86 protein-coding genes and 6 pseudogenes (1 of these 92 cut by a window edge) are annotated in these 115343 nt (G+C 67.1%); 36 read left to right on the top strand and 56 right to left on the bottom strand.

What is annotated here, in order from left to right:
* Positions 1–3: 3 nt before the first annotated feature.
* Together FZ025_RS10365 and FZ025_RS10355 are read right to left on the bottom strand one after the other, a co-directional pair.
* The gene (locus FZ025_RS10365) at positions 4–864 is read right to left on the bottom strand and encodes an RHS repeat-associated core domain-containing protein (RefSeq protein ID WP_104559048.1); all 861 of its coding nucleotides are present in this window, start codon (positions 862–864) and stop codon (positions 4–6) included.
* Positions 865–2090: 1226 nt separating this feature from the next.
* Positions 2091–2546 (bottom strand): DUF4265 domain-containing protein, encoded by a 456-nt coding sequence (locus FZ025_RS10355; protein WP_104559066.1) that lies wholly within the window; start codon positions 2544–2546, stop codon positions 2091–2093.
* Positions 2547–3096: 550 nt separating this feature from the next.
* On the opposite strand from FZ025_RS10355, the gene FZ025_RS10350 reads away from it, so the two are divergent.
* The gene (locus tag FZ025_RS10350) at positions 3097–3285 is read left to right on the top strand and encodes a hypothetical protein (protein WP_146093661.1); all 189 of its coding nucleotides are present in this window, start codon (positions 3097–3099) and stop codon (positions 3283–3285) included.
* Entirely contained in the window at positions 3225–3512 is a 288-nt protein-coding gene (locus FZ025_RS10345) for a DUF6037 family protein (RefSeq protein WP_341873203.1), read from the top strand. The genes FZ025_RS10350 and FZ025_RS10345 overlap by 61 nt, the downstream gene beginning before the upstream one ends.
* 60 nt (positions 3513–3572) lie before the next feature.
* On the opposite strand, the gene FZ025_RS10340 is transcribed toward FZ025_RS10345, so the two are convergent.
* The 4 genes from FZ025_RS10340 to FZ025_RS10325 form a co-directional block, all read right to left on the bottom strand.
* Positions 3573–3887 carry a hypothetical protein gene (locus tag FZ025_RS10340; RefSeq protein WP_146093662.1) on the bottom strand — a complete coding sequence of 105 codons (315 nt, stop codon included), beginning with the start codon at positions 3885–3887 and terminating at the stop codon, positions 3573–3575.
* A gap of 20 nt (positions 3888–3907) precedes the next feature.
* Positions 3908–4846, bottom strand: a complete 939-nt coding sequence (locus FZ025_RS10335; RefSeq protein ID WP_158185550.1) for an RHS repeat domain-containing protein — start codon at positions 4844–4846, stop codon at positions 3908–3910.
* Positions 4847–5332: 486 nt separating this feature from the next.
* Positions 5333–5662: a hypothetical protein gene (locus tag FZ025_RS10330; protein ID WP_146093657.1), complete on the bottom strand. Its 330-nt coding sequence runs from the start codon at positions 5660–5662 to the stop codon at positions 5333–5335.
* A 104-nt stretch (positions 5663–5766) separates the two neighbouring features.
* Positions 5767–6069, bottom strand: coding sequence for a hypothetical protein (locus FZ025_RS10325; protein WP_104559065.1), 303 nt, complete (start codon positions 6067–6069; stop codon positions 5767–5769).
* 8 nt (positions 6070–6077) lie between these two features.
* Between FZ025_RS10325 and FZ025_RS10320 the strand changes: the two are divergent.
* A pseudogene (locus FZ025_RS10320) lies at positions 6078–6380 on the top strand (transposase); the annotation flags it as partial.
* 72 nt (positions 6381–6452) lie between these two features.
* On the opposite strand, the gene FZ025_RS10315 reads toward FZ025_RS10320, so the two are convergent.
* From FZ025_RS10315 to FZ025_RS10280, 8 genes are all read right to left on the bottom strand, one after another.
* Positions 6453–6896, bottom strand: a complete 444-nt coding sequence (locus tag FZ025_RS10315) for a DUF4265 domain-containing protein (RefSeq protein WP_046981473.1) — start codon at positions 6894–6896, stop codon at positions 6453–6455.
* A 10-nt stretch (positions 6897–6906) separates the two neighbouring features.
* On the bottom strand, positions 6907–7803 hold the full coding sequence (locus FZ025_RS10310) for an RHS repeat-associated core domain-containing protein (RefSeq protein WP_158185549.1): 897 nt from the start codon (positions 7801–7803) through the stop codon (positions 6907–6909).
* 486 nt (positions 7804–8289) lie between these two features.
* Complete coding sequence (locus FZ025_RS10305) at positions 8290–8619, bottom strand: hypothetical protein (RefSeq protein ID WP_146093657.1); 330 nt, start codon at positions 8617–8619, stop codon at positions 8290–8292.
* Between the two features lie 104 nt (positions 8620–8723).
* On the bottom strand, positions 8724–11246 hold the full coding sequence (locus tag FZ025_RS10300; RefSeq protein ID WP_104559063.1) for an RHS repeat domain-containing protein: 2523 nt from the start codon (positions 11244–11246) through the stop codon (positions 8724–8726).
* A gap of 42 nt (positions 11247–11288) precedes the next feature.
* Positions 11289–12305, bottom strand: coding sequence for an IS30 family transposase (locus tag FZ025_RS10295; RefSeq protein WP_158185509.1), 1017 nt, complete (start codon positions 12303–12305; stop codon positions 11289–11291).
* Positions 12306–12380: 75 nt separating this feature from the next.
* Positions 12381–13934: a hypothetical protein gene (locus tag FZ025_RS10290; RefSeq protein ID WP_146093615.1), complete on the bottom strand. Its 1554-nt coding sequence runs from the start codon at positions 13932–13934 to the stop codon at positions 12381–12383.
* A gap of 435 nt (positions 13935–14369) precedes the next feature.
* Complete coding sequence (locus FZ025_RS10285; RefSeq protein ID WP_046980144.1) at positions 14370–18206, bottom strand: translocation/assembly module TamB domain-containing protein; 3837 nt, start codon at positions 18204–18206, stop codon at positions 14370–14372.
* Positions 18203–19984, bottom strand: coding sequence for an autotransporter assembly complex protein TamA (locus tag FZ025_RS10280; protein WP_046980145.1), 1782 nt, complete (start codon positions 19982–19984; stop codon positions 18203–18205). The genes FZ025_RS10285 and FZ025_RS10280 overlap by 4 nt, the downstream gene beginning before the upstream one ends.
* Positions 19985–20077: 93 nt before the next feature.
* Here FZ025_RS10280 and FZ025_RS10275 point away from each other — a divergent pair, with 93 nt between their 5' ends.
* The 4 genes from FZ025_RS10275 to FZ025_RS10265 are packed head-to-tail and all read left to right on the top strand — an operon-like array spanning position 20078 to position 26680.
* A complete protein-coding gene (locus FZ025_RS10275) occupies positions 20078–20407 on the top strand; it encodes a GNAT family N-acetyltransferase (protein ID WP_104558919.1) in 330 nt (109 codons plus the stop codon).
* Positions 20408–20410: 3 nt separating this feature from the next.
* Positions 20411–20569 carry a hypothetical protein gene (locus FZ025_RS22365; protein WP_244292508.1) on the top strand — a complete coding sequence of 53 codons (159 nt, stop codon included), beginning with the start codon at positions 20411–20413 and terminating at the stop codon, positions 20567–20569.
* Positions 20566–21345, top strand: coding sequence for a hypothetical protein (locus FZ025_RS10270; protein ID WP_244292507.1), 780 nt, complete (start codon positions 20566–20568; stop codon positions 21343–21345). The genes FZ025_RS22365 and FZ025_RS10270 overlap by 4 nt, the downstream gene beginning before the upstream one ends.
* Positions 21338–26680: a transducer protein car gene (locus FZ025_RS10265; RefSeq protein ID WP_146093614.1), complete on the top strand. Its 5343-nt coding sequence runs from the start codon at positions 21338–21340 to the stop codon at positions 26678–26680. The genes FZ025_RS10270 and FZ025_RS10265 overlap by 8 nt, the downstream gene beginning before the upstream one ends.
* 57 nt (positions 26681–26737) lie before the next feature.
* Here FZ025_RS10265 and FZ025_RS10260 read toward each other — a convergent pair whose 3' ends face one another.
* The gene (locus FZ025_RS10260) at positions 26738–27388 is read right to left on the bottom strand and encodes a YceH family protein (RefSeq protein ID WP_046977729.1); all 651 of its coding nucleotides are present in this window, start codon (positions 27386–27388) and stop codon (positions 26738–26740) included.
* 451 nt (positions 27389–27839) lie between these two features.
* Positions 27840–28241, bottom strand: coding sequence for a RidA family protein (locus tag FZ025_RS10255; protein ID WP_046977727.1), 402 nt, complete (start codon positions 28239–28241; stop codon positions 27840–27842).
* Between the two features lie 505 nt (positions 28242–28746).
* Here FZ025_RS10255 and FZ025_RS10250 point away from each other — a divergent pair.
* From FZ025_RS10250 to pyrF, 4 genes are all read left to right on the top strand, one after another.
* The gene (locus tag FZ025_RS10250) at positions 28747–29376 is read left to right on the top strand and encodes a TetR/AcrR family transcriptional regulator (protein WP_046977726.1); all 630 of its coding nucleotides are present in this window, start codon (positions 28747–28749) and stop codon (positions 29374–29376) included.
* The gene (locus FZ025_RS10245) at positions 29376–30677 is read left to right on the top strand and encodes an NAD(P)/FAD-dependent oxidoreductase (protein ID WP_046977725.1); all 1302 of its coding nucleotides are present in this window, start codon (positions 29376–29378) and stop codon (positions 30675–30677) included. The genes FZ025_RS10250 and FZ025_RS10245 overlap by 1 nt, the downstream gene beginning before the upstream one ends.
* A gap of 196 nt (positions 30678–30873) precedes the next feature.
* Complete coding sequence (locus FZ025_RS10240) at positions 30874–31770, top strand: 5'-nucleotidase, lipoprotein e(P4) family (protein WP_046977724.1); 897 nt, start codon at positions 30874–30876, stop codon at positions 31768–31770.
* Positions 31767–32501 carry an orotidine-5'-phosphate decarboxylase gene (pyrF, locus tag FZ025_RS10235; RefSeq protein ID WP_046977723.1) on the top strand — a complete coding sequence of 245 codons (735 nt, stop codon included), beginning with the start codon at positions 31767–31769 and terminating at the stop codon, positions 32499–32501. Before FZ025_RS10240 ends, pyrF begins: the two co-directional genes overlap by 4 nt.
* A gap of 202 nt (positions 32502–32703) precedes the next feature.
* Here the strand turns inward: pyrF and FZ025_RS10230 are convergent, their stop codons facing one another.
* Positions 32704–34209: a tryptophan halogenase family protein gene (locus tag FZ025_RS10230; RefSeq protein WP_046977722.1), complete on the bottom strand. Its 1506-nt coding sequence runs from the start codon at positions 34207–34209 to the stop codon at positions 32704–32706.
* Between the two features lie 139 nt (positions 34210–34348).
* On the opposite strand from FZ025_RS10230, the gene FZ025_RS10225 reads away from it, so the two are divergent.
* Positions 34349–34750: a hypothetical protein gene (locus FZ025_RS10225; RefSeq protein WP_146093613.1), complete on the top strand. Its 402-nt coding sequence runs from the start codon at positions 34349–34351 to the stop codon at positions 34748–34750.
* Positions 34751–34835: 85 nt separating this feature from the next.
* Here the strand turns inward: FZ025_RS10225 and FZ025_RS10220 are convergent, their stop codons facing one another.
* From FZ025_RS10220 to FZ025_RS10210, 3 genes are all read right to left on the bottom strand, one after another.
* Positions 34836–37862 (bottom strand): TonB-dependent receptor, encoded by a 3027-nt coding sequence (locus FZ025_RS10220; RefSeq protein ID WP_046977721.1) that lies wholly within the window; start codon positions 37860–37862, stop codon positions 34836–34838.
* 90 nt (positions 37863–37952) lie between these two features.
* Positions 37953–39014 carry a LacI family DNA-binding transcriptional regulator gene (locus FZ025_RS10215; RefSeq protein ID WP_046977720.1) on the bottom strand — a complete coding sequence of 354 codons (1062 nt, stop codon included), beginning with the start codon at positions 39012–39014 and terminating at the stop codon, positions 37953–37955.
* Positions 39011–42070: a galactose-binding domain-containing protein gene (locus tag FZ025_RS10210; RefSeq protein ID WP_104558917.1), complete on the bottom strand. Its 3060-nt coding sequence runs from the start codon at positions 42068–42070 to the stop codon at positions 39011–39013. Before FZ025_RS10210 ends, FZ025_RS10215 begins: the two co-directional genes overlap by 4 nt.
* A gap of 375 nt (positions 42071–42445) precedes the next feature.
* On the opposite strand from FZ025_RS10210, the gene FZ025_RS10205 reads away from it, so the two are divergent.
* Positions 42446–43390 carry a hypothetical protein gene (locus FZ025_RS10205; RefSeq protein WP_046977719.1) on the top strand — a complete coding sequence of 315 codons (945 nt, stop codon included), beginning with the start codon at positions 42446–42448 and terminating at the stop codon, positions 43388–43390.
* A complete protein-coding gene (gene plsB, locus FZ025_RS10200) occupies positions 43390–46062 on the top strand; it encodes a glycerol-3-phosphate 1-O-acyltransferase PlsB (protein WP_104558916.1) in 2673 nt (890 codons plus the stop codon). Before FZ025_RS10205 ends, plsB begins: the two co-directional genes overlap by 1 nt.
* A gap of 168 nt (positions 46063–46230) precedes the next feature.
* Here the strand turns inward: plsB and FZ025_RS10195 are convergent, their stop codons facing one another.
* The 5 genes and pseudogenes from FZ025_RS10195 to FZ025_RS10180 all read right to left on the bottom strand — a co-directional run bounded on the left by FZ025_RS10195 (position 46231) and on the right by FZ025_RS10180 (position 48211).
* Positions 46231–46515, bottom strand: a complete 285-nt coding sequence (locus FZ025_RS10195; protein WP_244292525.1) for a DUF488 domain-containing protein — start codon at positions 46513–46515, stop codon at positions 46231–46233.
* Positions 46446–46631, bottom strand: coding sequence for a hypothetical protein (locus FZ025_RS22360; RefSeq protein ID WP_244292506.1), 186 nt, complete (start codon positions 46629–46631; stop codon positions 46446–46448). Before FZ025_RS22360 ends, FZ025_RS10195 begins: the two co-directional genes overlap by 70 nt.
* Positions 46628–46822, bottom strand: coding sequence for a YdcH family protein (locus FZ025_RS10190; RefSeq protein WP_104558915.1), 195 nt, complete (start codon positions 46820–46822; stop codon positions 46628–46630). Before FZ025_RS10190 ends, FZ025_RS22360 begins: the two co-directional genes overlap by 4 nt.
* Positions 46823–47007: 185 nt before the next feature.
* Positions 47008–47191: pseudogene (locus tag FZ025_RS10185) on the bottom strand (alpha-N-arabinofuranosidase); the annotation flags it as partial.
* Positions 47192–47341: 150 nt separating this feature from the next.
* Positions 47342–48211 (bottom strand): aldo/keto reductase family oxidoreductase, encoded by an 870-nt coding sequence (locus tag FZ025_RS10180; RefSeq protein ID WP_046978898.1) that lies wholly within the window; start codon positions 48209–48211, stop codon positions 47342–47344.
* Positions 48212–48323: 112 nt separating this feature from the next.
* Here FZ025_RS10180 and FZ025_RS10175 point away from each other — a divergent pair, with 112 nt between their 5' ends.
* Positions 48324–49220, top strand: coding sequence for a LysR family transcriptional regulator (locus tag FZ025_RS10175; protein WP_046978899.1), 897 nt, complete (start codon positions 48324–48326; stop codon positions 49218–49220).
* Positions 49221–49307: 87 nt separating this feature from the next.
* Here FZ025_RS10175 and FZ025_RS10170 read toward each other — a convergent pair.
* Together FZ025_RS10170 and FZ025_RS22355 are read right to left on the bottom strand one after the other, a co-directional pair.
* Positions 49308–49493: pseudogene (locus FZ025_RS10170) on the bottom strand (IS110 family transposase); the annotation flags it as partial.
* 129 nt (positions 49494–49622) lie between these two features.
* Positions 49623–49761: pseudogene (locus FZ025_RS22355) on the bottom strand (IS5/IS1182 family transposase); the annotation flags it as partial.
* A 150-nt stretch (positions 49762–49911) separates the two neighbouring features.
* On the opposite strand from FZ025_RS22355, the gene FZ025_RS10165 reads away from it, so the two are divergent.
* A complete protein-coding gene (locus FZ025_RS10165) occupies positions 49912–51744 on the top strand; it encodes a monovalent cation:proton antiporter-2 (CPA2) family protein (RefSeq protein WP_104558914.1) in 1833 nt (610 codons plus the stop codon).
* Between the two features lie 207 nt (positions 51745–51951).
* Positions 51952–52092 (top strand): hypothetical protein, encoded by a 141-nt coding sequence (locus FZ025_RS10160; RefSeq protein WP_158185548.1) that lies wholly within the window; start codon positions 51952–51954, stop codon positions 52090–52092.
* Between the two features lie 2 nt (positions 52093–52094).
* Here FZ025_RS10160 and FZ025_RS10155 read toward each other — a convergent pair whose 3' ends face one another.
* Entirely contained in the window at positions 52095–60509 is an 8415-nt protein-coding gene (locus FZ025_RS10155) for a Tle-like phospholipase domain-containing protein (RefSeq protein ID WP_146093612.1), read from the bottom strand.
* A gap of 44 nt (positions 60510–60553) precedes the next feature.
* Positions 60554–61114 (bottom strand): hypothetical protein, encoded by a 561-nt coding sequence (locus FZ025_RS10150; RefSeq protein ID WP_146093611.1) that lies wholly within the window; start codon positions 61112–61114, stop codon positions 60554–60556.
* Between the two features lie 69 nt (positions 61115–61183).
* Between FZ025_RS10150 and FZ025_RS10145 the strand changes: the two genes are divergently transcribed.
* Positions 61184–62200, top strand: a complete 1017-nt coding sequence (locus tag FZ025_RS10145) for an IS30 family transposase (RefSeq protein WP_158185509.1) — start codon at positions 61184–61186, stop codon at positions 62198–62200.
* 77 nt (positions 62201–62277) lie between these two features.
* Here the strand turns inward: FZ025_RS10145 and FZ025_RS10140 are convergent.
* The 6 genes and pseudogenes from FZ025_RS10140 to FZ025_RS10115 form a co-directional block, all read right to left on the bottom strand.
* Positions 62278–63388 (bottom strand): annotated as a pseudogene (locus FZ025_RS10140) (HlyD family type I secretion periplasmic adaptor subunit).
* Positions 63385–65553: a type I secretion system permease/ATPase gene (locus FZ025_RS10135; RefSeq protein WP_104558838.1), complete on the bottom strand. Its 2169-nt coding sequence runs from the start codon at positions 65551–65553 to the stop codon at positions 63385–63387. The pseudogene FZ025_RS10140 and the gene FZ025_RS10135 overlap by 4 nt, the downstream one beginning before the upstream one ends.
* 245 nt (positions 65554–65798) lie before the next feature.
* Positions 65799–67568, bottom strand: coding sequence for a glucose-6-phosphate dehydrogenase (zwf, locus tag FZ025_RS10130; protein ID WP_104558839.1), 1770 nt, complete (start codon positions 67566–67568; stop codon positions 65799–65801).
* Positions 67565–69355, bottom strand: a complete 1791-nt coding sequence (locus FZ025_RS10125) for a glycoside hydrolase family 15 protein (RefSeq protein WP_104558840.1) — start codon at positions 69353–69355, stop codon at positions 67565–67567. Before FZ025_RS10125 ends, zwf begins: the two co-directional genes overlap by 4 nt.
* 409 nt (positions 69356–69764) lie before the next feature.
* A complete protein-coding gene (locus FZ025_RS10120) occupies positions 69765–73079 on the bottom strand; it encodes an ankyrin repeat domain-containing protein (protein ID WP_104558841.1) in 3315 nt (1104 codons plus the stop codon).
* Positions 73072–73332 (bottom strand): YcgL domain-containing protein, encoded by a 261-nt coding sequence (locus FZ025_RS10115; protein ID WP_046980185.1) that lies wholly within the window; start codon positions 73330–73332, stop codon positions 73072–73074. The genes FZ025_RS10120 and FZ025_RS10115 overlap by 8 nt, the downstream gene beginning before the upstream one ends.
* 220 nt (positions 73333–73552) lie before the next feature.
* On the opposite strand from FZ025_RS10115, the gene FZ025_RS10110 reads away from it, so the two are divergent.
* From FZ025_RS10110 to FZ025_RS10095, 4 genes are read left to right on the top strand one after another with little or no spacing between them, the layout of a single operon-like run.
* On the top strand, positions 73553–74758 hold the full coding sequence (locus FZ025_RS10110) for a beta-ketoacyl-[acyl-carrier-protein] synthase family protein (protein ID WP_046980169.1): 1206 nt from the start codon (positions 73553–73555) through the stop codon (positions 74756–74758).
* A gap of 8 nt (positions 74759–74766) precedes the next feature.
* On the top strand, positions 74767–75543 hold the full coding sequence (locus FZ025_RS10105; protein WP_046980170.1) for a beta-ketoacyl synthase chain length factor: 777 nt from the start codon (positions 74767–74769) through the stop codon (positions 75541–75543).
* On the top strand, positions 75540–76361 hold the full coding sequence (locus FZ025_RS10100) for a glycosyltransferase family 2 protein (protein WP_046980171.1): 822 nt from the start codon (positions 75540–75542) through the stop codon (positions 76359–76361). Before FZ025_RS10105 ends, FZ025_RS10100 begins: the two co-directional genes overlap by 4 nt.
* Complete coding sequence (locus FZ025_RS10095) at positions 76358–77983, top strand: NAD(P)/FAD-dependent oxidoreductase (protein WP_046980172.1); 1626 nt, start codon at positions 76358–76360, stop codon at positions 77981–77983. Before FZ025_RS10100 ends, FZ025_RS10095 begins: the two co-directional genes overlap by 4 nt.
* A gap of 21 nt (positions 77984–78004) precedes the next feature.
* Here FZ025_RS10095 and fabG read toward each other — a convergent pair whose 3' ends face one another.
* The 9 genes from fabG to xanC all read right to left on the bottom strand — a co-directional run bounded on the left by fabG (position 78005) and on the right by xanC (position 85424).
* Positions 78005–78742, bottom strand: coding sequence for a 3-oxoacyl-ACP reductase FabG (gene fabG / locus FZ025_RS10090; protein WP_046980173.1), 738 nt, complete (start codon positions 78740–78742; stop codon positions 78005–78007).
* Positions 78743–78907: 165 nt separating this feature from the next.
* Complete coding sequence (locus FZ025_RS10085) at positions 78908–79351, bottom strand: hotdog family protein (protein WP_046980174.1); 444 nt, start codon at positions 79349–79351, stop codon at positions 78908–78910.
* On the bottom strand, positions 79348–81714 hold the full coding sequence (locus tag FZ025_RS10080; protein ID WP_046980186.1) for an MMPL family transporter: 2367 nt from the start codon (positions 81712–81714) through the stop codon (positions 79348–79350). The genes FZ025_RS10085 and FZ025_RS10080 overlap by 4 nt, the downstream gene beginning before the upstream one ends.
* Positions 81715–81796: 82 nt before the next feature.
* Positions 81797–82444 carry a LolA-related protein gene (locus FZ025_RS10075; RefSeq protein WP_046980175.1) on the bottom strand — a complete coding sequence of 216 codons (648 nt, stop codon included), beginning with the start codon at positions 82442–82444 and terminating at the stop codon, positions 81797–81799.
* Positions 82368–83342 carry a lysophospholipid acyltransferase family protein gene (locus FZ025_RS10070; protein WP_046980176.1) on the bottom strand — a complete coding sequence of 325 codons (975 nt, stop codon included), beginning with the start codon at positions 83340–83342 and terminating at the stop codon, positions 82368–82370. Before FZ025_RS10070 ends, FZ025_RS10075 begins: the two co-directional genes overlap by 77 nt.
* Complete coding sequence (locus FZ025_RS10065; RefSeq protein ID WP_046980177.1) at positions 83339–83626, bottom strand: ApeI family dehydratase; 288 nt, start codon at positions 83624–83626, stop codon at positions 83339–83341. The genes FZ025_RS10070 and FZ025_RS10065 overlap by 4 nt, the downstream gene beginning before the upstream one ends.
* 13 nt (positions 83627–83639) lie before the next feature.
* Positions 83640–84389, bottom strand: coding sequence for a lysophospholipid acyltransferase family protein (locus tag FZ025_RS10060; protein ID WP_046980187.1), 750 nt, complete (start codon positions 84387–84389; stop codon positions 83640–83642).
* Positions 84390–84445: 56 nt separating this feature from the next.
* On the bottom strand, positions 84446–85180 hold the full coding sequence (locus FZ025_RS10055; RefSeq protein WP_046980178.1) for a COG4648 family protein: 735 nt from the start codon (positions 85178–85180) through the stop codon (positions 84446–84448).
* Positions 85155–85424 (bottom strand): xanthomonadin biosynthesis acyl carrier protein XanC, encoded by a 270-nt coding sequence (xanC, locus tag FZ025_RS10050; RefSeq protein WP_046980179.1) that lies wholly within the window; start codon positions 85422–85424, stop codon positions 85155–85157. The genes FZ025_RS10055 and xanC overlap by 26 nt, the downstream gene beginning before the upstream one ends.
* Positions 85425–85554: 130 nt before the next feature.
* Here xanC and FZ025_RS10045 point away from each other — a divergent pair, with 130 nt between their 5' ends.
* Together FZ025_RS10045 and FZ025_RS10040 are read left to right on the top strand one after the other, a co-directional pair.
* Entirely contained in the window at positions 85555–86922 is a 1368-nt protein-coding gene (locus FZ025_RS10045; protein ID WP_244292503.1) for an NAD(P)/FAD-dependent oxidoreductase, read from the top strand.
* The gene (locus tag FZ025_RS10040; protein WP_046980181.1) at positions 86919–87929 is read left to right on the top strand and encodes a chorismate transformation FkbO/Hyg5 family protein; all 1011 of its coding nucleotides are present in this window, start codon (positions 86919–86921) and stop codon (positions 87927–87929) included. Before FZ025_RS10045 ends, FZ025_RS10040 begins: the two co-directional genes overlap by 4 nt.
* 160 nt (positions 87930–88089) lie before the next feature.
* On the opposite strand, the gene FZ025_RS22345 is transcribed toward FZ025_RS10040, so the two are convergent.
* The 5 genes from FZ025_RS22345 to FZ025_RS10015 form a co-directional block, all read right to left on the bottom strand.
* Positions 88090–89604, bottom strand: a complete 1515-nt coding sequence (locus tag FZ025_RS22345) for an XVIPCD domain-containing protein (RefSeq protein WP_046980182.1) — start codon at positions 89602–89604, stop codon at positions 88090–88092.
* 15 nt (positions 89605–89619) lie between these two features.
* Positions 89620–90189 (bottom strand): hypothetical protein, encoded by a 570-nt coding sequence (locus tag FZ025_RS10030; protein WP_046980183.1) that lies wholly within the window; start codon positions 90187–90189, stop codon positions 89620–89622.
* 284 nt (positions 90190–90473) lie between these two features.
* Positions 90474–91835, bottom strand: a complete 1362-nt coding sequence (locus FZ025_RS10025) for an AMP-binding protein (RefSeq protein WP_104558842.1) — start codon at positions 91833–91835, stop codon at positions 90474–90476.
* Between the two features lie 145 nt (positions 91836–91980).
* Entirely contained in the window at positions 91981–92997 is a 1017-nt protein-coding gene (gene cydB / locus FZ025_RS10020; RefSeq protein WP_104558843.1) for a cytochrome d ubiquinol oxidase subunit II, read from the bottom strand.
* Positions 92997–94397, bottom strand: a complete 1401-nt coding sequence (locus FZ025_RS10015; protein ID WP_104558844.1) for a cytochrome ubiquinol oxidase subunit I — start codon at positions 94395–94397, stop codon at positions 92997–92999. Before FZ025_RS10015 ends, cydB begins: the two co-directional genes overlap by 1 nt.
* 252 nt (positions 94398–94649) lie before the next feature.
* On the opposite strand from FZ025_RS10015, the gene FZ025_RS10010 reads away from it, so the two are divergent.
* The 4 genes from FZ025_RS10010 (at position 94650) to FZ025_RS09995 (ending at position 99057) form a co-directional block, all read left to right on the top strand.
* Positions 94650–97028, top strand: coding sequence for a S9 family peptidase (locus FZ025_RS10010; RefSeq protein ID WP_104558845.1), 2379 nt, complete (start codon positions 94650–94652; stop codon positions 97026–97028).
* Positions 97029–97191: 163 nt separating this feature from the next.
* Positions 97192–97755: a hypothetical protein gene (locus FZ025_RS10005; protein ID WP_104558846.1), complete on the top strand. Its 564-nt coding sequence runs from the start codon at positions 97192–97194 to the stop codon at positions 97753–97755.
* Between the two features lie 127 nt (positions 97756–97882).
* Positions 97883–98782 carry an oxygen-dependent coproporphyrinogen oxidase gene (gene hemF, locus FZ025_RS10000; protein WP_104558847.1) on the top strand — a complete coding sequence of 300 codons (900 nt, stop codon included), beginning with the start codon at positions 97883–97885 and terminating at the stop codon, positions 98780–98782.
* Positions 98779–99057 (top strand): DUF2164 domain-containing protein, encoded by a 279-nt coding sequence (locus FZ025_RS09995; RefSeq protein ID WP_104558848.1) that lies wholly within the window; start codon positions 98779–98781, stop codon positions 99055–99057. Before hemF ends, FZ025_RS09995 begins: the two co-directional genes overlap by 4 nt.
* A 116-nt stretch (positions 99058–99173) precedes the next feature.
* Here the strand turns inward: FZ025_RS09995 and FZ025_RS09990 are convergent, their stop codons facing one another.
* Together FZ025_RS09990 and polA are read right to left on the bottom strand one after the other, a co-directional pair.
* On the bottom strand, positions 99174–99653 hold the full coding sequence (locus FZ025_RS09990) for a DUF421 domain-containing protein (protein ID WP_104558849.1): 480 nt from the start codon (positions 99651–99653) through the stop codon (positions 99174–99176).
* A gap of 706 nt (positions 99654–100359) precedes the next feature.
* Entirely contained in the window at positions 100360–103128 is a 2769-nt protein-coding gene (gene polA / locus FZ025_RS09985) for a DNA polymerase I (RefSeq protein ID WP_104558850.1), read from the bottom strand.
* Positions 103129–103346: 218 nt separating this feature from the next.
* Between polA and FZ025_RS09980 the strand changes: the two genes are divergently transcribed.
* Together FZ025_RS09980 and FZ025_RS09975 are read left to right on the top strand one after the other, a co-directional pair.
* Positions 103347–103634, top strand: coding sequence for a DUF2782 domain-containing protein (locus FZ025_RS09980; RefSeq protein WP_104558851.1), 288 nt, complete (start codon positions 103347–103349; stop codon positions 103632–103634).
* 5 nt (positions 103635–103639) lie between these two features.
* A pseudogene (locus FZ025_RS09975) lies at positions 103640–103999 on the top strand (hypothetical protein); the annotation flags it as partial.
* A 14-nt stretch (positions 104000–104013) separates the two neighbouring features.
* Here FZ025_RS09975 and FZ025_RS09970 read toward each other — a convergent pair.
* On the bottom strand, positions 104014–104805 hold the full coding sequence (locus FZ025_RS09970) for a TatD family hydrolase (protein ID WP_104558852.1): 792 nt from the start codon (positions 104803–104805) through the stop codon (positions 104014–104016).
* 110 nt (positions 104806–104915) lie between these two features.
* On the opposite strand from FZ025_RS09970, the gene hrpB reads away from it, so the two are divergent.
* A complete protein-coding gene (hrpB, locus tag FZ025_RS09960) occupies positions 104916–107531 on the top strand; it encodes an ATP-dependent helicase HrpB (RefSeq protein ID WP_244292502.1) in 2616 nt (871 codons plus the stop codon).
* Between the two features lie 115 nt (positions 107532–107646).
* On the top strand, positions 107647–108048 hold the full coding sequence (locus FZ025_RS09955) for a hypothetical protein (RefSeq protein ID WP_104558853.1): 402 nt from the start codon (positions 107647–107649) through the stop codon (positions 108046–108048).
* Positions 108049–108265: 217 nt separating this feature from the next.
* Here FZ025_RS09955 and FZ025_RS09950 read toward each other — a convergent pair whose 3' ends face one another.
* Both FZ025_RS09950 and FZ025_RS09945 read right to left on the bottom strand, forming a co-directional pair.
* Complete coding sequence (locus tag FZ025_RS09950; RefSeq protein WP_104558854.1) at positions 108266–108802, bottom strand: pseudouridine synthase; 537 nt, start codon at positions 108800–108802, stop codon at positions 108266–108268.
* 106 nt (positions 108803–108908) lie between these two features.
* Positions 108909–109766 carry a class I SAM-dependent methyltransferase gene (locus tag FZ025_RS09945; RefSeq protein ID WP_104558855.1) on the bottom strand — a complete coding sequence of 286 codons (858 nt, stop codon included), beginning with the start codon at positions 109764–109766 and terminating at the stop codon, positions 108909–108911.
* Between the two features lie 175 nt (positions 109767–109941).
* Here FZ025_RS09945 and FZ025_RS09940 point away from each other — a divergent pair, with 175 nt between their 5' ends.
* Positions 109942–110901 (top strand): aldo/keto reductase, encoded by a 960-nt coding sequence (locus FZ025_RS09940; protein WP_104558856.1) that lies wholly within the window; start codon positions 109942–109944, stop codon positions 110899–110901.
* Positions 110898–111944, top strand: a complete 1047-nt coding sequence (locus FZ025_RS09935) for an NADP-dependent oxidoreductase (protein WP_104558857.1) — start codon at positions 110898–110900, stop codon at positions 111942–111944. Before FZ025_RS09940 ends, FZ025_RS09935 begins: the two co-directional genes overlap by 4 nt.
* Positions 111945–112017: 73 nt before the next feature.
* Here the strand turns inward: FZ025_RS09935 and pcaD are convergent, their stop codons facing one another.
* Together pcaD and FZ025_RS09925 are read right to left on the bottom strand one after the other, a co-directional pair.
* Positions 112018–112797: a 3-oxoadipate enol-lactonase gene (gene pcaD, locus FZ025_RS09930; RefSeq protein WP_046977404.1), complete on the bottom strand. Its 780-nt coding sequence runs from the start codon at positions 112795–112797 to the stop codon at positions 112018–112020.
* Positions 112798–112947: 150 nt separating this feature from the next.
* Entirely contained in the window at positions 112948–113436 is a 489-nt protein-coding gene (locus FZ025_RS09925; RefSeq protein WP_046977403.1) for a nuclear transport factor 2 family protein, read from the bottom strand.
* A 709-nt stretch (positions 113437–114145) separates the two neighbouring features.
* Here FZ025_RS09925 and dkgB point away from each other — a divergent pair.
* Positions 114146–114949 carry a 2,5-didehydrogluconate reductase DkgB gene (gene dkgB / locus FZ025_RS09920; RefSeq protein ID WP_046977402.1) on the top strand — a complete coding sequence of 268 codons (804 nt, stop codon included), beginning with the start codon at positions 114146–114148 and terminating at the stop codon, positions 114947–114949.
* A 393-nt stretch (positions 114950–115342) separates the two neighbouring features.
* Position 115343: a 1-nt sliver of a hypothetical protein gene (locus tag FZ025_RS09915; RefSeq protein ID WP_046977401.1), read on the top strand. 317 nt of this gene lie beyond the right edge of the window; only 1 of the gene's 318 nt is visible here; only part of the start codon is in view: it crosses the right edge, with 1 base visible at position 115343; its stop codon lies off the right edge, out of view.

Below are 115343 nucleotides of genomic sequence, written 5' to 3'. Positions count from 1 at the left end.
GATTTATGAGCTGCTGTTCGCGACCTCGTATCGCAGCCCCATTCGAGGAATTTTTGTCGACAACGCCAGGACCATAGCCTTGAGCCGTTTTGCTTGGTGGTCGGGTTGTCTAGTTCTTGCCGCAACTTGTTGCTCTGGCGTCCCCTTGCCGCTGGTTCTGCCCGCATACACTCCTTCAGGCCCGGTACGCGTGTATGTGGTGGATGTCTTCCCACCACCACGAGGACCTACCAGCATCGAAGCAGCACTAACTCCATCTGAGGCAGTGACGTTCGAACGCATTCCATCTAAAGCAGCATTCTGCAAACTCTCATTGCCGGTGGCTAATCCAACGCCATAGGCGACATCTGCTGCAATTGCTTGCCCAGTCACATGGAATATCCCGCTATCTACTGAACTCCAAAGACGATCGCCGAACTCACCAAAGGATTGAACTGGCCCCTCATTGCTCTGTCGGCCATCGGGGTCAGTAAAGCGATAGGGGTTGTTGTTGGCATAGTTGTAGCGATTGAAGCTTGCACCGGTACTCGGATTCGCAGCTACCGGATCCACCGACAGGAAGCACCCACACATGGGATCGTAATAGCGCTGCTGCATATATGCCAGCCCCGTCGCCGCATCCATGACATGCCCCGTATAACCAGGCCCATCCGTCAACGGGCGATTAAGCAAACTCCCATACGGCTCGTACTCGCTGCGCTCGATAATATTCCGGTCCTTGTCCGTCACCAGTACCACAGAACCCAGCCCATCCGTATGGACATACCGAACCGTCTGCGCCGAGGCGCTGAACACGACGAGCAATGAAATGGCCGCTGCGGCGGTGACGCGCAGCGCTGCCTTAACCACCCGAATTCTCAACATGACTCGTCCTTACACTTTTTGAATGATTGATTTCAAAAAAGGGGCCGGCAAAAAAAAGGGCCGGAGGAAATATGCGGTTGAAGTGGATATTTCCTCTGGCCCCTTTGATGCCTGGTCCCTTTGATGCCTAGTTTGCAATCTGTGTCTTTAGATCACCCAAGTTCTGCGCCGGGCATTCTTTCTTTGTGCAAGTTCGGATCAGAGGCAGCCCACTTGAGTAGCCCCACTCCATAGGGTCATTGGTAGCAGCCGGCACCAGTACTCGGAGATCACAAGTAGCATCCCGCTTCAACCGTACACTGATCCGATTCCATTGCTGACCTTGCCAAGGGAACGCCTTCTCCACTCCAAGAAGAACAGCTTTATCAGCGTGTCCCGCATTACACCCGTTTGGCTCGAAAATAACCAACTTCGAGTCAGTTTGAAACCTACCAGTAAGTGTCCAAATTCTGTCATGCACTCCATCGGACGCCAGCACACGAGATATTTTGTATGCCCCTTCCGCAATGCACCACACGGCGAATTTAATTTCGCACCTGGACGGCGGCGCTGAGGCCGGCGCAGACTGAGATGACGTTGGCGCGCATGCCGCCATAAACGCCACCGAAATACATAAGAAAATTTTCCACGGAATTGCTTTCATCAGCGGCCTCCATTTCCAGCCGTCATACCTTTTGCACACTGATTGACATTTGTCGGAGCAGTAATTATTTCCCGGAGTGTCTGCTGGTTTGCTGGATTCCCCCGCTACCTGCATGCCACCGACTGCGAACTGCACGCGCATGTACTGATGAGCAACCACATGCACTTGCTCGCCGCGCCGCCGAAGGCTGGAAGAATCGGACAAATGATGCAGCGACTCGACCGCGGGTCCAGTTTCCCGGTCAATCTTGTTCAACGTGAACGCTCAGTATTGAAACCGCATCCATGATGGGTCGGATTGAGTATGGATGTAGCGGAGCAGTCCAGCGCATATCGCACCTCGCTCGATAAAGTCTTCAAAAACGGGCTACTCGCCGACATCAGCATTCACCGTTGCGCATGTCGCCCGAGGACCAGCAGGTCATCCACTCCCATGCTCGAAGGCATGATACCCAAGCACGATGCACGGCGGTTTGAGCGCAGCGGCGATCGCTGACCGAACATCACAACCCGACAACGACAAGGCCCGCCATGGACGGGCCTTGTGCTTCATGGGCGATCAGGAAGTGAACTTGGAACCGCTCCTAGTCAGACACAGGCTTGAAGTAATATCCCTCTTCAAAGAACCATGCCTTTTCGCGCTCACCCTCTTCAAGCAATCGATAAATCTCAAAGACATCCGCCCCCGCAGGAACATCTATTGAGTAAAGCCTTTCAGGGTTCGCCGACGAACCCTCGTAGGTGCATCCCAGCTTTTCCAACACAAGCCAGTGCGCCAAAAAGTCTTCATGCTTGCGTCCGGCCGGCAATTTAACCCGATAGGTAGAATGCCCGCCACGCGAAACTACTTCGGAAAAGACCAATCCACCATCTTCACTTGGCGAAGCAGAAAAAACATCTCCGCAACTGATGCCAAATGCATAAAACGGCGAGTTATCAAGAACAAAGTTGCCGTCTCCACGGGCAAGTGCATGCATTCTCTCAACAAGATGCTCGCCGCCTTCAGAGACAGGAAATTCCACCGTGACTCTTTGATTCATTACTTACCTCTGTCTTGGGGTTGCCACTCGTCCGGATTCCTCGCCCCCTTCTCTCGGTTGCAAGTTCTACAAGAATTCCCCTCATTCTCAGGGGAGTTGTCCCCCCCCCCCCCCGACTCTTCGGGTCAATGTGATCCCTTTCTCGTGAATTTGGCTGCCCCGGCTGATTTGTTGTCGGCTGGCCGCAGTATCGACAGGGTACACCTTCTTTTACCTCCTTGGTGTCTGGCGACTCTTGCGGGAAACGCTTGCCTTCGCCGGGTCCACCAGTCGAACCTCTTTTCCCATCGGTTCCAGGTTCACGGTCAGAAGTTTGACTTTCATTAGACTGAGTCAAATTCCTAATAGTTTCTTCCGGAATCTGTATTCCCGGCTGCGTGATTGTATTGACAATGGCGTTTTCGATGACTCGGTTTGCATAAAAGGTGAGAACATACAACTCATCTAAATGATTTCGAACCACGCCCGAGCAGTGATTATCAGCGCAAGCTACTTGCCTCCCGTCGGGATCGGCGAACTTATACGGGTTACTATTTGCATATCGATAACGATGAAACTGGCTAATCGGGCTAGTGCCGGCTACTTCGTGAGCGCGGACTTCGGCGACGACTACAAGCCGCTGGCGCAACTGTTCGACCAGGGTGCGGGCAGCTTCGTCCCGTTCCGGCCGGCGGCTTCCTGCAAGAGATCGATGCGGCCATTCCGTCCGACTACCGCCGACCGACACTCGCCGACGTGACCCGCACCTACGGCGCACACCTCGACGAAGCCGACAAGCCGTATTTCCTGGGCTGGCTGGACAACAACCTCACGCCGCCCAACCGCGTCAGCGACGCCAACCTCGACAAGACCAGGCGTTGCTTCGGGCAGCGCATCCGCGACATCTGCCAGCGCACCAACCAGAGTTCGCGCTGGACGGCCGATCCCAGCAAGGCGCGGGCGTTCGTCGCGCCGTTGGATCGGTAGAAGCACCGAGGCCCGCGTGAGCGGGCCTCGTTGCTTCTGTTCCAGTAGCCAGCATAGCGCCTATGCACCTGAGGGCACAGTTTTTCGTAGAGAAACCACGATTGCGCCAAGAACCGGAATGAATAACACAGCCAGTACTTGGCCAATCGTGTACGAAGATGACTTGTCGAAAATCATCCTATAAATATGATTTCCCATCAGGAAAATCCAAGATACAAACAAAACAACTGCAACAACGGTAACGCCACCGACAAAATGCCGGTTGGAGAACGCCCCTTCAGGAAATAAATTAACCAAAACTGCGGCAGCGAGCGACCACAAACACGTCTTTGCCATCACCCGCTCAATGCGCCCTTTAGCAAGTGTGGTCGCCACTTAATTCTCCTCACCAACGATCATGGGTGAACATCCTCTTTGTATTGTTTCCATTGCTGCTTGGCTTCAATTTCTTGTGCCGGCTGCTCACCGGGCTTCGCACTAAAAAGACCGTACGCCGCTTGACCAATGTCCACTTTTATCTCCATTCCAATGATCGCTCCAATCTTTGCGCTGAACTCGGTCGGCGATGGAGCGACCTGTGTTTCACTGCTAACACTCCCAGAGTCCTTCTTTAAGCCAAAAGCAAAACTCCCTTTCTCTTCGTGCTCTGTGAAGGGGACATTGTATCTACCCTGTTCACTGCGATTCGTGGATGGCGTCCAACCTGCTTGAACTTTATCTGCGACCACCACACCAAGAGATGGTCCACGACCTTCTTCAAAGGCGTACCCATCCATTGCGCCAGAAACGCCTACACCCATACTCATTGACCCTAATCCACCACCCAATTGAACTGCATTTGTCAGCTTTGCTTTCGCCTCCAACTGCAATCCCGCACTTACCTCTACCCGAAAAGCGTCCGCAATCATTCTCAATGATGCACGTCCATCCGGGTCAGTGAACTTGTAGGGATTGTTGAATGCGTAGGCATAGCGGTTGAAGAACCGCCAGTCTCCATTGCTGTAAGCGGTGACGGGATCAACGCTGAGGAAGCACCCGCACATCGGGTCGTAATAGCGCTGCTGCATGTACGTAAGGCCTGTCGCCGCATCCATGACATGCCCCGTATAACCAGGCCCATCCGTCAACGGGCGATTAAGCAAACTCCCATACGGCTCGTACTCGCTGCGCTCGATAATATTCCGGTCCTTGTCCGTCACCAGTACCACAGAACCCAGCCCATCCGTATGGACATACCGAACCGTCTGCGCCGAGGCGCTGAACACGACGAGCAATGAAATGGCCGCTGCAGCGGTGACGCGCAGCGCTGCCTTAACCACCCGAATTCTCAACATGACTCGTCCTTACACTTTTTGAATGATTGATTTCATTCACTAGAAGTATCAACATATGCACGATTAGCAGAGCTCTCAATATTGCCGATTAGAAGCATACTGTATCGCTACGACAACGCACCACCGCCACTTCGCCATTTCAGATAGATTTCGGAAATACTGCGTCCACTCGCTTGCACATCAACTTTTCGCTTGTTGACCAGGGCCGTCATCAAGACCGCAAGCATCGACTTCCCGCCTGGTTGCGTTTCGCTGAATCGCATGACCCGGCGTGTGGGACTTGCGGCCTTGCACGCATCCGGCGTGGCGCTGAACCATACGAAATGATCAGGCTTCCCCTGATATGGCTCCCTAAAGACCTCGATTTTGAGAATTTCATGCTTTGCCGCTCAATGGTTTGCGAGTGCTTCGGTTGAGTTTTTTGGGTATTAGGTGCCTTCAACAAGCCAAGCAAGATCAACCCTAGCGTTCTTACTTTCGTGACCTTCAACTCTTCGAAATGGATACAGACTTCAGTTTCATGACGCCGCCACTGCAGCCATCCACATAGAGCGTCGCTGGCACTTTGTTCTGCATGGCCATCAGCAATAGCGAGACCATCTCTTTCTGCATCGGCGCTCCTGGCTCGATAAGAAAGCGGTTGCCATTTCCGCAGTTCGCCCCTGATGGCAGCGTACCCTGCGTATCCACAAACAGGCCTTCCCCCACCCAACCCGTAGATAGACTGGCTATTGTTTGTCCGTCGATATTGTATGAGACAGCATAAACGTGCCCACAAGCAAAAAATATAACTATAAAAGCAATTGCCCTTAGCATTTTGCACCCCCTTTAAGGTCATTTATTGGAAAAATAGGCTCGCCGGCTAATTCTCAGCCAATACACATATCCCCATCATCGATCTTGAATTCACGTCAATCCCCTCAGTTGAGCAGCAATTGATACAGAAGCGGCACGATGGCGAATGCCGGCCGCTGGGCGTGGGCCACATCCGTCGCCTGGCTGCATGTTCCATCTGGCATGCACACCAGTACGCGGTACGCGTAGGTGCCTGAAGGCCTGGCCAGCGATGTCCAACTGGGATCGGCGCCTTCATAGACCGATGTCCACGTCACGCCATCCACGCTCTCTTCCACCACGTAGCGCGTTGCGCCACCAACCGCTGTCCAGTTCACGTAGTCCTTGACCGACGCCGTCTGCCCGAACGGCCAGTCGGCCTCGGCCACGAGACTGCCGCCTGGAAGAGGCCGGGCACGCGCACACGACGCTGGACACCGGCGGAGGGCGTGCGGCCACCGAAACGCCTGGCGCGCGCTGGGTCAACGTGGTGCTGGGCAACCTCAAACGCGCCATCAGCGGCGTGTATCACGCCATCGCTCAAGGCAAATACGCAAGACGCTATCTGGCCGAAGCCGCCTACCGCTTCAATCGCCGATTCCGCTTGCGCCAGATGCTGCCGCGACTTGCCACCGCCATGATGCGCTGCAAGCCTTGCCCAGAGACGGTTCTGCGCGCGGCAAGCAATTTTCATGGCTGAGGGTCAGGGCTAATCAGGACCCGCAATGACCACTGAATAAGTGAACCTGATCCTGAAGTTTGCTTTTGATTACTACAGCTTATGCCGCAATGCACTCTCCTCAAAATCCAGGGTTCCATTCTCCTTTTCTTCCATTATGTAGTCGAGAAATGGATGGATCGGCGTGCTACTCGGTATCTCGACCGCAATCAATCCAATATATTGATTGTACTCGGATTTGCATCCGAGATATTCCAAATGTGCTCGCACCTTCGCATTGGTTTCAGGATCCGCAAGGATCAGCCAAAAAGTTGATATTCCAGATGGCTTCAAAAGCTTCTTGAAACGCAGTTCCCCATCAATAGATTCGGCCTCGATCTCATCTTCGGAGCTGATTCCAGCCACATAAAATGGAATATTGTCGATGACAAAATTTCCATTCGGCAATAACCTTGACCACAATCCTTCCTGAGTCACCGGCGGATAGCCATCGGCATCTTGCTTTATATCAAAAACGACTTTCTTATGATCGACCATGCGATTCAACTTACTCTAATTTTTCACGCGGATTAGGCTTCGGAGTATCAGACATTTTTTGATTGCACTCGCGACAGGCATGAGCTGCATTTTCAGGCGAATTTGTTCCACCTTGGGATCGCGGAACAATATGGTCCGTTTGAGCTTCATTCTTCGGCGGAGTAACGCCGCGCTCGGATTTTTGAGCAGGCGTTGTCTTTACGCCACAATATTCACACGCCTTGCTGGCTCGCTCTGCCGCAGTTTCTTTCGTCGCTTTTGAGAACTTACCGCCCTCGACGTACTTAGACACCTTGGGTGCAGCTTTTTCTACTCCCTTCGCAACATCAGAAGCGTGTGCCGCAGCCCTGACCCCGGTGCCAAGCCCTGTGGCAAATGGTACCACCGCACCAACAACGTCGGCGCCAAGCGCAGTTCCACTGGTCCAACTCCAACCATTCTGAGAGATATCGTAGATGTCATACCCGATGAAGCCAATATCAGCAATCGTGTCGATGATTCGGCCATCAGGGTCTTTGAACTTGTACGGATTGTTCGCGGCATAGCAGTAGCGGCAGAAGTTCCATGCCGTGGTCGTGTCCACGCCGACCGCATCGACAGAGAGGAACACCCCCATCGGATCGTAATACCGCTGCTGCATATATGCCAGCCCCGTCGCCGCATCCATGACATGCCCCGTATAACCAGGCCCATCCGTCAACGGGCGATTAAGCAAACTCCCATACGGCTCGTACTCGCTGCGCTCGATAATATTCCGGTCCTTGTCCGTCACCAGTACCACAGAACCCAGCCCATCCGTATGGACATACCGAACCGTCTGCGCCGAGGCGCTGAACACGATGAGCAATGAAATGGCCGCTGCAGCGGTGACGCGCAGCGCTGCCTTAACCACCCGAATTCTCAACATGACTCGTCCTTACACTTTTTGAATGATTGATTTCATTCACTAGAAGTATCAACATATGCACGATTAGCAGAGCTCTCAATATTGCCGATTAGAAGCATACTGTATCGCTACGACAACGCACCACCGCCACTTCGCCATTTCAGATAGATTTCGGAAATACTGCGTCCACTCGCTTGCACATCAACTTTTCGCTTGTTGACCAGGGCCGTCATCAAGACCGCAAGCATCGACTTCCCGCCTGGTTGCGTTTCGCTGAATCGCATGACCCGGCGTGTGGGACTTGCGGCCTTGCACGCATCCGGCGTGGCGCTGAACCATACGAAATGATCAGGCTTCCCCTGATATGGCTCCCTAAAGACCTCGATTTTGAGAATTTCATGCTTTGCCGCTCAATGGTTTGCGAGTGCTTCGGTTGAGTTTTTTGGGTATTAGGTGCCTTCAACAAGCCAAGCAAGATCAACCCTAGCGTTCTTACTTTCGTGACCTTCAACTCTTCGAAATGGATACAGACTTCAGTTTCATGACGCCGCCACTGCAGCCATCCACATAGAGCGTCGCTGGCACTTTGTTCTGCATGGCCATCAGCAATAGCGAGACCATCTCTTTCTGCATCGGCGCTCCTGGCTCGATAAGAAAGCGGTTGCCATTTCCGCAGTTCGCCCCTGATGGCAGCGTACCCTGCGTATCCACAAACAGGCCTTCCCCCACCCAACCCGTAGATAGACTGGCTATTGTTTGTCCGTCGATATTGTATGAGACAGCATAAACGTGCCCACAAGCAAAAAATATAACTATAAAAGCAATTGCCCTTAGCATTTTGCACCCCCTTTAAGGTCATTTATTGGAAAAATAGGCTCGCCGGCTAATTCTCAGCCAATACACATATCCCCATCATCGATCTTGAATTCACGTCAATCCCCTCAGTTGAGCAGCAATTGATACAGAAGCGGCACGATGGCGAATGCCGGCCGCTGGGCGTGGGCCACATCCGTCGCCTGGCTGCATGTTCCATCTGGCATGCACACCAGTACGCGGTACGCGTAGGTGCCTGAAGGCCTGGCCAGCGATGTCCAACTGGGATCGGCGCCTTCATAGACCGATGTCCACGTCACGCCATCCACGCTCTCTTCCACCACGTAGCGCGTTGCGCCACCAACCGCTGTCCAGTTCACGTAGTCCTTGACCGACGCCGTCTGCCCGAACGGCCAGTCGGCCTCGGCCACGAGACTGCCGCCCAGCGTGATGTAGTCGGTCGCCTTGGCCTGACGCTGATTCTTCTGGTAACGCAGCGCTCCTGCCTGGTCGTACATCGAGCCGATGGTGCCGGCGCTTTGCCTCGCCAGGGTCCGGCGGCCGTAGCCGTCGTAGCGGTAGGTTTCCTTGCCCGTCGCCTCGCGCAGGCGATTACCGTAGTCGAAGACGTAGCCTTGGCCGTTCTTGTTCCTCAGATTGCCCTGCAGGTCATAGCTCATGCCGATGACGGTGCTACCGCTGCAATTGCCGGTCTTGACGTTGGTCAGCTGCCAATAGCCGTCGTAGCAGTAGTAGTGGTCGCGGCCCGGCGCCACGACGTGGATCAGGTTGTCGAGGACGTCGTAGCCATAGGTCGCGGTGCCGAACATCGGCGAGGCGGCCGAGGTCAGGCGATCCAGGCCGTCGTAGGCCATGGTGCGATTGCCGCGCTGGTTGCGTCCGGTCGCCCCGTCGCTGATGGCGGCCACGTTGCCGTTGGCATCGTAGTCGTAGCCGTCGCTCAGGAATGCCGTGCCGCCGTAGGCATCCTGACTCGTGTCGGGCAGCTGACGTGCATTCTGGGTCAGCGTGTGCACGATGCCGTTGCCGTAGGTGAACTGCTTGATCGCACCGTTGGGGGAGTAGCTCACCGCGGTCGCGTAGCTGCCTGCCTGCGTGGCTTGCCCCAAGGCGTTGGGTGCATAGTCGATGGTCTGTCCTGACGGATAACGATGCGCTGCCAGATGGCCATTGGCGTTGTAGCCATAGCCAATCGACCAGGTCTCGCCATCGGCCTGGCCCTGGCTTTCCCCCACCAGCAGGCGACGCTTGTTGTAGGCGTAGCTGTTATAGGTCGAGATGCCGTTGTTGATCGTGGTGATCTGCTTGACCTGGCCATCGGGCCAATAGGCCCAGCGCTGGTTGCCGTTGGCGTCCGGGAAGGTCAGTGCCGTGATTCGATTGCGCGCGTCATAGCTGCGATCGACACGACGACCAGATGCGAAGGCTGCATCGGCGTCGCAGGCTGTCGTACTGGGCAGCGATAGCCCGCTTGCCGTCCAGACGATGTTGCCGGCGGCGTCATAGCCGTTTGCGCTCGCGCCCGTCTCCGGTTCTATCGTCTTGCACAGCTGTTGGTAGCCGTCATACACGTAGCTGCGGGTCAGGGACACGCCGCCGCTGGCATCGCGGCGCCGGATCGACGTTGGTTTACCAAAAACATCGCGCGCGATCTCGGTGGTCGTGCCTTCCGGGTGCTGGATCCAGACCGGCACGTCATAGGCCGGTTGGTCGAAGACCTGGTAGCCAGTCAGCGTTTTGTTGCCGCGCGGATCGGTGATCCGCGTCTGGTTGCCCGACAAGTACTCAGTCACCATGGTCAACGTGCCCAACTCCGAGTCCTGCGAAACCGAAGTCTTCCGTCCCAACGCGTCGTAGTTGCTCCAAATGCCGGCGCTCAGCGCATCCGTGTATCCAGGATATGAGCTGAACGTCGTACGCCCCGCGTAGTCGTAAGAGAAACGCTGGTAACGACGGCTTGCATCCTGGTTCCCCGCATCGAACTCGTAGGTAATAACCGGCCGCCACAACGCATCAAAGTAGGTCACCTTGCGCGCGTCGCCAGTAGCGATCGTCTGCCGCCAGTGACCGGCTGACAGCCCATACTCTGCGGTCGCCACCTGCTCGAACGCCTGCGTGGTGGTGTTCCAAGCCGTGCTGTCGCCACCAGAATAAACGATGCTTGCCAGTCGGCCCATGGTGTCGTATCCATAGGTAGTGACGTAGCCATTCTCATCGGTAGCCGCGGTGATCCAGCCATTATCGTTAACCGTCGCCGATTTGGTCGCGCCATTTGGATAAGCGATCGACTGAGGGATACCACGCTTCCAAAACGACAGCGTAATCATATTGCCGTTGCCGTCCTTTAACGTAGCTATACTACCGTCGGCGTTGTAGGTCAGCGTCTGTTGCAGCTTACCAAAAGACTTAATGGTCAACGGCTGAGCATTGGCGCTATATGTCGTTTCCGATACCGTGATGCCATCCACGGTCGAGCTGGCTATCTGACCCAACACCCACTTTGAAGTATTGTCAGAGTAGGAAATTGTTTCAGTTTTAGTATAGTTCTGCGCCATCACTGTTAGCGGCGCAGCCTGCAAAAGACCTAGCGCAAATATAATCAGCAACCTCCCACTGATCGAGGAATTCATATATTTTCCGAATTAGTGCTGAAATCCCAAGGCATGGCGGTCTCAAGAATCAAGTGCAACACGTGATTTGAAGGCGAGGATTTCCTTCTCCATGGCCGCTGCCGGCGTGGCCCAGCCTAATGTCTGGCGAGGACGCCCATTCATCAGCTTGGCGACGTGATTGAGGTACTCCTGGCTCGCTTGCGACAAGTCCACGCCCTTGGGCAGGAACTGGCGCAGCAGGCCATTGGTGTTCTCGTTGCTGCCCCGCTGCCACGGCGCATACGGATCGGCGAACCACACGTCGATGTTCAACCGTCGCATCAGCTCCTCGTAACAGGTCAGTTCCGTTCCGCGGTCGTAGGTCAGGCTCTCGCGCAGGAAGGCCGGCAGCTTCTTCATCTGGCGAGTGAAGCCTTCCAGCGCGGCGTCCGCGGTGCAGCCATCCATCCTGCACAGCACCACGAAGCGTGTCTTGCGCTCGACCAGCGTGCCCACGCAGGACCGGTTGAACGCGCCCTTGATCAGGTCGCCCTCCCAATGCCCCGGCAGCAGGCGCTGTTCCACCGCTTCGGGCCGATGCACGATGCGCAGCTCCTCCGGTACCCAGGTGCGCGCCGCTGCTGTGGTGCGCCTGCGGCCTCGCGTGGGCTTGCTCTGGCGCAATGCATCGACCAGGGCCTGCTTCAGGCCGCCGCGCGGATGCGCGTAGATGGCCGCGTAGATCGTCTCGTGACTGACCCGCTGGCTGGCGTCGTCTGGATGCATGTCCCGCAGTGTGGCCGCGATCTGCTGCGGCGACCAGCGATCGAACACAAGACGGTCGTGGACGAACTCGAACAGCACCGCGCCCGCGATCAGCCTGCGTGCTCGTACGCTGCGCGATCGCCGCGATCGATACACCAGGGCTGCCGCATGCGCCGAGTACACGCCGCTGTCCAGACGCCGGATCTCGCGGCTCAGCGTCGATGCGCTACGCCCCAGGCGGCGACCGATCCCACGAAGACTCGTTCCCCGATCGCGTTCGACCTGAAGCACCGCGCGTTCCTCACTACTCAGATGACTGTACTGTCTTCCCATCGCAACACCCTACGCTCTGTGAGGTGTTGCACTTGGAAGTTGAGTCTGCCCATCATAAAACACCATTAAATTACCTTAAGGCCTAGGACTGCTACTTTTTGTCACGCTAGTGGGGCGCGCAAAGTTATCGAAGCTATTCACTAAGCTCTTGAACAGCACGCCCTGTTCCTCTGTAACAACGCTCTCTTCAGGCATGTTGGCGTTGGATAAATAGCTATCACCGCGAGGCTGAATACTGTAGCCAAATGATTCAGAGTAGGGGCCTGCTTTTGGCGAGTGATATGCATATTGAACGGTACGGCCAGCAGAAGTTCCATTCCAATTAAAGTCAACGCGCAACATCCTTCCTTCTGTCTGGTTGTATCTATTACCAAATGTGTATCGAGTGACCGATGAATCTGGGGAAGTCACAAGAACCTCTTTTGTTACTGGAGAATTCGCATTACAAACAATATTAGGAGCCCCCAGAAAACCAGGATAAACCTGACTCGGTGCCCAGCAGTGATTTGGCGGGCCATAAACATAGCTCCAAACCTCGCCTTGCGTGGGCAAGCCAGGCCCTGTCAACTTCTTCTGCAGGATCCGATAATTATATAAGACCTGAGGCTGGACTTCATAAGTTGGTGTATTAGCATAAAGGTTCTTGCACTCAGCCGGAACCCACGAACGTCCGTGCTTTGCGGCAACGACTGTAAATTCACCTAGTGCACCGCTAGGATGAATCATCGTGCCCTTACGACCCGAGGTATTGCCATACTGTGCGTTACTACCGCCCGAATTACATGCACCAGCACCATCGATAACAGATTGCTCCCCATACAGCTGGGACAAGGCATATTGCCAAACAGAGTTGTCCGGGAGACTGACCTTGATCAGCGCAGGCGTGCTGGAGTTCGAGTATTCATATCTCCATGTTCTTGTTCCGTCAGTAACACTCGTAATCGGCAACCCGGTTATATCGATTCGCCGCCCATCACTGGCAACGATGCTGATCAATTGCCAGCCGGACCATGTATAAGTCACGGTATTTCCGAAGCGATCCGTCACCGATGTCGGGAGAATCCAAATCTCATTTCTCCGAACCGGCTTACCGTAGCTATCAAGCAGGCTGCTTGCATAACGCGTCACTAAATGGTCAAAACGATACTTCGTCCCGTCCGGACGAATCATCGTGAATCCTTCGCCGGTGCCGGAACTGGACCCAGCTAAAGAGCTCAAACAACTGAATATGGAGGCGTCTTTCGTAGAAAGCGGATAAGCCGTTCCATCCTGAGGTGTGGGGAGTGCTGCAGGAGTTGCTTTTAAAATCTCCTGATCCCCTACCCCCGGAAGATATACATATGTTCCGTTCCACAAAATTTCGCTTGGATAACTCACTCCTTCCGAAGCACTCACACCCAAGGGAGCAAAGAACTGGGAACATCGGGTAGGCTCCCATCCAGAATTATTGGGAGACGAGTTTATTGCGAAAACGCCATGGATGTGAGGGACGTCAAGCTCCCAATCCTTAAAAGGTCGCGACGTTATCAAATTGCTTGAATTAACAACAAAACGCCGAGAGATAGAAACAGACAGTGTATTATTCCCCGGAATATCAATGTCTTTTTGAACAAATTCCAAATCCCCCATGTAAAGCCCAACCTTGTCTCCAAATAACTCGGAGCCCAATCCAGTTATCTGGCCACGCTCACGAATAACTTTCTCGTATTGGTCGGGGATCGTTTGCGCTGTGAGGTTGGACGCTAGAAAAAGCCACAAAGAAGCTGACGTCCATGTTACAAAAAACGACTGACTACGGCTTCGAACTCCTAGCATTCCCGCCCCCTCTCAGAAGATAAAAAATCAGCGCAGCGCCGCATCGGCAAAGCAAAACGTCCATGCGGATCACGCATGGGAGACCATCTACGGACTTCCGCGTCACAATCGGATAATTTCCCCCCGAGACCTCGGCGTTGCACCGAGGATGTCTCATTAATACAAGATGAAGATGTGGACGTCAACATTCCCTTCTTCAATCTTAGCCTTCAAGCCAGTACTGCACGGCCTCCTAGCCCCCCCTTCCCCCTACTTCTCCTTCCGCCAATTAAGCGACCCACGATTCTCCACCGTGCTCGATTCCACTTCCGCGTCGAAGCCGCGGCCGAGCAGGTACTTGAGGGTCAGCACCGAGCCGCTGCCGACCAGGGAGACGCCGTAGCTGACGTAAAGCCGGGGCGACAGATATTTGCCGAAACCGACCACCGAGCCGCCGAGGGTGCGCGATTGGCTGACGCCGGCGTCGTCGAAGCCGAGCTTGGCGCCGAGTTGCGAGGCGAGGATGCCGCTGCCGGCCGACAGCGCGCTGGCCGCGGCGGTAACCTGGTCGGCTTCGTCGCTGCTGGCGTTGCTGAGGCTGCGACCCAGGACCAGGTACGCCATCGCTTCGGATTGCGACATCGACGGGTCCGACCACACGTCGGCGCGCGGGGCGGTGGCGCGGCCGGTGACGTCGATGCCGGCGGTGACGTCGCCGATCTTGCGCTGCGCGCGCATGTTGATGCGCGGGTCGGAGACGACGTTGTTGCTCCAGGTCAGCTGGCCGCGGGTGATGGTCAGGTCCTGGCCGTAGGCCTTGTACTGGCCGCTGACGTCGAGGCCGCCGGTGGCGGTCATCTCGCGGCCCTGGCGCGAGCGCACCTGCATGGCGCCGGTCAGCGCGCCCTTCAGGCCGAAGCCGGCCATCTTGACCTGGTCGCCGAGCACCACGCGCAGGTCCATTTCCAGTGGCGAGCTCGGCGTTTCTTCCGGGTCGGCCGGGTCCAGCACCACCACGTCCTCGGACACCGAGGTGCCGCGGTCCAGCCGTTCCAGGTCGATGTCCGCCGACGGCACGCTGACCTGGCCATTCAATTTCATGGTCTTGTTGGCGATGCCGAACTGCAGGTCGGGATTGGCCACCGCACGCAGTTCGGCGGTATTCGACACCAGCACGTTGCTGCCGCGGATATTCAACTGCAGCGGCGTGCTGTCGCCATACCAGGACAGGCCGCCGTCGACGTTGAGCGTGCCTTCGCCGGATTTGACCGAGGCGACGATGCGCGCCGATCCGTCCGGCTGCGCGTCGAAGCGGCCCTTGCCTTCGCTCAGGGTCAGGCCCAGCGCCGGCAGTTCGCCGGTGAAGTCGCTGAGCGTGGCGTCGCCGCCCATCGACGGCTGCGAGCGCGTGCCGCGCAGGCTGACGTGGCCTTCGACCAGGCCCTTGGGCCGCACCAGGTCGGGCGAGAACAGCTCCATCCAGTACAGCCGCGACATGTTCATGTAGATCTCGCCGGTGAGCGGCGCGTACGCGTCCCAGCCGGTGTCCACGGCGGCATCGATGAAGCCGTCGCCCTGGAAGCCGACGCCGAGCTTGGAATGGATGTGCTGCGCGGTGAAATCGGTGACGAAACTGAACTGGTCGTAGCGCAGCAGTTCGCCGCGCGCGTTGTCGCCCAGGCGCAGGCCGCCTTCGCGCGAGGCCAGCCGCAGCGATCCCTGCCACGCATTGCCGGCCGGCTTGAAGCTGCCGTCGAGGGTGAGTTCGCCGCGCAGATACATCTTGCGGCCGCTGTTGGGCGGCAGCCACGGTTGCACCAGCGACAGCGGCAAGGCGTCGCCGCGCAGGGTCAGACCTTGCTTGGGCCAGTTCGCGGCCACGCACAGCGCGCCGCCGCCGCTGGCGCCGAGGCAGGTGTCGGACAGGGTGAAGGCGCTGCCGGCGACGGCGAACGTGGCCGGTTGCCGCAGTTGCCACGGCTCGCCCTTGGCCGGTGCCACCCGCAGCGTGTTCAAGCCACCCTGCCAGCGCGCGCCGTCGCGGCGCACTTGCCCGGCGACGGCGAGCGCGCCCATGTCGTTGTGGGTGTCGGCATCGAGCTGCAGGTTCTCCACCGCACCGCGTGCGTCCACGCGCAGCGTCTGCAGCGCCACGCCGGCGCTGATCGCGCTGCCGCGCAAGGCCAGTTCGCCGCCGCTGCCGCGCCACGGCAGGCGCCCGCGCAGGCTCACGCTGTCGGCGCCGTAGCTGTCCCACTTCAGGCCGTTGCCGGTGAGGTCGGCGGTGAGGTCGGGCGCATCGCGGCGGCCCTTGACCTGCACGCTGCCGCGCAGGCTGCCGGTGGCGCCAGGCAGCAGGTCGGCCAATTGCAGCGGCTGCAATTGCGCATCGATGTCGAGCTGGTCGCCGACCTTGCCCTGCGCCTGCACGCGGCTGTCGCCCAACGCCAGTTGCAGCTTGCCTTCGCCCTGCGCGCCCTGCAGCGCGAAGGTGCCGGTGGCGTCGAGCGGGCGGCTGCGCAGCTTGCCGTTCAGGCGCGGCACGTCGAGGCTGGCCTGGTAGCCGGCGGCGCTGCCGTCGGCATGCGCCGGCAACTGCTTGCCCTTGGAGGCGAACTGGCCGGACAGGGTGCCGTCCCAGCCCGGTGCGAAATAGCCGGGGTCGAAGCCGGCCAGCGTGGCGTTCAGATCCCAGCTCAGTTCCGGCGCCCATGCCACTTCGCCGCCGAGGTCGAGCGTGCCGCTGGGCATCTTCGCCTGCACCTGCTTGAGCTGCGCGCGCTGGTCGTCGCCACGCACATCCAGGTGCAGTTCGGCGCTGTCCTTACCGCGCGATACGGTGGCCTCGCCGTAGGTGGCCCACTGTTTCAGCGTACCGGCCAGGCCGAGGTTGGCGTCGACCAGTTTGATCGGCACGGCCGGCGCATCCGGCGTGGACGGGTCCGGTGCGGTGGCGAAATTCAGGCCGCTGGCATTGACCGAGAAGCGGAACGTGGCGTTGTTCGGATCGCGGAAGTCGGCGGTGCCGCGCAGCCGCGCCTGGCCGTCGAAGGCGCGCAGTTGCAGCGGCGCGACGGTGAGCACCTGGTTGTCCAGGCGCACATTGGACGGGTCCAGCGTCAGCGTCTGCGCGCCGTAGGCGAGCTGACCCTGCAGCTTGGCGTCGCCGCCCTTGCCCGACGCACTGAGGTCGAACGCGATCGGCTCGCTGGCGGGGGCCGCGGTATCGCCGGGCGGCACGAACAGCGACGGGTCCAGCGCCTTGCTGCTCGCCGCGAACTGCCAGGTGGGATCGGTGCGGCCGGTGAACACCAGCGTGGTGCGCAGCGGCGCTGGCGCGTTGCCGGCGATCGCCACTTCCATCTTGTCCAGGTTGCCGCGCGCGACCAGGCCCAGCCGCGCCGGCGTGCGCCCGCGCGCGGCCGGCAAGACCGCGCTGGCGGTGAGGTTGGCCTTGTAGTCCTGCGCCGGCACGTAATCGCCATCGACACGGAAATCGCCGCGGTCGCTGGTCACCACCAGCTGCCTGGCACGGAATTCGCCATTGGCCACTTCGATGCCGCCATGCAGCGTGTGGATATCGATCATCGGCTGCTGCGCCTGGGTGATGCGCAGTCCGTTGATCAGGATGCGATCGGCCTGCAGCGCCAGCGGCACTTCGATCTGCGGCAGCGACTGCGGCCAGCTCGGCAGTTCGAACGGTTCGTCGCTCTTGGCCAGGTTGAGCGTGGCGTTCTTCAGCTGCAGCGTGTCGAGTTGCAGCTTGCGCCCGAGCAGCGGGCGGATGTCCGGATCCAGGTAGGCGCGCTCGGCGGTGAAGTGGATCTGGTCGTAGCGGAAATCCAGGTTGTACAGGATCAGCGGACCGGCCAGCGGACCCTCGGCGCGCTCCCAGGTCAGCGAGGATCCGGCCGGCAGCCGCGCCACGATCTGCGCCAGCAGCACATCGCGCCCGGCCACCGTCTGCAGCAGCCAGTACACGGCCAGCAAGGCCAGCAGGCCGAGCCCGGCGACGGTCAGCGCCGAGCCCCACCAGAAGCGCTTGCGCCGGTAGAAGCGCGGGCGCCGCGGCGGCGGTGCAGGCGTGGCGGGGCCGGTCGCGCTCACAGGTTGGCTCCGATGTTGAGATAGAGCTGGAACTGCGAGTCCGGATCGTTCAAGCCGTGCGCGATGTCCACCCTTACCGGCCCCACCGGCGAGCGCCAGCGCACGCCGAAGCCGACGCCGGTGTGCCAGTCGGGGGTATCGTCGAAGGCGCTGCCGCTGTCGACGAACACCGCGCCGCCCCACGGCCCGCCCTTGAAGTACTGCTCGTATTCGGCGCTGCCGGTGAGCACGTGCTTGGCGCCGAGTGCGAAGCGGTCCGGCTTGGCGGTGCGCGGGCCGACCTCGCGGAATGCGTAGCCGCGGATGCTGTTGTCGCCGCCGGCGAAGAAACGCAGGCTCGGCGGCATCGCCACCAGCGCGTTGGTCCAGGTGCTGCCAGCTTCGCCGCGCAGGATCAGGCGGCTGTTGTCGCCCAGGCCCTGGAACCAGTTCAGGCGCATGTGCGCCTGGGTGAAGCTGGCGTCCGAGCCTAGCCCTTCGGCGCCGGCGCGCAGGCTGACGTTGCCGCTGAAGCCCTTGCGCGGGAATACCTTGTCGTCCACGCCCACGTAGTCGGCTTCGATCTGCGGATAGACCAGCGTGGAGTACTGGTACAGCGCGCCGTCGAACACCTCGTCGGTGGCGTAGCGCCAGCGCTCGCGCAGCGCGTTGAGCGAGGCGATCGCGGTCCAGTGCTCGTTGATCTCGCCGCTGCGGCTGCCGGTGAGCTTGAGGTTGCGCAGGTCGATGTAGTCGGTCTGCTCGTCGTAGACGCGCAGCGAGGCGGTGTACCAGCCGTCGAGCCAGCGGAATGCCGGCACCCGGTAGCTGGTGATCAGGCTCTTGCGTTTCTGCGCATAGTCCAGCTGGGTGCTGAGCTTGTGCCCGCGCGCATTGACGTAGCGCCGGTCCACGCCCAGGCGCACGCCGGCGCCGCTCTCGCTGCCATAGCTGACGCCGCTGGTGTAGATGCTGCGCTTGGCGCGGGTCAGCTTCACATCGACCGGCACATTGCCGTCGGCGTCGGCCTCCGCGGGCTTGGGCTGGATGTCCACGACGCTGAAATAGTCGAGCTTGACCAGCGACTCGCGCAGCCGGTCGAGCTTGCCTTCGTGGTAGTAGCTGCCTTCGTCCCAGTACACCAGCGGATCGAACAGCGTCTGCTTGAAATAGTCCTGGTGGAAGCGGATCGCGCCCATGTTGTAGCGGCGGCCGCTGTCCCAGCTCAGGTCGATGTCGGCGGCGTGGTCGGCACGGGTCACCTCGACCTTGCGCTGGGTGAAGTCGGCATCGAAGTAGCCGCGCTCGGCCAGGCGCCGGGTGATGGCGACCTTGCTGGTCTCGTAGGTGGTGTGGTCGAAGACCTCGCCGGTCTTGGGATGGAACTTCTGCAGGTCTTCGCCCAGGTAGCTGTCGTCCTCGGCCGACCCGGTGATGCCCACATGGAAATTGCGTACCCGCACCGGCTCGCCCTTGTCCACGTGCACGGTCACGGTGAGCGTGTCGGCGCGGCGCGGCGCTTCGACGGTGATGGTCGGGGTGTAGTAGCCGAACGGTTCCAGCGCCTGCCGGGTCTGCCGCTCGGCCTGGCTCAGCAGGTACTCCAGGCGCGATTCGCCCTGCACCTTGCCGATGGTCTGGTACAGCGACAGCGCGACTTCGATGTTCTCGATCATCGCCGCGTCGTCGCCCTCGTCCAGGCCCAGGATCTGTACTTTTTCGATCGTGCCGCTGGCCTGGGCGGCGCCGACAAGCGACAACAGCGAGAGGAAAAGGGCGAGGTGGGGGATGGATTGCATGGGCGCCAGAATACCGACACCGCGTGTGAAGCTGTTAACCACACGTTGGCTTGCATCGGTCGGCGGTCGTAAGCGCGGCGGCACCGGCGCCGGATGCCACAGGTTCCGCTTCGCGCTGACGCACCTGTCTTCGCCGCAGACGCGGCACCAGGATCGTCAACGCCTGCTGCGCCGCACCTGCTGCAGGCGCACCAGGACCATGGCTACGCGTGCGAAGCGACCCCGGCGCTGCTGGCGCATGCGCGCGACACGCTGGCGCTGCTGCGCCTGTGTGCGATCGTGTTGCCGCGCAATGCGCGCTCGACGCGGCTGCTGGAGGCACTGGGCTTCGCCGCGCAAGGCCGCGTGCGGATCGCTGCCGGTGCGCACGCGGTCGAACTGTATGCCCGCGACCTGCCTGCGCCGGCCGCGGCGCCGGCCTGAGCCATGGGCCGCCTGCACGCGCTGCACTTGCGTGCGCGCCACAACCAATGGATGAACGAGCGCGTGTCCGCGGCGGCGGCGACGCTGCCGGAGGATGCGCTGGCGCTGACGCGCGGCGCCTTCTTCGGCTCGCTGCCGGGCACGTTCACCCCCTGGTGGTGACCGACATGCTGTGGCGGCGCCGCTTTGCCGCGCATCCGGCGCGGTATCCGGCGCTGGCGGCGATCGCCGCCGCCCCGCCGCCTGCCGCATTGGACGCACTGCAGGCCACCACCCTGCTCAGCCGGGCCGGCGTGGACCTGGGCGCGGCCGATCCAAGCAACTGCGTTTTCCCTCATGCGGATGCCCGCGGCGAATTCGCCTTTGGCATCGCGTCTTCGCCTTTCAGCCATGGAGGGCAACTGCCACGGCCTACAGTCATCGCATTGGATAGAGTTTTCCTTTGTGCGAAATGCATTTGTGCGCAGTGCATTACGCGCCTTTCATCCGGATTGGACCTTTACGATGGCTCCGACAGAATAAGGCACGTGCGCATGAGCAGGAATGGCAGCATGCGCGCCAGAGCGGAGCGCCGACCGGCGGGTGCGCCGGACGGGCTGCGTGGCGTGGCAGGCGGAAGCGACGATTGCCGGCCGATCGGCGGCCTCGACCGAGCCGTCGAGGCCATCCGCCGCGGACATCGCCGTCTCGTGCGCGCCTGGCCGATGCAACCTCGCAGCGAATGCGTCTGTACATTTCGATGCCGCAGAACCACCGCAATCGCGCATGCACCGGGATCCGATCCTACCGGCCCTGCGAATTGCGTCCACGGCAGTCAATTCGATTCCCCGGCGCAGGTTATGCCGCTGCCGGCACCGATTCGGCGGGATGATCGTCCTCGCTTGCTTGATCTTCCGCCTGGTCTGCCCCTAGATCGATGGACGCAAGAAAATGCCTAAATTGCCGCCGCTTGGAACCCCGTCCACGGCATCGGCTGCCGCAGCGCAGGCGCAGCCGCCGGGCGGTTGCGACGAACCTGCGGCGGACGCCCTCGCCCACCCCCAGAACCCGGCGGCACTCCCGGTTCGGCCCAGCAGGATCTCGACGCGCCGCGCCGGCGAGCAGGCTCTGCAATTGCAGACCCAGGCCACCCTGGCTGGCCGGCGCGCGCGCGCGCATGCTGGCGCCCCGGGCGCCCGGCAGCTTGCGCGCGCGCTCGATGCATGGCTGGCGCGCCGCGCAAAAGTCCACAGCGAGTCCAGCCTCGGCGACGGTGGTCGGCTGCTGCGCTATGTCGCCGACGCGCGCGACCCGCAGGCGCCGCGCAACGAAGCGTTCTTCACTTCGTGCCCGGGCCTGCTGGTCGCGGCGCTGACGGTGGATCCGGAGCTGCAGGTGCATGCCGGCCCGGCGCCCACTGCCGAGCGGATCGCCGCCCAGCTTGCAGCGCCGCCCATCGGGCTGCTGACCGGCATCTGGCAGGGGGCCGACGGTTGCGCCTTCATCGAACGCGCCGGCCATTTGCACCTGGCCGGCGCAGACGGCCGCTGGACGCCGCTGCGTCCGCTCGGCATGGATCGCGCGCCCGCGCTGCGCATGATCGGCCGGCAAGCCGACGGCGCGGTCTACGTGCATGACAGCCAGCTGTGGCGCGCGCAGTCGGCCGCGGCATCGATGGCGCCGATCGCGGCGGCTCCTGCCGCGGGAGTGCTACGCATCGATGCCAGCGGCACGCCGCTGGTGCTGCACGACGGCGTGCTGTCGCCGCTTGCCGATCCGGCGGCCAGGCGTCCGCTGCAGCTCTGGCGTGCGGTCCCTGGAGGCAATGATTTCGAACCCAGTCCCGCGCAGCCGGTCGACCTGCTGCCGTTGCCTGGCGCATCCGCGCACGAAGCGCTGATTCTCGACGACAAGGGCCGCGTCTACCACGCCGACCTGCGCGGCCACGGCGCGATCCAGGCACGGCGCATGCACCTGCCGGAAGGCAGGCGTCATCAGGACGGCTGGGCGGTCACCCGCATGGGTTTGGCCGTCGATGGCACCGTGCATTTGCTCTTGGAACGGCAAGCCGGCCGCCGTGCGCTACTGCAGCGCCCGCCAGGGACGACGGAATTCCGCCCGGCCTACCTGCTCGACCAGCCGCTGCTGCTGATCCATGCCGAAGGCCTGCATGCGCCGGCGGAAAGCGCGGTGCGCGCGCACGTGCTGCTCGATGGACATGCCCGCCTGGGGCACGTCGACGGCGTGCTGCACTATCAGCCTGCGCCGGAGCAGGCGTGGGACCGCCTGACGCTGCGTAACGGCGAGCCGCTGACGGGAGTGGACGCATTGCTGACCAGTCCGTTCGGCTTCGTCGACCGCCGCCCGGCCTTTGCGCTGCTGGACGAGCAACGGCGCCTGGTCGAACTGAACCTGGGAGGGCGAACCACGTGGTTGCCGGCCAATGCCGAGCCGAGCCACCCCTCGGGTGGACCGCTCGCCATCGCCCCCGATCAACTGCATGTGGACGCCACGCAGATCGCGAGCTTCGACGCACCGGTGAAGCAACTGGCGGTCCACGCCGACCGCAGCGTGGCGGTGCTGTCCGCCTCCGACACCTTGCACCTCATCCGCCGCGGGCATCCTGCGCATGAACTGAAAGGGCTGCACCGCCCGATGGCGATCGCGATAGGGCTGGATGACAGCCTGCACGCGCTCGACCGGGCCGATGACGGCCGTATCCGGCTCTTGCAGCACGTGGCCGACGACGCCTGGCGCGAGATGCCGCTGGCCTTGCCGGCGGCGGCGCGGCCAACGTCGCTGCGCAGCACGCGCAGCGGACAGCTGCAGCTGCAGCTGGATGACCGATGGCATGCGCTGCTGCCGCCAATGACCGCAGCCGATGGCACGCGGCAAGCCTCGCGCGTGGCGCCCGAGCCGGCGCAGGACGAGTCGGCCGCGCCGGGAACCCAGTCGGGGACCAATGCCATCCTCAATGCGCAGCAGGCCAGTCGCATCCGCACGCAGCATCACGATGCATCGGTGACCACCACCCTGTTGGGCGCAACCTCCACCGACCCGCTGTCCGCACGCTCCACTGTCCAAGTGTTCGCCGAGACGGCCAAGGCCCAGGCCGGCAGCATGGCCAGGACGCTCGGCAACGCATCGCTTTCCGCCGGTCGGGCCATGGCGCAGACGGTGGGCATCGCGGTGCCGCAGACCGCGCAGGATCGGCGCCTGCTGCGTTTCCGGGACGAGGCGCAACGGACGCATGCCGGCGCATCCCGCCTGTTGCCGGAGCTGGCGATCCTGGCTGAGGTGCGTGTGGCCTCCGCGGTGGGACCGCAGCCGGTTCGGCCCGTCGAACTCTCGGCAGCGCAGTGCGATCGGTTGCTGCAGATGCGCGAGGCCGAGCTCGGTGCCTTGCTGCGCGACCTGCGCAAGATCGGCATCCGCGAACGCGCGATTGCGCCCGACTTCTCTTGGCCCGCGGACGGAACCGCGGCAGCGCGCGCCTCCACGGCCAGCTATCGCGCCGCGGAACTCTGGCGCCGTGCACGCTCGGTCGCGTCGGCCGCGATCGACCGCGTCGCTGTGCGCGATCGCAACGACGTGCTGCCGGCCGTGGACGACTGTCTGCAGGCGCTGGCTGCCGCTGCGACGGGGCGGCCCGCAACCTTGTCCGTACAGGAAGCCGGACTTCTGCTTGAACTGGGCAAGGTCAGCCGCCGGTTGCGCGCCGCAGGCGTTGTCCTGCCCGCGGACGCGCTGGGTGCAAGCGGCGGCGGCGGCGCACCGCACGCGCTGCGCACCGCCTGCGTGCTCGGCAGCCTGGTCGAGTACGACGCGCTGCTGCGTACCGACAATGCCCAGGCGCTGCGGCAGGCCGAAGACCGCCAGCAGGCCTCCGCACTACGCCCCCTGTCCAAGCTGGGCCTGTCCTCCTGGCAGGAACTGGAAGCCTTCGACGATGTCGTGACCACCTTCCGCGAGCAAGTCGCCGCGCCGGGGACGGCGCGGCGCCTGCAACTGCTCAAGAGCCTGGGATTGCCGCGCGACGCCGCGCCCGACGAGATGGCCGCGCGCATGGCCGACCTGCTGCAGGATCTGTTCAACCGCAGCACGTTCTTCTCCGTCGCCTCCACGGCGGCGGAGGTGCGCGGCTCGATCGGGTACCCGCTATGGACCCAGATCAATCCGGTCAGCCTCGGTGTCGGCGGCGAAGCCATCCATGCCCTGGGGGTGGAGCGTATCGGCGATTCGAAGGACACCGACGCCGGGCTGGTGGCGTTCTTCGTGCGTCACGCTAAAGCCAGCGTTTCCGGAACATCCGGGGTGAAGATCGACTTCGATCCCGATTTCACGAGTTTGCCGCTCTACGCATCCAAGTCCTCGGGAGCCACGGCGGCGCTCTCCTGGGGCGGTGCCGGCAGCCTCGGCATGGCCGGGACCTACCAGCACGGCGTGGGCGCGGCGGTCATCCTCGCTCCGTCCACGATTCCCGAATTCGCCCGGCTGTTGTTCGATCGCCACGACGCGGACACCACCAAGCTGCTGCGCGCAGGCGTGCACCAGGGCTCGATCGGCCTGGACCTGTTCGAGACCAACCTCAGCGCCACCGCGACGCTGAGCTTGCCGACCGCGGGCGCCGCATACAGCCGTACTTACGGCACGCAGAAGCCGGCGCCCGATAGCGCGCACCCGGCGGCTCCGAGCGCAGGCAATCGGCGCAGTACGGCGGCCGCCAGCGCGACCGCCGGCGCCACCTGGCAGGCCGGCGTGCACTGGAACGAGATGGAGCTGCACCTCGATCACGCCTGGACCGACATCATCGGCCTGGAATTCCAGGGCCGCGCCGATTTCAGCATCGACGCCGGCATCAACCTGACCGCCGGCGCTGGCGTGGCCAGCGCGTTCGGCACGGTCTTTCGTCATCTCATAAGCGCCCTCACCGGTGCCGGCAACCTGCAACTCGCCGGTATTCGCGCCACCTCCGGCGACGTGCAACTGCCGCTCGACGCCGCACTAGGCGATACGCCGGACGGGATGGCGCTCGGCACCGCCAGCTACAAGCGAACGCTGGATGCCAAAGCGGCGAGTCCGATCACCGCCGCCAGCTGGGAACAGATGGCCGGTTTCCTGGCCAAGGCGTTTCCCGAAGGCGCCGCCGAACTGGATTCGCTGGACTATCCGCCCACGCCCAGCGAACGCATTGCCTTCCTTCAGCACGCGATCCTGCGCATCCAGGGCGAGCGAGCCCATGCCATCGAAGCCCGCGACGTGCTCGACGGCGCCACGTTGCGGCTGCAGCGGCAGCAGGCCCAGGCCGCGACGCTGGCCGCGGCTGGTTCGCTATGGCACTCGCGCTCGGAGAGCGCGCGCGCAGACCTGTTGCAGATGCTGCACGAGATGCGGCTGGAGGAGACGCTGGCGGCGCAGCATCGCGCCCGGCTCATCCCGGGCGCGCGCCTGGAACTCAACCTGTTCGGACGCGAATCGCTGGACGCGATCGTGACCCATGCGCTGGGCCATGTCGGATTGGGATCGCAGATCGGAGACGTCGCCGCCCTGCGTCGGCAGGTCCCCGGCCTGAACGAAGTGCTGCGCCGGTTCAAGGATATCCCCAACGTCAACCAGGTTCGCTTCATCTTCGAAATGCGGCCGCAGGCATTGACCGCCATCAACGACGCGCTCGCGGCCAAGGCGGGCGAGCAACAGGCGGCCGCGCTCGGAGCGCCCGTCGCCGCCGGCATGGACTGGCATGCGGTGCTCGACAAGACCCGCAAGTCGCCGGATCTGTATCGCCTTGCCGCCATCGCCGTGCACAACACGGACGCCAATCCGGTCGCGCACCGGGTGGGATTGCCGTTTATCAATCTCTCCACCAGCGCCGGCACCTCGCATCAACTGTTCGAGGCGGAGATCCAGTTCCGTTATGGCCTCTACGACCGGATCCAGGGAGCCGAGGTACTGGAGGCGGGCAGCCGCGCGTTGCAACCATCGCTGCCGCTGGACGGCGTGCGCATGATTGGGCGACAGGGCATCGCCCGATCCTCGCAGTTCGGTCCGCCCTCGCCCCGCGCCGACGCCGCGCAACTGCATGCGCAAAGCGCATCGGCACGCAGCAGCGACGCGGACGACCAGCAAATCGTCCCGGCGCAGCTGCCATTCGCCCTGTCGCCCCAGGACCTGCGGACGCCGAGCCTGGAGTCCGCGCAGCAGGGAAGCGCTGGCGCGCACACGCATTCCGAGCGCGAACAGGCGATGGCGGAAAGCCGGATCGGACTGTCTCGGCGCGCGGATGCCGGAAGCTGATGGCATGCGCCGCCCCACCACAACCGCCGTGGCCTGTTGCCGACGGCGGCGCGTGCATCACTCCGCGCCGTTGTTCGCCTGCAGTCCGGCCACGATCGCGCGCAGCTCCGCCAGCTCGGCCTCCAGCGCCTGCACGCGGGCTTCAAGTTCGTCGCTGCCGGACGCCGCCGGGCGCAGCCTGAACGCAGCGGCCAGCGCCTCCGCATCGACCGGCCCGCCGAGCAAATGCATGTAGCGATCCTCGCGCTGGCCACTGGCGCGCGGCAACTGCAGCACCAACTGGCGCTGCGCCAGCCGCTCCAACTGGTGCCGCACGTCCTCGGCATCGGCGAAACGCGCCATGCGCTCGGCCCGCGCCAGCAGCTCGTTCGCCGTCTGCGCACCGCGCAGCAACAGCAGCCCGATCAGGATCACCTGCTGCTGGGTCAGATCCAACGCCGCCGCCAAGCGATGCTCGTAGCGCACCGCGCGCGAAGAGAACTGCTGCCGCGCCAGCCCGCGCCCTTCCAACTGGCGCAGCGCATGCTGCACATCGCCCGGACTCAGCGACAGCACCGGCTCGCGCGACGTCTTCTGGTTAGCCGCCACCACCGTCGCATTGACCGTGAGCGGATACGCATCCGGCGTGGTGGCCTCTTTTTCAATCAGGCAGCCCAGCGCACGCGCCTCGACGGCGGAGAGAACGGGAGGTGCGGAAGTGTCGGTCATCGTGCTCGGCGTCCAGGCAATGACACGCAGCATAGCGCCGAACCGCGACGGGTTCGCCTCCGACACGCGGACCCGGTCGACAGTGGCCGCCATCGTGGCGATGGCGGCCATGCCGGCAAAGACCGCACAGGCGATGCCGACGCCGCAATCGGCGACAGCCGGCGAAAAAGGCGGCGAAAAAGGGGCCGGAGGAAATATGCGGTTGAAGTGGATATTTCCGCTGGCCCCTTTAATGCTTCTGGCCCCTTTAATGCTTCTGGCCCCTTTAATGCTTCTGGCCCCTTTGATGCCCACGATGCGTGCGCGGAGGAGCATGTGGTAGCGCTGCCGACGTGGTGATGCGGCGATGGCACTCCGCGGGGCGGCTCAGCGCAAATTGTTCGATCTCGATCGCACGCGCGGCGCGATACAAGCTGCCGTGTTCCGCCTCCGCCGGATTTCAGAGGAGCGGCTAAACGCTCGGTGGCAGTGCAGCCACTGCGTCCACTTCGACGAGCACGTCCGGATGAAAAAGCGTCGCAACGCCGATTAAAGCACTGGCCGGCGGACGTCCCGGATCGACGTAGCGGTCGCGTATCGCCCGAATGGCCACCAGCTGTTCTGGCCGGTACTCGCGCACGTAGATGGTGAGGCGTGCAACGCTGCCGAAATCCGTATCGGCCGCGGTGAGCGTAACCTTCAGGTTCTCAAATACCTGGACGAGTTGGGCTTCCAATCCGGGTCCGGCCACTGAGCCGTCGGGCAACATCGGCACGTGGCCCGAGAGGAACACGAGCCGACCGCCCTCGACGATGACGCATTGGGAGATACCCGGGATGTTGGAGCCAGGCGGATTCACCGCGCGCAATGGCATGACCTGTCCTTTCGTGGATTGAGGTTTGGTGAGAGCAATGCCATGGCCCGAAAAGGGGCCGGCCCGAAAAGGGGCCGGAGGGAATATGCGGTTGCGGCCCGAAAAGGGGCCGGAGGGAATATGCGGCCCGAAAAGGGGCCGGAGGGAATATGCGGTTGAAGTGGATATTCCCTCTGGCCCCTTTGATGGATATTTCCTCTGGCCCCTTTGATGCTGCTGGCCCCTTTGATGCTGCTAGATATTTCCTCTGGCCCCTTTGATGCTGATGCGCTGGCCCCTTTGATGCTATGGGCCCCTTTGATGGTCGGTGGTGCATTCCCCAAGACCCGACAATCCGGCGTTTCCCCACGCGCTGTGGGGAAATTCCCTACTGGCCGTGCGCCATGGAGCGCGCTCCGCCGTCTGGGGCCCGCGCCAACGAGCATGCGAAATAAATTGAATGTTCATTCTAGTATGAACATACTATGCACCTGCGCGCTGCGACCGCGGCCCAAGGAGTAGACCAATGACGAGGCTTCCCGCTCGGTATCAAGACCGGCATCAAGAGTCCGACAAAAGCGAACTGCGACGCCGCCAGGTCCTCGATGCGGCAACCGAGTGCTTCCGCCGCGAGGGCTTCCACGGGAGCAGCATCGCGCGGATCTCGAAGGTCGCGGGGATGAGTCCGGGTCACATCTACCACTACTTCGCCAACAAGGAGGCCATCGTCGAGGCGATCGCCGAGCGCGTGCGGGACGAGATGGCCGAGTTGCTCCTGAAGATGGAACAGGATCGCGCCGGCGGCGACCTGGTGGCGCGCCTGACCCGCCACACCGCCCAAGTGGTCGAACGCAACAGCGATCCGGCGACCGTCGGGCTGATGCTCGAGCTCGGCGCGGAGGCCGCCAGGAACCCAGCGATCGCACGCATCCTGCATCGCACCGACCAGGCCATCGCGCAGCAGTTCTGCGCACTGGTCGATCGCATCGGCGCTCCGGCCTGGCTCGACGCGCAGGAATTGCAGATGCGAACGGGAATGCTCGCGACCGTGTTCCGGGGGCTGGCGATGCGGGCGCTGCTGGAACCCGATCGCGACCAGGCCGCGACCGCGCGCGTGGTCGACGAGATTGTGCAGCTTCTGCTGGGAGAACGCTGATGGCCGGCACCGACAAATCGTTGCCACGCATCGCCATCGTCGGCGCCGGCATCGCCGGGCTGGTGCTGGCTACCCGGCTGGGCCATCGGCTGGGCAAGCGAGGCAAGGCCAGGATCCTGCTGATCGATCGCGAGCCGACCCATGTGTGGAAACCGATGCTGCATACGTTCGCGGCCGGGACATGGAACATTTACCAGCAGCAGGTCCAGCTTCTCGCCCACGCCAGGACGCACCATTTCGAGTATGTGCCCGGCCAGCTCGATCGCATCGATGCAGCGGGTATGCGCTTGCGACTGGCACCGCTCGTGCTCTCCGGCGAAACGATCGCCGAGGCGCGCGACGTCCCGTTCGATGTCGCCGTGCTGGCCTACGGAAGCCGGGCAAACGACTTCGGCACGCCCGGGGTCGTGCAGCATTGCCACTTCATCGACGGGCAGCAGCAGGCCGATGCGTTCAACCTGCGACTGCGGGCCTACGTCGCGCGCAGTTTCTCGGGTGGGGGCGACGTGCAGATCGCGATCGTCGGCGGAGGCGCGACTGGCGTCGAACTCGCCGCCGAACTCAGCAGGATGATCGACCTCGCCTCCGGCTACGGGGCGGACGGCATCCGCAAGCGCCTGCGCCTGACGCTGCTGGAGAGCGGGCCGCGCATCCTCGGTGCGTTTCCAGAAGACGTCGCCGCCTCCGCCACTGCGCAGTTGCGCGCACTGGGCGTGGACGTGCGTACCGGCGTGCCCGTGGTCAGCGCCGACGCCGCTGGATTCGCACTCGCCGATGGCGGACGCGTGGAAGCGCCGCTCAAGGTCTGGGCGGCGGGGATCCGCGCTTCGAGCGTGCTTGCCGAGAGTGGTTTCGGGTTGAATTCCGCAGGCCAGATCGTCGTTGCGGACAATCTCCTGGTCGAGGGACAGCAAAGGATCTTCGCGCTGGGGGACTGCGCCAGCCTCGTTCCCGAAGGCGCCGCGCGCCCGCTTGCGGCCACCGCCCAGGTCGCCAACCAACAAGCATTGCATCTGGTCAGGCACCTTCCGGCGTGGCTGCAGGAAGGCAAGCAACCGCCTGCGTTCCGCTTCCGCGACCTGGGTTCCCTGGTGTCGCTCAGCGACTACAACGCGTTCGGGACGCTGGGGCGCTTCGGCTTTTTCCAGGGCCGCTTCATCAAGGGCCGCTTCGCCCAGTTGAGCCACGCGTTTTTGTACCGCCAGCATCAGGTTTCATTGCATGGGCTTCCGCGCGCCATGCTGCTCTGGGTCGCAGAGCGTATCAATGCCTTGGTGCGCCCCAGGATCCGCCTCAGCTGAGATCCCGAGCGCGTGTCCGGCAGCCGCCCACGCGTGCGCAGCTGCTCCGCCATGGTCTGGCCACTGCAGGGATGCAGTCCGCGATTGCCGATGCACGCGACCATGCTGCCGCTGCCGGCGATCGCCGCCGCCGTGCCACGACGGCAGGCGCAACCCGCTAAAATCGGTCGATTCCCCGCCTAGGTTCCCGCGCCCGATGACCCCGATCGCCCGCACCGCACTGGCCTGCGCCGTGCTCGCCCTGTCCGCCTGCAAGCCGCAGGCGCCGGCCACCGCTGCCGCGGCAGCGCCGGCCGCCAAGCCCGCCGACGCCGCGGTGGCCGGCGACGACAACCTCAACGCGGTGCTGTGGATGCAGCGCTCGGCCGAGTACCGGGCCGTCGCCGAGCAGACCTACCGCGCCGCTGCCGACCGCCTGGATGCGGCGCTGAAGGAGCCGAACTGGGACGCGCTGGTGGCGGAGGAACGCGGCAATGCCGCGACCGGGCTGAAGCCGGCGGTGGTGATGGACGTGGACGAGACGGTGCTGGACAACGCGCCGTACCAGGCGCGGCTGATCCGCAACGGCAAGGAGTACGACGAGGTCAGCTGGGACCAGTGGGTGGCCGAGAAGAAGGCCAGGCCGATCCCCGGCGTGGTCGATTTCGCCAAGGCCGCCACCGCCAAGGGCATCACCGTGCTCTATGTGTCCAACCGCGCGGTGCACCTGACCGACGCGACCCTGGCCAACCTGCGTAGCGCCGGCCTGCCGGTGGCCGACAACAGCGTGCTGCTGGGCCTGGGCACGGTGGTCAAGGATTGCGAGCAGAACGACTCGGAGAAGAACTGCCGGCGCAGGCTGGTCGGCCAGCAGTACCGCGTGCTGATGCAGTTCGGCGATCAGCTCGGCGATTTCGTGCAGGTCGTGGCCAATACCCCGGACGGCCGCGCGCAACTGCTGCAGCAATACCACGACTGGTTCGGCGAGCGCTGGTGGATGCTGCCCAATCCCAGCTACGGCTCCTGGGAACCGGCGCTGTTCAACAACGACTTCGCGCAGCCGCGCGCCGCACGCCACCAGGCCAAGCGCGACGCGCTGGAGCTGGCGCAGTGAGCCGCGCGCCGCTGGCGCTCGAGGCGCGCGAACGGCTGATCTTCGCCCTCGACGTGCCCGGCCGCGCCGAGGCGCTGCAGTGGATCGAGCGGCTCGACGATTCGGTCGCGTTCTACAAGATCGGCATGGAACTGCTGGCCTCCGGCGAGTACTTCGACGTGCTGGAGACGCTGGCCGCACGCGGCAAGCGCGTGTTCGTGGACCTGAAGTTCTTCGACATCCCGGCCACCGTCGGCGGGGTGATCCGGCGCCTGTCGCAGTGGCCGGTGGACTATTGCACGATCCACGGCTGGCACCCGGCGATGATGCAGGCCGCGGCCGCGGCCAACGGCGGCGACATGCGCCTGCTGGCAGTGACCGTGCTGACCTCGATGGGCCGCGCCGACCTGGCGTCGATGGGCATCGACCGCGCACCGGACGAGGTCGTGGTGGAGCGCGCCCTGGCCGCGCAGGCGGCCGGTATCGACGGGGTCATCGCCTCCGGCCAGGAAGCGGCGCCGATCCGCCGCGCCACCGGTGCCGGCTTCTCGATCGTGTGCCCCGGCATCCGCCCCGGCGGCCCGGTCGGCGACGACCAGCAGCGCACCGTCGGCGTGGCACAGGCCTTCGCCGACGGCGCCGACGCGATCGTGGTCGGCCGCCCGATCCGCCAGGCCGCCGACCCGCGCGCCGCGGCCGAGGCGATCCAGCGCGAGATTGCCGCCACCCTGGCGAGTATGGCGACGCGCTGATTCGCCAAATAAATATCAATAGCTTAGCCAATAAAACTTAAACCATTGCATTAGCTGTGCACTGCCGGTAGCATGCGCAGCGTCCGGCCTTGCCGGAGATGCGCCACAAACCGTTCTCCGGCTTCGGTCGGATTTTGAAGAGGCCCGCGCCTTGGTGCGCGAGGCCTCTTTTTTTTGCCCGGCGCACGGCCGGGCCGCCCGTTCACAGCGGCGCGGCCGCGCAATAGCGGTCGATGAAGGCCTGGTGCGGCGGCATCGCGTCCACGCAATGGCCGATGGTCTGCTCGATGCTGGCGACGAAGCGTTCGATGTCCGCGGCCGGCACCTGGTCCACCAGCGGGTGGTAGGCGCGCGGCAGGATGCCCTGCCCGACCATCACCTGCACCCAGCTGATCTCGGCGAACATCTCATCGCCGTTGCGGTAGAAGCGGCCGCTGTCGCCGAACAGGTCCAGCGTCGCCTGCAGCTCGGGGGTGATCGCCATGGTGCGGCACTGCCGCCAGAAGTCGCTGTCGTCGCGCTCGGTGGCGGTGTAGTGCAGCACCAGGAAATCGCGGATGCGGTCGAACTCGAAGGCGATGCGGTCGTTGTAGCGCTGCACCAGCACCGGGCTGATGCCCTCGCGCGGGAACAGCTCCAGCAGCTTGGAGATGCCGGACTGGATCAGGTGGATGCTGGTGGATTCCAGCGGCTCCATGAAGCCGCTGGCCAGGCCCAGCGCGACCACGTTGCGGTTCCATACCTGCCTGCGGCGGCCGGTGACGAAACGCAGCGGGCGCGGATCGGCCAGCGCCGCGCCGTCCAGGTTGGCCAGCAGCGTGGCCGCGGCTTCGTCGTCGCTGAGGTGCGCGCTGGAATACACGTAGCCGTTGCCGGTGCGGTGCTGCAGCGGGATGCGCCACTGCCAGCCGGCCGCGCGCGCGGTGGCGCGGGTGTACGGCGTCGGCGGGCCGACCTTGGCGCACGGCACCGCCAGCGCGCGATCGCACGGCAGCCAATGGGTGAAATCGTGGTAGCCGGTGTGCAGCGCCTGCTCGATCAGCAGGCCGCGGAAGCCGGAGCAGTCGATGAACAGGTCGCCGGCGATCACCTCGCCCGACGCCAGCCGCACCGAGCGCACATCGCCCGATTCCGGATGCAGTTGCACCTCCTCGACGATGCCTTCGCGCCGGGTCACCCCGCGCTGCTCGGAGTAGCCGCGCAGGAACGCCGCATACAGCGAGGCATCGAAATGGTAGGCGTAGGCGATGTTGGCCAGCGGCGAGTTGGGCGGCGCATCGCTGGCCGAGGTCATGAACTTGCCGCGCTTGGCGGCCACGGTGTTGAGCGTGTAGGCGCCCAGCGGCTTGGCCTTGCCGGCCAGCGCCTGCTTGATCCAGTACTGCTGGAACGGCAGCAGCCCGAGCGGATGCCCGATCTGCGTGCCGAAGCCGTGGATGTAGGACGTGCCCGGCCGCTGCCAGTCGACGAACTCGATGCCGAGCTTGAAGCTGCCCTGGGTCTGGCGCACGAACTCGGCTTCGTCGATACCGAGCAGGTTGTTGAAGGCCTTGATGTGCGGCACGGTGGCCTCGCCCACGCCGACGATGCCGATCTGTTCCGACTCGACCAGGGTGATGCGGTAGTCCGGGCCCAGCACGCGCGCCAGCGCGGCGGCGGCCATCCAGCCGGCAGTACCGCCGCCGACGATGACTAGGTTGCGGATCATTATCGTCGCTCCAAGGTTTTACCAAAAAATAACAAATAAAATACTTTTTATTAATTTACTTCGGAACAGCATGATCAGCCAAATTAAATTTGGCACAACTCCGAAATTTCAATAAAAATGTTACCCAAGGATGTGTCACATGAAAGCAATGCTTAGGGCAATCGTCGGCGTTTGGGGAGTTATTGCCGCGGGAACTTCATTAGCTGCGACCTGTGTTAGCTCGGAGGGCTATGTAGTGCCATGCCCCACACCACACACTGTACAAGCAATTTTCCAACAGGGGACGCTACCTAAATTCGTAGGCGTGCAGGCCGATATTTATATCACAGGTGGAGGCACTGTGGATTTCGCGAGTAACTTCACGGTGTCCGCAAACGGCCATTACTTATGCAGCACTCAAAACGAATATTACAGCACGACACCAATAAGGCACTGCAAAGGAGTCATCAATGCTCCCGGAACTTATACGATTTCAGCAACCGCAACCACCTCTGGGCAAAACTTCAATCCGCCAGCCAATGCAATAATTAACGTTGATTAGAGAAGACCTCAAGCGGCCGCTTTATTATTGTTGAATGTAGGACGCGCATGGAGTTTTTCTCCATGCGCGTCCTGCACTGGAACACCTAGAACTTCGCGCCGATTTCGAAGGTCACGGTGCGCGGCACGTAGTTGATCTCACCAGTCTTGTTGATGGTGATGTCCGGGTCGAAGCGCCCGTTGCTGCCCCAGCCGTTGTAGACATACGACGAATAGTTATTGAAGTTGAAGGCGTTGAGCAGGTTGATGCGCGCCGACAGCTTGAAGTCGTTGTACACGGTGAAGTCCTTGCTAGCCTGGAAGTCGACCGTACGGTAGCCCCAGATCTTGCCGCCGACCAGGAACTTGCCGCTGCCCGGCGGGGTGACGCCGACTTGCTGACAGGTGCCGCCATCCGACTCGATCAAGCCATAGCAGGCGATTTCGTTGATCGGCTCCGGCGTGGCCAGGACCACCTTGGCGCCATAGGTGACGCCCCACGGTCCGTCGATCGAGCCGGAAGCGACGAACCGGTGCGCCGAGGCCGCATCGGATTTCACGAAGCGATAGCCTTGAATGGTCGGCTTGTCGAACGCAAACGGCTCGTCGATCTTGCGGTTCTGGCGTGCACTGGTGTGGGTGTAGGACAGGGTCAGACCCCAGCCCGATTCCTTGGTGTAGGGCTTCTCTGCCGACAGCAGGACCTGGCTGCTGCGTTGCTCCAGGCCGTTGTTGCCGATAATCGTGTTCTGGTAGCCGGGCACCGGCTCGCCCCACGGCACATTGCCGTTCTGGAAGTAGGAACCATCCGGATAGCGGTTGATCAGCGACATCACGAAGCCGTCGTAGCTAAGCACGCGCTGGAAGGTCACGTCGGTCAGCCAGTCGCCGACCTGGTTGCTGATGCCGATGCTGTACTGGTCGCTATACGGCGTCTTGATGTTGTTGTTGAAGATGAAAAGCTCGGCGCTGCCGCTGACGCCGGGAATAGTGTTCAGCTGATCCACGCCATTGAGGAAGCGCGGATCCCACGCCACACAGGTGCGGTCACTGCGATAGCACTGGCCGGTGGCCGGATTCTCGAAGTACACCGCAACCGGTGACAGCGCGGCCTTGCTGCTTTCAAGTGCGAGTTGCTCGAACAGGTTACGGTCGTAGGAACGCGCGGCGCCACCATGCAACACCGCAGTCTCGTCGCCGAAGAAGTCGTACGAGAAGCCCAAACGCGGAGCCCAGGCGTCCTTGAAGTTCTTGCGGTTCTTGCCAGTGCTGATGTAGTCGGCCGCGTTGACGCCGCTGGGCAGCAGACGATCAGCCCACGGATGACCGGGGTTTTCCGGATCGTCTGCATACAGCGCATTGACGAAGGGTTGCGAGGTGACGAAGTCGGTGTAGGCCGGGGTGTCTTCGTAGTCGTAGCGTACGCCAATGTTGATCATCAGCTTGTCGGTCGCGGCCCAGTCGTCCTGGATGTAGATGCCATACTGCTTGGACGGCGACTCCACCGTCGCCCTCTGCCCGGGGGTGGTGTAAGGGGCGACGAAATCCACCCGGTACGGCGTGGCGGCAACGCCGTTGGCATCGACAGAATAGCTGAACTGCGGGTTCACCGCCGCCGCGTCCTGCGAGGTCAGCTTCACGTCCTTGTAGTTGACGCCCATCTTGATGGTGTGCTCGCCGTGCCACTGGAAGCTGGTGAAGGTCAGGTCGTTCTGTACGAACCAACCCTTCTGGCTCTTGCGCTGCACGGTGAGGCCACCGGCCGATCCGGTACCCAGGAAGGTGTACTCGTCCACGTCGGTGGAGCCGGCACGCGGCGCCAGGTACTTGTAGATGATGCCGTTGCCAAGCGTCTTGGCGGTCGGGCTGTTCTCCGAATCCTCAGTGCCCACGATCAGTTCGTTATACCAGCTGTCGGCACTGTGCTGCCAGCGCAAGGTCGTGCGCTTGTCCTTGTTGATCTTGTTGGTGGCCTGCTCCGGCGAGTTGGTACCGCCAACGTTGGCGATCTGGGTCTCGTCCCGGTACAGGGTGCTCAGCTCGATGCGGTCGCGGTCGGTCGGCTCAAAATCGATCTTGCCGAAGACAAGGTCCTCGCTGAACGGCATGTTCGCCGCGCCGAACTGGCTGGACAGGTTGGCCGGCAACACGCCGACGTAGGGCTGCGCGTTGGCCTCGGCCTGCACGCTCTTGGGCGCGATGTTCTCCTTGCCCTCGTAGGCGACGAAGAAGTGCATGCGGTCCTGCAGGATCGGGCCGCCCAGGGCGAAACCGTATTCCTTGGTCTGCGAATCGATCTTGCCGTTGTCCTCGTCGGGACGCTTGTCGCGCAGGTCCTGGTCGGTATAGCGGTAGAACGCCTCGCCGTGGAACTCGTTGGTGCCGGACTTGGTCGCCGCGGTGATCGCCGCGCCGCTGACCTGGCCGTACTCGGCCTTGTAGTTGGAGGTGATGACCTTGTACTCGCCGATCGCCAGCTGCGGGAACGGGTTGCCCTGGGTGTCGGCCTGGCCGGCAATGCCGCCGCTGCGCACGTAGCTCTTCTGGCCGACGCCGTCGATGTACAGGTTGCCGGCGCTGGCGTTGGCGGCGCCGCCGCGCAGCTTGGTGTTGCCGTTGCCGTCGATGGTGAAGACCATGCCCGGCACGGTGTCGGCGAACTCGAGGAAGTTGCGCGTGGCCTGCGGCAGCTGCTGGATCTGGCGCAGCGAGACAACGTTGCCGACCTCGGAGGTCTTGACGTCCTTCATCGACGGCGGCGCAGTGACGTTGACCGTACCCAGCGTGGTGGCATCGCCGCTCGGCGCTGCGGTCGTGCCGGCGTCGAGATCGACCGTGGACGAGGAGGCGACCTGCAGCGTCACACTGCGCTTGACGCCGTTGGCCTCGACCGTATAGGTGCCCGGCGGCAGGCCGATCACGGTGTAGTTGCCGTTGGGTCCCGCCGGCGTGCGTCGCACCGAACCGGTGGCGGTATTGGTGACGACCACTTCGGCGCCAGCCTGAGCCTGGCCGCGCAGGATCGCGGTGCTGGTCTGCGCCATCGCCGGCATCGCCGCGAACAGGCAGGTCGCCAGCGCGCAGCACAGCAGGCTGCGTGCAGGCAGATTGGAAGCGGAACGCTTTCTCTTCATGACAGTACCCCTCCCAGGGCAGTAAACGGGGTCATTCGTTGTTTCTTCTAGTTGCATGCAGACAGTGATGGCGAAACGCGACGGGCGGTGTCAGTCCATGGCGGTTCCTCGCTGGCCGCTGGACGCGCGGACGATCAGTTGCGGGGCGATATCGGTGGCGAGCGGGGCCTCCGCGGCGGCGGCTTGCGGCTCCAGCGCGGCGAGCAGCAGCTGCATCGCGCGCGCGCCGAAGCCGGCGATGTCCACCCGCATCGTGGTCAGCGCCGGGTGCACGTAGCGCGCCATCGGCACGTCGTCGAAGCCGGCCACGGCGATGTCGTCGGGCACGCGCAGGCCGGCGTGGGTGAAGGCGAACAGGCAGCCGAGCGCCATCATGTCGTTGGCCGCGAACACCACCTCCGGGCGCTGGCCCTGCTGCAACAGCGCCTGCCCGGCGCGGTAGCCGGAGGCTTCGTCGAAGCCGCCCGGCAGCACCCGCGGCGGCACCTGCGGGCAGCGCTCGCGCAGTTCGTCGCGGTAGCCGCGCAGGCGTTCGCGCGCGTCGAAGTTGTCGTCCGGCCCGGCGATGAAGGCGATGCGGCGATGGCCGCTGTCGAGCAGGTGGCGGGTCATCGCGCGCGCGCCGCCGTAGTTGTCCACGTTGAGCACCTGCGCGTCGGCGATGCGCTCGGCGCAGTTCATCAGCACCGCCGGCAGCGTGCCGGGCAGCATGTCGGCGGCCTCGTCGGCATCGGTGCTCAGATAGGGCGACATCAGCAGCAGCCCGTCCACGCGTCCGGGCATGCGCCGCACCGCCAGCCGCTGCTCTTCCGGCTCGCCGTGGTAGCTGGACACCAGCAGATGCAGGCCGCGCTCGCGCGCGACCGTGTCGATGCCGCGGATCAGTTCGGAGAAGAACTCGCCGTGCAGGTCGGGCAGGACCACGCCGATGGTGTGGGTGCGGCGGCTGCTGAGGCTGCGCGCGGCATGGTGCGGCACGTAGTGCAGGGTGCGCGCGGCTTCCAGCACGCGTGCGCGCACCGGCTCGGCCACGTGCTGGTGGCCGTTCATGGTGCGCGACACGGTCGCCACCGAGACGTTGGCCAGGCGCGCCACGTCCTTGATGGTGATGCTCGCCCGCCGTTCCGGCGATGGCGCGATCCGCGGATTCACCAGCGTGCCTCCAGGGTCCGGAACGGTTTGTCCAGCAGCACGCCGGCGGCGGCGTAGGCGTCGATGCGGCGGCCGTCCACGCGCAGCTGCGTCGGCCGCGTGCGCGAGGGCCACACCACCCGTACCGCGGTGTCCGCGCGCAGCCCGGTGCCGAGCTCGATCCGCAACACCTCGCCGCGCTGGCGCGCGCGCATGCTCAGCTGGCCGTAGGCGGTGGGCAGGCGCTGCACCGCCAGGCCCTCGCCGGCGACCCAGGCCGGCGGCGTGCCGGGCAGCAGCGCCAGGCCGTCGTCGCCCTCGTGCATCAGCATGCCGAAGATGGTGCGCGCGTACTCGGCGCCGATCCAGGTATGCGGCATGTCGCCGAGGTAGCGCGGGAAGCGCGGCCGCGAATGCACCACTTCGGCCAGCACCTGCCATTCGAACGGGCGGCGGTCGCGCAGCATGTCCTGCAGCAGTTCGTCGGCGACCTGCGGCTGGTCCAGGTGCACGTAGGTCAGCACGTTGCGCATCTCGTACGGCGAATACGCCCACAGCGCGTTGGGCTGCTTGCGCTTGCGCACGTCGTCCAGATAGCGCGCGAAGGTGGTGCGCAGCGCCTGTTCCGGCAGCAGGTCCTGCTGGCCGGTGGGATCCAGCGCGATCGACACGCTGCTCGGATCGCCGTCGCCCAGGTCGGCCGCGGCGGGGATGAAGTCGGCGCCCTTCCAGGCCATGGTGGCGCGGATCGAGGCGGCCAGCGAGGTACGCAACGCGGCGTACTGTTCGCGCGCCCAGGCCGCGGTCGCCGCGTCGCCCAGCGACTCGGCCAGCCACGCGCCGTCGTGCCAGCCCTTCAGCGCCCAGTAGTCGTCCCAGTAGCTGTGGGTGGGGCTGGAATAGCCTTCGTGGCTGATCGACGGCGCCAGGATGCCGCGGAAACGTTCCGGCGCCGGCTGCTCGCCCATGTAGCCGGGCACCAGGGTGCGCTCGCGCAGTTCCTGCATGAACTGCATCGCCAGCTTCACCTTCGGCAGATAGGCGCGCACGCTGTCCGGCCCGCCGTCCAGACGCGCGACGTCGGCGACCAGGGTGATGTACTCGCCCTGGCTGTCGTATTCCAGGTCCGAGCCGAAACCGTCGTTGACGCTGCCGTCGTCGTTGAGGATCGGCGACACCAGCCCGTTCGGATGCACCGCGTGGTCGCTGTACCACTGCAGGTAGTCGCGCGCGACCTTGGCCTGGCCCATGCGCAGCAGGATCGCCGAGGTGGCCATGCCGTCGCGGATGAAGGAGCGGTTGTAGTTGCGCGGGCCGGGCTGCATCGCCGGGCCGGTCTGGTTGATCAGCATGTACGCGGCCTGCGCGCGCAGCATGTCGACCAGGCTGGCATCGGGCAGGCTCAGGCCGACGTTGCCGAGCCGGCGCTGCCAGTCGGCGGCTGCGCGCTCGGCCAGCGCGTCGAAGCTACGGCCAGGATCGCGCGCATCGGCGCCGAGCAGCGCGGCGCGGTCCAGCGCCGGCGGCAGGCGGCCCTGCGCGTCGGCGCTGGCGGTGCCGAGCGGGAACGCCAGCACCACGTCCTGCTGCGCGCCCGGCGCCAGCGTCACCGCGTAGTCCAGCATCGCCGCGGCCAGGCCGTCGGCGTCGTGCGCTGCGCGCTGCGCCGGCAAGGTGCCGGCGGCGACGTGGCGGGTGATCTCGGTTGCGCCATGCGCGCCGAACGCCTCGGCGCCGGCACCGCCGGGCGCGCTCAGCGACTCCAGCAGCAGGCGGCCGTTGACCCGCACCGCAGCGTCCTCGACGGCGATGTCGTGGATCGGCGACAGGCCGCCGTTCTGCCACGGCGGATTCATCTGCATCGGCCGCACCAGCGGCGACAGCGTGCCGCTGACCGGGCTGCTGCCGGTGTTGCGCAGGCGATGGCGCAGCAGCGTCACCGGCTGGCCGCCGTGTTCGATGGTGCAGGTCTCGCTGCGCAGTTCCAGCCCGGGCTGCGGCGCCCAGCTCACTGATGGCATCGGTTTCCAGCCATCGCGCAGCGCATGCATCAGCGCGTGGCCGTCGGCGCCGGCGGCAGTACCGGACGCATCGCGCCACAGCGGCTGCACCAGCGGCGCGCCCTTCCACGCCTCCAGGTTGCCGTACTCGTCGAAGATCGATTTCTGCCGTCCGGCGTGGATGCCGACCGCGGTCCAGTAGGTCTGCTGCATGTGCAGCGAGGCCGGGAACAGCGCGCCCTGGCCGCGCTGCGCGGCGACCTGGTAGCGCTTCATCGGCGTCATCACCGCCTTCGGCCCGAGCAGGCGCAGGCGGCGCAGCGCCGGTGCGGCGGCGCCGGGCGCGGCATCCACGCTCAGCCGCAGCGCGCGCGCCTCGACCGGCGCGGCACCGGCCAGATAGGCGCTGTCGCTCTGCCCGGCCTGCGGATCCTCGGCCAGCGTGCTCCAGCGGCCCGCGGCATCCTGCGCCTGCAGCCGCGCCGCGCCATGCGCGCCGGCGAATTCGACGATCAGGCCGGCGCTGGCGAAGGTGCGCGGGAACGCGATCTCAAGCTGCCGCGCCTGCGCGCCCTTGCCGGGCATGGCCAACGCCGCGCCGCCTTGCCACAGCGCGGCCGCGGCATCGGCCGGGACGCCGCGCAGCCGTGCGCTGGCCGCTTCGCCCAGCGGCTCCATCTCGAAGATCGAGATGCCCCAGTCGGCGGTGCGTTCGGGACTGACCAGGCGCAGGTAGCGCGCGCTACGCGGCGCGAAGAACAGCGTCTCGGTGCCGCCCATCGAATCGGCCATGGTGTAGACCGTGTCCCAGCGCTGGCCGTCGCGCGAAGCCTGCAGCAGGAAACCTTCGGGATTGGCGCTGTCCCATTGCAGGCGCACGCCGCCGAGCCGCGCCTCGCGGCCCAGGTCGACCTGGAACCAATGGCCGGGACTGAACGCACCGCCGGTGCGGGTAGTGGCATCGCCGTCGATCAGGCAGCCGATCGCCTGCGCCTTGACCTGGCTGGAAGAACTGGAGGCATGCCATGCCTGGCGTGGCGGCAAGCGGCCGTCCTGCGCCTGCGCCGGCAGTGCCATGGCGAGTCCGCACAGAATCCCGGCCAGCGCCAGACGGCAACGGCCGACGCCGCTGTGACCCAGCACTCGGAATATTTCGGACGTGTATCGCACCGGGACCCCCGTCCAGTACCACCTCAAGCGAGGTGGGCGGACGGTAACAGCAACTGCAAGCGGTTACATGATGCGTCGCAACATTGTGCAATGCGCCAACACGCCTTGCGATGCGCTGCCATCGCCGTCTCGGCGTTGCCGGCCGGGTCAAGAAATGTCCCAACGCGACATCGGCGCTGTGCGCGGCAACCGCCGCGACGGCACCGCCGCGGGCGCGCGGCTTGCCGGAATCGCCTGCGCCCAGCAAGATGCGGAACGTTTTGGGGAACGAGCCAGCACCGTATGCCGCCACGCCCGACCCGGCTCACGCCCTTGCATGTCGTCCCCGCGCTGCTGCTGGCCGCGCTGGCCCTGTCCGGCTGCAAGCGCAGCCCCGCCGAGCTGCCCGGCGCCAGCGCCGAACCGGCCGCGGCCGTGCGCGCGCTGGCGTATACGCTGCAGCGCAACGATCTGGCCGGCTATGCGCGCGCCGCGGTCCCGCCCGAGCAGTACCGGCGCCTGCAGCAGGCCTGGAGCGAAGACCGCAGCCGCTGGCCGCTGACCCAGCTACCGCTGGCCGAACGCCTGCCCGAGGTGCTCGACACCCTGTCCGCGCCGGACGCCGAGCGCACGCTGCAACATGCCTTCGACGCGCAGTTCGACGGGCAAACCGCGAGCCTGCGCCAGGCCGCGCACTCGCTGGGCCTGTTCGGCGTGCAGTACCTGCGCAACCAGGGCGAGTACACCCCGGAGCAGCGCGGCCACTACGTGCAGCTGGTGCAGGCGCTGAGCGGCTGGGCCGAACACGCGCCGCTGGCCGAGCGCAAGCACGCACAGGCGGCGATCGCACAGCTCAGCGCCGCCGCGCGCCGCACAGGCCTGCACCGCGACGCCGACCTGCACGGCCTGGGCATGGAGCCAAGCCTGCAGCGGCTCGGCCCGTTCCTGGCCGAACTGAAGACGGTGCTGGCCGGCTACGGCCTGGACCTGGACGCCAGCGCGCGCGAACTGCGCACCGGACTGCTCAGCCAGCAGGGCGACCAGGCCATGGTGCGCATCCAGTACCCGCTGGGCAGCGCGCAGATCGACACCACCGCGGTGCTGGTCCGCCGCCAGGGCCGCTGGTACCTGCGCGATATCCTGCACGAGGTGGACACGCTGCTGGCCGCCGCCGCGGCACCCGTCGCCGCCCCTGCCGCGGCCGCGACGGCACCGGCCGCCGACCGCGCAGCGCCGGCTAAGCGATAATGCCGCCGATGCCAGAACAAACCCCCCTCCCCTTCGCCGACGCCGCCGCAGCTGCGCGCGCCTCGGATCCGGCGCCCGCGCCCGTCCCCCCGGCCGGTGCCGACGCCACCGGCAGCGTGCCGCCGGCGCCCGGCGCCGCGCCGCAGCCGCTGCTGGCGCTGGCCGCGCGCAGCGCCAAGCGGCCGCTGTGGGCGCGCCTGCTCGGGCGGGTGGCCGATCCGTGGCTGGGCCTGAACATCGAACCGGCCGAACCCAGCCAGTACGACGACGGCCGCCCGGTGGTCTATGTGCTGGAAGACTACGGCCTGTCCAACGCGCTGATCCTGGACAAGGCCTGCCGCGAGGCCGGCCTGCCGTCGCCGCTGGTGCCGCTGCCCGGCGACCCGCTGGGGCGCAAGCGCGCCTACCTGGCGCTGTCGCGGCGCAGCAGCAACAACGCGCTGATCCCCGAGCAGCGCGGCGCCAAGACCCATTCCGATTCGCTGGCCAAGCTGCTGCAGGCGCACCGCGAGCGCCCGGACCTGGACATCCACCTGGTGCCGGTGTCGATCTTCGTCGGCCGCGCGCCGGACAAGCAGAGCGGCTGGTTCGCGGTGCTGTTCTCGGAAAACTGGGCGCTGGTCGGCAGCTTCCGCCGCCTGCTCGGCGTGCTGCTCAACGGCCGCAGCACCATCGTGCGCTTCGCCCCGCCGGTCTCGATGCGGCAGACGGTGGAGGAAGGGCTGCCGCCGGAGCGCACCGTGCGCAAGCTGCAGCGCGTGCTGCGCACCCATTTCCGGCGCATCCGCGAGGCGGTGATCGGGCCGGACCTGTCGACCCGCCGGCTGCTGGTGGACCAGGTGCTGGCCGCCGAGCCGGTGCGCGAGGCGATCGCCGCGCAGGCCAAGCGCGACAACAGCAAGCCGATCGACGCCTGGCGCAAGGCCCACGCCTATGCCTGGGAGATCGCCGCCGACTACTCCAGCCCGGTGGTGCGTTCGGCCAGCTTCCTGCTCAGCCACGTGTGGAACCGCATCTACGCCGGCGTGCTGGTGCACCACCTGGACAAGCTGAAGGAGGCCGCGCCCGGGCACGAAGTGATCTACGTGCCCAGCCACCGCAGCCACATGGACTATCTGCTGCTGTCCTACCTGCTGTACGAACGCGGCATCGTGCCGCCGCACATCGTGGCCGGCATCAACCTCAACCTGCCGGTGGTCGGGCAGTTGCTGCGCAAGGGCGGCGCGTTCTTCATCCGCCGCTCGATCCGCGGCAACGCGCTGTACTCGGCGGTGCTCAGCGAATACGTGGCGCAGCTGGTGGCCGGCGGCTACTCGATCGAGTACTTCGTCGAAGGCGGCCGCTCGCGCACCGGGCGGCTGCTGCAGCCCAAGGGCGGCATGATCGCGATGACCCTGCGCGCGTTCCTGCGCCAGCCGCGCAAGCCGGTGCTGTTCCAGCCGATCTACGTCGGCTACGAGAAGCTGATGGAAGGCAACAGCTACCTCGACGAACTCAGCGGCCGGCCCAAGGAGAAGGAATCGATCTGGGGCCTGCTGTGGAGCATCCCCAAGGTGCTCAAGCAGAACTACGGGCAGGTGGTGGTGAACTTCGGCGAGCCGATCGCGCTGAGCCAGGTGCTGGCGCAGCGCGCGCCGGACTGGGACGGCCAGCCGCTGGGCGAGGACGAGAAACCGAGCTGGTTGAACGGCACCGTCGATGCGCTGGCGCAGCAGATCCAGGTGCACGTCAACGCCGCCGCCGACGTCAATCCGGTCAACCTGCTGGCGTTGGCGCTGCTGTCCACGCCCAAGCACGCGATGGGCGAGGCCGACCTGATCGCGCAGATCGAACTGTGCAAGAAGCTGCTGGCCGAACTGCCGTACTCGGACCGGGTCACCGTCACCCCGCATTCGCCCGAGCGCATCATCGCCCATGCCGAGGAGATCAACGTACTGACCCGCACGCCGCATCCGCTCGGCGACGTGCTCAGCGTCAACGGCGACAACGCGGTGCTGCTGAGCTACTTCCGCAACAACGTGCTGCACCTGTTCACCGCCTCCTCGTGGGTGGCGTGCTGCTTCCAGAACAACCGCCGCATGAGCCGCTCCGGGCTGCTGCGGCTGGGCCGCACCGTGTACCCGTTCCTGCAGGCCGAACTGTTCCTGCCGTGGAGCGAGGACCAGTTCGCCGAACGCATCGAGCGCACCATCGCGGTGTTCGTGCGCGAAGGACTGCTGCTGCAGGTCAACGACGACGACGGCGGCGTGCTGGCGCGCAACACCGGGCAGACCGACGAGGTGTTCCGCCTGCGCGCGATCGGGCATTCGCTGCAGCAGGCGTTCGAGCGCTACTACATCGCCATTTCGGTGCTGGTCAAGAACGGCCCCGGCAAACTCGGCGCCGGCGAACTGGAAAGCCTGTGCCAGCAGGCCGCGCAGCGCCTGAGCCTGCTGTACGCGCCGGCCGCGCCGGAGTTCTTCGACAAGACCCTGTTCCGCGGCTTCATCCAGAAGCTGCGCGAACTGAAGCTGGTGTGGCCGGACGAGAACAGCAAGCTGCTGTTCGACGAGCGGCTGGATGCGTGGGCCAAGGACGCCAAGTTCATCCTCGGCCGCGAACTGCGCCACACCATCGAGCGGGTCAGCCCGGAAGCGGCGAAGCCGGAAGAGCCGGTGGTGCCGCAGGATTGAAGCGGCGGCGGTAGCGAACGGCCTGGCGCCGCATCTCTCGGAATGCCCCTGGCGCCGCTTTCGCTCGGCGATCGACCCATCGCGTGTGTCGCGACGGGCGTTACCGGGAAGGCCGGCGCGACTGAAGTCCCACATGTGGCATCGTTGGCATCGCCGGGATCCGACGGCTCAGCCGCCGAACAGATCGCCGGTCACCGGGCCGGCAGGCGCGGTGTCCGCCGGATACACCAGCTGCCCTTGCGCATCGCTGCGCGCGGCGGGGTTGAGGATGGCCGGTTCGCGGCGCTTGGCGTCGAGCAGGTGGATCACCGTGTGGCCGTGGTGCAGCAGGTGATCGCAGACGATCTGGCGGTGGCATTGGTGCCAGTCGGCTTCGGCGCACATCACCGCGCAGGCGCCGCGGCTGCCGAGCGCGCGCAGCTGGGCGAACGCTGCGCCGAAGTCGGCGCCCAGCGCGTAGTCGGCGTAGTTTCGGCCAGCTGCGCGATCCGCGCGCGGTGCAGGATGTCGAGGAATTCGTCCAGCGGCCGGGTGGAATGGCCGACGCTGAAGAACCTCGCCGCATTCACGCCGGTTCGTCGGGGATCAGCAGGTTTTCCAGGCGCATGATGCAGTCCTTGAGCTGCAGCTTGCGCTTCTTCAGCCGCTTGGCCTGCAGTTCGTCGTCGAGGTTGGCCGGGGTGCGCTGGATCTGTTCGTCGAGCGCACGGTGCTCGCGACGCAAGGCGTCGATGCGCTGGGAGATCTCGGCGGGCGTCATGTCTTCCACGAGGCCCGAGCATACACAGGCGATGGGGCTGCCGTCACCGTGCACGGCGACGAATCCATGTCGGAGCGATGCGATTGCCGGCACCCTGTGCGCGGCGCCGACGCGGAGGCGGCGTCATTCCCGGCGCACGCCGCGTTGGCGGCAGGCGCGCCGCCCAGATAGGCGTCTCCGTGTTGCTCGCCGTAAGGATGGACCAGCGCGATGCGCCCCTGCGCGTCGTGCTGCAGCTCGGTGCGCTTGATCGAACGCATGTGGGTGACGCCGCCGGACAGCATCGCGTCGTGATAGAACAGGTACCAGGTGCCCTGGAATTCGCAGATCGAGGTGCGTGGTCCAGCCGACCACAGCATCAAAGGGGCCCAGCATCAAAGGGGCCAGAGGAAATATCCACTTCAACGGCATATTTCCTCCGGCCCCCTTTTTTGCCTGATCCGCGAAGACCCTTTTTTGGCTCCTTTTTTTGGCTCCTTTTTTTGCCTTTTTTGCCCTTGGACAGCGCCTAACCATTCGCTACTCGTGCGCAATCCGATCCAATGCGGCCAGCACCTCCGCCGGCAGTGACAACTCAGCCGCCGCCAGATTTTCCAGCAGATGCGCAACCGAAGAGGTGCCCGGAATCAGCAGGATGTTCGGCGCACGCGCCAGCAGCCACGCCAGCGCTACCTGCATCGGCGTCGCACCAAGCTCCCGCGCGATCGACGAAAGCGAGTCGGACTGCAGCGGGGTGAAGCCGCCGAGCGGGAAGAACGGCACATAGGCGATACCGTCGCGGGCTAGCGCGTCGATCAGCGCATCGTCGTCGCGGTGCGCCAGGTTGTAGTGGTTCTGCACGCAGACCACCTCGGCGATGCGCCGTGCTTCCTGCACCTGCGCGGCAGTGGCGTTGCTGATGCCCAGATGCCGGATCAGCCCGCGCTGCTGTAGTTCCGCGAGCGCGCTGAACTGCGCTTCGATCGCGCCCTCGCTGGGCTTGTACACATCGAGCATCGCCCGCAGGTTAACCACGTCCAGGACATCCACGCCGAGGTTGCGTAGATTGTCGTGCACCGCCTGCGTCAGTTCGGCCGGGCGCTGCGCCACCTGCCACGATGCGTCGTCGCCGCGCACGGCGCCGACCTTGGTGACGATCGTCAGTTGCTGCGGATACGGATGCAGCGCCTCGCGGATCAGCTGGTTGGTGATGTGCGGCCCGTAGAAGTCGCTGGTGTCGATGTGGTCCACGCCCGAGGCCACCGCCTCGCGCAGCACTGCCAGCGCCGCGGCGCGGTCCTTGGGCGGCCCGAACACGCCTGGGCCGGCCAGCTGCATCGCGCCGTAGCCGATGCGCGTTACGCGGCGGTCGCCGAGGGAAAAGGTGCCAGCGGTCGAAAGCTTGCTCATGACTGCCTCCAGAAGTGGTGGGCCGAAACCCGGGTGAGGCCTGCACTGTAGGCGGCACGCCGATGCGCGATAATCCGGTCGAATCGGCACGGGCTGCGCGGGATCTCGAACAATGGCCACGGACCTGCAAGACCTCTTCGCCTTCCTGGCGGTGCTGCGCGCCGGCGGCTTCCGCGAAGGCGCGCGCGCCAGCGGCAGCTCCGCCTCCAGCCTGAGCGAGGCGGTGCGGCGCCTGGAAACCCGGCTCGGCGTGCGCCTGTTCAACCGCACCACCCGCAGCGTGCTGCCGACCGAGGCCGGCGCACGCCTGGCCGAACGCCTGATCCCCGCCCTCGGCGAAGTGGAAGCGGCGCTGGACGTGGTCAATGGCTTCCGCGACCGCCCCAGCGGCACCCTGCGCCTCAACGTGCCAGGCGCCGCCGCGCGCCTGGTGCTGCCGGCGATCGTCACCCCGTTCCTGAAGGCCTATCCCGAGATCAGGCTGGAAGTGATCGTGGAAGACAGCTTCGTCGACATGCTGGCGGCCGGCTGCGATGCCGGCATCCGCTACGACGAGCGGCTGGAGCAGGACATGATCGCCGTGCCGATCGGCCCGCGCGTGCAGCGCTTCGCCACCGCCGCCTCGCCCGAGTACCTCGCCGCGCACGGGCACCCGCAGCACCCGCGCGACCTGCTGGGGCACGCCTGCCTGCGCGGCCAGTTCGCCAGCGGCGCCATCCCGGCCTGGGAATTCGAACGCGACGGTGAGATCGTGCTGATCGAGCCGAGCGGCCCGTTGCTGGTGCGCCTGGGCGCCGCGGTGGACCTGGCCATCGACGCCGCGGTCGGCGGCCTGGGCGTGATCCACCTGTTCGAAGACTGGCTACACCCACACCTGGACAGCGGCGCGCTGGAACCGGTGCTGGAGCCATGGTGGCAGAGCTTCAGCGGCCCGTTCCTCTATTACCCAGGGCGCCGCCATCTGCCCGCACCGCTGCGCGCGTTCGTGGATTTCATTCGGACGCCGTGATCGCGGTGCGGGCGGTGACGCCACGTCGCCGCTCCGGCATTCGGAAGAATCGCCAAACGCCGCTCCCTGTAGATATCGTCTTCCCCCCTAATAGGCAAGAGCCTTTTGAGGGTCGAAGGGCGTGCGCGATTTGAGCACGCCGTAGGCGATATGTAGCAGCTTGCGCATGGCGGCGCAGATGATCTGCTTGCCGGCTTTGCCGCGTTCGCGCAGGCGCTGCTTCAGCGCGCGGATGACCGGATTGTGGGTCATCGCGACCATGGCCGGCATATACAGGCCAAAGGCATCAAAGGGGCCGGCATCAAAGGGGCCAGGGCATCAAAGGGGCCAGAGGACAATATCCACTTCAACCGCATATTCCCCTGGCCCCTTTTTCCCCTTTTTCCGCGCTGGCCCCTTTTTCCACAGCACGCCGTTGAGAAATCGTCGATTGTCCTGGGACATCCCGCCCCGAGCTCCCCTTTGCCCAGGAAGATGGGGGGGCGAGTAATTCCCAAGCATGATCAGAAAGGTCGTGACGATGGTAGGAGGCAGTCGACATAGCCAAGGGATGTGTGTTTCTTGCTATGTTCGCGCACTTCCTTGATTCGTGACGACACTATCCAGAGACGTGCCTGCCTGCGCGCATTCACAATCCGGGGTAAGCAGACGGTCGCGTGGCGGCCGCATAATGGCGCGATGGAGACGACTCGTGCATAGCGGCGGTCTGGAGCTGGCGCTGGTATTGCTGCTGGCCGCGGTGATCGCGGTGCCGGTGTTCAAGCGCCTGGGCCTGGGCGCGGTGCTGGCCTACCTGGCCGCCGGCGTGGTGCTGGGTCCGGACGGGCTGGGCTTCGTGCAGGACACCGAGCGCATCCTCAACGCCGCCGAGATCGGCGTGGTGATGCTGCTGTTCCTGATCGGCCTGGAACTGTCGCCGGCGCGGCTGAAGCTGATGCGGCGTGCGGTGTTCGGCGCCGGCACCGCGCAGGTCGCGCTGACCGCGTTGCCGCTGGGCGTGCTGCTGCTGGGCCTGGACCTGAACTGGAAGAGCGCGCTGGTGGTGGGCCTGGCGCTGGCGCTGTCGTCCACCGCGGTGGGCCTGCAGTTGCTGGCCGAGCGCAAGGCGCTCAACAGCGACTACGGCCGGCTCGGCTTCGCGATCCTGCTGTTCCAGGACCTGATCGCGATCCCGCTGCTGGCCGCGATCCCCCTGCTCGGCGGGGCCAAGAACGACACCCTGACCTGGCCCGAGGTGGCGCAGGCGCTGGGGGCGCTGGCGGTGGTGGTGCTGTGCGGCCGCTTCGTGCTGCGCCATCTGTTCCGCATCGTGGCACGCACGCGCATGCCCGAGGTGTTCACCGCCAGCGCGCTGCTGGTGGTGCTGGGCAATGCGTGGTTCCTGCAGAAGGCCGGGCTGAGTCCCAGCCTGGGCGCGTTCCTGGCCGGCGTGCTGCTGGCCGACTCGGAATTCCGGCACGAACTGGAAGCGCAGATCGAGCCATTCCAGGGCCTGCTGCTGGGGGTGTTCTTCATCGCCGTGGGCATGGGCATCGACCTGGACCGCATCGTCGCCGAGCCGTGGCTGATCGCCGGCGGCGTGGCCACGCTGCTGCTGGTCAAGTTCAGCCTGCTGGTCGGCATCGGCCGGGTAGCGCGGCTGCCGCTGCGCAGCGCCTTGTTGCTGGGCAGCCTGCTGTGGCTGGGCGGCGAGTTCGCGTTCGTGGTGTTCACCGAGGCGCAGCGCGTGCAGTTGCTCGACGACGCCAACCACGACCGCCTGGTCGCGGTGGTCGGCGTGTCGATGGCGCTGACCCCGCTGCTGCTGATCGGCATGCAGCGCCTGCTCGATGGCGGCAACGCGGCCAAGCCGAAGCGCCCGCCGATCCCGGCGGCCAGCTACGACACCGTGGACGCGCAGCGCGCGCAGGTGCTGATCGCCGGCATGGGCCGCTTCGGCCAGGTCGTGGCGCGCATGCTGACCGCACAGCGGATCCCGTTCGTGGCGCTGGAGCACAACCCGGACACGGTCGAGGACCTGCGCCGCTTCGGCAACAAGATCTACTACGGCGACCCGAGCCGCCCGGACCTGTTGCGCGCAGCCGGCAGCGACGGCATCGGCATCTTCGTGGTGGCGATGGACGACGCGGAGACCAACATCAAGACCACGCGGCTGATCCGCCGCCTGTACCCGAAGGCGCAGGTGCTGGCGCGCGCGCGCAACCGCCAGCACGCCTGGCGGCTGATGGACCTGGGCGCCGAACCGTTCCGCGAGGTGTTCGCCTCCAGCCTGGAACTGAGCGAAAGGGTGCTGGTCAGCCTGGGCCTGAGCGCGGACACCGCGCGCGACCGCATCGCCCGCTTCCGCGACCACGACGAGCAGCTGCTGCGCGCGCAGCACCTGGTATACGACGACGAGGCGGCGGTGGTGCAGACCTCGCGCGATGCGCGCGCCGACCTGATGCAGCTGTTCGAGGCCGACCTGAGCGAAGAAGCACCCGGCGCGGCGGACGACGGCGAGGCGGCGGCGAAGACCGCATCGTAGCTGCGTGCTGGTGCGGCGAATGGTCGCGGCGGGTGGGGCGGGTGTGGCCCGCCCGGCACATCGCAGCAACCACGGAGAACGATGGACCGGTATGTTCCGTGTTGCAGTGATGGGTGTTTTGGCGTGTTTTGCATTGCGCGCATTCAATCGTTCCTGGGTTGGCATCCCGGTCGAGCGCAAGCCGCGCTTTTGCCGTAGCGAACTCCCATGATCCGCAACCACTGCACCCTTCCGGCGCTGCCAATCAGCCGGTCCGATGCCGGGCTCGGGCATCGGACGTTCAACACCAGCGAACCGCACCAACCGGGCGCGGTACCGCAGGGGGCGGTCGCCACCGCCCGTTTGTGAGCTCACAGTTCCATGCGACGGAGATGCACACTGGCGTTGCTGTGCGGCATTCGCCAGAACGACGTCCTGCTGGCGATACCCAATTCGTCGAACCCCATGTCGTTGGCCGCCGGCAGCACGCTCCGGCCAGCGACGCTGGCCAGGCTGTCGATCAGCTGATGCAGTTCGGCACGGGGCTGCCCGGCCGCGCCGGCCGGGGCCGAAGGCGCAACCGGCAGCTCCAGATTGCCGGCATCCAGCGCTGCGATGTCGCCACTGGCCGATGGCGGCAGGGCGCCTCCGAGCTGTGGACGAACTGCCGGCGCCCTGCCTGCTGGCATCGCCATCGGCGCGTGCAGGATCGACGCGCCGATGGCGAAGGCGTCGATGGCCTGCGCCAGCGTGCCCGCCTCGTCCGCGCCGAATTCAAGCGCCTCCAGCGTCGGCGCGGCCGTCAGCGACGCCGACGCGGTGCTGCGGCTGGCCGAACCCAGTGGCGTCAGCTGCTCGGCGATGGTCGCAGCCGAGATCGCGTAGCCGCCATCGCCAGGCTGCACGTAGGCAATCGCCTGTTCGCCGCCGAGGAAGTGGTCGAGCACGCGCATCTGCTGCGCCGCGTCACCATCCACGCGTACGATCAGGTCGTCGCCGTCGCGGTGGTAGGTCAGGCGCGCCCGCTCGATGCCATCGAAGTACAGCCAGTCGCTGCCGCCGCCGGTGTTGTCGACGCTATCCACGCCGGAGCCGGCGGCGTAGAAGTAGGTGTCGTCGCCCGTGCCGCCGAACAGCACGTCTGCACCGTCCTCGCCGACCAGCTGGTCGGCGCCGGCACCGCCGATCAGGATGTCGTTGCCCGACCCGCTGAAACTGCCGTTGCCGCCGGACAGGTGGTCGTTGCCGTCGCCGCCGTCGAGCTTGTCGTCGGCGCCCATGCCGAACAATGTATCGCCGCCGCCCAGGCCCTTGATCAGATCGCGGCCGCTGCTGCCGACGATCTGCTCGCCGGCCGCGGTGCCGGTTTGCTGCGCAGGATAGTCGGCATCGTTGCCGGTGCCGGGCGTGCCACCACCATGGTCGCTTCCACCGCCGTTGTTGGTGACCAGTGCATTGATCGCCGCCGTGTTCAGGGCCGAACCACTGGCCGGCTGCAGGTAGTCCAGCGCCATATCGCCGCCGAGGAAGTGATCGGTGACCGTGATGCGCTGGCTGGCATTGCCGTGGACGGTGACGACCAGATCGTCGCCGTCGCGGGCCAGGGCCAGCTGCGAAGTCGTGATGCCGTTCTCCAAGATCAGCCAGTCCGTGCCGCCGCCGGTATTGTCGACCCGGTCGCTGCCAGTCGTGGCGTCGATGACATACATGTCGTCACCCTCGCCGCCCACCAGCAGGTCGTCGCCATTGCCACCCCACAGCGTGTCGTTGCCGGCCATGCCGCGTAGTTCGTCGGCACCGTCCAGCCCTAGTAACGTGTTGTCGGCGGCGCTGCCCTCGATGAAATTGTCCAGCGCATTGCCATTGCCTTGGTCGGCACTGCCTATCAGGCGCAGGTTCTCGACATTGTCGGCCAGGACGTACTGGCTACCGAAGCCACGCACGATGGTATCGATGCCCTGGCCCTCATCCTCAACGATGCTGTCGGCGTCCGTATCGACGTAGTAGGTGTCATCGCCGCCGTAGCCGTACAGGGAGTCCGCGCCAAGGCCACCATCAAGCGCGTTATTCGAGTCGTTGCCGTAGAGGGTATTGGCCAAGTCATTGCCAGTCAGCCCCAGGTCCGCGCCGTCTGTCAGACTGCCTATCTCCACATTGGCCGACAGCGTCCATGTCAGGCTGGCGAGGACTTGGTCCTCGCCCTCACCTGCCCCCTCGACGACGACATCGTCGGCATCGTCGACGATGTACACGTCGTCGCCCGCGCCGCCGGCCATGCGATCGGCACCCGTGCCGCCATTGAGGTAGTTGGCAGCGGAATTGCCGACCAGCTCCTGGGTGCCGCTGGCGCCGTACGCGAGGTATGCCGAACTACCCTCGACCAAGACGACCCGCTCGATGCTCTCGGCGGTGGTGTACGTGTACAAGCTGCTCTCGACGGTATCGAAGCCCTCGTCGGCCAGCTCCACGATGCTGTCGTAGCTGGGCTCCGTCAAAACGTAGGTGTCGTCGCCCTTACCCCCGTACAGGACATTCGTACCTCCGCCGCCAGCGAGACGATCATTGCCCGCTAGGCCATACAACTCCTCGCCGCGCGCGGTGCCGGTGATGACGTCGTCGCCCTCGGTGCCGAGCATAACCGCGATCACCTTGAAGCTCCCATAGGTGGATGCGGATTCGCCGAATCGATCTGTCGCGGTGATCGTCAACGAGACCTGCTCGGCGTCCTGCGGCGGCGTCCCGCTGATCGTGCCGGTGACCGGATCGATGCTCATCCAGGTCGGGCCGCTGAGCGAGTAGGTCAGTGTGTCGTCGGCATCGTCGGTGAAGGCTCCATCGGGCAACGCAAATTCGAACGCTTCTCCGACGCGCGCCGTGGCAGGAAGCTGGAACCAGTTCGCCACAGGCGCATTGTTGTCGTACGGCAGCTGGCTAAGGTCGCCCCGCCGGACGGTGCCGTCTGCAAACACGAATTCGTCGATCGGTTGAATCAACGTGTACTGCCCCGGCGCACTCTCCCGCCAGTAGTTCTCTACGATCAGGCGGTCGTTCGGATCGCTGCCGACCTGGATGACGAGGCTGGTGCCGTCCTGCGACCAGACGACGTCGTCCGGGTTGACGCCCTCACCGAAGATGACTTGGTCGAAATCGTCGGTGCTGCCGTTCCAGGACCGGATCCTATCGGTTCCGCCCCCCACATCGTAGAAGAATCGGTCGCTCCATCCATAGGACCTGGTGTAGCTTCCGTTGAGGTAGGCGCCGCCGATACCGATCAAGATGTCGTTGCCGGCTCCGCCATATAGATCCGCGCCATAAACGGAGGACATGATCGTGTCGTCTCCTCCCTCTCCATAGAGGATATCTCTATAGGACGAACTCGCAGCCTGGCTGTCGAGTGGGTTCTTGTAGTCTCCCCAAATGACGTCATTACCCCCTCCTCCGCGCACCTCGTTGCTGAACATGTTGCCCTTCAGCATGTTTCCGCCATCGTCTCCGCGTAGATTGCCGAGCAGCCTGACGCCGTCGCCGTAGACGGTGTACAGCGTGAGGTTCTCCACGTTGGCGTAGTCCGACACCGATACCCACATGTTCATGCTGGTCGTCTCGTCCCAGGCGGCGATGACCACTGTGTCATTGCCGCCGCCTGCCGACTCGATCACCACGTCCTTCCGGGTGACCAGGTAGGTATCGTTTCCTCCAAGACCGGACAGCTGGTTGATTCCGGTAGCGAGGTAACCCTCCAGCAAGTTGTCGTCGCTGTTGCCGATCGCCGACACTGCCGCGCCTGTGAGCCGGATGTTCTCCAGGTCTAGGCGGGTTTCGATCGAATAATCCAGGCTCGCCTCGACGGTGTCGATCGAGTCGTAGTCCGTCTGCTGCTCGACGATGATGTCGTCAGCACTGTCGACGACATAGGTCTCCTTGCTGGAACTGCCCATCAAGGTGTCCTTGCCGCCTTTTCCGTCCAGCCGGAAGCTCAGGTCCGGCATATGAGATGCACTGGAGGTCCTGATGACCTGGATGACATTGTCGAGTGCGTTGCCGCTCAGTTGGCTGGGCGAATCCGGCCACCAGAAGTTGGCAGGTGTATAGACCAGGTTCTCGACGTTCGCACCCAGCGTGGCATTGTAGAAGTTGGTATAGAGCGTATCGATGCCTCCGCCAGCTTCTTCCTCGATATTGCTGCTCTGCGTGGTCGGCGGAGATGCAGACGAAGTGTAGTTGTGGTTGAGGTAATAGGCGTCATTGCCGTTGCCGCCGATATAGCGATCGACATAGTTGCCCCTAAACCCCATGTAGAGACGATCGTCGCCGTCACCACCGCGAACGATGTCATTGCCATCGTCTCCGTACAATACGTCGTTGCCCGAGCCACCGTCGAGCACATCGTCACCCTCGCCGCCGTAGATGCTGTCGTTTCCGTCCATCCCGGAAAGGGTGTCGTTGCCCCCTAGTCCGTTGATGACGTCTGGCGCAAAAGTTCCGACATAAGTATCGTCCCCCGAAGTCCCCGTCCACGATCGCTGCTGGAAGTCGGTAGCCGAGAGCTCGGTCCCTTCCGCGAAGCGCACGCGATGGCCGCCGTTGGCGAGAAAGCCCTCCAGTACGATCGTGTTGTCGGCGGTTGCACCCGGACTGCCGGCGCTTCCGGAGACGAAGATCATCAGGTCGTTGCCGTCGACCTGGTAGTTCATCACCATGTTCTGGCTGATGCCGACCAGATTGATGGTGTCGCTACCGGCATTGACGGCGTCCAGGTTGACGATCACATCGTAACCTGAGCCCCAGGCGACGTTGTAGGTCTCGTCGCCGGCACCGCCGTCGATGACATCCGAACCGTTCCCTCCGCCGTTGTGGACCAAATTGATGACATCGTTTCCGGCGCCGCCATAGACGAAGTCGTTGCCCTGTCCGTCTGACAGGGTGTCGTTGCCCTGGCCACCGTCGATCAAGTCGTTTCCGCCCTGGCCGTCGATCGTGTCGTTGCCTCCCAGGCCGTACAGGCGATCGTCGCCTTCCGTGCCCTGCAGGTTTTCCCCAGCGCCACTGCCGCCGGTGACGGTACCGTAATAGACGCCCGAGTCGATCAATTCACGACTGATCCAGGAACCGTCGCCCAGTTGGATCCATGCGGCGGTGCCTGTGGCGAAATAGCCGACTACTCGCAGGCTGCTGCCGTCGGCCATAGCCAAGACCAGATCATCCTGGTCGCGGGTGAAGGTAACCTCCTCGGCCGCGATCCCCTGCTGCAGGTAGATCTGGTCCTGGCTACCGATGGCCAATTCGATAACATCCTGGCCGAATTGACGGTCGAAGTAGTAGCGGTTCAGCCCTGCTCCACCGATCAGGGTGTCGTTGCCCGCACCACCGATCAGATGGTCGTCGCCATCTTCGCCGTACAGTGTGTCGTTGCCTGCACTGCCATGGAGCGTATCGCTGCCGGCACCGCCGTAGACCTGATCGTCTCCCTCGGCGGCGGTGACGATATCGTTTCCGTCTTCGGCATGGATAACGTCGTTCCCGGCCCCTGCGTAGATGCTGTCATTGCCGACACCGGCATAGACCGTATCGTCGCCGTCGTCAACATCAATGGTGTCATCGCCAGCGCCGCCATAGATCGTGTCGTTGCCAGCCTCGCCATCGAGGATGTCATTGCCATCACCACCATCAAGGACATCCTTGCCGTCCCCGCCTGCGAGCGTATCCACGCCAGTGCCGCCGCTGAGGCGGTCATCGCCAGCACCACCGTACAGCTTGTCGTCGTCGTCGCCACCACTGAGCGTGTCGTCGCCGGCCTCACCATGGAGAACGTCCTTGCCGGCACCGCCATCGAGCAGGTCGTCACCGTCCCCACCCTGCAATTCATCATCCCCCGTCCCACCGGACAACTGATCGTTTCCGCCGTTGCCGATCAGCAGGTCGTTTCCGGCGCCCCCATCCAGATAATCGTTGCCGTGATACGCGGCGGCCAGTGTCCCGTCGGAAGCCACGTCACCGACGATCTGGTCATCTCCATCATCGCCGTACAGCGCATCGTCCCCACCCCCGCCATCGATGATGTCGTTGTCGGCGCCGCCGTGGATCAGGTCACGTCCATGCGCAGATCCGTCGATGTCCCGAGCATCGCCGGTCAAGGTATCGGAGCCCGCACCGCCCTCGATCATGTCATCGCCTCCGCCACCGCTGACGAAGTCATTGCCTGCCCCGGCATCGATGCTGTCGTTGCCGTGACGCGTGCCGGCCTGGCTATTGTCTCCCCAGATGTTGTCGTTGCCTATGCCGCCGATGATGACATCGTCGCCGTCATCGCCCGTCAGAATGTCGTCGCCAGCGCCACCATCGATGTAGTCGCTGTCGGCATCGTCGCTGTCGGCAGCACCTGCCATGCCTCGGCCCCAGATCCGGTCATTGTCGTCGCCTCCGGACAGTACGTCGTTGCCACCATTGCCGCTGATACTGTCATTGCCGGCGCCGCCATCTATCGCGTCGTTGCCCTTGTGATTTGCCTGGGCAGACGAACGCCACCCTATAGAGTTCCCGGCGCCTGCCGCATCCGGATAGTCGCCACTGATGGTGTCGTCATCGGCCTCGCCGAAGATTACGTCATTGTCGTAGCCACCCGTCAGGCGGTCGTTTCCGCTTCCACCGCGAATGATGTCATTACCGTCGCCCGCCACCACCGTGTCGTTGCCGCCGCCGGCATCGATCATGTCGTCTCCGCTCGGTGTGGCGTTCGTGTCCAGTTCTGTCCAGCCAGGCGCATAGATCAAATCCGCGATGTACCAGGCTTTGCCATGATCGAGGACCGCTGCACCCAGCTCATTCACGCGTTCGTAGAACTCGTCTTGTTCGCTCTTGCCCGTATCAGAATCGGGCGTCGTGTCGAGCTCGCTGAAGCTCGCCCGCTCGTATCCATCGTAGATGTAGTCGTTACCTTCGCCACCAATCAGTACGTCATTACCCGTGCCGCCGAGAATTAGGTCATTACCGGCACCACCATCGAGGTGGTCGTCGCCTGCACCGCCTTCAAGGCCATCATTGCCGCCCAATGCTTTGATAGTGTCGGCGCCAACGTTGTTGCCATTGCTACCGAAAAGATCATCCTCACCGGTCAGTTGTGATCCATCAACGACGGGGACTTGACCGCCCAGGCTCAAACTCAGATTACCCTGAGCCCAGTCCTGGACCCGGATGCTGCCATGCGTTGCAATCACGTCGATGACCAAGGTGCCGCGGCCGTTGCCACTGTCCAGAAAGGTCAACTGGAGCTTGCCTGTGCTGTCGAGCCAGGCGACTTCCGAAGTCCGTTGCCCAACCGTGATGACGCTACCATCAAACCAGATATGTCCGCTCCCGTCCGAATCGGCGATGCGATCCAGGGTGATTTCCGCCGTATCGCTGCTCCGGAAGCGGTAGTTGTCGTCGCCAAGCCCACCTGCAAGGAAGTCGTTCCCCGCGCCACCCTCTAGATCGTCACTACCATCCAGACCATAAAGGTAGTCATCGCCCGCCCCTCCTCTAAGCGTATCGCTCTCTCTCCCACCGATCACAAGCTCGTTGTTGCCGTCGCCATCGTAGGAAAGACCGCTATCGCCATTCTGAATTACCAGCTTTCCCATTCTGCTAAGCAAGGGAGAGCTACTACCGCCATCTTTGAGGAAATCCCACAATGCTCTGGAAAGACGATTCCTGCCTCGCCCATCTCCATCTTGGGAGAAGCGCGACATGTCTAGGGAAATGCCACCGCTAACGTTCTCCACCAGGCCTGCGCCGACCGCGTCTTTCTGAAAGAAATAGTATTCGGAAAGTGCATCGATGATGCCCTTGTTGAGAGTCGTCTCGGATGCGGTTCCCGCGGTACCGATGCGCTGCAGGTCCTGGCCAATCGCATCCAGCCGCGCCAACGGACTGCCAGCCTCCAGATCAGCCAAGTGACGGATCATGAGTTGCGCCATCAAATTTGGCGGTTCCTGGTCCGCACTGCTTCCATAGAGCGAAGGATCGATGAACTCCGCGAGCGCTAAGCGCTGCTGGGCCATTCCGAGCCGGAAGTCTTCGGAGTACATCGCTGCCTGCAACAGCGTCATCGAGTGGAGTTCAGCACGAGGACTCAGGCTGGTGAGAAAGCTTGTACCGTCGAGAACTGAAGGTGTGCCGATGCTTATTGCCGGCATCGCATTCCCTTCGATGACTGTCATGGGAAACCGGATCAATTCGAGGATTTCGCCCTCAAGGTAATAGCTGGTTACCTGCGACTCCCGAGCTGCGAATTCGGTCGCCAAGGACTGCACATAGGCATCGAACTCTGTATTGAAAAATCCCGCGATCGCGAGCTGCGCATGGAGATTGACAACTTCTGCCACGTCGACCGCAGTGGCCTGGAAAGGTGCAGCGTCAAACGTGGTGGATGGCAAGTCGAAGAACACGCTCATCATGGAGGCCAGACCACCGCCGAGGGAGTGACCCGTGAAGCTGATTTGTGCACCCGGGTTCTGCGCTATGACATTCATCACCAAAGTCATCGCCTGCAGTATCTGCACCGAGCCTGCACCGAGGCCGGCCGGGATGTTCGCCACGGCGAAGTCGTTAATCAACGCCTCGTTGGAACCCGTGAACGAGATAACAATCTCGTTATCCCTTTGGTAGACGCCAGCAGAGAATCCGGTGATCGCGTCATCTTTAATCCACGCCTTTTCTTTCCAGTCCGGCGAAGTAGGAATGCGATTCACTTCAGGTCGATTGTAGACCCGGTTTGCCAGAAGTGCGTAGTCAAGTCTATCTGCCATTTTTCAGTCCTTTAGGTTTATCACTTCCACAGTGCGATGATGCGCTAGCAATTATTTTTCAAAATCCCCGATATTCTCTTTAATCTATCTGAGTTTCTTTTCCGTCGCTCTTCTTTCTCGACCTCACGGACCAAGGCGGGCTCTCCGGTACGGCGGACGTTAGCTAGTAGATTCGCGAGTTGGCCGATGCGACCTGAATCCAGTGGAATTACTCTCCATTCACCGCCATCGGTCGATGCGTATTCGATATAGGGAGACTGCGGCCTTCCCATATCGTACCAAGTATCGCAGTAGACGTAGGTGGCCACCACGATCCAAGTCGATGTTGCCGCTTCGTAGTCCAGCACAATCGGAACCAGATTTGACCGCCATGTCGGCGGAGCCTTGGCGTTGGACGTGCCTGAGAAACTCAGCGTCTCCTCGCTCGACTTCCAGCCCGTCGGGCCACCAATTTCACGTTGAATGTGACCTTTCGCTGTTCGATCAATGGTGATCAGCTGCCCATCGGAAAGGCGGACCTCTTCCTTCCATGCCAGGCTCACCCGGCCGCAGCCTGCCAGCGTCGCGAGAAGAACGCAGAAAAGAGCCGAACGAATGTTACGCATGCTTGAAGTACTCATGAATGGCAGACTCAACTTCCAAGTGCAACACCTCACAGAGCGTAGGGTGTTGCGATGGGAAGACAGTACAGTCATCTGAGTAGTGAGGAACGCGCGGTGCTTCAGGTCGAACGCGATCGGGGAACGAGTCTTCGTGGGATCGGTCGCCGCCTGGGGCGTAGCGCATCGACGCTGAGCCGCGAGATCCGGCGTCTGGACAGCGGCGTGTACTCGGCGCATGCGGCAGCCCTGGTGTATCGATCGCGGCGATCGCGCAGCGTACGAGCACGCAGGCTGATCGCGGGCGCGGTGCTGTTCGAGTTCGTCCACGACCGTCTTGTGTTCGATCGCTGGTCGCCGCAGCAGATCGCGGCCACACTGCGGGACATGCATCCAGACGACGCCAGCCAGCGGGTCAGTCACGAGACGATCTACGCGGCCATCTACGCGCATCCGCGCGGCGGCCTGAAGCAGGCCCTGGTCGATGCATTGCGCCAGAGCAAGCCCACGCGAGGCCGCAGGCGCACCACAGCAGCGGCGCGCACCTGGGTACCGGAGGAGCTGCGCATCGTGCATCGGCCCGAAGCGGTGGAACAGCGCCTGCTGCCGGGGCATTGGGAGGGCGACCTGATCAAGGGCGCGTTCAACCGGTCCTGCGTGGGCACGCTGGTCGAGCGCAAGACACGCTTCGTGGTGCTGTGCAGGATGGATGGCTGCACCGCGGACGCCGCGCTGGAAGGCTTCACTCGCCAGATGAAGAAGCTGCCGGCCTTCCTGCGCGAGAGCCTGACCTACGACCGCGGAACGGAACTGACCTGTTACGAGGAGCTGATGCGACGGTTGAACATCGACGTGTGGTTCGCCGATCCGTATGCGCCGTGGCAGCGGGGCAGCAACGAGAACACCAATGGCCTGCTGCGCCAGTTCCTGCCCAAGGGCGTGGACTTGTCGCAAGCGAGCCAGGAGTACCTCAATCACGTCGCCAAGCTGATGAATGGGCGTCCTCGCCAGACATTAGGCTGGGCCACGCCGGCAGCGGCCATGGAGAAGGAAATCCTCGCCTTCAAATCACGTGTTGCACTTGATTCTTGAGACCGCCAATCCTCCCACTGCCTTCGTACAATTCGAATATCTACTTCTTCAACCAATTGATTATCTTGCGGTTTCGCTCATCGCTCTCGCAACGCTTCCCCGCCATGCTGCCGCAACGGACTCAACAGATAGTCGATCACCCGGCGCTTGCCCGTCTTGATCTCCGCGCTCAACACCATGCCGGCGCTCAGGCTCACCACCACACCGTCGATATCTAGGCTGCTGCCGTCCAAGCGGATGCGGGCAGGGAACACCAAGCCCAGCTTCTCGTCCTGCGCCGCGTCGTGAGACACGCTCATTACCTTTCCGGTCAGGTAGCCATAGCGCGTATACGGGAAACTCTCGATCTTCACCGTCACCGGCTGCCCCGGGCGTACGAAGCCGATGTCCTTGTTGAGTACCGTCGCCTCGACCTCCAGCGCCTCCTGCGGCACCACCGCCAGCAGTTCCTGCGCCGGGGTGACCACGCCGCCGACGGTATGCACCGCCAGCTGCTGCACGGTGCCATCCACCGGCGCACGCAGCGTCATCAGGCCATCGCGCCGCCCGGCCTTGGCCAGTTCCGGCGTGCCCTGCGCCACCTGCTGCTCTGCCTCGCGCAACTGGTCCAGCGTCTGCTGCCGGAACTCGGCCACCAGCACGCGCAGTTCCTCCTCGGCCGCGCGCAGCGCCGAGCCGATCTCCTGCAGCCGGTTGCGCTGCGTGGCCAAGTCGCGTTCGGCGGCGATGCGCTCCTGCTCGCGCAGCAGATAGTCGTGGCGGCCGACGTACTTGCCCTCGACCAGGCGGCCGTAGTCCTCGGCACGCGCCTTGGAGATGCGCGCCGACTCGGCCATCGGTTCGATCGCCGCGCACCCGGATGCGCCGCACCACGGCCGTCTCGGCCGGCTGGATGACCTTGGTGCGCGAATCGGCCACGGTCCTGCCCGGCGCCACTGCGACGATGTCCAGTTTGCCCAGGCATGCCCACAACAGGGCGACACAGAAGAACGCGACGATGGTCCGCATCGTCCAGCGCGCCGTGGGCGAGACCGGGGTTTCGATCAGTTCCAGGTGGGCGGGCAGGAACGCGCGCTCGTCGTCGCGGCGCGCGGGCGCGTCCAGTGCGCGGCGCGCGGCCCAGGCCGAGCGAAACACGCCCCCGTAGCGCTGCGCGAATGCATGGACCCCCTCGAGGACGTGCTTCATGCCACCCCCGCCTGCAACCGGTGCAGCCGCGCGTAATGCCCGTCCGGGCGCTCGACCAGTTCGGCATGGGTGCCGGTCTCGACGATCTGCCCCTGCTCCACCACCACGATCCGGTTCGCGCGCCGCACCGTCGATAGCCGATGGGCGATGATCAACACGGTGCGGCCCTTGCAGATGGCGTGCATGTTGGCCATCACCGCATGCTCGGACTCGTAGTCCAGCGCACTGGTAGCCTCGTCGAGGATCAGGATGCGCGGATCGGTGATCAGCGCCCGGGCGATGGCGATGCGCTGGCGCTGGCCGCCGGACAGGCCGGTGCCGTGTTCGCCCACCGAGGTGTCGTAGCCGTCGGACAATTCGGTGATGAAGTCGTGCGCGCCCGCCAGCTTCGCGGCGTGGATGACCCGCTCCAGCGGCATCCCGGGATCGGCCAGCGCGATGTTCGCGCGGATGCTGCGGTTGAACAGGACGTTCTCCTGCAGCACGACGCCGAGCTGGCGCCGCAGCCAGGCCGGATCGGCCAGGGCCAGGTCATGGCCGTCGATCAGCACGCGACCGCGCGCGGGGGTGTAGAGCCGCTGCACCAGCTTGGTCAGCGTGCTCTTGCCCGAGCCGGAGCGCCCGACGATCCCGATCACCTCGCCGGGCTGGATGTCCAGCGCGACCCCGGCCAGGACCTCCGGCGCCTCCGGGCGGTAGCGGAAGTGCACGCGCTCGAAGCTGACCCGGCCCTGGATCGGCGGCAGCGCCATCTTGCTGCCGGGCAGTTCGGTGCGGGTGTTGAGGATGTCGCCCAGCCGCTCGACCGAGATGCCGACCTGCTGGAAATCCTGCCACAGCTGCGCCAGGCGGATGATCGGGGCCGCCACCTGGCCGGAGAGCATGTTGAAGGCAATCAGCTGGCCCAGCGAAAGCTGGCCGTCGATCACCCGTTTGGCGCCGAAGAACAGGATCGCCACGCCCACCAGCTTCTGCACCAGCTGCACACTTTGCTGGCCGATGGTCGCCACCCGGGTCACGCCGAAGCCGGCGCTGACATAGCCGGCCAGCTGGTTGTCCCAGGTGCGGGTGGCGCGCGGCTCGACCGCCATCGCCTTGACCGTGCCGATGCCGCTGACGGTCTCGACCAGGAACGACTGGGTGTCGGCGCCGCGCGCGAACTTGTCCTGCAGGCGCTGGCGCAGCACCGGCGTGATCGCGCCGGAGATCAGCGCGTACAGCGGCAATGAAATCACCACGATCACCGTCAGCCAGCCGCTGTACCCGCACATCACCGCCAGGAACACCACGGTGAACAGCAGGTCCAGCACCGTGGTCAGCGCCTGCCCGGTCAGGAAGCTGCGGATGTTCTCCAGCTCGCGCACGCGGGCGATGGTGTCGCCGACGCGCCGCGACTCGAAATACGCCAGCGGCAGCGCCAGCACGTGGCGGAACAGCCGCGCGCCCAGCTCCACGTCGATCTTGCTGCTGGTGTGGGCGAACGCGTAGGTGCGCAGCCCGGTCAGCAGCACCTCGAACACCGCCATGCAGACCAGGCCGATGGCGATCACGTCCAGCGTGGTGAGGCCGTTGTGGACCAGCACCTTGTCCATCACCACCTGGAAGAACAGCGGGGTGATCAGCGCGAACAGCTGGATGAAGAGCGAGACGACGAACACTTCCAGCAGCATTCGCCGGTACTTGACGATGGCCGGGATGAACCAGGTGAAGTCGAACTTGGCCAGCTGGCCCAGCACCGAGGCGCGCGAGGCGACCTGCAGCAGGCGCCCGCCATAGCGTCGTTGCAACTCCTCCACCGCGATCTGGCGCGGACGCCGCTCGGCGAGATCGTGGATCAGCGCCTGGTCGCCCTGCATGCGGGCAATCAGAAAGGCCTCGCCCGTCGTTCCCCAGGCCAGCGCCGGAAAGTTCGCCATGGACAGGCGAGCGGCCGGCACCCCGGAGACCTTGGCCTTCAGCCCAAGTTGGCGCGCGGCCAATAGCAGAGTGGCCTCATCGAAGGCCGCTGCGCTCCTGCCGAACGCATGCGCAAGCTGGGACGCATCGACCGCAATGCCGTGCAACTGCGCCAACAGCACCAGGCCACGCAGCGCCAGATCCGCTGGCGGATCTGCCGCAGGCACGTCTTCCCCAACCCGCGCTAACGCCACTCCCCCCTGTTGCATAACGTCCCTGCTATGCGGCCCTCAATGGCCTTGATGGCGCGGAGCATTGCGGGAGGCTCACGCAAAAGTCAAGCGCCCTGCCGCTGCGGCGAGCGCCGCAACGGTTGCGCCCAGCGGCGCCGTACAATCCATGCCTGAAGCAGGCAGGCATTCGATTCCAGGCGCGCCGTGTCCACTCGCCGCGAGCCTGTGGCCAGCGCATTTCTGGTCCAGGCGATGCCCCCTGTGGGCGAGAGAAAAACGCGCTAGCGCGGCGTCCGGACGCGCCTGGCCGCTGCCGGTGCCGTCTTCGCGGCGCGCTTTTGCGCCTTCGGCGATGCGCGCCCGATCGTCCGCGCAGGCGTCTTCTTGGGCTTGGCCGCCTTCTTGGGCAGCGCGGCCTGCGTCGGCTTGGCCTTGCGCGCGGCAGGCCTGGAAGCGGCCGCGCGCTTGGCCGGCGCCGGCACGGCGTCGGCGGCGCCTTCCGGCGCGCGCCGCGGCGGCGGCCGGCGGCCAGCGGTCAACGCGCGCCAGCTGTGGCCACCGTTGAGCGCGAGCAGGGCGTCGGCGGCGGCCGGGCCGGCGCTGCCGGCCGGGTACTGCGCCACTTCCTCGGCCGAGGCCTGCCACGCGTCGAGGATCGGCTGCACGATGCGCCAGGCCGCCTCGACCATGGTCGCGTCCTGGAACAGGCCGGCCTCGCCGTTCATGCAGTCCTGCAGCAGGCGCTCGTAGCCGACCGTGTATTCCTTCGGGAACCAGTCGCGGTAGCGGAAGTCCATGCGCACCGGCGCCAGGCTGACCCGCGCGCCCGGGCGCTTGACGTCGAACTGCAGCGAGATGCCTTCGTCGGGCTGGATGTGCAACACCAGCCAGTCGGGACCGTAGCCGCCGATCTCGGCGCTGCGCAGCGGCGCCAGCGGCGCCGGCTTGAAGCGGATCGCGATCTCGGTGGTGCGTTCGCGCAGGCGCTTGCCGGTGCGCAGGTAGAACGGCACGCCGGCCCAGCGCCAGGTGTCGACCTGCAGCTTCATCGCCACGTAGGTCTCGGTGTTGGAATCGGCCGGCACCGTGTCTTCCTCGCGGTAGCCGGGCACCGCGTTGCGCCCGATCGCGCCGGCCGCGTACTGGCCGCGGACCACGTCGGCCGGGGTCAGCGGCCGCACCGCTTCGATCACCTCGGCGCGCCGGCGCAGCATCGCGGTGGGCGTGAACGCCGCCGGCGGTTCCATCGCGATCATCGCCAGCAGCTGGAACAAATGGTTGGGCACCATGTCGCGCAGGCAGCCGGTGGGATCGTAGAAACGCCCGCGGCCTTCCACGCCGATGGTCTCGGCGGCGGTGATCTGCACGTGGTCGATGCGGTCGCGGTTCCATACCGGCTCGAACAGGCCGTTGGCGAAACGGAAGGCGAGGATGTTCTGCACCGTCTCCTTGCCCAGGAAATGGTCGATGCGGAACACCTGGTCCTCGTCGAGCACGCGGCCGACGATGGCGTTGAGCTCCCTGGCGCTTTGCAGGTCGTGGCCGAACGGCTTCTCCACGATCACCCGCCGCCAGCCGCCGCCGGCGTGCTGCTCGACCAGCCCGGCCGCGCCCAGCTGCTCGATCGCCGGGGCGAAGAAGCGCGCCGCGGTAGCCAGATAGAACAGCACGTTGCCACCGGTCCGGTACTGTGCGTCGTACTTGGCGATCACCTCGCCCAGCGCGCGATAGGTGGCCGCGTTGGCGAAATCGCCGCGCAGGTAGTGCAGCCGCGTGCGCAGCCAGTTCCATGCCTCCGCGTCCGCGCCGTCGGCCTTGAACTCGGCGTTGCGGTCGGCCATCAGGCCGCGCAGCGCGGTGCCGAGCAGGCGCCGCCAGCTGACTTCGCCGATGTCGCCGTGATCCACCCCGATCACCGCGAACTGCTCGGGCAGCGCACCGCTGCGGCGCAGGTTGTACAGCGCCGGCAGCACCAGCCGCCGGGTCAGGTCGCCGCGCGCGCCGAAGACCACGATCAGGCAGGGCGGAGTCGCTTGTGTCGCATCGCTCATGGATGGGTTTCCTGTTTGCCGAGTAAGCCATGCAGGCGCAGCGCGGCGTGGACCAGGGCCACGTGCGAATAGCCCTGCGGGAAGTTGCCGAGCATGCGGCCGCTGCGCGGATCGTATTCCTCGGCCAGCAGGCCGACGTCGTTGCACAGGCCGAGCAGGCGTTCGAACAGGGCGCGCGCCTGTTCGCTGCGACCGAGCAGCGCATAGTTTTCCACCAGCCAGAAGCTGCAGGCGATGAAGCTGCCCTCGCCCGCCGGCAGGCCGTCGCCGCTGTCGTCGTCGGCGCGGTAGCGCTCGACCAGGCCGTCGCTGCTCAGCCGTTGCGCGATCGCATCGGCGGTGGCGGCCACGCGCGGATCGTCCGCCGGCAGGAACCCGACCAACGGGATCAGCAGCGTCGCCGCGTCCAGCCGCTCGCTGCCGTAGCTCTGCACGAAATAGCCATCGCGGTGCACGCCCTGTTGCAGCACCTGCGCCTGCACTTCGTCGGCCAGCGCGCGCCAATGCGCGCGTTGCGCGGCATCGGCATCGGTGACCCCGTCGCGCGCGCCGCAGTCGAACGCCAGCCACGCCATCACCTTGGAATGCACGAAGTGGCGGCGCTGATCGCGGATCTCCCAGATGCCTTCGTCCGGCTCGCGCCAGCGCTGCTCCAACACTTCCAGCAACTGCCGCGCCAGCGAGCGGCCATGCGCCGCGGTGGCCATGCCTTCGTGGTGGCCGCGATGGAACGCGGCGATCACCTCGCCGTACACATCCAGCTGGAACTGGCCGGCGGCGGCATTGCCGACGCGCACCGGCAGCGCGCCTTCGTAGCCGGGCAGCCAGTCCACCTCCCATTCGGGCATGCGCCGTTCGCCGCCGATGCCGTACAGCGCCTGCAACTGGTCCGGCGAGCCGGCCACGGTGCGCTGCAGCCAGCCATGGAAGGCGGCCGCTTCGTCGGAATAACCGGCGGCGTGCAGCGCGGTCAGGGTGAACACCGCATCGCGCAGCCAGCAGAAGCGGTAGTCCCAGTTGCGTTCGCCGCCGAGCCGTTCCGGCAGCGAGGTGGTCGGCGCGGCGACGATCGCGCCGGTGGGCAGGTAGCTCAGGCCCTTCAGTACCACCAGCGAACGGCGTACCGCCTCGGTCCACGGGCCGGCATGCACGCAGCGGTGCGACCAGCCATGCCAGAACGCCTCGGTCTGCGCCAGCGCCTGTTCCGGCGCCAGCGGCGGCGGCAGTTCCAGGTGCGAGGCGCCATGGCTGAGCACGAACCAGGTGCTGGCACCGGCCTCCAGCGCGAAGTCCGCTTCGGTGGCGAAGCCGTGGCCGTGCATCGGCTGCGGGCTGCGCAGCGCGATCTGGTCCGGCCCGGCGATCGCCTGCAGGCCGCCGTCGATCTGCGACACCCAGGGGATGGTGCGGCCGTAGTTGAAGCGCAGCTGCAGCTGCATGCGCAGCGGCACGCGCCCGCGCAGCCCGCGCACGATGCGCACCACGTGGTTGTGCACGTCGTCGCCGTGGCTGGCGGCCATGAAGTCCAGCACCGCCACCGCGCCGCTGTCGGTCTCGAACTCGGTCTCCAGCACCAGGCTGCCGTCGCGGTAATGGCGCGTGCTGCGGAACTCGGCCAGCGGTGCGATCGACCAGCGGCCGTGCTCCGGGGTGCCCAGCAGCGCCGCGAACAGCGCGTCGGAATCGAAGCGCGGCAGGCACAGCCAGTCGATCGAACCTTGCTTGTCCACCAGCGCCGCGCTGCGGCAGTTGCCGAGCATGGCGTAGTCCTCGATTCGCGCCGCCATCGTGCCGCCCTCCTCGGTTGCCGGTGCGGATCGACGCACCAAGCGGTCAGTCTCCCATGCCGAGTGTGTGCAAAAGCTGACGGCGGCGTTGCGGCGGCGAGTGCCTGTAAGAAGCTTCAAGGACCGGTCGTGGTGTACGCACGGCTGCCGTCGCGGCGGCGAAGTTTGCCCCCATCGCGACCTCGCAGCGCTCCTCGCACTGGATGCCCCGAGCCCTCCGAAGTCGCTCGCACACGCATCCGGTGGATTGCGTCCGGCCGCGAGTCCGGCTGGCCTTGGGGGTCGGCTGCGTGGGGTCCGGAGCCTGTCGGATTTGCCACTTCGGCCGTACCCTCACCCCAACCCCTCTCCCGGGGGGAGAGGGACTTTGTTGCTTCGCTGCTCCAGATCTTTGAAGAAGGCGACCGCCTCAGCGGCCTTCGCGCAGGAAGCGGGCCATCGAGGACACCCCCGGCAGCGCCGGCTGGAACTGGCCGGCGACGTCGACGAAGCCGCGCATCACCGCGATCTCGCGCGGCGGGCGGTTCAAGGTGTCGCGCAGGTCCGGGTCGGCGCCGGCGCGCAACAGGCGCTGCACCAGCAGCGGCAGGCCGTGCAGCGCGGCCAGGTGCAGCGGGCCGAAGCCGCGCGGGTCCTGCACGTCCAGGCTCACCTCTTCGTCGAGCAGGCGCTCCACCCCGGCCAGCACCACCGGCTCTGCGCAGGCGGTGCCCGGTTCGGCGCGCGCGCCGAGCAGCAGCAGCAGCGGGGTCACCCCGCCGGCGGCGCTGCGGTCGGCTTCGGCGCCGGCCAGCAGCAAGGTATCCAGCAGCGCCAGCAGGCGCGCCTTGTCGTGCGCGCTGAAGCCGTACAGCGCGGCGCAATGCAGCGGCGCCAGTTGCTGCGCGTCGCCGGCATGCACGTCGGCGCCGGCCGCCAGCAGGCGCGCGGCGATGTCCGGCAGGCCCAGCGCGCAGGCCAGCATCAGCACGCTGACGCCGCCGGGCAGGCGCTGCTCGATCTGCGCGCCGGCGGCCAGCAGCGCGGCGACGATGTCGGTCTGGCGCATGCTCACCGCCGCCGACAACGGCGTGGCGCCGCTGGCCGCGGCGTGCTGCAGGTTGGCGCCGCGCGCCAGCAGCAGGTCCACCGCCGCGGCATGGCCGCCGCCGGCGGCGCGCAGCAGCGCGGTACAGCCCTGCGCGTCGATCGCGTCCACTGCCAGGCCGAGGTCGATCAGGCGGCGGATCGCATCGGCGTCGCCGACCATCGCCGCGGCCGGCAGGTCGGCCTCGCGCAGCGGACGCCGCGGCAACGGCCAGATCCGCCAGTCCAGCCAGTCGACCAGGTCGCGGCGGCCGCTGGCCAGGGCCACGCCCAGCGGGGTCTGGCCGTCGGCAGCGCGCGCTTCCGGCGAGGCGCCCTGCTGGATCAGCAGCTTCAGCGAGGCCTCGCGGCCCAACGCGGCGGCCAGGTGCAGCGCGGTCATGCCGTGGCTGTCACGCGCCTCGCGGTCGGCGCCGCGTTCGAGCAGTTGCAGCTGCAGGCGCAGCCAGCCCAGGCGCACCGCCAGCGACAGCGGCGGATCCCCGGCCGGCGACGGCGCGAACGGGTCGGCGCCGCGTTCGAGCAGCTCCAGCGCGAACTGCTCCAGCGCGCGCGAGGCGTGGTCGTGCTGCGCGCAGGCGGCGAGCAGCCGGGTCAGGCCGCCGCGCCCGGCCGGCGACACGCCCTGGCGCAGCAGCGCCTGCAGGCTGGGCACCGCTTCCACGCCGCGCGAGAGCAACGCGAACATCGGCGTGTCGCCGCAGGCGTCGAGCACTTCGGGCGCGGCGCCATGCGCCAGCAGCCAGTCCACCGCCTGTGGGTTCAGCGCCAGGTGCGGATCGTGCAGCAGCGCGCCCAGTTCCTCGGCCGCGCACAGCCGCGCCAGCGCCGCCAGGCCGTCACGCTGGCCCAGTTGCAGGCCTTCGCGCAGCAGTTCCAGTGGCGGCCGGTCGGGCAGGCTGGCGCGGCCGACTTCGCCCTGGCCGTCGCTGACCGCGGCCGGCAACGGGTAGTCCGGGTCCAGCGCGGACACGATCGCCCAGCGCCCGGCCTCGGCGGCCAGATCGACTGCGCGGCGGCCGCTCTGGTCCGGCTGCGCGGCGGCGATGCCCAGTTCCAGCAGGCGCCGGATCAGCCCCGGCGAGACCTGGTCGGCGGTGCATGCCAGCAGCACCGCGTTGCGGCCGTCGCCATCGACCGCGCCGAGCTCGGGCTTGTGCGGCAGCAGGTGTTCGAGCACCGCGACGCGGCCATGCCGGGCGGCTTCCAGCCATGGCGTGCGGCCCAGCGCATCGCGCGCTTCCAGGTTGGCGCCGGCGCCGAGCAGCGCATCGACGATCTCCACGTGCCCGGCCTGCGCCGCCTCGTGCAGCGCGCTGCGGCGCTGGCGGTCGCGGGCATCGACCCGCGCCTTGTGCTTGAGCAGCAGCTGCACGCCGGCCGGATCGTCTTCCTCGGTGCCGGCCGCGGCCAGCAGCACCGGGCTGCCCTCGGCCGGCTCGGGCTTGGCGCCGCGTTCGAGCAGGAACTTGCCCATGCGCCAGTTGCCGACGTGGCAGGCCACCGCCAGCGGGGTCAGGCCGTCGCGGTTCAATGCGTCCAGCTCGGCCGCGGCATCGCGCAGCAAGGCGGCCACGCCCGGATCGGAGCTGCGCGCGGCGTGGTGCAGCGGGGTATTGCCGTCGCTGTCGCTGGCGCGCGGGTCGGCGCCGTTGGCGAGCAGGGTCATCACCGCCTCGGGACGGCCATGCCAGCTGTCGCGGGTGGCGGCCAGCAGCGGGGTCATGCCCAGGTGCGGCTGGTTGACGTCCACCCCGCGCACGATCAGCTCGCGCAGCAGGCGCAGGTCCGGCAGCACCGCGGCCAGCACCGGCAGGCTGCGCTGGTCGCGCCAGTCCGGCGCCGGCAGCGCCTGCGGGTCGGCGCCGGACTGCAGCAGTTGCAGCGCGCGATCGACGCGGCCGCCGCGCGCGGCGGCGTACAGTGCCGCATGCAGTTCATCCGCTGGCGGCGGCGCTTCGTCCGCGCGCAGCGCCGAGGCGGCGCTCAGTTCGGCGAACAGGTCCGCCGACGACGCCGGCAGCGGCAGCGCCTGCGGCGGCGCCACCCGCTGCAGCAAGGCATGCAGCAGCGGCGACAGCAGCGCATAGGCCAGCGCCAGCGGCCAGCGCGCCGCAGCGGCCAGCAGCCCGGGCCAGGCCAGCAGCACGCCGACCCCGGCCAGCAGCAGCACCAGCGCCGCCACCGCCAGGCCGCGCCAGGCCTGCACGTCCTGCTGCGCCAGCGCCTGCCAGCGCGCGCCCAGCGCGCCGCCCTCGCACTCGCTGCCATGCCACAGCGGCCAGGTGCGCCACAGCCCGAGCAACGCCGCGCTGGCGGCCACGCTCAGCGCCAGCGCGGCGGCCAGGCTGCCGCTGTCGCGCAGCGCCGCCAGCGGCCAGGCCACCAGCAGCGCGACCAGGCCCAGTCCGCCGGCCCACAGCGCCAGCAGCGGCAGCAGTTCGCGTGCCAGCGCCCGCAGGCTGGTCGGCCGCGGCCGGCTGCCGCGGTGCCAGGACAGCGCCAGCGCGAACGCCGGCTGCGCCAGCCACGCGCCCAGGGCGGCGGCCAGCGGGCCGAACCCGGCGACCAGCACCAGCAGCGCGCCCAGCGCGGCAGCGATCCAGGGCGCGCGCGCGTGGAAGGGGGAATCAGTCATCGTGTCGGCCGGTCCGGCCGTCGGGCAGCGGCGGCAATTGCAGATGGAAGCCGCAGCCGGCCAGGTTCGCGCGTACCGCCGCGGGGTCGGTCCTGGCCAGGGTGCGCTCGGCGGTCAAGGCCACCTCCAGCACGAACACCAGCGGCTGCAACGACGCCAGCAGCGGTTGCGGCAGACAGCCGAAATCGTCGCGCGCGGCGAGGTAGAGATAGGTGTCCGGCTTGCGTTGGCTTTTGTAGACGTAGGCTTGCATGCGCGTGGCGTGCGCCTGGCGTGGAAAGGCAAGCGATTGTGGAGGAAATGCGCCAGCGGCGAAAGCGCGCGCGCCGCGCTGCATTTATAAAGCACGCGGCGTGCCCGTTCACGTTCAGCGTGGGCGCGCGCGCTTCACGGCTTTGCGGACCGCGCCGATATACTCCTGCGACTCGTCCTTTACGGAATATCGCGTGACCGAAGCGTCCCCGTCGCCCCGCATGGCACCCGTCGCAATTCGTGCGTACACCGCGACCACCGCGCTCGGCAGCGGATTGCAGGCCCAGGCCAGCGCCTTGCGCGAGAGCCGCAGCGGCCTGCGCCGCAACGATTTCGGCGCGCAGCCGCTGCCCTGCTGGATCGGCCGCGTGGACGCGCTGGAAACGCTGCCGCTGCCGCTGCCGCCGGCGCTGGCCGCATGGGAATGCCGCAACAACCGCCTGGCGTGGCTGGCGCTGCAGCAGGACGGCATGCAGGCGGCGCTCGCCGCCGCCGCGCAGCGCCACGGCGCCGAGCGCGTGGCGGTGGTGATGGGCACTTCGACCTCCAGCATCGGCGCCAGCGAGGAGGCCTACACCCGGCTCGACCACGACGCCGCGGGCGCGCGCTTCCCTGCCGACCTGGACCGGCCGATCGTGCATACGCCGCATTCGCTGGGCGATTTCCTGCGCCACGCCAGCGGCCTGCGCGGCCCGTGCATCACCGTGGCCACGGCTTGTTCGTCCAGCGCCAAGGTATTCGCGCAGGCGGCGCGGCTGATCGCCGCCGGGGTGGTGGATGCGGCGCTGGTCGGCGGCGTGGACACGCTGTGCGGCAGCGTGCTGTTCGGTTTCAACGCGCTGCAGCTGGTGTCGCCGGAGCCGTGCCGGCCGTTCGACCTGCGCCGGGTCGGGCTGTCGCTGGGCGAAGCCGGCGGCTACGCGCTGCTGGAGCGCAGCGATGCGGCCGCGGCGCCGCCGGCGCTGGCGCTGCTGTGCGGCTATGGCGAATCCAGCGACGCGCACCATATGTCCGCACCGCACCCGCAGGGCCTGGGCGCACGCCTGGCGATGCGCGGCGCGCTGCAGCGTGCCGGCGTGGACGCCGCGCAGATCGGCTACCTGAACCTGCACGGCACCGCCACCCCGGCCAACGACAGCATCGAGGCCGCCGCGGTGGCCGCGCTGTTCCCGGCCACCCTGCACGCCAGTTCGACCAAGGCCTGGACCGGGCATACGCTGGGCGCGGCCGGTATCGTGGAGTCGGTGTTCGCGCTACTGGCGCTGCGCGACGGCCTGCTCCCCGGCACCCTCAACAGCGAACAACCCGATCCCGAGTGCGGCCCGCAGATCCGCTTCGCCAATGCCCACGCACAGGTCCGTTACGCGATGAACAATTCCTTCGGCTTCGGCGGCAACAATTGCTCGCTGCTGTTCGGCCGCGCATGAGCACGCCGATGTTGACTGCGACCCTCGAAGGCATCGGTTTCTGGACCGCGGGCCTGCCCAGCTGGGCGGCGGCACGCGCCTACGCCAGCGGCAGCGGCGGCACCGTGGACACGCCGGCACGGCCGGCCTCGCAGCTGCTGGCGGCCAACGAGCGGCGCCGCGCGCCGGACACGGTGGCGGTGTCGCTGGAAGTGGCGCTGGCCGCGTGCCAGGACGCCGGCCGCGATCCGGCCACGCTGCCGTCGGTGTTCACCTCCACCCACGGCGATCTGGCGATCACCGACTACATGTGCGCCACGCTGGCCGGCGATCCGCTGGCGATCTCGCCGACCAAGTTCCACAACTCGGTGCACAACGCCGCCGCCGGCTACTGGACCATCGGCGCCGGCGCCACCGCCGCGGCGACCGCGATCAGCGCGCACAACGCCAGCTTCGCGCAGGGCCTGCTGGAAGCGCTGTCGCAGCTGGCCGCTGGCGAAGAAGCCGTGCTGCTGGCCGGCTACGACAGCCGCTCGACCGGCCCGCTCGGACGCGTCTCGCACAGCGAAGGCCTGCTCGGCGGCGCGCTGGTGCTCGGCGCCGCCGCGCTGCCCGGCAAGCCGCGTCTGCGCGTGCGCCTGGCCGATGGCGACGCCGCCGCCGGCAATGGCGCACTGGCGCGACATGCCGCCGGCAACGCGATGGCGCCGATGCTGGTCCTGTTCGATGCGCTGGCCGCCGGTGCCGCCAGCTGCACGCTGGACGCAGGCGGCGGCCGCTGCCTGCACGTGGAGCTGCAGGCATGAGCCGGATCGCGCTGAGCGCCGCCGATGCCGCAATCCTGATTCCGGCGCTGAACGAATCGCTGCGCATCCGCGAAGTGGTCAGCGACGCGCTGGCGCACTGCCCGCGGGTGATCGTGGTCGACGACGGCTCCGACGACGGCACCAGCGACTGCATCGCCGACCTGCCGGTGACGCTGATCCGCCATCCGCAGCGGCGTGGCAAGGGCGCCGCGCTGCGCAGCGGTTTCGCCGAAGCGCAGCGCCAGGGCGCGCGCGCGGTGATGACCATGGACGGCGACGGCCAGCACAGCGCCGCCGATTTCCCGCGCCTGCTGGCCGCAGCCAATCGCCATCCCGGCTGCGTGATCGTCGGCGCGCGCCTGCGCAAGCGCGCCAGCCAGCCGACCATCCGCCGCATCGGCAACGACTTCGGCGACTGGGGCATCGCCTGGGGCTGCGGCTTCCGTCTGGTCGACAGCCAGAGCGGGCAGCGCCTGTATCCGCAGGCGGTGTACACGCTGCCGAATGTGCCCGGCGAAGGCTTCGTGTTCGAGGCGCAACTGCTGATCTCCGCCGCGCGCCAGGCCGGCGCGCGCGTGGTCGCGGTGCCGATCGAGACACGCTATGCCAAGCAGACGCCTGGCAACTTTCGCAAGAGCCATTTCCGCCTGGTCCGCGATCTGTGGAAGATCACCTCGCACGTGATCGTGCAGGTCTGGCAGTACGGCCATGTGCTGCGCGAATACCGCCGCGCCCGCGCCAACCCGGTGCTGATCGACGACACGGCCGGCGAGTTTGCGGTGCGGGCCACCCCTTTCGACAAAGAAGAAACGACATGAACGAACGGCATGCGGATGTGGCGATCGCCGGCGGCGGCCTGGCCGGGCTGACCCTGGCCTTGCAGCTGCGCCAGCGCGATCCGCAACTGCGCATCAGCGTGCTGGAACGGCGCGCGCACCCGGTGCGCGAGGCCGCGTTCAAGGTCGGCGAATCCTCGGTGGAGATCGGCGCGCACTACTTCGCCAACGTGCTCGGCCTGCGCGAGCACCTGGACACCGAGCAGATCCGCAAGTTCGGCTTCCGCTTCTTCTTCTCCGATGGGCGCGAGGACATCGACCGCTGCACCGAACTGGGCGTGAGCCGGCTGCTGCCGACGCCGTCGTGGCAGATCGATCGCGGCCGCTTCGAGAATTTCCTCGGCGAACGCGCGCGCGCGCTGGGCGTGGAGTTCATCGACGGCTGCACGGTGCGCGGCATCGACCTGGCCGACGACGACGCCGACCACCAGGTGCGCTACGAGCGCGACGGCGCCGCAGCGACGCTGCGCGCGCGCTGGGTGGTGGACGCCAGCGGCCGCGCCGGCCTGCTCAAGCGCAAGCTGGGCCTGGCCCAGGACAACGCGCACCACGCCAATGCGGTGTGGTGGCGGGTGGACGGGGTGGTGGATCCCAATGCCTGGTCGCAGGACAACGCCTGGCTGCAGCGCTGCACGCCGCCGGACCGCTGGCGCTCGACCAACCACATGTGCGGCCCCGGCTACTGGTTCTGGCTGATCCCGCTGTCCTCCGGCGCGCATTCGCTGGGCATCGTGTGCGATGCGCAGATGCATCCGCTGGAGACGATGAACACCCACGACAAGGCGATGGCCTGGCTGCGCAAGCACCAGCCGCAGGTGGCGCGCACGCTCGAGCAGGGCCAGCACGCGCTGCAGGACTTCATGTTCCTGCGCAAGTTCTCGCATGGCTGCAAGCAGGTGTTCTCGGCGCAGCGCTGGGCGCTGACCGGCGAGGCCGGGGTGTTCCTGGATCCGTTCTACTCGCCGGGCAGCGACTTCATCGCCATCTCCAACACCTACATCTGCGAACTGATCGGACTCGATCGCGCCGGGAACAACTTCGCGCCCTATGCCCAGCTGTACCAGCAGCTGTACTTCTCGTTCTACGCCAACACCCTGACCCTGTACCAGGACCAGTACCCGCTGTTCGGCGACGCGCAGGTGATGCCGGTCAAGGTGATCTGGGACTACACCTACTACTGGGCGCTGCTGGCGCCGCTGTACTTCTCCGACCGCATCGCCGACCTGCCCACGCTGGGCCGGCTACGCCCGCACTTCATGCGCGCGCGCGCGCTCAACCTGGGCATGCAGGCGCTGCTGCGCGACTGGGGCCGCCATAACGACGCGCAGGGCCGTCCCGAGACCGATGCGCGGCTGCTCGACCAGTACCTGATCGGCTGGTTCCACCAGCTCAACGCGGCGCTGTCGGACGTGCTGGACGACACGGCCTTCGTCGCGCGCCTGCGCGGCAACGTCGCGCGGATGAGCTGGCTGGCGCGCGAAGTGCTGGGCCAGGCGCGCGCGCAGCACCCGCAGATCGACGACCACGGCCTGGACGCGCTGCTCGCCGATGCGCTGCAGGGCGAGCGCGCGCTGGCCGACAGCTGGTACGCGCGCGCCGCGTAAGCGCAGACGGTGACGTGGGCCTCAGCCCATGCCGCCGTTGATGCCGATCACCTGGCCGTTGATGTAGCCGGCCGCGTCCGAGCACAGGAAGCCGACCAGCGCGGCGACCTCCTGCGGCTTGCCGGGGCGGCCGGCCGGCACCAGCTGCTTGATCGCCTCCGGCGCGAACGCCGCGCCGGCCATCGCGCCTTCGATCACCCCGGGCGCGACCACGTTGACGCTGATCCCGCGGCTGGCCATCTCCCGCGCCAGCGACTTGCTGGCGCCGTGCAGCGCGGCCTTGGCCGCGGCGTAGTTGGTCTGCCCGCGATTGCCGAGCACCGCCGCCACCGACGACACGCTGACGATGCGGCCCCAGCGCGTGCGCGCCATCGGCAGCAGCAGCGGCTGGGTCACGTTGAAGAAGCCGTGCAGCGACACATCGATGACCCGGTGCCATTGCGCCGCGCGCATCCCGGCCATCGGCGCGTCATCGTGGATGCCGGCGTTGTTGACCAGCACCTGGATCGGCCCGGCTTCCAGCAGCGCCGCCAGCGCGGCGGCGCTGGCATCGGCATCGGCCACGTCGAATGCCACCGCCTCGGCGCTGCCGCCGGCGGCGGCAATCTCCTGCACCACCGCAGTGGCGCGCGCCAGATTGCCGTTGGCATGCACGATCACGTGCAGTCCCTGCGCGGCCAGGTGCCGGCAGATCGCGCCGCCGAGATCGCCGCTGCCGCCGGTGACCAGGGCGCGGCGCGGGGAAGAAGGCTGGGACATCGTGGTTCCTCGGGCGAAATGGAGGCGGGGCCGCCATCCTAGCGATTCGCGGGCGTGGCGCCAGCGCGTGCCCGCTGTTGTAGGAGCGGCTTCAGCCGCGACAGGGGTTACCGATGGATCCTGTCGCGGCTGAAGCCGCTCCTACAGACGCCGCCGGTGAAGACGCTACGCCGCGCCCAACATCACCGTGGCGCGGCCGTCGGCCAGCAGCTGCGCGCGGTGCACGATGCGGAAGCCGTATTGCTGGCTGTCCTCGGCTTGCAGCAAGACCTCGGCCTCGCATTCGATCGCCTCCGGCAGCTCATGCAGATCGGCCACGTGCAGCTGTACGCCGCGCAGCGCGACCAGCATGCCCGGGCGCACCGGCTTGCCGCTGGCGCGGCCGAGCAGGCCGCCGTGCACCGCCATCGCCTGCGCGCCGTATTCGCACAGGTGCAGCGCGCGCAGGCGGCCGCCGCTGCGCAGCGGATGGTCGACCGCGCGGTGCGCGCCGCTGCGCAGCACGATGCGTTGCGCGTCCCAGGCGACCACGGCTTCCCACAGGCACATCAGGCCCTGGTGCGGGATCAGCGCCGCGATCGCGTCGCGGCCGTGCGGAAGTTCGCTCATGCCGCGTGCTCCTGGTGCGCCACGGCCGGCGCGTCGCTGGCGGTCTCGCGCGAAATCAGCAACGCCAGCACGAAGTTGAACAGCACGCCCAGCGCCACCGTGCTGCCGATCGCGCGCAGCACCGGGATGCTGGAGGCGGCCAGCAGCGCGAACACCAGCAGCGTCATCAGGCTGCACACGATCAAGGCGTGCAGCGTGCGCAACTGGTCGGCGCGGTCGGCGCCGGCGTGGTCGAAGAACAGTGCGTAGTCCAGGCCCAGGCCAGCGGCCAGGATCAGCGCGATCAGGTGGAACAGATTCAGCTCGACGCCGCAGCCGCGCAGGATCGCCAGGATCAGCAGCGTGGTCAGCGCCATCGGCAACAACACGCGCACGATCCGGCGCGGCGTGCGCAGCGCGATCGCCACGGTCAGCGCCAACAGCAGCGCGGCGATGCCGAGCGCGCCGAGCACGCGCCCGCGGTAGGCGGCGACCAGCGATTCGGAGGCCTCCTTCAGGTCCATCAGCTGCGCGCCGCTGCCCTGCACCGCACCGGCCAACAGCGCCGGGTCGCGCAGGCCGGTCAGCGACACCAGGGCGGTGGCGTGGTCGGCGCGGTCCAGCAACAGGCCATCGACGCTGGTCGCCAACGGCGTGCCGTGCAGGTCGCGCGCGGTCAGCGGCGGCGCGCGGCGCGCGCGCTCCAGGTCGGCCAGGAACGGGGCGAAGGCGTCGGCGCGGAACGGCGTGGCGGCGACCGCGGCGGCGGTCAGCACGCGCGCCTGCGCCGCATCCGGCAACGCGGCCTGGCGGCGCCGCTGGGTCGCCGCGCTGGGTAGGTAGCGCGCGGCCATGTCGTAGCCGGCCAGCTCGCCGCGCGCGACCAGCGCGTCCAGGCGCGGGCGCAGCCGTTCGGACGCGGCCAGCGCGGCGTCGGCAGATGCTGCGGGCAGGGCCAGCACGTAGCGCACGTCCGGCGCGCCCAGTTCCTGGCGCAGATGCGCGTCGCGGGCCAGGCCGTCGGCCGGCACCGGGGTCAGCTTGGACAGGTCGTTCTGCCAGAACGGGCCCGGCGCGAACGCGATCACCGCCGCCGCGACCAGCGCCAGCGGCAGCAGCGACCAGCGCGGCCGCGGCAACCGCGCGATGCCGTGCCACAGCCGCGCCAGCGCCGGCGAATCGGCATGGTCGCGCGGCGAGGGATCGATCAGCGCCGGCAGCAGCAGGCGCGTGGTCAGCGCCGCCACCAGCAGCCCGGCGATGGTGAACACCGCCAGCTGGCGCAGGCCGTCCACGCCGGAGAACAGGAAGGTGACGTAGGCGATGCAGGTGGAGACCACGCCGGTGGCCAGGGTCGGCCACAGGTGGCGCGCATTGGCGCGCGGATCCAGACCCGGGCGCTGATGGCTGAACAGGTGGATCGGATAGTCCTGGACCACGCCGATCAAGGTGAAGCCGAACGCCACGGTGATGCCGTGCACGCCGTCGAACAGCAGCGCCACCGCGCCCAGCCCGGCCAGGCCGGCGCTGGCCAGCGGCAGCACGCCGAGTACCGGGATCTTCCAGCTGCGGTAGGCGACCAGCAGCAGCACGATCAGACCCAGCGTATCCAGCATGCCGATCCATTGCGCCTCGTTCTGGGTGCGCCCGCCGATCTCCACCGAGAACGCGCCGGGGCCGGTCAGGGTCAGGCGGCTAGCGCTGCCGGCGCTGGCCTTGGCGAAGGCGGCATGGATCGCGTCCACCGCCCGCTGTTGCCCGGTCGGATCGAACCCGGCGGCGCGGGTCTGCGCGACCAGCAGCGCGTCCGTGCCGGCGCGATCGAACCAGACCCCGTCGCGCGGCTGCGGGCCGCCGGCCGGCTGCAGGCTTTCGGCCAGGTGCAGCACTTCCAGGGTCGGATCGCGCGGCAGCAGCGGCTCGACCATCGCCGCGGCCGGCGAGCCCAGGTCCTGCAGCCGCGCCTGCAGCGCGTCGGCCAGCGTCGCCGCATCCAGCGGGTGGGCGTCGAAGCTGTCGCTGAGCAGGTAGCGGTAGGCCAGCAGGCGCTCGGGGATTGCGTCCAGGCCGGCATCGGCGCCGTTGGCGACCAGCTCGAAGGTGTCGCGCTGCGCGGCCAGCTGCGCGCGTATCGCCTGCGACTGCCGCGCCAGGGTCGGCGCATCGGCGCCGGACAGCGACAGCAGCAGCAGCCGCGAGCCCGGGCCTTCGCCGAGTTCGTCGAGCAGCAACCTTTGCGCGGGGGTCTGGGCTTCCGGCATGAACTTGCGCAGATCCCCCGACACCTGCAGCACGTTGCCCAGCCACAGTCCGCCCACGGTCAGCAGCGCCAGCCACAGCAGCGCCAGCGAAATGCGTGCCTTCGAACTCAGTTGGCGTTTCATCGATTCGACCAAGCAAGCGCCAGCACGTTCTTACCCAGGGCCGCACGCAGCACGGCCCGCCTGCAGCTACCGCGGGCGGACATCAGCGCGCGTCGCCGTGACACAGCGCGGTCAGCGCATCGGTCTCGGCCAGGCTGGCCGCGTCGCGCGCGGCGCCGGCCAGCAGGGTGCGCTGCACGTCGCCCTTGGCCGGGGTGGTCTCGATGCAGCGCAGCTCGGCGCCGCGGCCGTACAGGCGCAGGCTGCGCAGCTGCGCGGCCAGTGCCGCATCCTTGGGCTGCAACTGCAGCTGCCAGCGTTCGCGGGTGCCGCTGCTGCTCAGCGTGTAATGCTGCTGCAGTTGCGCGCGGTCGCCGGACAGCAGCGCGCCGAAGCCGTTCTGCAGGCCGGCCAGTTCCGGCACCCGCGTCAGCGAGAAACGGCGCGGCGCCTTGCCGGCGCGCTCCAGCGTCGCTTCGCCGCCACGCAAGGTGGTGGTCTCGCGGTACGGCGCGGTGACCTCGCGCACCAGCGTGTCGCTGTCCGGGCGCCGGTACTGGCCCTGCACCCGTAGCGGCGCCTTCAGCAGCGCCGAGCTGCGCAGTTCGACGAACTTGGTGCTGACCGGGACCGGCCGCGCCAGCTTCTGCAGGATCCAGCCGGGGTCCAGCGGCTCAGGCGACGCGGCGCACAGCGGTGCGGCGCTGCACAGCAGTATCAGCATCCACGGCAAGCTGCGGCGCATCGGCATGGCGGTTGTTCCAGAAATCGTAGAAATTGAACCAGTTGTACGGCGCGGAGCGCGTGTAATGTTCCAGCCTGGCGGCGTAATCGCGGATGAGCGCGGCCAGTGCCGGCGCGCGCTGCCGACGCGGCAGGTCCAGGCCTTCGCTGAAGGTCTCGAACACCAGCTGGTAGCGGTTGCCGCCGCGGTACAGGCCGAACGCCAGCACCACCGGCACCTTCAGCGCCGCGGCGATCAGCCATGGCGAGGTCGGGAACAGCGCGCCCTGACCGATGAACGCGGCCGGCAGCGCCGGATCCTCCGGGCGCGGCCGGTCCACCAGCAGCGCGACCAGCGCGCCTTCGTCGGTGGCCTGCTTGATCGCCATGACGATCGAGGTGCTGTCCATGCCGGCGTCGATGATGTTGGCCGCCAGCTGCGGGTTCAGCGCGCCCAGCAGCTCGGTCATCGCCGGGTTGTGCGCCTTGTCCAGCACCACCTTGACCTGCACGTCGGGCCGCTCGGTGGCCAGCACCCGCAGCGCGTCGAAGCTGCCCAGGTGCGAGCCGAAGATCAGCACGCCGCGGCCGCGGTCCATTTGCGCGTGCAGTTGCTCCAGGCCCTGGATGTCGACCCGGAAGCGGTGCATCTGCCCGCACAGCATGAACACCCGGTCCAGGATGGTCGAAGCGAAGGTGTGGATGTGCCGGGCCACGTCCAGCAGCGTGGCCGGGCGGTCGAACACGCGCCCCAGGTAGTCGCGCGAGTCGCGCCGCTCCGGGCCGCGCACCAGCAGGAAATACAGGGTGATCGGATACAGCAGCAGGCGCCCGAGCGCGCGGCCGCCGTAGCGGGCGATGCTGCGGATCAGCCACAGCGCGAAGCGGCTGCCGCCCTCGGGGCGGTGCTTCCAGCTGGCGCTCATGGCGCCGCCTCGGCGACCAGGTCGCCGCTGACCAGCAGCTCCTCGCCGCGGCGCACGCGGAAGCGCCAGCGCGGCGCGGCGCCGTCCAGCTCCACCCGCGCCGGCTGCCCGGGCAGCAGCGGCTGCAGGAACTTCACCTGCGGCAGGCGCAGCGGCCCGCACGCGCCGTGCACGGCCTCCACCGCCTGCAGCACGTGGTCCAGCACCACCACGCCGGGCACCACCGGGTGGCCCGGGAAATGCCCTGGCAGGCTGGGATGATCATGCGGTACGACAAAATCCATAAGGCTCAGCGACTCAGATCCTGGGGTCGAGCATGGCACGGACGGCCTGCTGCGCGCGCTGGGCCAGCTGTTGCCGGTCCAGCGGGCCATCGGCGCCGTTCACGTTGATCGGCGTGCCGATCCGCACCCGGATCACCCCGGGCCGGACCCGGAACAGGCTGGTCGGCGGCAAGACCTTGCCCGCCCCGTCCAACGCCACCGGCACCACGTCCACGCCGGCATCGATCGCGGCCTGCAACAGCCCGGCCTTGAATGCGGCCAGTTCGCCGTTGCGGCTGCGGGTGCCTTCCGGGAACAGGCACAGGTCCTGGCCCTGGCGCAGCAGCGCCGCGGCCTGGCGCCGCACCATGGCCCCGGCGCGGCGGCTGTCGCGGTCCAGGAACAGCATGCCGGTGGCGCGCGCGTACCAGCTCACGAACGGCACCTGCAGCATTTCGTCCTTGAGCAGGAAGCGCAGCGGCACCGGCAGCGCCGCGAACAGCGCGCAGATGTCGATGATCGACTGGTGGTTGCTGACGAACAGGTGGTTGCGCGACCAGTCCACCCGCTCCCGGCCTTCCACTTCGAAACGCACGCCGGCGCCGAAGAACAGCACCGGCGCCCACACCCGCGCGCCCATGCGCAGCGGCAGCCGCGGCCCGGCCAGCAGCAACAGGCCCAGCGCCACGACGATGCCCAGCCCGGTGAACGCCAGGGTGAACAGCAGCTGCAAGGTATTCCACACGGCCCAGGCCATGCGCGACGGCATCCCTGCCCGCGGCATCTTCAGTTTGTCCTTGATGATCTGCACAACCCTCTGCATCCCCCGAGATGCGCGCGTCAGCGCAACAGATCGCGCCAAAAAACCGGCCCCAGCCGCGCCAACCGGTGCAGGAAGTCAGGCAGATTACGGTAGGGACGCTGCGGAAACCAGCGCCCGCGCAGGAAGTACTCGCCGACGAAGAAGCCGCCGATGACCCCGTAGCCCAGCAGGTTGGCGAACAGCGAGGCGCGCGCGTCGCCGATCGGCAGCGGCGACGCCACGCCCAGCTGCGCCAGCACCCCGCTGGGCACGGCGCACAGCGCCAGCACCAGGTTCAGCACGGTCATGGCGGCCAGCAGCAGCGTCCAGGCCAGGGTCAGCCGGCGCGTGTAGCGCAGCTGCGCGGGGGTGATCGGCATGCCCGCCTGGCGGTACAGGGCCTCGACGATGCGCGAGATCAGCGGCGTGCGCCCGCGCCGCAGGCTGCGCCCGAAGAACCAGGCCACCCAGGCGGTGAACAGCACCGGCGGCGCGGCCAGCAGCAGCAACGCGTGCGGCGAGCGCCACAGCGGCACCAGCCCGGCCAGCGCCGGCAACGCCAGCGCCCAGGCCCACGGCCGCCGCCGCGCCAGCGGCTCCACCAGCACCATCAGCACCAGCGCCGCGCCGGCCAGCACCGCCAGGTCGGAACGGTGCGCGGCGTTGGCCCAGTGCGCCAGCGGCGAATACGCCAGCGCCAGCAACGCGCCCAGCGCCAGCGCCCACGGCGCGGCGGCGGCCGGCGAATCAGCTGGTCTTGTTGGCTTCGACATGCGCCGACAGTGCGCGCAGCGAGGCGAAGATGCGGCGGTTCTCGTCGTTGTCCGAGCGCAGCTGGAAGCCATAGCGCTTGTTGATCGCCAGCGCCAGTTCCAGCGCGTCGATCGAGTCCAGTCCCAGCCCGGTATTGAACAGCGGCGCCTCCGGATCGATGTCGCCGGGCTGCACGTCTTCCAGGTTCAGGCTCTCGACCAGCAGCTCGGCCAGTTCACGTTCAGCGGCGGTTTGCGAAGACATCCAGAGGCTTCCAGGCGATGAGGAAAGGTGCGACACGATGGTGCATCGGGCGCAGCGACGCAACTGTCCGGTCCTGGCAGGCAAGCTATCATGACGTTCGACCGACATGTCCAGCGCAGGTTTTTCACAGATGCATTGCACCGTCCCCGTCTGCGCACCCGCACCGTCCCCCGCCGCGGCGCAGGCGCGCGCGGCGGAAACACCGGATGTGCTGGTGATCGGCGGCGGCCCGGCCGGTTGCGCCGCGGCGATCCTGCTGGCGCAACAGGGCTGGCAGGTGACCCTGCTGGAGAAGGGCCGCCACCCGCGCTTCCACATCGGCGAATCACTGCTGCCGATGAACATTCCGATCCTGCAGCGGCTGGGCGTGCTGGAGCAGGTGCGCGCGATCGGCGTGCTCAAGCTCGGCGCCGACTTTCCCAACGACAGCGGCGGCTACAACACCTTCCGCTTCGCGCAGGCGCTGGGCGCGCAGTCCGACTACGCCTTCCAGGTGCCGCGCGCCGACTTCGACCGGGTCCTGTTCGCCCGCGCCCGCGCCGCCGGCGCCGACCTGCGCGAGGAGACCAAGGTCGAGGCGGTACAGTTGGACGGCGCGCAGCCGCTGGTGCAGGCGCGCGGCGCCGACGGCGTGCGCAGCTTCCGCCCGCGCTACCTGATCGACGCCAGCGGCCGCGACACCGTCCTCGGCAACACGCTCAAGCTCAAGCGCGCCAACGCGCGGCACCAGTCGGCGGCGCTGTTCAGCCATTTCCGCGGGGTGGCGCGGCGCCCCGGCGAAGATGCCGGCAACATCAGCATCTACCGCCATCCGCACGGCTGGATGTGGCTGATCCCGCTGCCCGAGGACGTGATGAGCGTCGGCGCAGTGTGCTCTCCGGAGTACATGAAGACCCGCCAGGGCGACAGCGAGGCGTTGCTGCTGCGCACCCTGGCGCTCAATCCCGACGTGGCCGCGCGCATGGCCGGCGCGCAGCGCGTGGCGCCGGTGCACGCCACCGGCAACTATGCCTACGAGTGCACGCGCATGAGCGGGCCGCGCTGGTTGCTGCTCGGCGACGCCTATGCCTTCGTCGATCCGATGTTCTCCTCCGGCGTGTACCTGGCCATGCACAGCGCCGAGCGCGGCGCGGCGATGGTGGATGCGGCGCTGCGCGATCCGGCGCGCGAGGCGCGGCTGCAGCGGCGCCTGGAGAAACACCTGCGCGGCGGCCTGAACGAATTCAAGTGGTTCATCTACCGCTTCACCTCGCCCACCATGCGCGAGCTGTTCTCGCAGCCGCGCAACGTGCTGCAGGTGGAACAGGCGGTGGTGGCGATGCTGGCCGGCGATGTGTTCGACAACCGCGCAGTGCGGCGCCGGCTGCGCGTGTTCCGCGCGATCTACGCCATGTCCGCGGTGGCGATGCTGCCGCGCGCATGCAGCGCCTGGCGCCAGCGTCGCCGCCAGGCACGCGAACAGTTCCACGGCGACACCTTGCACGGAGACAAATCATGAGCCGGCCGCACCCGCAGTTCCCGCCCCACGAGCAGCGGCATCCGCAGCTGCAGGTGGACTACGTCGCCGAGACCGATCCGGGCGAACTGCTGCGCGACGAACGGGTGCTGGCGGTGTTCGGCTTCGGCAACGAGGCCCCGCGCCACGCCGATCCGCGCTACCTGCGCGTGCCGCTGCAGCCGCACGGCCCGCGCATGTTCGAGGTGTGGCGCAGCGACGCGGCGGTCGGCAGCGGCCGCGACGGCGACATCGCCTGGGCCAGCGACGGGCGCCTGCAGTTCGGCGTGATCGAGATCGACGAGCAGGCGCTGCACATCGAGGACGCTTCGGCGCTGGCCTATGCGCAGATCAGCGCCTTCGTCGCCGGCAGCGCCACGCCGCGGCTGCTGCGCATCTGGAACTATCTCGATGCGATCACCCTGGGCAGCGGCGACCGCGAGCGCTACCGCCAGTTCTGCGTGGGCCGCGCGCGCGGGCTGGGCGACTTCGACGTCAGCCAGCTGCCGGCCGCCACCGCGGTCGGCCGCTGCGACGAGGCGCGGGTGATGCAGATCTACTGGCTGGCCGCCGCGCAGGCCGGCACGCCGCTGGAGAACCCGCGCCAGGTCAGCGCCTACCGCTACCCGCGTCAGTACGGCCCGCAATCGCCGAGCTTCGCCCGCGCGATGCTGCCGCCGGCCGGCAGCGACATGCCGCTGCTGCTGTCCGGCACCGCCAGCGTGGTCGGCCACGCCTCGATGCATAGCGGCCAGCTGCTGGCGCAGCTGGAGGAAACCTTCGCCAACTTCGACGCGCTGCTGGCCGCCGCCCGCAGCCACCGCCCGGACCTGCCCGCGCAGTTCGGCGACGGCACCCGGCTCAAGGTCTACGTGCGCGAAGCGGCCGACCTGCCGCTGGTGGCCGCCGCGCTCGATGCCCGCTTCGGCGAGCGCGTCCCGCGCCTGCTGCTGCACGCGGTGATCTGCCGCAACGAACTGGCGGTGGAGATCGATGGCGTGCATGGGTGAGCGTGCGCGTCGATAGCGAAAGACATGGCGCCGTTCCTGCAGGAGCGGCTTCAGCCGCGACCGGGCATCACCGATCGCGTCGGTTGCAACCGACCCAAAGCCACCCGAGGTTGCTCTCCAGGAACCGGCCGTTGGTATACGGCCAAGAAAAACGCCGCCGCTAACGCGCCGGCACCGCACGCGACGGCTCGTCCACGCCGCGGGCGAGTTCCTGCTGCTGCACGCTGCGCTGCTGCTCCTGCGCGAGCGCCTGATTGGCCAACGCCAGCTTCTGGTCCGACTGCTCGACCGGCGTAGCCAGCGCCTGCTCCACCGGAACGACCGCGCGCTTCATCGCCGGATCGTCCAGCGCGCCCTGCACGGCGATGAGGTTGCCGGTCTTGCCCAGCACGACGTGATCGACCCGATCCAGCGCATTGCCCGCAAGCGAATAATCGGCCTTGCCCGGATACATGTCGCGGTTGTCCTTGCACGCCGCCAGCAGGCTCCGGCTGAGGCGCTCGCTGTTGTCGTCGTAGGACTTGCCCAGGTCGGCATCGACCTTGCGCATGCCGGTGCGGATCTGTTGCAGCAGTGCGTGGTCGGGGTGCCCTAGCTGGGTGGGGTCGGATCCGTGGTCAGGCATACCGCCATGTCTGGAGGCCGGCTCGACCTCCGGCAACTGGTTCGCGACTGGTGCGACATGCCGGTGGGTGTCGATGGTGTGCTGGAACAACCCTGCGGTAGGCGGCTGCGTACTGCCGTCCAAATACGGCAGCGGTTGCGTGTTACGGCCGAGGTTCAGTCCGTTTTCCTCCAGCAGCGACTCGCGCAGATGCAGGCGCGATAGATTCAGCGTCATTTGCGGGGTGTTGTCGCCGGGCTGGGGAGGATGCCGTGAGCGCTCTACCTGGGCGATGTAGCTGATCGGGTTGGCGGCGTAATAATTTGCGTAGTCGGAGTTGCCGAGGGCACCCAGCCCACCAGGATTCCTGGCGGGCTTGTCAAAATAATTCTGGCCCATCGCCTCGAGATTGGACTGCGTGGGACTAAGCGTAAGATCGGCATTCAGTGCAAGATTTGGCTTTAGCGTGTACGAGAGGCCAACTCCATTTCTCGTCACGTCGATGAAGTCAGCCATTCGCCCCGGCTGTTCCCTGTAAATCTCCCCAAGTGTCGGATTCGGATTCGCGGATTTTACCCGGCTGACAATTGCATTCCACCCAGCAATTTCCGCCCCTGCCTCGTCGCGGCGATTCTGCGCCAACAACTCGCCAAGGGGAGCCGTATAGTCACGCAGCGGTGAATTACCTCCGGCAATCTCACCGATCGCGCCCCTGAAATCCGTGAGCGCTCGCATGGAATCGGCCGCATTGAATCCATGCTGCAGTTCGTGGCCCAGAACGAAGGCGACCTCTCCCGCTGTTGGCAATTGTCCACCCGGCGTTGTCGTGAGCCTCGCCAAAGGCAGACGCATAGCATGGTTCTGAGGATCGTATTCACCGCCCGCGTTCGGATTCGCCAGCGGCACGATCTGCTGTAGGTGCCGCCGCTCCACTGCCAAATTGAACTGATCGACCAGGGCAGGAGACGAATTGATGATCGTCAACAGGTTGCCAACCTGATCTCGGGTGACGCCCGGCTGCGTCGCAAACGTTGCGATGATGCCTTGAGCTTGGTGGGTAAGTGCCGCCATGGCGGGCTCCCGTCATCAGGTGATAACAACCATTTTCACGCAGCTACGCCCACTACCAGCCTCCGGTGTCCAGTCATGCTCTCCTTCTGGATAGACCTCTATATGCATGCCTGGACGATCGAAATAATCGTACAGAAGGCGCCCATTCAATAGAGGGGGCTGCCCGGGCGAGGGCTGCGGAGGAGAGTCGAAGTTATGCGCACGGGTGAAGCCCATCGTCTCCAGCTCACCGGAGAATCGATCGAAATCGAACCCGCATATCTCGCGCATATCCGGCGACGCCCCCGGCGTGACGGGATAGAAGCTGAAATCCAAACGTGGATGCGCCTTGTCCATCTCAACTTCAAAGCCATGCGTCCAGTTTTGGCTCACTTTCTCGCCGAACCCGTAACGAGCCCGTCCCTCACTCGCATATTCGATGTCCACCCCCATCACCTCGCTCAAACGCTGCGGCGTGAACTCGGCAACGCTCTTGCTGGTGCGAATCAAGGTCAGCAATCGCGTCAGCATCTGTCCGGCCGTCAACTTCGGAGACGAGGGCGCAGCGGCCTGATCGGCAGCGCCGGGCGTGGCGGACGAGGTCATGGCAGGAGTTTCCTTGGCGGGAGTCGGAACGGAAGGCGTTCGCGCAGGGACGTAGGTGCAGGCACCCAAGAGGGACACGGCGACGAAAACGGGAGAAGCGCGATAGCGCATGCGAAACGTCCCTGGTGCACGGAGCGACAGGTTCAGTATACGAACCAAGCTCTCTAAATCCATCGATCCTCGGCCGTCATCGGATCGCCGGCCAATGCACAACCCGCCCTGACGCGGACGCGGACGCGATAAGAAATCAGCGCCGCGTTATCGGCGCAGCGCCCATCCGCAACTCAACCCTCCCGCGCCCCCGCCAACAGCGCCAGCAATCGATCGCGCGGCAGTTTGCCGGTTTCGTTGCGCGGCAAGGCGTCGAGTTTGCGCAGGCGGCGCGGCAGGAACACCGGGTCCAGTTCGTGGCGCAGTGCGGCCAGGATCGCGGCTTCGTCCAGTGTCGGCGCGACCACCACCGCGGCGATGCGGCCCACCGTGTGGCCGGGCTCCGGCTCCAGTTGCAGCATCGCCCCGTCGACCACACCCGGCAGCGCCAGCAGGCGCCGGGTCAGGTCGGCCAGCGAGGCGCGCTTGCCGGCGATCTCCAGCAGGTCGGCCTGGCGGCCGCGCACCTGGAAACGGCCGTCGGCGTCCACGTCCATCAGATCGGCCAGCAGCACCGGCTGCGGCAGGTGCGGCGCGTGCACCAGCGTGCCGTCGGGTTGCGGCGCTACGCGCACGCCGGGCAGCGGCGTCCACTGCGCCTCGCAGGCGGTGCGGCGGCTGGCGAACACGCAGGTTTCGGTGGAACCGAACATCTCGCGCACCTCGCCGCCGAAGCGCGCCTCGGCGGCGGCCGCCAGTTCCTGCGCCAGCGGCGCGGTGGCCGAGACGATGCCGGCCAGCGGCGGCAGGGCGACGCCGGATTCGACCAACGCGCGCAGGTGCACCGGCGTGGTCACCAGCAGCCGCGGCGCCGGTACTTGCGCCAGCGCGCGCGCCACGTCCTCGGGGAAGAACGGCCGCCCGGCGTGTACCGCCAACGGCGTCACCAGCGGCAGCAGCACCGACAGCTCCATGCCGTACATGTGCTGCGGCGGCACCGTCGCCACCACCTGCGGCACCGCGTCCGCGTCCCACAGGCCGACCAGCGCCAGCAGGTCCTGGCGCGTGCTGGTCAGGAAGTTGCCCCAGGTCTTGGGATTGGGCTTGGGCGTGCCGGTGCTGCCGGAGGTGAAACCGATCGCGACCAACGCGTCGGCCGCCAGCTGCGGCATCTCCCCGTCCAGGCTCGGCAGCGGCTCGGGCAGCTGCCAATAGCGCGGCGGCGGCTCGGGCAACAGCAGATCGCCCAGGCAATAACTGTCGGCATGGCTGCGCTGCACTTCGGCGACCACCGCCGGCGCGCGCGAGGACGGCAGCAGCGAGGTCTGCCCGCGCAGCGCCACCGCGCAGAACGCGACCATGAACCGGTAGCGGTCCTCGCACAGGTTCAGCGCATGCCGGCCCGGCGGCAGCACCGCGGCCAGGCCGCGCACATGGCCGAGGAAGGTGGCCAGATCGATGTGCTGGCCGCCGGCATAGGCCAGCGGACGCTGCAGGTCGCCAACGGCAAGCGGGTGCAGGAGTGGCGTGGGAACGACGGAAGAAGCGGCAGGCATGCGTGGCGACGGCTCGGCGGGCGACTGACCCGCAGCGGGCGGCGCGAGTCCCTAGCTTGGCCGCCGCCGCGGCCGCTGGCAAGCCGGGCGCGCCGGCCATGCGATCGCGGCGCGCGGCACGCGCACCGCGGCGACACCGAGCAACTCAGTGGTGGTAGCCGCTGTCGGCGCTGACCTTGCCGCGGAACACCCGGTACGACCATGCGGTATAGCCCAGGATCACCGGCAGCAGCAGCACCAGCCCAGCCAGCACGAAGCCCTGCGAGGACGGCGGCGACGCCGCCTCCCAGATGGTCAGCCCCGGCGGCACGATGTTCGGCCAGATGCCCAGCACCAGGCCGAAGAAGCCGAGCACGAAGAAGCACAGGGTCAGCACGAACGGGCGCGCATCGCGGCCCTGCGCCATCGCCGCGCGCCACAGCGCGAACGCGTTGACCAGCACCAGCAGCGGCACCGGCGACAGCCACCAGAAATTGCCGCCGTGGAACCAGCGCGCCATGATCCGCGAATCCAGGAACGGCAGCCACGCGCTGACCAGGCCCATGAACACCACCACCACCAGCACCAGCGGCCGGGTCAGCGAACGCGCGATGCGCTGCATCGGCCCCTCGGTCTTCAGGATCAGCCAGCTACCGCCGAGCAACGCATAGCCGAACACCACTGCCGCGCCGGTCAACATCGAGAACGGGCTGAACCAGCCCAGCACGCCGCCCAGATACTTGCCGCCCTGCAGCGGCATGCCCTCGACCAGCGCGCCGAGGATCACCCCCTGCCAGAACGCCGCGCACAGCGAGCCCAGCGCGAACGCCCAGCCCCACAGGGACTTGGAGCGATGCGCCTTGAAGCGGAATTCGAACGCCACGCCGCGGAACACCAGCGCGATCAGCATCAGCAGCACCGGCAGGTACAGCGCCGACAGGATCAGCGCGTAGGCCTTGGGGAACGCGGCCAGCAGGCCGGCGCCACCGAGCACCAGCCAGGTCTCGTTGCCGTCCCAGATCGGCGCGGCGGTGTTCATCATCAGGTCGAGCTGGTCCTCATCCTCGGCGAACGGGGCGAGGATGCCCAGGCCGAGCACGAAACCGTCCAGCAGCACGTACATCAGCACGCCGAAGCCGATCACCCCGAACCAGATCACCGGCAGCATGGTGGCCATGTCCATCAGCGCGCCTCCTCGAGGTCGTCGCCGGCCGCCGAGATCGGCCGCGCCGGCGTCTTGTCGCCGTCGTGCAGGCGCGGCTCGGGCGCGTGCGGCAGCGGCCCCTTGCGCAGCATCTTCAGGATGTACCAGCCGCCGAAACCGAACACGAAGGCGTAGGCGGCCACGTACACGCTCAGCGACACCCACACCATCGCCGGGCGGATCGCGCTGACCGCATCGCGAGTGCGCAGCAGGCCATAGATCACGTACGGCTGGCGGCCGATTTCGGTGACGAACCAGCCAGCCAGCAAGGCCACGAACCCGGCCGGCAGCATCGCGTTCCAGGCCAGGTGCAGCCAGCGCCGCCGCAGCAGCGTGCCACGCCACCAGAACCACAGCGATACGAACGCCAGCAGCAGCATTGCCATGCCCAATCCGACCATGATCCGGAACGCGTAGAACACCGGCTTCACCGGCGGCCGTTCGGCGGCGGGCACCGAAGTCAGCGGCGCGATCTCACCGTCCAGGGTATGGGTCAGGATCAGGCTGCCCACGCGCGGGATCTTGACCTCGTAATCGTTGCGCTCTGCTTTCTCGTTTGGCACCGCGAACAGCACCAGCGGCACGCCGGCGCCGGGCGCCTCGCCATGCCAGTGCGCCTCCATCGCCGCCACCTTGATCGGCTGGTGCTCGAGCGTGTTCAGGCCATGCGCATCGCCCGCGGCGATCTGCAGCGGCACCGCGATCGCGGCGAACGCCACCGCCAGCTTCAGCATCCGCCCCGCCACGGCCACGTGCACGCCGCAGCGCAGGTACCAACCGCTGACCCCGCCGATCACGCAGCAGGTGGTGATGAACGCGGCCAGCACCATGTGCGCGAGCCGGTACGGGAACGACGGATTGAAGATCACCTCGCGCCAGCTGGCCGGCTGGAACACGCCATCGACGATGGCATAGCCGGCCGGCGTGTGCAGCCAGCTGTTGGCCGACAGGATCCAGAACGTGGAGATCAGCGTGCCCAGCGCGACCAGGCAGGTGGACAGGAAATGCAGCTTCTCCGGCACCTTGCGCCAGCCGAACAGCATCACCCCGAGGAACGAGGCTTCCAGGAAGAACGCGGTCAGCACCTCGTAACTGAGCAGCGGGCCGAGGATGTTGCCGGCGCGTTCGCTGAGCACCGACCAGTTGGTGCCGAACTGGAAGCTCATCACGATGCCGCTGACCACGCCCATGCCGAACGACACCGCGAAGATCTTCAGCCAGAAGAAATACAGGTCGCGCCACAGCGTGTCGCGGGTGCGCAGCCAGCGCCATTCCAGGAACGCCAGCCAGCTCGACAGGCCGATGGTGAAGGCCGGGAACAGCACGTGGAAGCTGATGACGAATCCGAACTGGATGCGCGAGAGCAGCACTGCGTCCATGGGCGTTCACTCAGGAAACCGTAACTGGCCGCCATTGTTGGCCCCGTCGCGTGAAATTGCGTGTGACGTCTTGTCGCAGGGGGGCTGGGAATCGGGAATGGGGAATGGGGAATGGCAAGAGCGGTTTCGTGTTGCTTTGATTGCGCGTGCAAGACGAAGCGCGGGCAAAGCGCCTTTGCCATTCCCCATTCCCCATTCCCGATTCCCAGCCCCCCTGCTACCCTCGCCGCTTCCCGTTCGTCCGGAATCCAGATGCGTCGCATCCCCTTGTGCGTTGTGTTGCTGTCCCTGTCCTGCCTGGCGCCACGGGCCGCCGCGCAGGACGCCGCCCCGTTGACGATCGAGCAGGCGATGGCCGATCCGGACTGGATCGGGCCGCCGGTCGAGGCCGCCTGGTGGGCCTGGGACGGGCGCCAGGTGCAGTACCAGCTCAAGCGCGCCGGCAGCCCGGTGCGCGATAGCTACCGCCAGGGCGTCGACGGCGCCGCCGCGCAACGCGTGGAGGACACCCAGCGCAGCGCGCTGGATGCGGCCGATCCGGTCTACGACGCGTCCCGCCAGCGCATGCTGTTCGTGCGCAACGGCGACGTGTTCCTGCGCGACCTGCGCAGCGGCGCGCTGACCCAGCTGACCCGCAGCAACGAGGCCGCGGCGCGCCCGCAGTTCAGCACCGACGGCGGCGCGCTGTGGCGGGTCGGCAACGACTGGTACCGCTGGAGCGCCGGCGGCGGCACGCTGCAGGCTGCGGTGCTCAAGGCCGAGCGCGATCCCGACGCCGCGCCCAAGCCCGATGCGCTGCGCGAACAGCAGCTGCGCACCCTGGAGACCCTGGCCCGCGATCGCGCGCAGCGCGAGCTGGCGCGGCAGCAGGAGCAGGCCTGGCGCCGCGCCGACGGTAGCCGCGCGCCGGCGCCGGTGTATCTGGGCGAGGACGTGGCCATCGACGACAGCGCGCTGTCGCCGAACGGCCGCCACCTGCTGGTGGTCACCCACGCCAAGGGCGGCGACGAAGGCCGCGACGGCAAGATGCCCAAGTACGTGACCGAATCGGGCTACGAGGAATTCCAGGAAGCGCGCACCCGCGTCGGCCGCAACCCGCCGCTGGCGCAGACCCTGTGGCTGGTGGACGTGGTCGCCGGCAGCGCGCGCAAGCTCGACGTGGCCGGCCTGCCCGGCATCGACGCCGATCCGCTGGCGGCGCTGCGCAAGGCGGCCAAGCAGGAACCGCTGAAGGGACCGCGCGCGATCCGCGTGGAGACCGACGGCGACGGCGCCGGTCCGGCGCTGCACTGGAGCGCCGACGGCCGCAATGCCGCGGTGATGCTGCGCGCGGTCGACAACAAGGACCGCTGGATCGCCAGCGTCGACCTGGACAAGGCCACGCTGCGCAACCGCCACCGCCTCACCGATGCGGCCTGGATCGGCTGGAACTTCAACGACTTCGGCTGGCTGCCCGACAACCAGACGCTGTGGCTGCTGTCCGAACAGTCCGGCTATGCGCACCTGTACACCCAGCGCGGCAGCGACACGCCGCGGCAGCGCACCTCGGGCAAATGGGAAGTCTCCGCGCCGGTCGCCACTGCCGACGGCCAGGGCTTTCTGTTCCTGTGCAACCGCAAGTGGCCGGGCGACTACGAGGTGTGCAGGCTCGACCTGCGCGACGACCGCGTCAGCGAGCTGACCGCGCTCGACGGCGTGGAAGATTTCGCGTTGTCGCCGGACGGCCAGCAGTTGCTGGTGCGCTATTCGGGCAGCTACCTGCCGCCGCAGCTGGCGGTGCTGCCGGTGGCCGGCGGCAGCGCGCGCACCCTCACCGACACGCGCAGCGCCGCGTTCAAGGCGCGCGACTGGATCCAGCCGCAGTATGTGCAGGTGCCGTCCAGGCACGGCGCTGGCGTGGTCTGGGGCAAGTACTACGGCCCGCAGCATCCCGAGCCCGGCAAGCGCTATCCGATCGTGATGTTCGTGCACGGCGCCGGCTACCTGCAGAACGTGTCGGCGCGCTACACCCCGTACTTCCGCGAGCAGATGTTCCACAACCTGCTGGTGCAGCAGGGCTACGTGGTGCTCGATCTGGACTACCGCGCCAGCGCCGGCTACGGCCGCGACTGGCGCACCGCGATCTACCGCAACATGGGCCACCCGGAGCTGGACGATTACCTGGACGGTCTCGACTGGCTGGTCGCCGACAAGCAGGGCGACCGCGACCGCGCCGGCATCTACGGCGGCTCCTACGGCGGCTTCATGACCTACATGGCGCTGTTCCGCAGCCCGGGCACGTTCAAGGCCGGCGCCGCGCTGCGCCCGGTCGGCGACTGGACCCAGTACAACCACGAGTACACCGCCAACATCCTCAACACCCCGGAGCTGGACCCGCAGGCCTACCGCGCCTCCTCGCCGATCGAATACGCCGCCGGCCTGCGCGACCACCTGCTGATCGCCCACGGCATGATCGACGACAACGTGTTCTTCCGCGATTCGGTCAGCATGAGTCAGAAGCTGATCGAGCTGCACAAGGACAACTGGGAGATCGCCCCGTACCCGCTGGAACGGCACAGCTTCACCCGCGCCGATTCGTGGCTGGACGAGTACAAGCGGGTGCTGAAGCTGTTCGAGCAGCAGCTGAAGTAGGCCTGCCTGCGGCAAGCAGTCGCGACGAACGAAGCGCTGGCTTCCCGGTAACCGACGGGACCTGCCAGCGACCGGCAGCCCGCTTGCACCGGCAGCAACGCGCCCTATCCTTGCCGAACGCTTCGCGGCGCTCCCGCTGCGCTGCGCCACCGAAAGACCGCCGATGCCGCCCCCGCCCCTGCCTGCCGCGCGCAACCCGATGATCGACACGATGGCGAAGATCTCGCTGGTGGTCGGCGTGGTCTGGCTGCTGTCCGCGCTGGGCCAGCTGGCGCTGCTGGCGCTGCTGCCCGATGACGCGCTCCAAGGGGTGGTACTGCGCATCGGCATCACGCTGCCGGCGCTGCTGCAATGGTGCCTGGACCATCTGCTCGCCCTGTCGCTGCTGTCGGCCTTGCTGGCGCTGCTGTTCAGCGCCGCCGCCTGGGGACTGCTGCGACGGCGCGAATGGGCGCGGCTGAGCTTCGTGGCCTTTCTGGTCGGCACCGCCCTGGCCAACTTCGCCAGCCTGCCGCTGCTGTGGCAATTCTTCGGCGCGATGCAGCAGATGCTGCCCGAGGCGATGCGGCATAGCGCCGACGGCGCGCAGCTGCTTGGCCAGCTGCAGACCGGGCGCATGGTCGGCATCGCCACCGCCACGGCGACCGCGCTGGTGTTCGCCGCGCTGCACGGCTGGATCGTCTACCAGTTGTACCGACCCACGATCCGCGCCGAATTCCGCACCTGAACCGCCGCGCGCACCGCACGGCACCCGCGGCATAGCGGCCGCGCCATAATGGCCATGCGCCCCACCCTGTCGACCATCGTCGGCGCCTGGCGCACCCTCCCCCGCGTTTTAGCAATGCCATACCGCCATGACCGAGTTCGACCGAGTACGCGACTACCTGACCGGGCTGCAGGACCGCATCTGCGCCGCCATCGAGGCCGCCGACGGCCGCGCCCGCTTCGCCGAGGACCTGTGGCAGCGGGCCGAAGGCGGTGGCGGGCGCACCCGCATCCTGCGCGACGGCGCGGTGTTCGAGCAGGCCGGGATCGGCTTCTCCGACGTGTCCGGCACGCGCCTGCCGCCTTCGGCCAGCGCCAACCGCCCGGAACTGGCCGGCGCGGCGTGGCGCGCCACCGGCGTGTCGCTGGTGTTCCACCCGCACAGCCCCTACCTGCCCACCACCCACACCAACGTGCGCTTCTTCCGCGCCGAGCGCGACGGCCAGACCGTGGCCTGGTGGTTCGGCGGCGGCTTCGACCTGACCCCGTACTACCCGTTCGACGAGGACGTGCGCCACTGGCACCGCACCGCGCAGGCGCTGTGCGCGCCGTTCGGCGCGGACCGCTATGCGGCACACAAGCGCTGGTGCGACGAGTACTTCTTCCTCAAGCACCGCAACGAGACCCGCGGCGTGGGCGGGCTGTTCTTCGACGACCTGCACGCCGACTTCGAGCGCGACTTCGCCTACCAGCGCGCGGTCGGCGACGGGTTCCTGGATGCCTACCTGCCGATCGTCGAGCGCCGCCGCGCGCTGCCGTGGGGCGAGCGCGAACGCGAGTTCCAGCTGTACCGGCGCGGGCGCTACGTGGAGTTCAACCTGGTCTACGACCGCGGCACCCTGTTCGGCCTGCAGAGCGGCGGCCGCAGCGAGAGCATCCTGATGAGCCTGCCGCCGCGGGTGCGCTGGGAATACGGCTTCCAGCCCGAACCCGGCAGCGCCGAAGCGCGCCTGGCCGAGTACCTGGTGCCGCGCGATTGGCTGGCATGAACGCGCCACGCCGCGCGCCGCTGCCATCGCGCGTGCTGGCGCGCGAGGACAAGGCACGCATCGCCGAGCAGTTGCAGCGCCATCTGCATGCCGAACTGCAGCAGCAGATCGGCGGCTTCGAGGCCGAATTCCTGCTCGATTTCGTCGCCGATCGGGTCGGCGCGCAGTTCTACAACCGCGGCGTGCAGGATGCGCGCGCGCAGCTCGCCGCCCAGCTGGAGGCGCTGGACGACGCGCTCTACCAGCTCGAACAGCCGCCCGAGCCGGGCCGCTAGCCGCACCGCAAGTTGCGCCGATGCCGCTCCCACAGATGCAACACGCTGCCCCGCACCAGCGCTGCGGCCGCCCGCGGTTGCCGGCGCACACCGCCGCGCACCCCCCTCCCCACCGCTCAATCGTGCTTGCTGGTGAGGATGGTGATGTGGCCGTTGGTCTCCAGCATCGCCAGCTTGATCTCGTCCAGCCGCGGGCAGCCTTGCTGGCGCATCGCCGACTCGAAGTCGGCGTTGCTGACCAGTTCGCGGCGCAGCACCTGGCGGAACACGTGGCCGTCGCGCGCCAGCACCACCGGTTCGCCTTCGATCAAGCGCTCGGCGCGCTCGCTGCGCGAGGTGATCAGGCCGACGCCGAAGTTCAGCGCGATCAGCGTGGCCGCCAGCAACAGGCCGCCGCCGAGCGAGGTGTCCTCGCCGAGCAGGGCGTTCTGCACCGCATTGCCGAGCAGCACGATCAGCAGCATGTCGAACGGTGTCAATTGGCCCATCGCGCGCTTGCCCGACACCCGCACCATCGCCAGCACCGCCACGTACACCACCACCGCACGGAAAATGAATTCCCACCACGGCATCGACAGACGGAAAAGATCGGGCATCGCACGGCTCGCAGGGTGGGTGGAGCTGCGACCTTACGCCGACGGCGATGGCCGCGCACTGGATTTTCTCGGGCCCAATAAAAAAGCCCCGCGGACCAGGGGGAGGTCGGCGGGGCCAGGGAACGGAGACTTGGGGAGGAGTCGCCGTTCCTAGATCTGCTCCAGGGGATGGGAGGAGATCCGCGACAGGTATTGCGCCTGTCGAGGGACATAAAAACACTTTGCACCTTGCTAGTTCGTGAAGATTTTAGTTAAAAATTCATCGAATTAAGGACCGATTCATTCGCGAAATCCCACGCAACGCAGGGTTCCAGAAACGACTGCTCTTTATAGGGTGGATCCGTGCGCAAGAGCGCTACGGCCGATCGTTTGCGATGCGGACTGGATCCCGAAAGCGTGCGCTGTGCGCCATTTGGTGCGTCAATGCTCCAGCATCGATGCGTCCGGCTGCGCATTCCAGCGATGACGGGGAGCAGCCCAGGCACGGTCGCCGCTTCCGCTTCCGCCCCTGCATCCTTCCGCCAGACGCGTACGCGGTGCCGAAGACGGCATTCAGGCGTATTGCGGCCATCGCCGGCGCGCCGTCCGCCGTGGTCGTTGGCCCAGGCGCCCGGCCCGCTGGGCGGGGCGCACGCGCCGCTGTCCACCGCACCGGCCCTGACCGATCCCGAGTCCCGAGTCCCGAGTCCCGAGTCCCGAGAAAAGGCTAGTGCGCCTCGTCCCAGTTGTCGCCGACGCCGCTGTCCACCACCAGCGGCACCTTCAGCGCGGCGGCGCCGGCCATCCGCCGGGTCACCTCGGGCAGCAGGATGTCGACGAAGTCGGCATCGGCCTCGAACACCAGTTCGTCGTGCACCTGCAGGATCATCAGCGCGCGTTCGCGGTGGTTCTCCAGCCAGGCGTCCACGGTCACCATGGCGCGCTTGATGATGTCCGCGGCGGTGCCCTGCATCGGCGCGTTGATCGCGGCGCGCTCGGCGCCGGCGCGCAGGCCCTGCTGCTTGGCGTTGATGTCGTTCAGGTACAGGCGGCGGCCGAACAGGGTCTCCACGTAGCCCTGGGTGCGCGCCTGCTCGCGCATGCGCTCCATGAAGTCGCGCACCGCCGGGTAGCGGCTGAAGTACAGCGCCACGTAGTCCTGCGCCTCGCCGCGGCCGATGCCCAGGTTGCGGGCCAGGCCGAACGCGCTCATGCCGTACATCAGGCCGAAGTTGATCGCCTTGGCGGCGCGGCGCTCGTTGCCGGTCACCTCCTCGAGCTTGCGCCCGAACACCTCGGCGGCGGTGGCGCGGTGCACGTCCACGCCGGCGCCGAAGGCGCGCAGCAGGCCCGGGTCCTCAGACAGGTGGGCCATGATCCGCAGTTCGATCTGCGAGTAGTCGCAGGCGATCAGCTTGCGTCCCGGCGGGGCCACGAAGGCGCGGCGGATGCGGCGGCCGTCGTCGGTGCGGATCGGGATGTTCTGCAGGTTCGGATCGGCCGAGGACAGCCGCCCGGTGGCGGCGCCGGCCTGGTGGTAGCTGGTGTGCACGCGGCCGGTATCGGGATTGATCATCTCCGGCAACTTGTCGGTATAGGTGCTGCGCAGCTTGGCCAGGCCCCGGTATTCCAGGATCACCCGCGGCAGTTCGTGCTGCTCGGCGATCGCCTCCAGCGCCTCTTCGTTGGTGCTGGGCTGGCCCTTGGGGGTCTTCAGCAGCGCCGGCAGCTTCAGCTCGTCGAACAGCACCGCCTGCAGCTGCTTGGGCGAGTCCAGGTTGAAGGTGCGCCCGGCCAGTGCGGTGGCCTTCTGCTGCGCGGCCAGCATGCGCTGGCTCAGGTCCTGGCTCTGCCTGCGCAGTTCGACCATGTCCACACTGACCCCGTTGGCCTCGATCCGCGCCAGCACCGGCACCAGCGGCATCTCGATCTCGCGGTAGACGCTGGCCAGCGCCGGCACGGCGTCCAGCTGCGCGGACAGCGTGCGGTGCAGGCGCAGGGTGATGTCGGCGTCCTCGGCGGCGTAGCCGGTGGCGTCGTCGATGGCCACCTGCGAGAACGCGATCTGCTTGGCGCCCTTGCCGGCCACGTCCTGGTACTTGACCGTCTCGTAGCCCAGGTAGCGCCGCGCCAGCGAGTCCATGTCGTGGCGGCTGGCGGTGGAATTGAGCACGAAGCTTTCCAGCATGGTGTCGTCGGCGTAGCCGCGCACGTCCACGCCGTGGCGGCGCAGCACGTGCAGGTCGTACTTGCCGTGCTGGCCGACCTTGGCCTTGGCCGGGTCTTCCAGCAGCGGTTTCAGCGCCGCCAGGGCCAGGGTCCGGTCCAGTTGCACCGGCGCACCGGGGTAGTCGTGGCCCAGCGGCAGGTAGTCGGCGCGGCCAGGCTCGATCGCGAAGCTGAGCCCGACCAGGTTGGCGCGCATCGCGTCCAGCGCATCGGTCTCGGTATCGAAGGCGAAGCCGTCGGCCGCGCGCAGGCGCGCGAGCAATTCCTCGAACTGCTCCGGGGTCATGATCGCGGTGTATTCGCCCTTGGCGGCCAGCGCCGGGTCCAGCGATTCATCGATGGGCGCGGCGGCGCGAGCATAGCCGGCGGCGGTGCCGCGCAGGCTGGGGGTGACCTCGGCGGCGCCGGCCGGGGCGGCCACGCCGCCGTCCAGGTCGCGCAGCGCCTGGGTGAAGCCGTAGCGCTGGTACAGGCCGCGCAGTTGCTCCGGGTCCTGCTCGCGCAGGGCCAGCGTGCGCGGGCCGCCGGGCAGGGCCACATCGGTCTTGATCGTGACCAGTTCGCGGTTCAGCGGCAGCCGCGCCAGCGCCGCGCGCAGGTTTTCGCCGATCTTGCCCTTGATCGCGTCGGCGTTGGCCATGACCCCGTCCAGCGAGCCGTATTCGGCCAGCCACTTGGCCGCGGTCTTGGGGCCGCACTTGTCCACGCCCGGCACGTTGTCGATGGCGTCGCCCATCAGCGCCAGCAGATCGACGATCTGGCCCGGCCACACGCCGAACTTCTCCATCACCGCCGCGTCGGAGTCCATGCGGCTGCCGCTCATGGTGTTGACCAGCTGCACGCCGGGGCGCACCAGCTGGGCGAAGTCCTTGTCGCCGGTGGAGATGGTCACCTGCAGGCCGTCGCCGGCGCCCTGCAGGGCCAGCGTGCCGATCACGTCGTCGGCCTCCACGCCGTCCTCGCGCAGGATGCTGATGCCCAGCGCGTGCACGATCTGGCACATCGGCTCGACCTGCGCGCGCAGGTCGTCGGGCATCGGCGGGCGGTTGGCCTTGTACTGCGCGTACAGGTCGTCGCGGAAGGTCTTGCCCGGCGCATCGACGACGAAGGCGACGTACTCCGGGCGCTCCTTCAAGGTGGCGCGCAGCATGTTGACCACGCCGAACAGCGCGCCGGTGGGCTCGCCGGCGGGGTTGGTCAGCGGCGGGAGCGCGTGGAACGCGCGATACAGGTAACTGGACCCGTCGATCAGGACTAATCGGCTCATTGGCCGATTCTACGCTGGGCGGGGCTCGGGACTCGGGGCTTGGGACTCGGGATCGGGGAGCGCCTTAGCCCCTCTCCCCCCGGGAGAGGGGTTGGGGTGAGGGTAAGGCGCGAAGCGTCTCGCGGAGTTGGGCGCACGCGGCTCCACCCTTCGCACGCCGAATGCGGCGGCGCGGCGCATAATCGGCGGCGACGACTTCGGCTGTGGAGAACGCTGCGATGAAAGCCCTGATGCTGGTTCCGCTGTTGCTGCTGGCGGGCTGCGCCACGACCGGCCTTGGCCCGGACGGCGCGCCGATGGACGCGCGCGGCGCGGACGTGAGCAAACGCACGATGGACAACGGCGACACCGTGGAGGAATACCGGGTGTCCGGCCAGCTGCGCATGGTCAAGGTGACCCCGGCCAATGCCCCGGCCTACTACCTATACGACCAGAACGGCGACGGCCACATGGACGGCAACAAGGACAATGTGTCGCCGGTGTATTGGAAGCTGTATAGCTGGTGAGGCCCGTGGTGCTGGAGGCGATCGGCCTGCTCGCCGTGGCGCTGGCGACGCTGGAGCTTGGCCAGACCCTCTTCGAGGGACAGGTGCAGCGCGACGTCAAGATCAGCGGGCCGCCGCGGGTGCGCCGCTACCTGTGGCGGTTCTTCGTGGCCATCGTCATCGCCCTGGCGATCGAGACGCTGGTCTCGGTCTTCGAACTGATGCACGACGATCCGGCCAAGCTGCCCTACGCCACCGCGGTCGGCCTGTGCGCGGCGCTGTTGCTGATCGCCTGGGGCGTGTTCGTCAAGCTCAACCACAGCGCCGAGGAGCTGGAGCCGGAGGCGAGGGCCGAGGCCAGGCGCGAGGACGCGCAGATCGAATAGCGCGGCCGTCCGGCTCAGCCAGGCAAGCGGAAGAACCCGCGCGCGGTGGCGGTCGCCGCCGCCGCGGTCGCCGCCACGTCCTCGCCGCGGTCGCGCGCCAGCTCCTGGACGATGTGCGCCAGGAACGCCGGCTCGTTGCGCCGGTCCTTCGGCAGCGGCTTGAGCGTGCGCGGCAGCAGGTACGGCGCGTCGGTCTCGATCATCAGCCGCGATGCGGGGATGTTCTTGACCAGCTCGCGCAGATGCGCGCCGCGGCGCTCGTCGCACAGCCAGCCGGTGATGCCGATGTGCCAGTCGCGGTCCAGATAGTCGAACAACTCCTCGCGCGTGCCGGTGAAGCAATGCACCACCGCCGGGCCGAGCTTGCCGTCGAACTGGCGCATCAGCGCCAGGAAATCCGCATGCGCGTCGCGCTGGTGCAGGAACAGCGGCTTGCCGGTGTCGGCGGCCAGCTGCAGCTGCCGCTCGAAGGCGCGGTGCTGCGCCGGGCGCGGCGCGAGGTCGCGGAAGTAGTCCAGCCCGCACTCGCCCACCGCCACCACCGCGGCATGCGCATGCAGCGCGCGCAGCTCGGCATCGCATTCGGCGGTGTACTCGAGCGCGTGGTGCGGATGCACGCCGGCGGTGGCGTACAGGAAACCGGGATGCCGCTGCGCCAGCTGCAGCGCCAGCGGCGAGTGCTCGCGGCTGGCGCCGGTGACCACCAGCTGCGCGACGCCGGCGTCGCGGGCGCGCTGCAGCACCGCGTCGCGGTCGCGATCGAAGGAGTCGTGGGTGAGGTTGGCGCCGATATCGATCAGAGTCATGCGCAGATGCCGAGGAAGCCGGGCAGGAAAGCGGGAGATTGTACGGGGCCGGCGCTACCGGCGAGATGGACGCGCTCTACAGCGGCGCGGCCGATCCGTATCCTTGGCCGATGGCCTCTCCCGTTTTTCCGATCGATCCGCTGCTGCCGCAGATCCGCGACAGCCTCGCCGCGCATCCGCGGCTGGTACTGGAAGCCCCGCCCGGCGCCGGCAAGACCACCCAGGTGCCGCCGGCGCTGCTCGAGGCGCCGTGGCTGCAGGGCCGCCGCATCGTGATGCTGGAGCCGCGCCGGGTCGCCGCGCGCAGCGCCGCCACGTTCATGGCCCGGCAGCGCGGCGAGGCGCCGGGCGAGACCGTGGGCTACCGCATCCGCTTCGAGAACAAGGTGTCCGCGCGCACCCGCATCGAAGTGGTCACCGAAGGCATCCTGACCCGGATGATCCAGGACGACCCGATGCTCGACGGCGTCGGCGCGCTGCTGTTCGACGAATTCCACGAACGCCACCTGGCCGCCGACCTGGGCCTGGCGCTGGCGCTGGACGTGCAGGCGCAGGTGCGCGAGGACCTGCGCCTCGTGGTGATGTCGGCGACGCTGGACGGCGAACGCCTGGCGCAGTTCCTGGACGCGCCGCGCCTGTCGAGTGCCGGCCGCAGTTATCCGGTGGAGATCGCGCACTTCCCGGCGCGGCGCGAGGAGGCGCTGGAAGCGCAGACCCGCCGCGCCATCGAACATGCGCTGCAGCAGCATCCCGGCGACGTGCTGGTGTTCCTGCCCGGGCAGCGCGAGATCGCGCGGGTGCAGGCGGCGTTGGAGGGGGCTGGGGTGGGTTTGGGGATGCCCGCATCAGGGGCCGCTTCTGGCGCCCTCTCATCCGGCACCGCCTCGGGCGTACCCTCATCCGGCGCTGCGCGCCACCTTCTCCCGGGGGGAGAAGGGAGTGGCGGTGTCGACGTTTTGCCGTTGCATGGCGAGTTGCCGGTCGAGCAGCAGGCCAAGGTGCTGCAGCCCGATCCGCATGGCCGCCGCCGCGTGGTGCTGGCGACCAATGTGGCCGAATCCTCGGTCACCCTGCCCGGCGTGCGCGTGGTGATCGATGCCGGGCTGGCGCGCGAGCCGCACTACGATCCCAACAGCGGTTTCTCGCGATTGGACGTGACCGCCATCGCCCAGGCCTCGGCCGACCAGCGCGCCGGCCGCGCCGGCCGCGTCGCCTCGGGCTGGGCGTACCGGCTGTGGCCGCAGTCGCAGCGGCTGGAGGCGCAGCGCCGCGCGGAAATGCTGCAGGTGGAACTGGCCGGCCTGGCGCTGGAACTGGCGGCCTGGGGCAGCGACGCGCTGCGCTTCGTCGATCCGCCGCCGGCCGGCGCGCTGGCCGCCGCGCGCGAACTGCTGCAGCGGCTGGGCGCCTTGCGCGAGAACCATGCGATCACCGCGAGCGGCCGGCGCATGCTCGCACTCGGCACCCACCCCCGGCTGGCGGCGATGCTGCTGGCCGCGCCGGATGCGCGCGCGCAGGCACTGGCCTGCGACCTGGCCGCACTGGTCGAGGCGCGCGACCCGCTGCGCCAGGGCGGCGACGCGCTGGCGACACGCTGGCGCGCGCTGGCCGCGTTGCGCCGCGGCCGCGCCCCGCACGATGCCAACCGCGGCGGCCTGGCCGCGATCGACGCGGCGGCCAGGCAATGGCGGCGGCGCCTGCGCAGCGACGCCACGCCGCCGGACAACGTGGAAGCGCACGAACTCGGCGACCTGCTCGCCCACGCCTTCCCCGACCGCATCGCCACCCGGCATCCGGCCGATCCGCTGCGCTACCTGCTGGCCAACGGCCGCAGCGCGCGCCTGTTCGAGCACAGCGACCTGCGCGGCGAACCGTGGCTGGTCGCCACCGAATTGCGCTACGAGGCCAAGGACGCGCTGCTGTTGCGCGCCGCACCGGTGGACGAGGCGCGGCTGCGCGCCGATTTCCCGCAGCGCTTCGTGCAGCAGGACGTGGTGCGCTGGGACGCCGAGCGGCGCGCACTGAGTGCGCTGCGCGAAACCCGCTTCGACCGCATCGTGCTCGACAGCCGCCCCGCCGGCCGCGTCGATCCGGCGCATGCGGCGGCGGCGCTGACCGAGGCGGTGCGCGAACTCGGCCTGCAGGCGCTGCCGTGGAGCGCGCCGCTGAGCCAGTGGCGCGCACGCGCGGTCGCCCTGCGCGCGTGGATGCCGGAGCTGGCCCTGCCCGATCTCGGCGATGCGGCGCTGCTGGAAGGGCTGGACGCTTGGCTGCGCCCGGCCTTCGCCGGCAAGACCCGGCTCGACGCGCTGGGCGAGGATGAACTCGGCGAGGCGCTGAAGTCGCTGCTGCCGTGGGACCAGCGGCAGGCGCTCGAGCACCACGCGCCGACCCGGATCACCGTGCCCTCGGGCATGGAGCGGCGCATCGACTACGCGCTCGACCACGCCGGCCAACCGCAACCGCCGGTGCTGGCGGTGAAACTGCAGGAACTGTTCGGCCTGGCCGACACCCCGCGCGTCGCCGACGGCCGCGTGCCGCTGCTGCTGCACCTGCTCTCGCCCGGCGGACGCCCGCTGCAGGTGACCCAGGACCTGCGCAACTTCTGGTCCAGCACCTATCCGGACGTGAAGAAGGAAATGAAGGGCCGCTATCCCCGCCACCCATGGCCGGACGATCCGTGGACCGCCGCCGCCAGCCATCGCGCGAAGCCGCGCGGCACCTGAGCGTGCGGCCGCCGCGCATTCAGCCGGCAGACGACTCCATGCTGGCGCGCTAACGCCGTCTATACGGTGTGCAGGGGACACTGCGGCCCTTATTCCTGCCAGTAGGGACGCCCCCATGAGCAAGCTGACCATCATCACCGACCGCGCGCTGGATCTCGCCAGCCATGCTGGCGACAGCCTCCGTCACATCGGGCCGCAGGCCAACAAGTGGCTGCAGTCCGGCGCCGCCATCGGCGCGCTCAAGACCGGTGCGGCGCTGGGCGCGGTGAAGACCGGGACCAAGGTCGCGCGTATCGCGGTGCGGCGCAATCCGGTCATCGCGATCGCGGCGGCCGCGGTGGGTGTCGGTCTGCTCGGCTATGCGATCTACCGCAAGCGCCAGCGCGGCAAGAACGCGCCGATCGAAGGCGATTCGCAGCGCATCGACGCCAGCAAGCGCGGCAACGCCGGCGCGCGTCGCTCTGCGGCACGGACCTCGCGCCGCGCCGCCGCCGCGCAGGAAGCCACCGAGGAATAAGGCTGGCAGGATCGGTGCTGGCGACAGCGGCGGCGACAGCAGCAGCGCCTAAAAAAGCAGCGACCGGATGACGCATCCGGTCGCTGTTTTCGTTTAACGTCCGCAGACCACGTGATGCCCGCTACGGGTTGCTTCCTATAGAGCGGCTTCAGCCGCGACAAGTTTTCACGGGAAGACCCGTCGCGGCTGAAGCCAAACCTTGTATCTGGACATGGCGTTACAGCGCCCGCCACGCGCCAGGCGCCAACCCCTGCAAGCTGTGCGTGCCGATCGCCGCCCGCACCAGGCGCAAGGTCGGCAAACCGACCGCCGCCGTCATGCGCCGCACCTGGCGGTTGCGTCCTTCGCGCAGCACGATCTGCAGCCAGGCATCGGGCACCGTCTTGCGGAAGCGCACCGGCGGATCGCGCGGCCATAGGTCCGGCGCCGTCTCCAGCACGCTGACCTGCGCCGGCGCGGTCGCTCCGTCGTTCAACACCACGCCCTCGCGCAGGCGCTGCAGCTGTTCGGGCTGCGGCACGCCTTCCACCTGCACCCAGTACGTTTTCGGTTGCTTGTGCCGCGGATCGGTGTAGCGGTGCGCCAGCGCGCCGTCGTCGGTGAGCAGCAGCAGGCCCTCGCTGTCGTAGTCCAACCGCCCCGCCGCGTACACGTCGGCGGGCAGGCCGAACTCGGCCAGGGTGCGCCGCGGCGGTTCGCTGCGATCGGTGAACTGGCACAGCACATTGAACGGCTTGTTGAACGCGATCAGCATGGAAGCGGGGATTGGAGAGCGAAGATGCGGAAACCGGCGAAGCAGCGACGGCGCGCGCGGCGTGGGCCATTCTCCCACGCCGGATGTCCGTTCCCGCCGCCGTCGCTCAGGGCTTGACGAATTTCAGCGTCATCCGGTCGCTCTCGCCGATGGCCTTGTACTTGGCGTCGTCGGCCGCGTCGTGGCTGTTGCTCGGCGGCAGCGTCCACACGCCACCCCGGTAATCCTTGGTGTCGCGCGGATTGGCGTTGACCTCGCTCTTGCCGGCCAGCGTGAAGCCGGCCGCCTCGGCCATCGCGATCACCTGCGCCTGGCCGACGTAGCCGCTCTTGTCGTCGGCCGGCACGTCGGCCTTGGCGCGGTGTTCGACCACGCCGAGCACGCCGCCGGGCTTGAGCACCTGGTAGAAGCCCTTGAACATGCCCTCCGCCTGGCCGGCCATGCGCCAGCTGTGCACGTTGCGGAAGGTCAGCACCAGGTCGGCCGACGCCGCGGGACCGAATACCGGTGCGGCGGGCGAATACGCCACCAGCCTGGCGTGGTCGTACTGCGCCGGCGCGGCGGCGAACTTCTGCTCCAGCGTCGCGCGCGCCTTCTGCTGATCGTCGCGGCCGCGTCCTTCCGGCACCGCGGCCGGATCGACTACCGCGGCGATGTACTGGCCGCGTTCGCGCAGGTACGGCGCCAGGATTTCCGAATACCAGCCGCCGCCGGGGGTGATCTCGATCACCGTCAGGGTCGGCGTGATGCCGAACAACGCCAGAGTCTGCCCCGGATGCCGGTAGGCATCGCGCGCGACATAGACGCGGTCGCGCCAGCTGCCGTCGATGGCGGCCCGCAGCGCCGCATCCGGCACCGGCAAGCTGGCGCTGTCGGCAGGCTTGAGCGCCTGTGCGGTCGGGATCGCCAGCGTCGCGGCAATGGCCAGGGTACAAGCGCAGGCAAGCGTGGTGAGAAGGCTCATGGCGTCCGTCCGTTGTCGATGTGGCGCGAGCCTAGCATGCACGCCTGCGCGCCCGAATGTTGTCGTCGCGTTAGCGCGAATCACGCAAACGGAACGCTGTTTTCGCCACCATCGCCCCGATACCGAAACCTCGGGCGACTATCCTGTCGCCCTTCCCCACAGCGGAGCGTTCCCCATGCTGCACACGCGCGAACTCGGCCGTTCCGGCCTGCACGCGGCGCCGCTCGCCTTCGGCGGCAATGTGTTCGGCTGGAGCGCCGACGCCAAGACCTCCTTCGCCTTGCTCGACGCCTTCGTCGAGGCCGGCTACAACCTGATCGACACCGCCGATGTGTATGCGGCCTGGGTGCCCGGCAACCGCGGCGGCGAGTCGGAAACCATCATCGGCCAGTGGCTCAAGCGCAGCGGCAAGCGCGACAAGGTGCTGATCGCGACCAAGGTCGGCAAATGGGCCGAACGCCCGGGCCTGTCCGCCGACAACATCGCCGCGGCGGTGGAAGAATCGCTGCAGCGCCTGCAGACCGACGTGATCGACCTGTACCAGGCGCACGAGGACGACGAGTCGGTGCCGCTGGAAGCCGCGCTGGCCGCGTTCGGGCGGTTGATCGAGCAAGGCAAGGTGCGCGCGATCGGCGCCTCCAACTACAGCGCCGAACGCCTGGCCCAGGCACTGAAGGTCTCCGCGCAATATGGTTTGCCGCGCTACGAGACCTTGCAGCCCGAATACAACCTGTACGACCGCAGCGGCTACGAAGCCGGCCTGGAACCGCTGGTGCGCGAGCAGGGCCTGGGCACGCTCTGCTACTACGCGCTGGCCCGCGGCTTCCTCAGCGGCAAGTACCGCAGCCCCGCCGATGCCGCCAAGAGCCAGGCGCGCGGCGACAGCGTGATCGCGCGCTATCTCAACGCGCGCGGCCTGCGCATCCTCGCCGCGCTCGACGACATCGCCGGCAAGCACGCGGCCACGCCGACCCAGGTGGCCCTGGCGTGGCTGATCGCGCGTCCCGGCATCGCCGCACCGATCGCCAGCGCGACCAGCATCGAGCAGTTGCAGCAACTGCTGGCCGCCGCGCGCCTGGCGCTGTCGGCCGACGACGTCGCGCAACTGGATACCGCCAGCAAGGAAACCCCATGAGTTCCGCTTCCCACACCACCCGCGTGGTTCTCGCCTCGCGCCCGCAGGGTGCGCCGACCACGCAGAATTTCCGTATCGAACAGGCGCCGCTGGCCGCACCCGGCCCCGGCCAGGTGCTGCTGCGCAACCGCTGGCTGTCGCTGGATCCGTATATGCGCGGACGCATGAGCGATGCGCCCTCGTACGCGCCGCCGGTGCAACTGGGCGAGGTGATGGTCGGCAGCAGCGTCGCCGAGGTGCTGGAATCGCACCATGCCGACCTCAAGCCCGGCGATCTGGTGCTGGTGCAGAACGGCGGCTGGCAGACGCATGTGGTGGCCGATGGCGCCGGCCTGCGGCGCAAGCTCGATCCGCAGTCGCCGCTGCCGCCGAGCACCGCGCTCGGCGTCTACGGCATGCCCGGTTTCACCGCCTATGCCGGCCTGCACGAGATCGGCAAGCCGCAGAGCGGCGAAACCTTGGCGGTCGCCGCCGCCACCGGCCCGGTCGGCGCCAGCGTGGCGCAGATCGCCCGGTTGCGCGGCGCGAAAGTGATCGCCATCGCCGGCGGCGCCGACAAATGCCGCTACCTGCGCGAGGAACTGGGCGTGGACGTGGCGCTGGACCATCGCGCCGCGGATTTCGCCGAGCAACTGCGCGCCGCCGCGCAGGACGGCATCGACGTCTATTTCGAGAACGTCGGCGGCCACGTGTTCGACGCGGTGCTGCCGCTGCTCAACGATTTCGCGCGGGTGCCGGTGTGCGGCACCATCGCCACCTACAACAAGCGAGGCGAACTGCCGCCGGGGCCGGACCGCCTGCCGGCGCTGCTGAACCAGGTGCTGCGTCAGCGGCTGACGGTGCGCGGCTTCATCGTCGGCGATTTCGTCAAGCTCTACCCCGAGTTCCTGCGCGAGATGGGCGCATGGCTGGCCGACGGCCGCGTGCGCTACCGCGAGCATGTCGTGCACGGGCTGGAGAACGCGCCGCAGGCCTTCATCGACATGCTCGGCGGCGGCAACTTCGGCAAGCTGGTGGTGAAGCTGGATGAGAGCCGGGATTAGGGATTCGGGATTGGACAGCCTGCGCTGCGCGGTCGCGATCACGCGGCGACTGTCTCCGCAGCCCTGCCCGTGGCTATTGCAACAGGAAGCGCAGCAGCGCGTCGTTGAAGGCGTGCGGCGATTCCACATTGCACAGGTGCCGGCCATGCACCTGGGCGAAGCTGCCGCGCGCCGCCTGCGTCGCGATCGCCTGCAGATCGTCGGGCGGACACACCGGGTCGTCGTGTCCGGCCAATGCCAGCAGCGGCGTGGCGATCTCGCCCAGGATGCCGCGGAAGTCGGTGCTGGCCAACGCTTCGCAGCACGCGGCATAGGCCTGCGCATCGGTATCCAGGAAGCTCGCCAGGATCGCCTCGACCGTCGCCGGCTGCATCTCGACGAAGGCCGGGGTGAACCAGCGCTCGCGGGTGCCGGCGAGCAGCGGCGCCAGTCCGTCGGCCTGCACCTGCGCGATGCGCGCCTGCCAGCCATCCTCGGTGCCGATCCTGGCCGCGGTCGCGCACACGGTGAGCGTGTGCAGGCGCGCGCCGGCATGGATGCCCAGCCACTGCCCGGTCAGCCCGCCGATCGACAGGCCGCAGAAATGGGTGCGCTCCGCCGACAGCGCATCGAGCAGCGCCAGCACATCGCCGGCCAGGTCCTCGATCCGATACGGTCCCGGCGCGGCGCTCGACGCGCCGTGGCCGCGGCGGTCGTAGCGCAGCACCCGGTAGTACGGTGCCAGCGCGTCGATCTGCGCGTCCCACATGTGCAGATCGGTGCCGAGCGAATTGCAAAAGGTCAGCCATGGACGGCCTTCGCTGCCGTCGATGCGGTAGTGCAGGCGATGCGTCACAAGTTCGAGGAAGGGCATGGCGGCGATGTCGGCTAGGGAAGGAGACGCGCGCGACCGTCGGCCGCGATCGGAGTCTGGGAGTCTAGCCTCCTCATGCCCTGCCGACATGCCGAGCCGTCGCTGCGTGCCGCAGCGGCGCAGCGCCGCTACGGCCCGCCCCGGCCCATGTCACTTGGTCGCCGGGTCCCAATGCTCCTGGATCTTGCCGTTCTGGATGCGGAACATGTCGAACCAGGTGGTCGTGTAGGTCTTGGTCGCGTCCTTGGGATCGGGCAGCGTGCGTACCGACACCAGGGTCACGTAGTCGCCCTCGGCAAGGATCGCCACCAGCGGCAGCTGCACGCGCGGCTTGATCGGCTGCGGTTTGACGAACGCGGTCAGGAACTGCAGGAATGCGTCGCGGCCGTTGGCCACGGTCGGATTGTGCTGGATATAGTCCTTGGCCATGTACCTCGGCGCGTCCTCGGTGTGCCCGGCTTCGAACACGATGCGCCAGAAGTCGTAGACCGTGTGCTTGTTCGCCGTGGTCCGCCGATCCGACCCCTGCAGCAGCTGCTGGTGGTCGGGATTGGCGGTGACCGCGGTTTGCGCGAACGCGGCGGCAGCGGGGAACGCGAGCAGCAAGGCGAGCAGATACGCATGCAGGCGGATGTTCATTTCGATGGCTCCGGTCGTGGGAAATGGCTTGATCGCGGGCGCTACCCAGTTACCGGAAAGTAAGTGCCTGGCTGCTGGAGGACGCACCGCGAGCCTAGCAGGCCGCATCGCGCCGAAACCAAAACACCAGAACTGGAACCGGGTCTTTGCCAATCCGCTGCGCATGCGTCGGCGATGGCGACGTGCCCGATGCCGGAGCGCTTCGCTCGACCAGCGATCGAGCCGGCGATCGACGGCCATCGAACGAGCGCAACCGCACGCGTTGCGTGCGTACATGGCGCAGCGATTCCGGCTCCCGGACCGGACGCGAGCCCTCTTGGAGAATGCGCTGAACGAGCAGGGCGCGACCTCGAGGCGTCGAACGGGCACGTTTATGGAGGTTCATCCGGGGCTCCTGGGGGCTGGGTTGGCCTGGTCGCCCCCATCTTCCCGGCGTTCGTGCCGCGACGTGCCGCGCAGCGCACCGGCGACGCTGCGGCCCGATCGCCGCGCCGACCCTGATCTTCGCGTTGCCGACCCTGGTGCTGCTCGCACTCGGCGTCACCGCCGGCAAGCGCTGGCGGGTGCCGGCGACGGTGCTGGCCTGGGGCGTGGTCGCGTTCGGCAATGTGCCCGACCTGCAGGTGTCCGTGGTCGCGCAGGCGCCGCTGCGCCCGCATACTGAAACCCGCATTTGCTCCCCCTTCCTTATTTCGCAAGGAGTCATCGCATGCGCATTCCCGCTTTCGGCCTGGGGACGTTCCGGCTCAAGGACCAGGTCGTCATCGACTCGGTCCGCAACGCGCTCGAACTGGGCTACCGCGCCATCGACACCGCGCAGATCTACGGCAACGAAGCCGAGGTCGGCCAGGCCATCGCCGCCTCCGGCATGCCGCGCGCGGACCTGTTCGTCACCACCAAGGTGTGGACCGACAAGCTGGCCACCGACGCATTGCTGCCGAGCCTGCGGCAGAGCCTGGACAAGCTGCGCAGCGACTACGTGGACCTGACCCTGGTGCACTGGCCATCGCCGCGCGATGCGGTGCCGATGGCCGAGTACCTGCATGCGCTGGCCGCCGCCCGCGAACAGGGGCTGACCCGCCGGATCGGCCTGTCCAACTTCACCATCGCGCTGACCAGGCAGGCGATCGCGATCCTCGGCGCCGAGGCCATCGCCACCCAGCAGATCGAAGTGCATCCCTACCTGCAGAACCGCAAGCTGATCGGCTTCCTGCACGAGCAGGGCATCCATGTCACCTCGTACATGACCCTGGCCTACGGCAAGGTGCTGCAGGATCCGGTGATCGCCGCGATCGCCGCGCGCCACGCCGCCACCCCGGCGCAGGTGGCATTGGCCTGGGCATTGCAGCAGGGCTATGCGGTGATCCCGTCCTCGACCAAGCGCGAGAACCTGGCCAGCAATCTGCTCGCGCAATCGCTGCGCCTGGACGCCGAGGACATGGCGCAGATCGCCACGCTGGACCGTGGCGAGCGCCTGGCGAACCCGGCCGGCATCGCGCCGGACTGGGACTGAGGCCGAGACGCGCGCCGGCAGCAAGCATCTGCGAAGCGGCGCCGGCACGCCTGACGCAACAGCCGCATTGCAGCGCTGCCACAAACCATCGCGGCGCTGCAATGCTGGGACCGGCGGTCTTGCCATCGCCACAACGACCGGCCTGCAACCGCAGCCGAGGCGTCGGGCGCGCGCAAGGCGTCCCGTCGCGCTACGCGACGTCGCAACCGGCGCGCCGGGACGCAGCGCCGCATTGCAAACGCCGCGTTGCAAACGCTTCCAAGGCACCTGCCCGCTCATCTCGCTGATCGGTTCAGCAATGCGCGCGCAATGTCGTCCCCGTCGGCGCACATCGCCGGAAATATCCGCTAGGATCGGAGCGACAGGGGGGTGGCCTCGAGAGGAGTCCTACCCA

This window comes from Xanthomonas hyacinthi, from assembly GCF_009769165.1.
GTDB lineage: Bacteria > Pseudomonadota > Gammaproteobacteria > Xanthomonadales > Xanthomonadaceae > Xanthomonas_A > Xanthomonas_A hyacinthi.
The sequence above is the reverse complement of the archived record's forward strand: the minus strand, read 5'-3'. Positions and strand labels throughout refer to the sequence as shown.

Coding starts and splice junctions, on each gene's coding strand:
- FZ025_RS10365 (WP_104559048.1), bottom strand. CDS start 864: ATGTTGAGAATTCGGGTGGTTAAGGCAGCGCTGCGCGTCACCGCCGCA.
- FZ025_RS10355 (WP_104559066.1), bottom strand. CDS start 2,546: ATGAATCAAAGAGTCACGGTGGAATTTCCTGTCTCTGAAGGCGGCGAG.
- FZ025_RS10350 (WP_146093661.1), top strand. CDS start 3,097: ATGAAACTGGCTAATCGGGCTAGTGCCGGCTACTTCGTGAGCGCGGAC.
- FZ025_RS10335 (WP_158185550.1), bottom strand. CDS start 4,846: ATGTTGAGAATTCGGGTGGTTAAGGCAGCGCTGCGCGTCACCGCTGCA.
- FZ025_RS10330 (WP_146093657.1), bottom strand. CDS start 5,662: ATGCTAAGGGCAATTGCTTTTATAGTTATATTTTTTGCTTGTGGGCAC.
- FZ025_RS10315 (WP_046981473.1), bottom strand. CDS start 6,896: ATGGTCGATCATAAGAAAGTCGTTTTTGATATAAAGCAAGATGCCGAT.
- FZ025_RS10310 (WP_158185549.1), bottom strand. CDS start 7,803: ATGTTGAGAATTCGGGTGGTTAAGGCAGCGCTGCGCGTCACCGCTGCA.
- FZ025_RS10305 (WP_146093657.1), bottom strand. CDS start 8,619: ATGCTAAGGGCAATTGCTTTTATAGTTATATTTTTTGCTTGTGGGCAC.
- FZ025_RS10300 (WP_104559063.1), bottom strand. CDS start 11,246: ATGAATTCCTCGATCAGTGGGAGGTTGCTGATTATATTTGCGCTAGGT.
- FZ025_RS10295 (WP_158185509.1), bottom strand. CDS start 12,305: ATGGGAAGACAGTACAGTCATCTGAGTAGTGAGGAACGCGCGGTGCTT.
- FZ025_RS10290 (WP_146093615.1), bottom strand. CDS start 13,934: ATGGGGGATTTGGAATTTGTTCAAAAAGACATTGATATTCCGGGGAAT.
- FZ025_RS10280 (WP_046980145.1), bottom strand. CDS start 19,984: ATGCAATCCATCCCCCACCTCGCCCTTTTCCTCTCGCTGTTGTCGCTT.
- FZ025_RS10275 (WP_104558919.1), top strand. CDS start 20,078: ATGCCACAGGTTCCGCTTCGCGCTGACGCACCTGTCTTCGCCGCAGAC.
- FZ025_RS22365 (WP_244292508.1), top strand. CDS start 20,411: ATGGGCCGCCTGCACGCGCTGCACTTGCGTGCGCGCCACAACCAATGG.
- FZ025_RS10265 (WP_146093614.1), top strand. CDS start 21,338: ATGCCTAAATTGCCGCCGCTTGGAACCCCGTCCACGGCATCGGCTGCC.
- FZ025_RS10260 (WP_046977729.1), bottom strand. CDS start 27,388: ATGACCGACACTTCCGCACCTCCCGTTCTCTCCGCCGTCGAGGCGCGT.
- FZ025_RS10255 (WP_046977727.1), bottom strand. CDS start 28,241: ATGCCATTGCGCGCGGTGAATCCGCCTGGCTCCAACATCCCGGGTATC.
- FZ025_RS10250 (WP_046977726.1), top strand. CDS start 28,747: ATGACGAGGCTTCCCGCTCGGTATCAAGACCGGCATCAAGAGTCCGAC.
- FZ025_RS10245 (WP_046977725.1), top strand. CDS start 29,376: ATGGCCGGCACCGACAAATCGTTGCCACGCATCGCCATCGTCGGCGCC.
- FZ025_RS10240 (WP_046977724.1), top strand. CDS start 30,874: ATGACCCCGATCGCCCGCACCGCACTGGCCTGCGCCGTGCTCGCCCTG.
- FZ025_RS10230 (WP_046977722.1), bottom strand. CDS start 34,209: ATGATCCGCAACCTAGTCATCGTCGGCGGCGGTACTGCCGGCTGGATG.
- FZ025_RS10225 (WP_146093613.1), top strand. CDS start 34,349: ATGAAAGCAATGCTTAGGGCAATCGTCGGCGTTTGGGGAGTTATTGCC.
- FZ025_RS10220 (WP_046977721.1), bottom strand. CDS start 37,862: ATGAAGAGAAAGCGTTCCGCTTCCAATCTGCCTGCACGCAGCCTGCTG.
- FZ025_RS10210 (WP_104558917.1), bottom strand. CDS start 42,070: ATGGCACTGCCGGCGCAGGCGCAGGACGGCCGCTTGCCGCCACGCCAG.
- FZ025_RS10205 (WP_046977719.1), top strand. CDS start 42,446: ATGCCGCCACGCCCGACCCGGCTCACGCCCTTGCATGTCGTCCCCGCG.
- plsB (WP_104558916.1), top strand. CDS start 43,390: ATGCCGCCGATGCCAGAACAAACCCCCCTCCCCTTCGCCGACGCCGCC.
- FZ025_RS10190 (WP_104558915.1), bottom strand. CDS start 46,822: ATGACGCCCGCCGAGATCTCCCAGCGCATCGACGCCTTGCGTCGCGAG.
- FZ025_RS10180 (WP_046978898.1), bottom strand. CDS start 48,211: ATGAGCAAGCTTTCGACCGCTGGCACCTTTTCCCTCGGCGACCGCCGC.
- FZ025_RS10175 (WP_046978899.1), top strand. CDS start 48,324: ATGGCCACGGACCTGCAAGACCTCTTCGCCTTCCTGGCGGTGCTGCGC.
- FZ025_RS10160 (WP_158185548.1), top strand. CDS start 51,952: ATGATCCGCAACCACTGCACCCTTCCGGCGCTGCCAATCAGCCGGTCC.
- FZ025_RS10155 (WP_146093612.1), bottom strand. CDS start 60,509: ATGGCAGATAGACTTGACTACGCACTTCTGGCAAACCGGGTCTACAAT.
- FZ025_RS10150 (WP_146093611.1), bottom strand. CDS start 61,114: ATGCGTAACATTCGTTCGGCTCTTTTCTGCGTTCTTCTCGCGACGCTG.
- FZ025_RS10145 (WP_158185509.1), top strand. CDS start 61,184: ATGGGAAGACAGTACAGTCATCTGAGTAGTGAGGAACGCGCGGTGCTT.
- FZ025_RS10135 (WP_104558838.1), bottom strand. CDS start 65,553: ATGCAACAGGGGGGAGTGGCGTTAGCGCGGGTTGGGGAAGACGTGCCT.
- zwf (WP_104558839.1), bottom strand. CDS start 67,568: ATGAGCGATGCGACACAAGCGACTCCGCCCTGCCTGATCGTGGTCTTC.
- FZ025_RS10125 (WP_104558840.1), bottom strand. CDS start 69,355: ATGGCGGCGCGAATCGAGGACTACGCCATGCTCGGCAACTGCCGCAGC.
- FZ025_RS10120 (WP_104558841.1), bottom strand. CDS start 73,079: ATGACTGATTCCCCCTTCCACGCGCGCGCGCCCTGGATCGCTGCCGCG.
- FZ025_RS10115 (WP_046980185.1), bottom strand. CDS start 73,332: ATGCAAGCCTACGTCTACAAAAGCCAACGCAAGCCGGACACCTATCTC.
- FZ025_RS10110 (WP_046980169.1), top strand. CDS start 73,553: ATGGCACCCGTCGCAATTCGTGCGTACACCGCGACCACCGCGCTCGGC.
- FZ025_RS10105 (WP_046980170.1), top strand. CDS start 74,767: ATGTTGACTGCGACCCTCGAAGGCATCGGTTTCTGGACCGCGGGCCTG.
- FZ025_RS10100 (WP_046980171.1), top strand. CDS start 75,540: ATGAGCCGGATCGCGCTGAGCGCCGCCGATGCCGCAATCCTGATTCCG.
- FZ025_RS10095 (WP_046980172.1), top strand. CDS start 76,358: ATGAACGAACGGCATGCGGATGTGGCGATCGCCGGCGGCGGCCTGGCC.
- fabG (WP_046980173.1), bottom strand. CDS start 78,742: ATGTCCCAGCCTTCTTCCCCGCGCCGCGCCCTGGTCACCGGCGGCAGC.
- FZ025_RS10085 (WP_046980174.1), bottom strand. CDS start 79,351: ATGAGCGAACTTCCGCACGGCCGCGACGCGATCGCGGCGCTGATCCCG.
- FZ025_RS10080 (WP_046980186.1), bottom strand. CDS start 81,714: ATGAAACGCCAACTGAGTTCGAAGGCACGCATTTCGCTGGCGCTGCTG.
- FZ025_RS10075 (WP_046980175.1), bottom strand. CDS start 82,444: ATGCCGATGCGCCGCAGCTTGCCGTGGATGCTGATACTGCTGTGCAGC.
- FZ025_RS10070 (WP_046980176.1), bottom strand. CDS start 83,342: ATGAGCGCCAGCTGGAAGCACCGCCCCGAGGGCGGCAGCCGCTTCGCG.
- FZ025_RS10065 (WP_046980177.1), bottom strand. CDS start 83,626: ATGGATTTTGTCGTACCGCATGATCATCCCAGCCTGCCAGGGCATTTC.
- FZ025_RS10060 (WP_046980187.1), bottom strand. CDS start 84,389: ATGCCGCGGGCAGGGATGCCGTCGCGCATGGCCTGGGCCGTGTGGAAT.
- FZ025_RS10055 (WP_046980178.1), bottom strand. CDS start 85,180: ATGTCGAAGCCAACAAGACCAGCTGATTCGCCGGCCGCCGCCGCGCCG.
- xanC (WP_046980179.1), bottom strand. CDS start 85,424: ATGTCTTCGCAAACCGCCGCTGAACGTGAACTGGCCGAGCTGCTGGTC.
- FZ025_RS10045 (WP_244292503.1), top strand. CDS start 85,555: ATGCATTGCACCGTCCCCGTCTGCGCACCCGCACCGTCCCCCGCCGCG.
- FZ025_RS10040 (WP_046980181.1), top strand. CDS start 86,919: ATGAGCCGGCCGCACCCGCAGTTCCCGCCCCACGAGCAGCGGCATCCG.
- FZ025_RS22345 (WP_046980182.1), bottom strand. CDS start 89,604: ATGGCGGCACTTACCCACCAAGCTCAAGGCATCATCGCAACGTTTGCG.
- FZ025_RS10030 (WP_046980183.1), bottom strand. CDS start 90,189: ATGACCTCGTCCGCCACGCCCGGCGCTGCCGATCAGGCCGCTGCGCCC.
- FZ025_RS10025 (WP_104558842.1), bottom strand. CDS start 91,835: ATGCCTGCCGCTTCTTCCGTCGTTCCCACGCCACTCCTGCACCCGCTT.
- cydB (WP_104558843.1), bottom strand. CDS start 92,997: ATGGACATGGCCACCATGCTGCCGGTGATCTGGTTCGGGGTGATCGGC.
- FZ025_RS10015 (WP_104558844.1), bottom strand. CDS start 94,397: ATGGACGCAGTGCTGCTCTCGCGCATCCAGTTCGGATTCGTCATCAGC.
- FZ025_RS10010 (WP_104558845.1), top strand. CDS start 94,650: ATGCGTCGCATCCCCTTGTGCGTTGTGTTGCTGTCCCTGTCCTGCCTG.
- FZ025_RS10005 (WP_104558846.1), top strand. CDS start 97,192: ATGCCGCCCCCGCCCCTGCCTGCCGCGCGCAACCCGATGATCGACACG.
- hemF (WP_104558847.1), top strand. CDS start 97,883: ATGACCGAGTTCGACCGAGTACGCGACTACCTGACCGGGCTGCAGGAC.
- FZ025_RS09995 (WP_104558848.1), top strand. CDS start 98,779: ATGAACGCGCCACGCCGCGCGCCGCTGCCATCGCGCGTGCTGGCGCGC.
- FZ025_RS09990 (WP_104558849.1), bottom strand. CDS start 99,653: ATGCCCGATCTTTTCCGTCTGTCGATGCCGTGGTGGGAATTCATTTTC.
- polA (WP_104558850.1), bottom strand. CDS start 103,128: ATGAGCCGATTAGTCCTGATCGACGGGTCCAGTTACCTGTATCGCGCG.
- FZ025_RS09980 (WP_104558851.1), top strand. CDS start 103,347: ATGAAAGCCCTGATGCTGGTTCCGCTGTTGCTGCTGGCGGGCTGCGCC.
- FZ025_RS09970 (WP_104558852.1), bottom strand. CDS start 104,805: ATGACTCTGATCGATATCGGCGCCAACCTCACCCACGACTCCTTCGAT.
- hrpB (WP_244292502.1), top strand. CDS start 104,916: ATGGCCTCTCCCGTTTTTCCGATCGATCCGCTGCTGCCGCAGATCCGC.
- FZ025_RS09955 (WP_104558853.1), top strand. CDS start 107,647: ATGAGCAAGCTGACCATCATCACCGACCGCGCGCTGGATCTCGCCAGC.
- FZ025_RS09950 (WP_104558854.1), bottom strand. CDS start 108,802: ATGCTGATCGCGTTCAACAAGCCGTTCAATGTGCTGTGCCAGTTCACC.
- FZ025_RS09945 (WP_104558855.1), bottom strand. CDS start 109,766: ATGAGCCTTCTCACCACGCTTGCCTGCGCTTGTACCCTGGCCATTGCC.
- FZ025_RS09940 (WP_104558856.1), top strand. CDS start 109,942: ATGCTGCACACGCGCGAACTCGGCCGTTCCGGCCTGCACGCGGCGCCG.
- FZ025_RS09935 (WP_104558857.1), top strand. CDS start 110,898: ATGAGTTCCGCTTCCCACACCACCCGCGTGGTTCTCGCCTCGCGCCCG.
- pcaD (WP_046977404.1), bottom strand. CDS start 112,797: ATGCCCTTCCTCGAACTTGTGACGCATCGCCTGCACTACCGCATCGAC.
- FZ025_RS09925 (WP_046977403.1), bottom strand. CDS start 113,436: ATGAACATCCGCCTGCATGCGTATCTGCTCGCCTTGCTGCTCGCGTTC.
- dkgB (WP_046977402.1), top strand. CDS start 114,146: ATGCGCATTCCCGCTTTCGGCCTGGGGACGTTCCGGCTCAAGGACCAG.